The organism is Bacillus sp. mrc49, from assembly GCF_002803435.1.
In genome coordinates, this window is sequence record NZ_PHNG01000800.1 from 1 (window position 1) to 115343 (window position 115343).

Genomic DNA, 115343 nt, shown 5'->3' on the forward strand with positions numbered 1-115343 from the left:
ATCGAGAGTGAATCTTGGTATAATCGAATCCGTGAAGATGGCGATCACAAAGAGAAATTCCCTTATATCCTGAATGGGACAACCGCTGCAAAGGGGAGCGGACTTAAAGCAATCATTTTCATTGAAGAAGATGGCAGGGGAATCCTGATTACACCTAATAAAGGGCGTCAAGTCTACTTCAGGCTCAAGGAATCGATTTTGACAGGAGGTGATGGGGAAAATGGCTAAAAAAACAAAAAAGATTATTTTACTAGCTGCGATATTATTGATGATCGGTGTTCTTTCATTTACTCAATTACCTAAAGACCCTGACCCTTTCCTATCGGATAAGCAAGTCATCAAACGCATCAACTCATTTTTTTCTGAAGCCCAGCCAAAGATCATTCAAGACCGTATCTTTTTGGATGATACACATGTATTTGTTCCTTTTATTAGCGAGGATGATGGGTATGGGATGAGCTTTTGGATTTGGAAGAATAATAAATGGAGAGCAGCTTCCGTGAATGAAGGAGGTGAGCCTCAGGTTTGGAATGGAGAAAAGAAATCAAAAATCATCTGGAATATCAATCCTAAAGATGAAGTTGGCGAAATCAGGTTTTTTCTAAAGAAAGAAAGGGAATTCATGGTGGCGGATGGGGTGGATACCTATCAACCAGGAATGGAAATGATGCACCGGATTACGCTTCAAGAAAAAATGTACGGAGTCGAGGAGTATCCTGATCATTGGCAGGAGCTTATGACACAATATGCGAAAATACAGGCCAAAGATGGACAGAATGAATTTCTGGCGCTGGGCGACGGATTGCAAGTGTTCACTGGTTTTTATGATGCCAAAGGAAAGGAGACATTTCCTCAAACCTCCTTTACCGGGAATGGCTATTCGACAGGAGATGATTTCGTCGATGTCCCATTCCTTGTCCAGGTGCATGAGAATGAGCTGGAAGGGGAGTATTGAATTGTCAGGACTTTGTTGAAGCGTCCGGATTGTGTCTTAACTATTATTCTTATATAGTTAAGAGATAGTTTCGTAGAAGGAGTTGCGAGTGGTGCAGATATCATGAGTTCGATAGTATTGGCGATAATTATTTTTGTTGTCACGTTGGTTTTGGTTATTTGGCAGCCCAAGGGTCTTGGGATAGGCTGGAGTGCGTGCGGCGGGGCAATCATTGCGTTGATGTTCAATGTCGTTTCTTTTCAGGATGTAAGTGATGTAACGCAAATCGTCTGGAATGCGACATTGACGTTTGTAGCGTTGATCATCATTTCGTTAATATTGGATGAAGTGGGTTTCTTTGAGTGGGCAGCGCTCCATATGGCTCGTGTTGCTGACGGCCGCGGTGTCCGTTTATTTGTATTGGTATTGATTTTGGGAGCCATAACCGCTGCGTTTTTTGCCAATGACGGAGCAGCCTTGATTTTGACTCCAATCGTACTTGCAATGGTACGGGCACTGAATTTTGAAGATAAAATGGTGCTGCCATTCATCATGGCAAGTGGATTTATCGCAGATACGACGTCCTTGCCCTTTGTCATCAGCAATCTAGTGAATATTGTTTCCGCAGATTTTTTTGGGATCGGTTTTGGCGAGTATGCCAGCAGGATGATCGTTCCTACTTTGATCAGTCTGGGAGCAAGCATTTTGGTCCTGTACTTATTCTTTAAGCAACAGATACCCGTTACATATGCAGCAAAGCATTTAAAGAAACCGGCAGAAGCGGTCAGGGATGCAAACATGTTCAAGATTTCCTGGCTGATCCTTGCGATTTTGCTTGTTGGTTACTTCGTTAGCGAATTCATCGGCATTCCTGTATCTTTCATTGCAGCTGCGATTGCGCTTTTCCTCTTATTGCTGGCAAGGAGAAGTCCTGCAGTGAACGTAAAAGGTGTAATGAAAGGGGCACCGTGGAATATCGTTTTCTTTTCGATCGGGATGTATGTAGTCGTGTACGGCTTGAAGAATGTTGGATTGACCAGCTTGTTAGCTGATGTCATTCAGGCGACGGCGAATCAGGGGTTATTTTCGGCTGCGATCATCATGGGGTTCATCGCAGCGGTTCTTTCTTCCTTCATGAACAATCTGCCAACAGTGATGATTGACGCATTGGCCATCGCCGAGGTACAAACAACGGCGCCAATTAAAGAAGCGCTGATCTATGCAAATGTGATCGGTTCTGATTTAGGACCGAAAATCACCCCGATAGGATCTTTGGCCACGTTGCTGTGGCTGCATGTTTTAAAGGGAAAAGGTGTCAAGATCACTTGGGGGTATTATTTCAAGGTCGGTTTCATCCTAACCGTACCCACCTTATTGATTACATTGATCGGGCTTTACTTTTGGCTCCGGATCATTCATTAAAGATAAGGCCGAGATATCGGCGGGACAGTTTGCAGACAAAAGGGGTTCGGAATTCTTAAAAATCCGAGCCCCTTTTGAATTTTCTCCTTTAGTTAAGAAATGAGCTCAATGAGTCCACTATGCAATCAATTTTTAAACTTTAAATTAGTATCCTTTTGTCCATAGTCTGCAATCCCGCTTTAATGGCGGGATTTAAGTGAGCGGAATGACAAAGCCGCCGTAAGCAAAGGCAAGGACGATTACGAATGCTGGATGGATCTTGAATTTACCTAAAGCCAAGAAGGCCAATCCTGCGATGATGATTGAATGGATGTAACCAATGGAACCGACGGCATCTGCGGCCATGCTCCAGGTAAGCAATAACATCATGATCGTGATTACGGGCTGTACCAGTAATGACATCCCTTTTACGACCGGTGATTCCTTGTATTTACGCAGGATTTTCAATAAATAGATCAATGCCACTGCGGAAGGGATGATGGTGCCGGCCAATGCAGCTAAGAAACCTGGCCAGCCATACACATCATATCCGACATATGCGGCAATCTTGGTGGCAATCGGACCTGGAAGGGAATTTCCCAGCGCGAGCATTTGTGAGAATTGGGTATTATCGAGCCAGCCGTAACGGGTTACGATTTGATCATACATAAGCGGGATGGAAGCTGGACCTCCGCCATATCCTAGAAGGTTGGCAATGAAGAACGCAAGAAAAACAGCGACCCCGATCGGGATGAAAAAGCCCATTAGGCAGATCCCTCCTTCCGATCCATCTTTTTACTTTTCAATTTTTCTTTTAATGTAAAGTGGAACGCTCCATACAAAAGGAAAATCATGATGACGATACCTGGGTGAAGGGAGACCGTCTGGAGCAGTATGAAAGAAATCGCAAAAAAGGTGATGCCAAGCACCATCCCTAAACCTTTTATCGCCTTTTCGCCAAACTCATAAGCCATTTGACCAAGCATGACGGCAACAACTGGCATGACAGCAGCGATCATTGTGCCGACCATTGCTGAATTGCTTAGCACATTAATGAATCCAATCAGGAAAACCATTGCAAGACATGAAGGCAATACGTGTGCAGCCACACTCAAAAGTGCTCCCGGCCAGCCCTTCAATTGATAACCAAGGTATGCCGCCATCTTGGTGGCAATCGGCCCTGGAAGCGTATTGGCGATCGCCAGCGTGTCACCGAATTCATCATCATCGAGCCAATGATATCGGGAAACGGCTTCATGACGGATGAGCGGGATGACAGATGGTCCGCCGCCAAAACCTAAAATGCCCGTCCTCAGCATCCCGATCGTTAATTCCGAATATGGATTTTTCAAAGCGGTTCCTCCTTAAAAACTTAGCATTCATTCCCAAGAATATGAACTAATGATAACAAAAATCCCTTTCGCATAGTACATGAAATGATGATAATCGTTGTGTAATCGGTGTATGAAAGCTTTTTAATGGGATCGGAAAAACAAAATGAACTTCTTTTGGTCTTCATGTATGAAATTTGGATCAAAGGAGCTGCAAGAACCATAATCAAGAAAGACCTAATGTTGCCAAAAATGCAATAATGAAATAACACTAATTCAAGTAGCGGTGAGCGAGAAGAATTTTTTGTTAGCTTGTAATCTAGGTTACACTGTCCATTTCCAACATTGGGGTTCGAAAAAAATTTTGAAAAATGAGAATATATCATTGGCTTGTGTCTGGCATGTTAGTAATATGTATACATGACACATGCGAGGATTTGACAAAATAGTAGATTCGATTGTTCATATGGCAAAAATACAATTATATCCAATCGGGAAGGAAAGTCCAACGCAATATAAAGTGTATAAACAGGTTAAAAAAGGTGGCAGTACCGGTGATGGATTATTTACTGAAATTCAATTAGCTGAATGGTTAAATATTTCAAGAACATCTCTAGCGAAAGCCATTCGAGTTACTGAAGGAAGGATTGCTCGTTTGCATGCCATAGAAGGGTTTAACGGTAGTAAAGATTGCTTTATCCGATAGTATGAGCGGGTCCAAATGGTGGATGAATTTTTACCATCCTACCTCAGGTGTGAGTGAGGGAACTAATATAAAAAATCTAAATAAAAAGGATGTTGCAGAAATGAAAATTGCATCAATACAATTGGAGATTAAAGATATTGAATCAAAAAATGATCGCATAGATCGCGTCGAGTCAATGATTGACGGATTAAAAGGACAAGATTTAATTGTTTTGCCAGAAACGTGGGCAACGGGGTACTTTTCTTTTGATCGTTATATTGATGAATCGGAAGAGTTGAATGGAAATTTTGTACGGCGATTCTCCTCAAAGGCAAAAGAGGTCAATTCATATATATTTGCAGGGAGTTTTATAGAAAAAAACAATGGAAAATATTACAACACGAGTGTCCTGTTTTCTCCGGACGGGACACTTATAGGTACCTACCGAAAAATGCATTTGTTTCAATATGGTTCAAAAGAGGGGCAAATATTGACGAGGGGAAATGAAACGACTGTAGTGGATACGGAATTCGGGAAAGTTGGCTTATCAACTTGTTATGATTTGCGATTTCCTGAATTGTACCGCGCAGAAGTGGATCTTGGAGCAGAAATGCTTCTTGTTACATCTGCTTGGCCGCATAGAAGATTGGAGCATTGGAAATTATTCAATTCAGTTCGGGCATTGGAAAACCAGTGCTTCTTGATTTCAAGCAATTGTGTTGGCAATACTAATGATGTTCTGTTAGCTGGCCATAGTCAAGTGGTTGACCCATGGGGGATTGTTGTGGCTGCAGGAGGAGATGAAGAAGCCATTATTAAAACGGAGATTGATCCATCTCAGATTGCTAAAATTCGGGATGTGTTTCCTAATTTGAAGCACCGAGTCTTGGAATGAGAGGTCCGTTTCTGCTTCAAAGAACAATAAAAAGGACCAAAAAATCATAGGTATAACATCATCCATCATTAAAAAGGCTTCTCGTGAATTTACATAACGAGAAGCCTTTTATCTCTGATATTCTTATGCTGCGTTGGACTAAGTATTTATGGATAATTATGGTATTTATGTCTTTTGCGCACTGGGAGTATGTTTTACATGATAAATGAAATCAAACGTTTGCTTTTATCTTGAGCGGTGATGTGAGCATCATTCGGGATCAAACAATAGTCGTGGAAACATTATTTTCGCCCACGACTCAGTATGCAATTTTGAATAATTGATGTAGGGGTGCATAAAGCTAAACACCTAATGAATAATCTGTTTATTGTAATTATTGCGAAAATACATAGTCCCAATCGTCAAGAAATCTTTGCTCGGCTTGGTATGATATTTGCATATTAGTTGGTTAAGTATGATTAAGGGTGGAGTGATACATGGAGAATGCAAAATTAAGACGTTCGTTAACAGTATTTCCTCTCGTGATATTTGGGTTGGCTTATATGGCACCGACCACCGTCTTTTCCACATATGGGGTAGTAGCCGAAATAACGAAAGGGATGGTACCTGCTGCTTACATCATAGCTTTGGTGGGCATGTTGTTTACAGCCTATAGCTATGGCCAGATGGTTAAGGCCTACCCGGTTTCTGGTTCTGCGTATACATTCACTCAAAAGGCCTTTAATCCTCATCTTGGTTTCTTGGTAGGTTGGGTCATCCTATTGGACTATTTATTTTTGCCGATGATTAATGGATTATTGATTGCCATTTACTTAAACGCATATTTTCCATCCATTCCTTTCTCTGCCTGGTTAATTGGCTTTGTCCTTTTAATCACCTTCGTCAATATCATTGGTGTGAAGATTGCAACCAAAATAAATATTTTATTGGTCGGCTGTCAATTCTCAATCATAGCGATATTCACATTCCTATCCATTAAAGGATTACTTACCGGAATGGGTTCAGGGACATTATTCATGCATTCACCATTTGTGAATGGAGATATACCGCTATCCTTGGTATTGGCAGGATCTTCTATTCTATGTTTATCTTTTTTAGGATTTGATGCGGTCACCACATTTTCAGAGGAAACGATTAATCCGAAAAAAACCATACCAAGAGCCATTTTCCTGGTAGCATTAATAGGCGGAGGTCTGTTTATCGCCATCTCATACATCTGTAACCTCGTTTATCCAAATTTCCAAGCTTTTAATAATCCAGATTCCGCTGCCTTGGAAATTGCCATGTATATCGGAGGGAATTTATTTCAATCCATTTTTCTAGCAGGATATATCACGGGGGGCCTGGCATCCGGTCTATCAGCCCATGCGAGCGTTTCACGGCTTTTGTATGCGATGGGGAGAGATGGCGTTCTTCCTAAAAAAATATTTGGTCATATTCATCCCAAATTCCGGACGCCAACACACAACATCATCTTAGTGGGTATTTTTGCTTTATCTGCTTTATTCGTCGATTTAGTGACAGCATCCTCCTTTATTAACTTTGGCGCGCTCGTGGCATTCACATTCGTGAATCTTTCGGTTATTTCTCATTATTTTATTAGGGAGAAGCAAAGGGACGGGATCAACACACTAAAATATCTTATATTGCCGCTGATGGGGGCAAGTTTCACCATTTGGTTATGGACTAGTCTTGATTTAAAGGCACTTTTCCTTGGACTGGGATGGTTTGGAATAGGTTTCATCATGCTCCTTTTCAATACGAAAATGTTTAGTAAGCGGCCACCAGAGCTTTCTATTGACAGTGTGGCGGAAACTGAAATTCAGGCATAAAGCAATATTCATCGAGGAGGATATAAATGGGAAAAGCAGACATCGTACTTTCTGGTCAACATGTTTTTACTGGGTTACAAGATGAGCCAATTCAAGCAGCTATCGCCATCAAAGAGAATAAAATTATGGAAATCGGTTCGATAGAAGAAATCACGTCATTGATTGGCGATCAAACAAAAGTCTATGACATGGAAGATGGACTGATCATTCCAGGATTTCATGATTTTCATATGCACATCATGATGGGAAGCATTTTACAGGAGGATAGCGCCACATTATTTACCGCAGCTTCAGAGGAAGAGGCAGCAAAAATGGTAGGTGAATTTGCAGAAACGAGACCAAATGATGAGTGGATATTTGGTATTGGCTGGGATCATACCAATTGGAAAAACAAAGTGCTCCCACATAGATCAACATTAGATAAATATATTTGTGATCGTCCTGTTTTATTATTCAATGCAGAAGTGCATTATGCCTGGATCAATAGTAAAGCAATCGAAAAGATTCAATTGACGAGGAATACCCCCAATCCCGAATATGGAGAAATTGGAAAAGATGAAAATGGGGAGCTGACTGGCCTTCTGTTTGAACAGGCAATTGGTTTTGCATCAGAACATGCATACAAGTTACCGAAAGAAAAACGGGAAAAACTTTTTCAAGGTTTCCTCAATGAAACCAAAAGGTTGGGAATCACATCCGTTAATGATTTATACGGAGCTAAAATTGCGCCAAATCCATTAGATGATCTTGAGATTTTCAAGGAATTCGATCAAAAAGGGTTACTCACAACTAGAATCCACTTTTCGCCGGAGTTAAAAATGGATTTAGCTGACGCAATGGAGTTACAAACAAATTATCAGTCCGATAAGCTTACCTTTTCGGGATTAAAGCAATTTATAGATGGTGTGGTGACAAGTCATACCGCTTTTTTATTGGATCATTACAAAGATCGTCCCGATACGAAAGGGGGAACCACCTATCCTCCTGAAACCATTAAACAATTGGTGCTAAGGGCAGATAAGGAAAGATACCAAATTCGTTTCCATGCCATCGGGAATGGGGCTGTCCGCTTGGCGTTGGATGCGTTTGAAGACGCAAGAAACGCAAATGGAGAAAGAGACGCCAGACATGTCATTGAACATGTGGAGGTATTGCATCCTGACGACGTCCATCGCTTTAAGGAGTTGGATGTCATCGCTTCCTTTCAGCCCAAACATATTGAATTGATGGAAAGTGAGGCATATACCGCCAGGATTAGTGAGAAGCAGCAACCTCTTTATTATCCTGTCAAAACGATAGTTGATACAGGTGCAAAAATTGCCTTTGGTACAGATTTTCCTGTCGTGCCCCTAAATCCTATGATGGGCATTTATCAGGCGATCACCAGAAAAGATTTGGCAGGGAAGGCGTGGCAGGAATCGGAAGGCATAACAGTGGCACAAGCGTTAAAATCCTACACGGCCATTCCGGCATTCGGGTCTTTCAGGGAAAAAGAATTAGGCACATTGGAAGCAGGGAAGATAGCGGATATCGCAGTGCTGGATAAAAATTTATTTAGCATATCGACAGAGGAAATCCTGGAAACAAAAGTGAAAATGACGGTGATGGACGGAAAGATCGTGCATGAAAGCCAGGCGGTTCAAACGGTATAAGTTGAAAAAATAAATAAAGTCAGGTAGTGAGAAAATGTCAAAAGTAACAGTTGGTCTTATTCAAATCCATTGTGGAGAAAATATCGAACAAAATATTCAAAAAACGATGGGAAAAATAAAAGAAACGGTAAATAAAGGGGCACAAATCGTTTGCTTACAGGAATTATTTTCTTCGCAATATTTTCCGCAAACGGTTAATGTGAAAAATTATGATTTAGCGGAAGAGACAGATAGCAGTACTTTGGTGGAAATGGGTGAATTAGCAAAGGAACTGGCAGTCGTCTTGATTGTGCCATTTTACGAAAGGGCTGGTTCTGGAGTTTATTTCAATAGTGCAGCTGTATTTGATGCTGACGGCGAATGTTTAGGGATTACAAGAAAAAATCATATTCCGGATGGTCCCCAGTATCATGAAAAATATTATTTCGTTCCAGGTAATACTGGGTATCCTGTCTATGAAACAGCTTATGGGAAAATCGGAGTTGGTATTTGCTGGGATGAATGGTTTCCGGAAGCTGCCCGAATCATGAGCTTACAAGGTGCAGAAATCTTATTCTATCCTTCTGCTATTGGTTCGGAGCCGGATCATCCCGAGATATCAACAAGATCATCGTGGGAAAAAGCGATTTCCGCTCACGGCATTTCTAACGGTGTATTTGTCGCAGCGACAAATCGAGTCGGGCAGGAAAAGGACATGAATTTTTACGGTGGGTCATTCATAAGCGATACACTAGGGAATATCCTGGCTTCACTTGATGAAGAGGAAGGGATCATTGTACAAGAAATAGATTTGAAAGAAATAGAAAGAACGAGAAATATGCTGCAATTCTTTAGAGACCGTCGTGTCGATACATATGCCCCTATATTACAAAAAGAATTGCTTCCAACCCCACCCCCATCCAAACTGGGAACAACCAAAGTGCTTTTTAGATAGTCCAAGTGAAAAAAAAATAATAGGTACGCTGCTTTCAAGGATTACGTTCGGTACCAGCCGGACGTAATCCTTTTAATTTTGCCTTGAGGGGAATTAAACATTTGTTGTTCTGTTTATTGTGATGGGGGAGGGTTAGCGAAGACCGATTTTGGAGATAATAAAGGAAGAAAATAGTCCGTGAATTTCAAAAAAATGTATGGACGGGGAAAAACTTTTGTTATATATTATTAACAAGATAAAAATGTTGTTATATAACAGAGAGGAGGGTCAAGGTGATGAATATTCATGATAAAGCCTATGAAAGTTATTTAAAGATTTGTAAAAGGTATGAAATCGAGTCGATAAACTTCGACCATTTCATTAAAAATTTAACCAAAGACCAGTTGGATGAGTACAGCAAGTTAGCCGTATAAGTGAAAGGGCGTGTTTGCACGAGATGGATCTCCCGGTTGATATAGATGCAGAAGCAAGTTAGAAACCCCACCAGTTGCGATTGGGATCAGGTGGGGTTTTATTATGTACGTTCTTTTTGACATTTCACCATTATAAATGGAAATGGAGGCTTATTTTCCATATTTTTATGGGGCTCAACAATTTCCGAAATTTCCATCAGGCCATATGTTCCAAATTCTTGTTTTATCGAATCGGAATCATAAAAAAACATTTTTAGCCCATCGAAAATCTCGAAATAGTCTTTCCCTATTTGCTCACCCTTTCCAAACATGGGGGCTTCTTTTGAAATAGTGATGAAAATCATGTATCCATTAGGCTTTAATTGATTGTAGCAATCTAAAATAAACTTCTCTCTCTCACGCTCATTCAATAAGTGAATAAGGGCATAACAGAATATACCATCATAAAGTTTGTTATCAAAAGGCATATCAGTGACTGAACCATGTATATAACGAATAGTAAGCCCGCTTTGCTTTGCCAATTCAATCGCTGTTTTTGAAATCTCAATACCTGTTACATCCATTCCATTATCAATGAACACCTTTGCATTCCTGCCATATCCAATACCAGGAATCAAAATATTCTTCACTTTTTTTTCAAGGAAAAAGTCCTTTGTGAAGATTGCCGAGTCTGAAGGTTGATATCCCCACATCTCTTGATTTTCTATAAAGCTGGACTCCCAGAATTCTGTCATGGCTCAAGCTCCTTTACAATATTAGCTCTCGCATTCCCATTCTTTATCTTCTGAGAAATTATATCAAATTAACCCGATGATTTAAAACATGGCCGAAGTTCAGTCTAACAATACGATGTAAGCAACAAAGAAACTGCCGGAGAAGAAGTCCGGCAGTTTTTTTAGCTTCCCCGATAAACCTGATAGGCCCATGGGGAAATGATGAGCGGTACATGATAGTGAGAGGATGGCGAAGATAGGCCAAAACGGACGGGAACCAGGTCCAAAAAGGGTGGCTCGGGAAGTCCGAGGTTTTTTCTCCGGAAGTAATCTCCGATATGAAAGACGATTTCGTAGTTTCCCATTTTCGTATCTTCTGCTTTCAGCAGCGGGGCAGCGAGCCTTCCGTCCGGATTAGTGACGCTTGTCTGGAGCAGCTGCCAGCTAGCCGAGGGTGATTCACAATAGTATAATTCGATCGTTACATTCGCCGCAGGCTGGCCCTGCATTACATCCAAAACATGTGTAGTTATCCCGGTCATATCCACTCCTTGCCCGCTGCTTTTGCAGCAGCAAAAATATTGTCGTTTTCGAGATGTTCCCTTTTGACGGTGAAGACTTGAAAGCCGAATGGTGGACGAGGCTCGGTATACACTTTTCCCATGGAGTCCGAGATGATCGGAACAACGGTATCCCATGTGTGATTTTGGGATTCGAATGTAACCTCAAGAAGCTGTGGGAATCTAGTTAAAATCCTGCAGCCGATTTCAAAAATCAGATTTTGGATGGATGGTGTTTCCAATTCATGAAAAACGGATGTAGCGATATCGGTTACCTGCTCGGCAGCTACGTATTTTGAAGGGTCCGTACCAAATGCATCTTTTTGATCCTCATAAATCCAATGGAGATTCAGGTAAATGAAAAGCGGACGGTTCCCGTCTTCAGGAAGCGTCGTATACTCATCGCGGACAAAACCGACAAAAGAATTTCCGCTTACCTTGATTAATTGGAGATCGAGGATGGAACTGCACTGCTGGGTGATTTCGTTTCCATTTTCGCCGCGGATGGTTTCAAGGGAGGATTGCGCCCGTTCATTGCGGGATTTTTTGAATACGAGGTCACTCTGTTTCAATGGAGTGCCTGTCGCTTCAGTTACTGCTTCAAAAGGAATGTCTTCGGCCATCAATTTGACAGTATCGATTTGCGGATATTTATTCAGGAAGGCCTCTGACACGTATGAAGCGAATCCTTCCAATGTAGTCCCCGTGAATGTCGCTAAATGCCTTTGGATGAAGTTCTTCATTGAATCGGTCGCAATGACCATGGAATTGTCTCCTTCCGTGAAGGAAGGAAGAAATGCCGAGCCGCCTACGGATACTTTAACATTGGTGCCAAAAATGATATGATCCCTGCCCGAAAAAGTTGATTCTGGAATTTGTTTAATTCCGGTCAAAGGAATTGAATAGGTGCGATAAGCGAAAACATTGCCTTTTCCGTAACTAAGTGATTGGGCAGCAGATTTATTTTTCATGGAATTCTTCCCTTCAATTTTAAGTTTATCCTGTAAACGGAATAGGGCTATCCGGTAAATCTCAGCCAAAGCCTTATCGTACTCAGCCGTCGTTGTATGGTTCATCCTTGTTAGCATGGATTGATAGATGTCATTTTTATCTTTGCCTCGTACAGCCAGGATAAATGGAAAGCCGAACTTCTTCATATATTGCCTGTTCAATGATATGAAATTTTCATATTCAGCGGCAGTAAGGTCGCCTAAACCGGCACCATGCTGTTCCAAAAGCGAATCATTGCTCATTTTTACTTTGTCTCCAAGGTTGGGGTGCTTCCTGATTAGTGCCAGCTTTTCCTCCTTTGATGAATTCCTTACTATAGCCTCGAGGCATTGATGAAGGTTCATGATGGAAGAAAAGGGCCTGCTTGCTGCCGCTTTCTTGGCAATCCATGGTGAATGTTCGAAAGTATCACCAAGGAACTTCGTGAATTCCTTTTCGCTTTGTGCATTTAGCTCCGCAAGTGTGATCATTTTTTTCCTCCTTTTTTATATACTTTTGGCTATTAACCGATCGGAATCGGGGATCGTGCCATCACCTTTGGCCGTCTCCTTCCTTGGCGGGGAGAAGATCAAGTTCAGGATGATCGCAGTCAGGCTTCCAGTAATGATTCCGTCACCGACGACAATCCGGATGGCTTCAGGAAAACTGGAAAATAACTCGGGAACGACAGTGGCACCCAGTCCAAGTGAAACGGAACAAGCAATGACCAATAAATTGGCGTTGTTGGAAAAATCGACGTCGTTCAACATTTTAATTCCTGAAGAAATGACCATTCCGAACATGATCACGGTTGCACCCCCGAGAACGGCCGTAGGAATCAGTGTAGCGAGCGCTGCGACTTTGGGTGTCAGCCCGAGTCCGATCAAGATGAAGCCTGCAACGATGGTGATCGTTCTTTTTTTGACTCCTGATAACTGAACGAGGCCAACATTTTGTGCGAATGTACTATATGGAAAGGCATTGAAAATCCCTCCTAAAGTGAATGCGATGCCTTCTGCCCGGTAGCCTTTGACTATATCCCTTTCGGTTAATACTCTACCGGTTATTTTTCCGAGGGCAAGGAATGCGCCGGTGGATTCAATTAAAATGACCGTGCCAACCAGCAGCATCGTAAGAATCGGGGCAATTTCAAACGTGGGCGATCCAAAGTAGAAAGGGGCAGGAATATGGAACCAAGATGCCTGGGCAACGGTGGAAAAGTCCATTTCACTAAATGCCGTTGAAGCGATCGTTCCGGTGATGATGCCGATGAGAACGGAAATGGAGCGGATGAATCCTGTGAAGAAGCGATTGATTAATAGAATGACAGCAAGGACGCCGAAGGAAAGCATTAAGTTTTCTGCTGAACCGAAATCTTTGTTGGCTGAACCGCCGGCCATATTCTTGATTCCAGTGGGCACTAAGGATAATCCAATAATGATGACGACGGTACCGGTCACGACAGGGGGGAATAATTTAAGCAGTTTACTGAAAATATTGGAAAATAAAATGATGAATAAACCAGCTGCGATGATCGCTCCATATATGGCGGAAATGCCATAATGGCTGCCGATGGAGATCATGGGAGTGACGGCTACGAAAGATGTCCCCAAAACGATGGGGAGGCCTATGCCAAAAAATTCATTTTTCCAAGATTGCAATAGTGTAGCAATTCCACAGGTTAATAGGTCAATGGCAATCAGGTAGGCGAGCTGTTGAGAGGTGAGCCCCAATGCAGCGCCGACGATGATTGGTACGAGGATGGCTCCTGCGTACATGGCAAGAACGTGTTGAAGACCTAACGAGAAGGTTTTGGACTTATTCATATAAAAACTCCCTTCCTTCACTTAATGTTATATTATATAACGCATGTTTGTTATGAAGTATATCATAATAAAAAATCAGAAAATTGTCATTAGTTATTTTAGACAATTTTTGGATAATCATATGAGCAAACTGCATAAAGTGCGGAAGGGAGTAGGGCGGATCATCCATTTAGCAATGATTTAATGCGAAGGGCAAGTCGTATTTGGAGTGTTGTCTCCGGGTCTTTCAAGCTTTTGCCTAGTAGTTCTTCACACTTCTCCAGTCTGTACACGACGGTGTTCCTATGAACGAACAACCGTTTAGCCGTTTCGGATATTTGGCAATGTGTTTCAAGATATACAGATAATGTTTGCAATAAGGACTGCTCCTCCTCGGTAATGATCTTGGAAAATCCCTGCAAGGCAAAAAAGTAGAAATTCTTCAAGTCTTCCTCGGGAATGATCCTCAATAATTCCATGATGTCCTTCGTCCTGAATGATTGGATGTATTCGGTCTTTTTTGCGAGACCTCCTTCAATGAGGGAGTCGTTCGCTTCTTTATACGAATTCTTGGTCTGTAAAAAACTCGGGCTCCTCGTACTTATGCCGAATGAAATCGTGCAACCGAACTGGCTGGCTGTGATTTTTTGCAATGATTTTAGCGAGGCTTCGACATATTGCAGGACATCCGCGGAAACTTCATTGACTTCGTATAAGAGAATGCATTTCTTTCCTTTTGTGAAGAGATGAATGGGATTGGGTGATAGTTGAAGTTCATCTTCCAGGAATTGAAAAATCAGATCGGCCTGCCTTTGCAGCTGTGTATAGCTTTTCGTAGATTCGGGTCCGTCGATCTTGCCGACTGCGCAAATATACGCTTGTTCATTGCGCAAGGAAAACTCTTTAGCCCGGTTTGTGATTTCCTCTTGTGAAGAGAAATTGCCATCAAGAAAATGAAGGAAGAAATCATTCCGGATATTCCGGTCGTGCTGTTTAAGTGCGTGTTCCTTCATTAGAGCGAAGGAGATGACGTTTGTGGCTTGCTCTATCGTCAGTGTTACAAGGTTATCGCTCGACTTGACTTCTCCTGCTATCGTCAAATAACCAAACTTTTTTTCGTCCATGTATATGGGGAAAATGGTATAGGTTTGTTGGTTGGAAAGGGATGTAAAGGAAAAGGACGAAGCTTTTGTTTTATTAAATCGAAATCCTGCACCGCGCATCTTTTTGATTATTGGAATAATTCCGGATGTGGATATTGGACGGGATAGCGGTTTAAGGTATTGGTCAACTAAAAGAATGCGGTATCCAATCATTTCGGATAAATGATCAAGTAATTTCTCGATGCCTTTGCCGCGCATGATTAAATCGGTGAATTTCTTATGTGTTTCCATGGCAAATGCTAACTCTGCTGCCCGTTGATCCAATATCCCCCGCAAGGTATGGTTGATGATTTCCCCAAGAGACAACTCGTGAGGTAGGTCGATGATCGGGAGGGATAATTCGTTTGCGAGAACCAATACAGCTTCAGGGATTTCAGCCAGGAACCTCCCTGTCTTTATTCCGAGTGCTGCGCAGCCTTGATTGGACATTGCCTCGACAAGGGATGACAAAAGGTGAGGCTTGTCCTTTACGTGATAAGCGGTGGTTACTAGAAGTTCGTTAGGCTTTAAAAAGTGGATGATATCTGGAGCGTCCATCATGTTGACTGTGTAGACCTCCCGATCGGTCCCTGTTTCCCCTGCGATTACATTCATGCCGGCTAATGCGGGCAATGTCAAAAGTTCTGTTACCTTCATATGGAACACCTCATTCTGATAAATGTATTTTTATGTACTTGCTTAGCGGATTTTCATTATCATATCATACAAAGCCTTTGACATATCTTACAAATTTCGTTGTTGGGCATTCTGGGGGTTCACTCAATGTGAGGTTTTGTAACATTGTTAGTGACAAAATATATTAATTTTGTTATTATTTACAAAAAAGTCGGAAGGGGAAGTGGATAACATGGGTGATGGGATAGGCTCATACAAGAAAAAAAGAGTAACGTCATTTCCGAAAGAGTGCACATTCAGTAAAAAGGACTGGGATGTATTAACCGGATATTGGTTTCCTGTAGCGGCAGTCGAGGAAGTGGCAGAAAAGCCGATAGGCATTAAACTTCTTGATGTACACCTTGTCCTATACCGGGTCAATGGGAAGGTCATCGTTGCAAGGGACCTATGCCTCCATCGAGGGGTGCCGTTAAGCATGGGATGGGTTGATGGAGATGATATCGTATGCCCGTATCATGGGTTCAGGTATGGTCCGGAAGGTGATTGTACCGGGATACCTGCACATCCCGGTGCCAAGATTTCCCCGCGCCTTTGCATTAATATTTATCCAACTGTCGAGCGTTACGGCTTGGTATGGACATCGATTGCGAGTGATGAAGAAGACATTCCGGAATTGCCTGCGTGGGAGGATGAGGGATATTTGAATATCCTTCCGCCTTCCATTGACATTGCCGGCTCTGCCGGCCGGCAGATGGAAGGTTTCTTGGATGTGTCCCACTTCGCTTGGGTTCATTCGGAAAGCTTCGCTGACCGTAACAACCAGATCGTCCCCAGCTATAAGGTGGATAAAACGGAATATGGCCTGCATGTTGAATATTTAAGTTCCGTCAGCAATTATGGAAAAGGCATGAAGCACCTAGAGCCTGCCAACTTCGAATGGCTTCGGGTTTTCGATATATTTCCGCCGCTTGCGGCAAGGCTGACCGTTCATTTCCCGAATGATGGAAAACTCCATATCTTGAATTGTGCCAGTCCGGTTTCGGCACGTAAGACAAGAATGTTTTCGCCGATGGCCCGTAATTTCGATGTGGATGCCCCGATTGAGGATACGTATGAATTTAATCTGCAGATCTTCAATGAAGATAGAGCGATGGTGGAAAATCAAAAGCCGGAGGAGCTGCCTCTTGACCTTCAAGCGGAAGCGCATATCGCGGCAGATAAGACGTCGATCGCCTACCGTAAGCTTTTGAGGGAATTGGGCTTAGGTTCGAATTATACAAGTTGAAAAGAGGAGGGGGGGCTGGTTTCGTGGGCGCTCTCTTCTTTATATAAACTTAGAGATTGGTACATTAGTTATTTTGCACAAAAAAACATCAAAATCCTGACAGATTCGTCAATGAAGTTAGAGGCGAAAGGAAGTAAAATAATAGATAACACATGTTTGTGAATATTCATGACATGACTGAATCTGGGAAGGGAAGAGATGTGATGGAAATCCAAATTGAAAAATTCATGGATGAAACGGGTAATGTTGCTTCATTGATTGAGTGGTTGGCCTCTTTTGGAGCGACGGAAAATAAAGGGGTGACCCGTTTATTGTATTCCGAGGAATGGCTGAGTGCTCAGCTTGCAATGAAGGGTGAGATGGATAAGGAAGGCCTTGTTACCTATTTTGATAGTGTAGGTAACCTGTTTGGCAGGCTTGAGGGGGCGGATTCGGCAAGTGGGACGATCCTGACCGGCTCCCATATCGATACAGTCAAGGATGGGGGAAAATACGATGGCGCTTACGGGGTCATCGCCAGCTTCCTTGCGGTTAAAAAGTTATATAGAATATATGGGCAGCCTCGGAAAACGATAGAGGTCGTCTCCTTTTGTGAAGAAGAGGGAAGCAGATTCCCCATTACGTTTTGGGGATCGAGGAATATCCAAGGAATCTATGATTTAGATGATGTAAAGGATATGGAAGATACAGAGGGAATCCCTTTTGTGGAAGCGATGAAGAAAGCGGGATTTGGGCCTGAAGTCTATAAAACGCCTGCTCGCAACGATATTGACAGATTCGTCGAAATCCATATCGAACAAGGGATGGTCCTCGAAAAGAACCGAAATGCGATAGGCGTCGTCAGCCATATTGTCGGACAGCGCCGCTATACGGTAAAAGTCGTTGGAGAAAGCGATCACGCGGGTACCACCCCCATGTCCTACCGCAAGGATGCAGTCAGCACCGCGTCGGAATTCATCTCCTTCTTAACGAACAAAGCGAAGGGGATGGACCCTCATTTAGTGGCGACGGTCGGCAGATTAAATGTTATTCCCAATGTTCCCAATGTCATTGCTTGTGAAGTGGAGTTCACCCTTGATATCAGGCATCATGAAGAAGTGATTCTTGATTTGTTTTGCAAGGAAATTTTCGCTTCTTTCGATGGATTGGCGAAAAAAGGGGGAATGAAGCTGGAGGTTTCGCAATGGATGGATGTCAAACCCGTTGCGATGGATATGGAAATGAATCAGCTTGCAAGGCGGATTGCTGAGGATAAACATATACCTTATCAGGATATTGTCAGTGGAGCCGGTCATGATGCCCAGGTATTTGGTTCTTTCTGTCCGACCTGCTTGTTGTTCGTTCCCAGTCAGGGTGGAATCAGCCACTCACCTAAGGAGTTTACAAGTGTTCCGGATTTAGAAAAGGGAATCGATGTTTTAAGCGAAGTCCTCTATAAATTAGCCTATTAAAAGGAGCTGGAAAAAATGGCATATTCAGAATTAAATACACCGATGAGAACGATCATGACGCCGGGGCCGGTCGAGGTGGACCCGCGTGTCTTAAGAGCGATGAGCACGCCGATTTTAGGGCAATTCGATCCTGCATTCACTTCGATCATGAATGAAGTGATGGAGATGCTGCGTTTGGTTTTTCAGACGAAAAATAAGTGGGCGTTCCCGATAGACGGCACTTCGAGGTCCGGGAATGAAGCGCTCCTGTGCAGCATCATTGAACCAGGTGATAAAGTCCTCGTCCCCATTTTTGGAAGATTCGGTCACCTGCTGGTGGAAATTTGTGAACGGTACGGTGCCGAAGTCCATACGATTGAGTGCCCTTGGGGAGAAGTATTCGATCCGCAAGTCATCATTGCGGAAATCAAGAAGGTTTCTCCTAAGATAACGGCAATCGTACATGGAGAGACTTCGACGGGTTGCATGCAGCCATTGAAGGAAATTGGGCTTGCCTGCCGCGAACTGGATGTCCTGCTTGTTGTCGACGCGGTCGCATCTATCGGGGGCACGGATGTGAAGGTGGATGAATGGTGCATTGATGGGTTGATCGGCGGGACACAAAAATGCTTGTCCGTTCCTTCAGGAATGGCTCCGATCACGTATAATGAGCGCATAGAAAAAATCATTCAATCCCGCAAAAAAGTGGAGCGCGGCATTGCGACCGCCGAAGACAATCGAAGGGTGTCTAACCGCCGTCCCATCACCAGTAATTATTTTGATTTAAGCATGCTCCAGGATTATTGGGGACCGCGGCGCTTGAATCACCATACGGAAGCGACATCCATGGTTTATGCGTTGCGTGAAGGCTTGCGCCTTGTGCTTGAAGAAGGCCTGGAAGCCCGATTTGCCCGTCATGAACTTCATGAAGCGGCATTGGTGGAAGGGATCAAAGCGATGGGGCTGACGCTGTTCGGGAATGCCCAAAACAAACTCCCTTGTGTAACTTGTGTTGAAATTCCAGCTGGAATCGATGGGGAAGCCGTCCGGTCCATGCTGCTGAATGAATTCGGCATCGAGATCGCCTCCTCGTTCGGTCCTCTCCACGGGAAAATATGGAGAATTGGCACCATGGGATTCAGCTGCAGAAAAGAAAACATCCTCTTTGTGCTCGCGTCCTTGGAAGCTGTCCTGCTGCGTCAAGGATTCCAAGTGAATCGAGGGGAGGCTTTGCAGGCTGCGCTTGATGTATATGTAGGAAAGGCGGAGCAAGCTGCGGTATCCAGGGGGGCATTTTAAGTTTATGAAATTATTTAAGGGGAGTGGTCTGGATGTCAGTTTATGATCTTATTATCCGCAATGGGAATGTAGTTTTTCCTGGTGAAGTGAGGAAAGCCGACCTTGCAATCCGAGATGGAGTGATTGTCAAGATTGACGATCGCCTTGAGGGGAACGCCGTTCAAGAGTATGAGGCGGATGGTCAGCATATTTTTCCTGGAATGATCGATGTTCATGTGCATTTCAGTGAACCTGGACGCGTTCATTGGGAGGGCTTTGAAACGGGCTCGCAAATGATGGCTGCGGGTGGATGCACGACATATTTCGATATGCCATTGAATGGTATTCCTTCAACCATTGACCGTGAGGCCCTCCTTGAAAAAGGGAAAATCGGCGAAGGGAAGTCGATCATTGATTTTGGATTATGGGGAGGCTTGGTGCCTGGCAATGTCGATGAACTAGAAGCCCTCGCAAAATCAGGTGTCATCGGGTTTAAAGCTTTTCTCTCGGCAACGGGAAATGAAGAATTTGAACGTGCAGATGATTTCACCCTTTTACATGGAATGAAGAAGATCGCAGAGTTGGGTAAGGTCTTGGCACTTCATGCGGAAAGTGACCCGATCACTCAATGGTTGAAGCAGGAAAAAGAGAAGGAAGGTCTATTCAGTGCTGATGATTATGCGGCTACAAGACCTGTGCAGGCAGAAGCGGAAGCTGTCGAGCGGGCGATTGCATATGCGGAGTTAACGGGCTGCCCGCTGCACTTTGTCCATATTAGCAGTGGCTTGGCCATTGAAAAAATAGAAGCTGCCAAACAGCGCGGACTGGATGTAACGGTGGAAACGTGTCCGCATTATTTATTATTCAATCAAGATGATTTAGTCAAAAAAGGTGCGGTGGCAAAATGCGCCCCCCCATTAAGGGCCAGTGAAGAACAACAAAAATTGATCGGGTGTTTGATGGAAGGGAAATTCGATATGATCTCCTCGGACCACTCGCCATGTCCCTATGAGATGAAGGATCCGGAGGTACATAATCTTTTTGAAGCATGGGGCGGAATAAGCGGCGGACAATTTTCACTGATGTCGATGATAGAACTGGCTGGATCATATGGAATCCCGCTTTACAAAGTGGCTGAATGGACAGCATCAGGGCCGGCTGAAAGATTTGGCCTCTCCTCGAGAAAAGGAAGAATCATGGAGGGAATGGATGCAGATCTTGCGATTGTTTCCCTTGATGGCATCCACGAAGCTTCGGAAACGAATTTTTTCGCGAAACATAAGCAAAGCATTTACCTGGACCATACTTTTCCTTGTCAAATCACTGCTACCTTAAGCAGAGGGAAAATGGTTTATCGGAATGGGGAACCAATCGTAAGTGTTCAGGGGGAATGGGTGAAGGTGACCGATTCCATTGAGGTCAAAAACTAGCAACAATGATTGGCACTTGGATGAGTTACAATCAAGCAAAGGGGAGTTCCGGAATCGGGACTCCCCTTTGCTTGGCTGATTTTTTTATTCGCTTGGCTTTTTCAGTACAAGTGAAACACCGGGCAGGTCAAGGACCTGTCCGGTTCAGAGGCTGCTTAATCATCTTGGTCAATGAAATATTGATTCTTCCGGTAAACCATCGCCTCCATCGTTGCAATCAGTTCGGCTTCGGCTGCCACTTCGATATGGTACCATGCGAGTTTATGGTTTTTCTTAATCTCCTTTGCCCGAGCGACTAGGGTTTCTCCGCGTTTACCAGCTGAGATGAATTGAATGCCATTGGAAACGCCAACCGCTACTTTGCCATATGAATTGCTGGCAGCAGCGAACGCATAATCAGCAAGAGAAAAGATAATGGCACCGTGCACCGCTCCATGGCTATTTAGCATATGTTCACTCGGGGTCAATTCAGCTTCAGCTTTGCCAGGACCGAGCTTCGTCAACTTCATCCCTAGAAAAGAGGCATATGGTTCTCCTGCCAGCACTTGCTTGATTTGGTCGTAATGGTACTCATGCATATCTTGATCAATGTCGATGGTCATGGAAATCACCCTTCCTCTAATATCTTTTGCTGAGCTATTCGACAGCCACTGTAAAATTAACATGGTCAGAAAATAATGTAAATTATAATTTAAATTTTCTTTAAATTCAAAAAATAATATTGACAGGTCGAAAGCGGCGTATTAATCTTAAAAATAAGTATAACGATAATATATATATTCGTTGAAATTACGTTATGGGTAAGGGCCGACTGGAAAACGAGCAAAAAAGAGGGGGACTTGAAACCATGTACAATCCGGAAGTTGAAACGGCTACCCGTGCCGAGATGGAAAGCATGCAATTGGCACGCCTGAAAAAAACGATACGCTATGTAGTTGAACAGGTACCTTATTACAGGGAGAAATTTTCAGAGATGGGCCTTGATCCGGCAGATATTCAGACACTGAATGATGTGACGAAACTGCCTTTTACAAAAAAACAGACTCTCCGTGATCAGTATCCATTCGGATTGTTCGCCGTTCCGATGGAAGAGGTGGCGAGGATACATGCTTCATCCGGCACAAGCGGGAAACCTACCGTAGTGGGGTATACGAAAAACGATTTGGAAAATTGGGCAACGATCGTCGCCCGTGGGATTGTAGCTGCAGGAGGCCGGAAGTCAGATGTTTTCCATAATGCATATGGATATGGGCTGTTTACAGGCGGACTGGGTCTCCATTGCGGTGCAGAGAAATTAGGGGTTGCCACTGTGCCCATTTCAGGGGGAAATACCGATCGCCAGATTACGATCATCAATGACTTCAAGCCGCGTGGCATTTGCGGAACCCCTTCTTATATCTTGAACATTGCAGAAAAAATGGAAGAAATGGGGATCGACCCAGCTGATAATGGGCTTGATTATGGAATATTCGGAGCTGAGCCGTGGTCAGAGGGAATGAGGGCAACACTTGAGAAAAAATTGAAGCTGAAGGCGGTTGATATTTACGGCCTTAGTGAAATCATGGGGCCGGGTGTGGCGATTGAATGTCATGAAGCACAGAATGGGCTGCATATTGCAGAAGATCATTTTCTCGTTGAAGTCATAAATCCTGAAACCCTCGAACCTGTAGATGAGGGCGAAGACGGGGAACTTGTTTTTACAAGCCTCACGAAGGAAGCGCTTCCGATCATCCGCTACCGTACGGGTGATATCGCCTCCATTACCCGTGAGCCGTGTACATGCGGGCGGACGACAACAAGAATGTCCCGGGTCAAAGGCAGGACGGATGATATGATCATAGTAAGAGGAGTAAATGTATTTCCGTCTGAAATCGAACGTGTGTTATTCCAAATGGAAGGAATTGTTCCACATTATCAAATCCACCTTGTGAAGAATGGGCAAATGGACAGCGTTGAACTGCACATCGAAATTGAAAGCGATTTCTACAAGGGGATAGGAGAAGACCTTGATCACGAAAACGTAGTGAAATTAAGGAAAAGACTTCTACAGCAAATGAAATCGACATGTCTGGTAACGATGGATATCATTATTAACACCCCAAAAACCATTCCCCGTTCGGAAGGAAAGGCGATTCGTATTGTTGATAAACGGAAAGATGAAATTCTCAGTATTTGAGCGGGAAATGTAGTTACCTTACGGTGATTGGCGCTGTCCCTCAGGGTAAACTATGGAGGGATGAGACGATTGTCAGTCAAAAATAAGCGCTGTAACATAACTTCCTAAAAAAAGGGGATAATGAAGTCTCCGCAGAATGATTAGATGATCTGGATGATGCACTGGAAGGCTGTCCAACGGAATCTAACAAAGTGGAAACGTCTGCGTTTAAAATCCACGTTCCTTCCGGTAAATTCCTTTTTGTCAGAATAAAAGACGGAATTGTCTTGCATTTAATATAACATTAAAATATAATAACGTTATATTAACGTTATATATATTACCGGATAAGAGGTGTTTAAGATGAACATTCTTTTAAATGAGATGGCAGAACAAGAAAAGCTGAAGCATTTCATTGCCAGGATCGAAGCAGGGGAAAAGATAGAAGCGGATGATTGGATGCCTGAAGATTACCGAGGGACTCTCATCAAGTTAATTTCCATGCATGGCATCAGTGAAATCATGGGGGCGCTTCCAGAGAAGGAATGGGTGCCTAAAGCTCCAACTCTAAATAGGAAACTTGGAATCATGGCAAAGGTACAGGATGAAATGGGACATGGACAATTATTGCTTCGTGTCGTCGAGGATTTGCTAATACCGTTCGGCAAAAAACGGGATGATCTTATGCAGGATTTATTTAATGGAGATTTAAAGTTTCATAATGTCTTCCATATGGAGGCCAAAACTTGGGGAGATGCGGGATTGATTGGCTGGCTTGTAGACGGGGCGGCAATCATCTCCCAAACGAACATGCTAGGCGCTTCATATGGACCATATTCCCGTGCGTTACACCGGATTTGTGCCGAAGAAGTTTTTCACGCCCAGCATGGCGAGGCGATCATCATGGCTTTGGCAGAAGGCACGGAAGAACAAAGGAGATTGGTTCAGGACTCGATCGATTATTGGTGGGAATCATTGCTGCTTTTCTTTGGGCCTCCGAGCAAGAATGAGGTGGGGTCATCCAAACAGGATGTAACGATTAGGTACAGAATCAGAACGAGTACGAATGAAGAGCTTCGCCAGGCCTTCTTTTCCAAATATGTGAAGCGGATCCTATCACTCGGCTATACCATCCCGGATGAAACCCTTCGATTTGATAAAGAATCAAAAACCTGGATATACAAGCAACCTGATTGGAGCAAATTGAAGGTGATGGCGAGGAATGAAGGACCACGTTCACAGGATCGCCTGAATCTTCGAAGAATTTCCTATGAAAATAATAAATGGGTACGGGAAGCCTTGGCTCCAAAGGTCATCTAAGGGAGGGGGAAGGAAGGTATGGAACCAAGACAAGCAACTTACTTTGAAGAATTTGAAGTATTTAGCCGTAAAACGAAATCCTCGCCCGTTCAATATCAGTTTAGCCTGCTGGCCCCGAATGAGGATATAGCCATCATGATGGCACAGGAGAATTTCATGAGAAGAGAAGCGGTTGATGATATCTGGGTCGCCAAAAGACAGAATATACGGAAAATGACGGCCGGTGAAAAGAAAACGCTTCAGCGCATGGACAACAAAGATTACAGGACCACAAAAGGGTATGGGTACCTGAAGAAAAAATGGCGGAAGTATGAGCAGGAAATGCTCGACGAAAAAGAAATAATGTCTTGGGCGGGAGGCGTGAAAGATGGAGAGTGAATCATTGAAGAACATGGCAATCAAGGAATTGCTGCTTCACTTGGCCGATGATGATTTTATCCATGCATATCGTGGTTCTGAATGGTTGGGGCTCGCTCCCCATATAGAAGAAGATGTGGCATCCTCCTCGATAGCCCAAGATACGATGGGGCATGCCGCGATATTTTATCAATTATTGGAAGAAATCGGTGAGGGAACGGCAGATCGGCTTGCCCACGAACGTCCCGCCAATGAACGGCGCAATGCCATCATTCTAGAAGCTGCCAATGGTCCCGGACATTATATGAAAGACCCTGATTACGATTGGGCCTTTGCAGTGGTACGGAATTTTTTTTACACTCAGGCTAAAGCGATCAAAATTCAATCACTGCAATCAAGCTCCTATGAACCGCTTGCTGAAGTGGCGCAAAAGGTACAGATGGAACTTTACTATCATTTGATGCACTGGAAATTGTGGTTCGTCCAATTGCTTGGTTCGAATCACGCGGAAGCGGTTTCGAAAATGAAAGCAGCGATCGAGAAAACCTTACCGAATTTCGCCGGTGTGTTTTCACTTGGACAATATGGCGAAGAAATGGTGGAGCAAGGCTTGATAGAGGGCGAAGCGACCTTACGGAAGAAATGGATCGAGGCCATCACCCCTGTTTTTGAAAGTGTAGGCTTAGTTACCACATTTGAAATCGGGATGGCCAAAGGTGATGGGCGAAACGGCGTGCATACGGAGGATTTGGAAACGGCGCTTGACACGTTAAGCGAAGTGTATGCGTCCGATAAAGCTGCTTCATGGTGAACCATTAGAGAATAGGGGAGGGATATCATGTCGACCGTACTGATAAACGCAGATGAAATATATAAGCTTCTGGAAGACGTTAAAGATCCCGAAATCGATACAGTAAGTATTCTGGATTTGGGGATGGTTGAAGAAGTGACGGTTTCGGGTCCGGACGTATCGGTGAAAATGCTGCCGACTTTCCTGGGATGCCCGGCATTGCCAATCATTCAGAAAAATGTGGAGACGGCTGTAAAACAGCTTCCAACGGTAAGGGATGTAAGCGTTACATTTTTGCGCTGCCCTTCCTGGACGTCCGATCGAATTACGGAAAAAGGGAAAGCTGGATTGAAGGTTTTCGGAATCTCCCCCCCTCCCAGACAAATGAAAAAAGATGGATCATGGCATATAGATTGTCCGTATTGTGAATCAACGTATGTCACGATGGAGAACATATTCGGCCCGACAGCCTGCCGCAGCATCTTATATTGCAAAGCATGTAAAAATCCGTTCGAAGCAATGAAACCGATGATAAAAATGATCTAATAAATGGAGGTTTTCTAACATGGTAAAGCTAATTGCCCTATATAAACAACCTGAAAACAAGGAAGAATTCGATGAGCATTATTTCAATGTCCACGGTCCGTTAACGGAAAAAATCCCTGGTCTTCAAAAAATGGAGGTCACTAAAATAATCGGTACTCCAATGGGCAAAGACTCTGAATATCACATTCTATGTGAAATGTATTATGAAAACCATGATGCCCTCCAAAAAGGAATGAGTTCCCCGGAAGGAAAAGCATCGGGGAAAGACTTAATGGGCTTTGCAGGGAAGTTAGTAACGATGATGATTGGCGAAGAAATGAAATGAATGCGCTCCAGTTCATTGAAACGTCGATCGAGGACGGCATTGGATTCATCTTTTTAAACAGGCCGAAGCAATTGAATGCCCTTAATAGGAAGATGATCAGTGAAATCGTTTCGACGATGCAAGCATTCGACAGCGATTCCCAAGTGAAGGTGATTTTGCTGACTGGAAATGGAAAAGCATTTTCTGCCGGGGCAGATATTGACGAGATGGTGAATGACAGCCCAATCACTTTGGAGTTAACGAATCAATTTGCCGATTGGGATCGAATCAATTTAGTCAGGAAGCCAATAATCGGTGCGGTGAAAAGCTTTGTATTCGGTGGTGGCTTCGAGCTTGCTTTAGCCTGTGATTTCCTGATTGCTGCCAGCGACACTCAATTTTCCTTTCCGGAAGTCACGTTGGGAGTCATGCCTGGTGCAGGAGGAACGCAGAGGCTGACGAAATTGGTGGGCAAAACGAAGGCACTTGAATGGATATTGACAGCCGAGAGGATCCATGCAAAGTCTGCTCTGCATTATGGTTTCATCAATAAGATCGTCGCTCCTGAATTGTTAATGGAAGAAGCGGTTGATTTTGCTCGAAAGATTGCGAAGCAACCTCCGTTGGCGGTAAGGCTGATTAAAGAATCCGTCAATAAAGCCGTTGACCATTCCTTATATGAGGGGATGCAGTTTGAACGGAAGAACTTCTATCTTCTTTTTGCATCAGGGGACCAAAAAGAAGGAATGAGTGCGTTTGTTGAAAAAAGAAAGCCTAAATTCACAGGCGGATAAGGAGTGCTCTATGTACGAAACGATCACATATAGGGTTGAAAATGGAGTCGCTTGGCTTACTTTGAACCGTCCTGATAAACTTAATGCCTTTACTTCCCAAATGAACGGGGAAATAAAAAAAGCGATCAAAGCATCTGCGGAATCTGACGTTGTACGTGCCATTATCATCACCGGGGAAGGCAGGGCCTTTTGCTCGGGACAAGATTTATCGGAAGTGGATGAAAGCAAGCATTTAGGTCAAGTGCTGCGGGAGGACTACGGCCCGATGATGCAGCAAATTTCTCGTTGCGAAAAACCCATCATTGCTGCAGTGAACGGTGTGGCGGCAGGGGCCGGCTTCAGCCTGGCACTTGCATGCGATTTTCGGCTAGTTTCCGAAAATGCCAGTTTTATAAATGCTTTTGTCAATATCGGTTTGATACCTGATTCAGGCAACCTGTACTACCTCACGCGAATCGTTGGCCATGCGAAAGCCCTGGAATTATCTTTAATGGGGGAAAAGGTCACGGCCTCCGAGGCAAAAGCTATCGGACTCGCAACGAAAGTGATCGGTGTGGATGAATGGAACGAGCAATTGAAGGCCTTTGCAGGGAATATCGCAGCCAAGCCGACGAAAGCAATCGGCTTGATCAAAAGATACTTAGAGGCAACCTATCACCTTTCATTGGATGAATACTTAACCGAAGAAGCGGAAGGCCAGCGAATCGCCGGTTTGACGCAGGACTTTGCTGAAGGCGTGGCAGCGTTCACCGAAAAAAGGAAAGCTCAATTCATAGGAAAGTAATATAAAAAAGGGAGTGGGATTACATGGTTAAAGTTCAAGAGGCGGCATTTGAAAAAGCGGAAACGAAACGTGATTATTACCACCTGATCATTAATGGGGAAAGAGTGGAAAGCTCTAACGGATCGACTTTGGATGCGTGCAATCCTGCAACTGGCGAAATCATCGCCAAGGTGGCAAAAGCCACTAAGGAAGATGCGGAAAAGGCGATTCAAGCTGCACGTGAAGCTTTTGATAAAGGTAAATGGAAGAAAACCCCGATTAATAAACGTTCCCGTGTATTGAATAAAATTGCGGCAATCATGCGTTCCCGCTTCAATGAATTGGTTGAGTTGGAAGTGTTGAACAGCGGAAAATCCATATCGGCAGCGCAGGGCCAAGTCATGCAGGCAATAGAGGATTTCGAATTTTATGCAGGTGCTTTAGTTTCGCACCGCGGATCTGTCAATAACGTACCTGGCCAATTCCATAACTATACCGAGAAAGAGCCAGTGGGTGTTTGTGCCCAAATCATTCCTTGGAATTATCCAATGATGATGGCAGCTTGGAAAATTGCCCCTGCAATTGCAGTTGGCTGCTCGGTCATCGTCAAGCCGGCCTCCTTAACGCCGCTGACTGCCATCGTCTTAGGGGAAATCTGTTTGGAAGCGGGTGTGCCGTCCGGTGTGGTCAATATCATCCCAGGTCCTGGAGCGGACGTAGGGAATTACCTAGTCGAGCATCCTAACGTGAATAAAGTCGCCTTCACTGGTTCTACGCCAATCGGCAGGGACCTCATGGGTAAAGCTTCCCAAACATTAAAGAGGGTAACATTGGAGCTTGGCGGAAAATCTCCTAATATCGTTTTTGAAGATGCCGACCTTGAAGCAGCTATCGATGGCTCCCTATATGGCATTTTCTACAATACCGGACAATCTTGCGAAGCGAGATCGCGTCTATATGTGCATGAAGACATTTATGATGAATTCGTTGCCAAGTTCGTAGAAAAAACGAAGAAATTGAAATTGGGCAATCCGCTCGATAAAGAAACGCATGTCGGGGCCATCATAGATCAGGGGCAATTGGATGTCATCAATAATTATGTTCAATCGGCCATTTCGGATGGTGCGGATATCCTAACCGGCGGAAAGCCGGCGGTCATTGAAGGCTTTGAAGGAGGCTACTGGTTTGAGCCGACGGTCATTGCCAATGTCAATCATGATATGAATGTAGTGAAAGAGGAAATATTCGGTCCCGTGGTCGTCATTATGAAATTCAAAGATGAAAAAGAAGCCATCAGGCTCGCGAATGATACAGAGTTTGGCCTAGGTTCAGCGCTTTGGACAAAGGATGGCGGACGTGCGACCCGAGTGGCCAATCAAATCGAAGCGGGAATCGTCATGGTGAACTGCCCATTCTCCGCTTTTCCTGGAACCCCTTTCGGAGGATATAAACAATCAGGATTCGGACGCGAGCTGTGCATTGAAACACTGGATCTTTATACAGAAACGAAAAGCATCATTTCCTATCATGGAAGCCGTCCCTTGAATCCTTTCGGCATTTAATCGAACATAAATAGATGGCTGGCAAAACGATTGTCGGATAAGTAATTCATGTTTGGATGAATGCTGATCTGATTCGTTGTAGCCGGCCTTGTTTAAGTAAAAGGAGGAATGATTGATGATTAAAAATCTAGTGATCGTCGGGTCCGGGGTCATGGGCAGGGGAATAGCCTACGTAGGGGCAACTGGAGGATTCGATGTAATATTGGTGGACGTGAATCAAGCGGCATTGGAAAGTGCAAGAAATGAGATCGATTCCATTTTTGAGAAGGGTGTCCGCTATCAAAAAATCAGCAAGGAGGAAGCGGCTTCCGCAAAAAGCAGATTTTCATATTCTTCCAATTTGAAAGAAGCGGCAGCAGCTGCCGATCTAATCATAGAGGCCGTTCCGGAAAAGCCGGAAATTAAGAAAGCCGTTTTTGAAACGCTTGAAGAGTATGCAAGCGAAGGCTGTTACTTTGCAACGAATACGTCCACCATGAGCCCGACTGAAATTGGATCTTATGGTAAACGCCCCGAAAAAACGATTGCCATGCATTTTTTTAATCCTGTTCAAAAGATGCCGCTCGTGGAAATTGTGCGCGGACTTGAAACAAGTGATGAAACGGCAGCCGTAATTAAGGAAGTTGTCGGAAAAATGGGGAAAGAGACCGTGGTCATCAATGAATTCCCAGGGTTCGTTACCAGCAGGATCAGCTGCCTCGTAGGAAATGAAGCGTTTTATATGCTTCAAGAGGGTTTAGGGACACCTGAAGAAATTGACAAGGCCATTAAGTTAGGGCTGAATTACCCGATGGGGCCATTCGAGCTGGGGGATTTGGTTGGATTGGATGCCCGTTTAAATAACCTTAAGTATTTACATAGCAAGCTTGGAGAGAAGTACCGCCCGGCGCCGCTGCTTGAACAGTATGTTAAAGCGGGCAGGCTTGGCCGCAAGTCAGGCAGGGGCGTGTATGATTATACAAAAGATGGAGAGCTGGTGAGGAAATGAAGGATGTCGTGATTGTCGATGCTGTAAGAACACCAATCGGTAGATATAAAGGCGCTTTGAAGAGCGTTCGCCCGGATGACCTAGGTGCCGTTGTGATCAGGGCGCTGATGGAACGCAATCCGGCGCTTCCGCCAGAACAAATCGATGATGTCATCTTCGGCAATGCAAATCAAGCAGGGGAGGACAATCGCAATGTGGCGAGAATGTCCGCGTTATTGGCCGGTCTTCCCGTAACTGTGGCCGGAACGACCATTAATCGACTGTGCGGATCTGGATTGGATGCCGTCATGTATGCTGCACGGTCAATAGCTGCAGGAGAAGGAGAGATTTATATCGCAGGCGGCACCGAAAGCATGACAAGGGCACCATTCGTCATGGCCAAACCTGAAAGTGAATTTCCACGGGGAGCAATGGAGCTCCAGGATACGACGATCGGCTGGCGCTTCACGAATGAAAAGCTTGAAGAGATGTATGGTGTGGATTCCATGCCCCAAACAGCGGAAAATGTCGCACAGCGTTTTTCCGTTTCGCGGGAAGAACAAGATCGATTCGCACTTCAGAGCCAGCAACGAGCGAAAATTGCAGTGGAAAATGACCGGTTTTTCAATGAAATCGTACCGGTCAGATATACGGATCGTAAGGGGAATGAGGTCATTTTCATTAAAGATGAACATCCCCGTCCTGAAACGACCATCGAAAAGCTGGAAAAACTTAAACCGATTTTTAAGGGCGGAACTGTTACGGCCGGTAATGCCTCTGGTGTGAACGATGGAGCTTCAGCCTTGCTGTTAATGAGTGGTGAAAAAGCGCGCGAACTTGGATTGCAGCCTTTGGCCAAATATGTGGCAGGTGCGGTAGCTGGATTGGAACCGTCAGTCATGGGACTTGGCCCCATCCTTGCGACTGAAAAGGCACTGAAGAGGGCGAAAATCGGGATTGAAGACATTGGCTTAATTGAATTGAACGAGGCATTCGCCTCCCAATCGGTCGAGTGTATCCGCCAATTGAAGTTGGATCAGGAAAATGTGAATGTCAATGGCGGGGCGATTGCGTTTGGTCACCCACTCGGTGCAAGCGGTGCGCGTATTTTAACAACGCTTGTTCACGAAATGAAAAAGCGAAATGTACGTTACGGCCTTGCCACGATGTGTGTCGGTGTTGGTCAAGGGGTTTCGGCGATCATTGAAAAAATGGAAGAGGATTGATTTATAAAAGGGGAGTTAATAGATGTCTAATGTCATTTATGAAGTGAACAATCAAATCGGGTATATAACGGTGGATCGACCTGAGGTCTTGAATTGCTTCGACCACGAGACACTTTCTGAACTGAAGGAAGTCATTGATGCGGTTCATCTGGACGGTGATATTCGTGTGGTCATTTTCACGGGGGCAGGGGAAAAGGCTTTCAGTGCAGGCGCTGATTTAAAAGAAAGAAAGAGTTTGAGTGATTCGGAGGTAAGAAGGAATGTTAAAATGATCCGCGATGTATTTGCCAGCATTGCCGGGTTGCCGCAGCCAACCATTGCGGCCGTCAATGGATATGCGCTGGGGGGCGGCTTCGAATGGTTGCTATCCTGCGATTTTGCCATTGCTGCAGAAGGCGTTTCCTTAGGTCTTACGGAGACTAGCTGGGCAATCATTCCGGGGGCAGGCGGTACACAGCGATTGCCTAGATTGATTGGTGAAATGAAGGCGAAGGAATTAATCTTCACTGCTAAAAAACTGACCGCAGAAGAAGCTTTACAATTAGGAATCCTTTTGAAGGTCGTGCCAAGGGAACAGCTTCGCTCAGCCTGTGAAGGGTTGGCGGCAGCAATCATGAAAAATGGGCCGATTGCAGTCACTCAAGCCAAATATGCAATTACCCAGGGAATGAATACGGATTTGCAAACGGGAATGGCGATAGAAGGAAAAGCCTATGAGCTGACCATTCCGACTCAAGACAGATTGGAAGCACTCCAAGCATTCAGCGAAAGGAGAAAAACGCAATTTACCGGGAAATGATGTTGCGGTTTCTGTTTAAGGGGATATAATAATAATTATGTGGACCGTGTGAAAATGGTAACAATAGAATGAGGTGAGGGATATAGGAACGAATACGCAATCCATGATTTTTACGATATATGGCGATTATATCCGGAACTATGGAAGTAAAATTTGGATAGGCAGTTTAATTCGTCTATTAAAGGAATTCGGCCATAATGAGCAGGGCGTGCGTGTAGCCGTTTCACGTATGGTCAAGCAAGGGTGGATCCAATCCGAAAAGCAAGGGAATAAAAGTTATTACTTTCTGACTGAGCGCGGTGTACAGCGAATGGATGAAGCTGCCAATCGCATTTATAAGATGAAACCAAATGAATGGGATGGTAAATGGCGCATTTTGATGTACACGATTCCTGAAGATAAACGGCAATTGCGGGATGATCTGCGTAAAGAATTATTATGGAGTGGATTTGGCAGTTTTTCCAATGGGTGCTGGATTTCCCCTAATGATCTCGAGAAAGAAATCGATCTTTTGATTGCGAAATATGAAATTGATGAATATGTTGATTTTTTCATTTCCGAATACAAGGGACCTAAGGAGAATCATTCACTTGTCGAGAAGAGCTGGCAGCTGGAAGAGATCGAGAATAAATACGAACAATTCATCGAGAAATACAGTAAACAATTCATTGTTCACCAAAGCATCATAAGCAGGGGCGAAATGTCTGATGCGGATTGCTTTGTGGAAAGGACGAATCTGGTGCATGAATACCGTAAGTTTTTATTCATCGATCCAGGCCTGCCAAATGAACTGCTGCCCTCAAAATGGAACGGGAACCATGCTGCTCTTTTATTCAGCCAGTATTATCAAGTGTTGGCTGAACCGGCAAGCCGATTCTTCGAGAGCGTTTTCCAGGAAAATAATGATTTATGGCGGAAAGATGAGGCCTATGATGCTAAGGATCATCCACTGATCATTAAGTGAATAAGAGCTTCAGCCAGTCGCTATCGATTACTGGCCGAGGCTTTTTTTCATGAAAATGATCACCAGAAAGGGAGGACCCAATTTTACAATCAATCGAGTAAAGCTTTAAATTCCTTTCCTTTTTGAACATATGTATCTATTGAAAGCTGGATCAATTCAAGGTCCTTCTCATTCAATCTGCGAACCACTTTCCCAGGTGAACCGATTACGAGTGAACGCGGAGGGATGATTTTGCCTGCTGCAATCAATGTATTCGCGCCGACAATGCATTCTTCGCCTATTTCTACATTATCCAATATCGTTGACCCCATTCCTATAATGGAGCGTTTACCTATTTTACATCCATGCAGGATTACGTTATGGCCAACCGTTACTTCGTCTTCGATGACAACCGGACAGCCTTCGAATAAATGAATGGTGGAGTTGTCTTGAATGCTGCATTTTTCCCCAATGGTGATGGAATCCTCGTCACCGCGCAGGACGGAGTTGAACCAGATGGTCGATTCTTTCCCAATGGCAATATCACCGATTAAATAGGCGCCAGGGGCAATGAAAACGGTTTCATCAATGAGGGGCTTCTTCTTCTTATATGGAATGATCATAGTAGCGCTCCTTTTGAAAAGTCAGAATTGTTTTTCTAATGATTATAGTATAACATTAAATGGACAGGGAGGGGTAATGGTGAAATATATTTGTGAGCTTTTTTCAATTAAATATCCCATCATTCAAGGCGGCATGGGGAATATAAGCAATGCAACTCTTGCGGCTGCAGTATCCAACGCAGGGGGACTTGGGACGATCGGCTGCGGTACGATGACCCCGGGCCAGGTGGAGGCCATCATACTTGAAACGAAGGATAAAACGAATAACAATTTTGCGTTGAACATTCCGATAAACGTTAGTCCATATACAGATGAGCTAATCAATCTTGTATTCAAGCATGATATACCTGTCGTTTCGTTGTCAGCAGGAAATCCGGCCCCTTACATTCCGTCCTTGCAACAAAAGAAGAGTAAAGTGATCGCTATCGTGGCATCGGTCAAGCACGCCCAAAAAGCAGAGGCTGCCGGGGCTGATGTGTTGGTTGCCGAGGGGTTCGAGGCTGCCGGGATCAATTCCAACCTGGAATTGACGACCTTTACCCTCATTCCGCAAATTAGCAAGCAGGTGAAGCTGCCGGTATTGGCAGCTGGAGGAATAGGCAATGGTCAGGGATTGGCAGCGGCTTTGATGCTGGGAGCCTCGGGAGTTCAGTTGGGAACCAGGCTAATCGCCACGAGGGAAGCCCCTTTCCATCCGTCCTACAAACAGAAATTGATTGAATCGATGGGAAATGATACATGCATTTTGGGCAGGTCGGTTGGCCAGGTGAGAAGAGTATTGAAGGACCCATATGTGGAGAAAATCCTGGACTTGGAAAAACGAGGTCTGTCTGCCATGACCTATCGTGATATGACATCTGAAGTCCATCATATAAATGGTGCAATGCGTGGGGATGTTAACGAAGGGTTCATGAATAGTGGCCAGGTGGCCGGATTGATTGAGGATATTCCCACGGTCCAGGAATTGCTTGATGGGATGATGACGGATGCGAAAAAGCATATCGAGCAGGGATTGGCGGCGTTTTCCACCCCCTTCATGATTTAACACTTGAAGCAAAACCCCGGCTTAACAGAAAAAAGCTTGGGGTGGATCCATGTGGATTTTTTATAAAAAGCCAGGAACTTGTAGGAGATGCTGTCTGTATTTTGCAGGCGGCATTTCTTTGTTAAAATGGTCGGTCATCTATCTTTCCCCTTTGCGTTTCACATCTTTTAATAAAATATTAAATCAATGAAGGAAAGCTTCACACGTCAATGCAATAGTCCTTCTTAAGAAACATGGTAACCCATCAGTAGATTATGAAAAATTGTGATAGAACTTGTGATACAATGGAAATTGTCCTTTTTGAAATCAAGGGCTTCGCCGATTCGATCCAGGCGGAGCTTTATTATATGTAATAAGGCGGAAATGGGGAAATCTCAATGGAAACTATAATAATGGATATGATTGAAGCGTTTAAATCTTTATCTTATTTCGGTGTGATGCTGGCTTTGACCTTTGAATTCATTCCTGCTGAAATAGTATTGCCGCTGGCAGGTTACTGGGTTTATCAAGGTGATATGAATTTATACTTGACCATTCTTGCCGGTTCGATTGGTGGGGTAACGGGACCGCTGACGCTTTATGCTTTAGGAAAATATGGCGGGAGACCGCTCGTGTTGAAGTTTGGGAAATATTTTTTGATTAAAGAAGAGCAGTTGAATAAGGCGGATCGATTCTTTGAAAGGTATGGCGGGGGAATTGCCTTTTTTGGAAGATTTGTACCGGGAATCCGTACAGCCGTATCGCTTCCATGCGGAATGCTGAAAATGAATGTTTGGAAGTTCATTTTATTCACCTATTTGGCGATGCTCCCTGTTACAAGCGTTTATGTTTATTTAGGATATAAGTTAGGTCCTAGATGGGAACAGGCAGGAGCCATCTTTTCCCAATATGCGAATTTCCTGCTTATCCCGATTGCACTTATCGTCATTTGGTTCATTATGAAGGCTCAAAAACAAAAGCAAAGACAAAAACTGAAAGTCCATCAATAATAAAGAAGGCGCCATGAACTGGCGCCTTTTTCATTTATGTTTTTATTAGCAGAATCCGCCGTAACCGCCGCCACCATAGCCGCCGCCGCCAAATCCCCAACTGCATCCAATGATGACTAATAAGATGAATAATACGATCAGTAAAGCGAAGCCGTTATCGAAACCGCCGTAGCCGCCACCGCCGCCACAACAATCGTTACCATTTCCACCCATTTAATTTCCTCCTCATACTTTTTATGAATTTCATACCTAGCAAAACATCTTTACCGGGAATACTTCATACTATGTATTCTAGGCCGAAGTGTTTGCTGATTCATTAAAAATGGGCGTTGGTAGATCAGGGGAAATAAGCCCTAATATTTCTATGATTTCGGTATGAATGTTATAATATACCATGCGAATGATGGAGGAAGGGAGATGAAGTTTGTTATGAAGGTTGCCCTTATAACGGATGTTCATGGAAACGCTTCAGCATTAAAAGCCGTACTCAATGAAATCGATCAAATGGATGAAATAGCCCATATCTATTGTTTAGGGGATATGGTCGGGATTGGTCCGGCGACAAATGAAGTTCTGGAACTTTTATTTTCCAGGAAGGATCTATCGATGCTGACCGGAAATCATGATGAAGCCGTATTGGCCATCATAAATGGGGAGCCGCATCCTGAAGGACACATTCATGTCAGGGAGCATCATGAATGGATAGCGAATAGAATGCATCCGGAATTCATCACCAAACTTGAAGAGTTGCCCCGCACCATTAAGCATACCATTTACGAACACTCCGTTTACTTCACTCATTACCACATTGAATCGAAAAAATTGAATGAGCATATAAGCAAAAACCCATTTAGTAAAATCGTTGAACCGTCATTAGCGAATTTAGAAAGCCTATTTAATGACCATCATCACGAACTAATTGGCTTTGGACATCATCACCCAACCCATCATTTTAAAAACGATCGAACGATATTCCTCAATCCGGGATCTCTTGGCTGTACGGTTGAACCAATAGCCCCTTATGCGATTGTTACGATAGAAAAAACAGGAATTCAGGTAGATCTTGAGCAGGTTTCCTATGATAATTCATCGTTCCTATTGTCGTATAAAAGCCTGCAAGTACCCGAGCATGATTTCATCATTCGTGCTTTCCATGGCGGGCAGAAGGTTTGATGCGTTTAACCACCATGGAATATGGGAAATTATCCAGCATAAAGGTACAGGCCTGGGGATACGATAATAGGCAAAACAATCAATGTTGGAGGTAGGTCATGAAAGAAAAAGAACGGGTGAAAAATCCAGAGCAAGAAGAGATTCAGCAGCATAGTCTTGTCTGTAATAATGAATTATTCAATAAAAATCTGTATGCCATTGTCGATGATGCGATGCAAGAAGAAAGGTAGAGGGGAAAAGCGCTGCAGGAAATGTCTGTAGCGCTTATTTTTAGTTTTTTGAATGATTGAAGGAAAAGGAATCATTTGAAACCATTCTGAATTTATCCCATACTATATAATAATTCAAATCCGGGAGGAGGGATGGGATGGGACATCATCATGGGCACGCTCATGATCATGGGCATGGTCACCACCACCATCATTCAAATAATAAAAAAGTGTTGTTGGCATCTTTCATATTGATCTCCACATTTATGGTTGTCGAGGTTATAGGAGGATTCTTGACAAATAGTCTGGCGTTATTGTCGGATGCAGGGCACATGCTTAGCGATGCGGCAGCTTTAGGGCTTAGTTATACAGCGATAAGGCTGGGGGAAAGGAAGGCGACATCCTCCAAATCATATGGATATAAACGATTTGAAATCATCGCGGCATGCTTGAATGGATTGACCCTGATCGTAATATCCATCTTCATTTTCGTCGAGGCAATCAAGAGGTTCGTGAATCCTCCCGAGGTGCAAAGCCTGGGAATGCTGATGATTTCAATCATTGGTCTACTCGTTAACGTCATTGCCGCATGGATTTTGATGAGCGGGGATAAGGAAGAGAATTTGAATGTACGGAGTGCCTTTTTACATGTGATTGGTGATATGCTTGGTTCTGTCGGCGCCATTGCTGCTGCACTCTTGATCTATTTCTTCGATTGGGGAATAGCAGATCCGATTGCAAGCGTCATAGTTGCGTTCCTAATTATCATAAGCGGTTATAGGGTAGTAAGGGATTCCTTCCATATCTTGATGGAGGGTACACCTGATCAAGTTGATGTGGACGATGTAAAAACATCTTTGCTTGAATTGGGCAGTGTATCAAATGTCCATGATCTTCATATTTGGACCATTACCTCGGGTTTTTTGACCATGAGCTGCCATGTTGTCATAGATGGGAGCGGCAATCACGATGCAGTTTTAGCTGAAGCGCAAAAACTGCTTCACGATCAGTTTGGAATTGAACATAGCACGATTCAAGTGGAAAGGCAGGATGCGGGCTGTCCGAATCCACACGAGACATGCAATTAAAAAGATGACTGGCTCCAACCTGAGCCAGTCTCTTAAAGGTGTCCATTACATAATGGGACAAGGAGTTATATTGGAAAATATAAAGTGAAACGCCTGATGATTTTGCCGCGAACATACTCCTGACACATTTAAAGGGTAGGATGGAGGGAAAAAGCCCTGATGGTTGCAATCGTTACCATAGATAAATCGAATTAACTATAATTACAGGAAGGAGGAATCCATAAATGAAGAAGATCTTAATAATAGAAGATGAAATTTCCATTTCAATGGTGTTGAAAGCATATTTAGAGCGTGAAGGTTTTGAAGTCATCCAAGTGTACGACGGGCTGAAGGCGATTCCGGTTTTTGAGGAGACGGACCCAGATCTCGTTTTGTTGGATGTCATGCTGCCGGGAAAGGAGGGCTGGGATATATTGAAGGATATCCGTGAGGACGATGCATGCCCGGTTATCATGCTGACGGCACTGAACGATGTCGATTACCGATTATCCGGCTTTAAATCAGGTGCGGATGATTACATCTCCAAACCCTTTGTAGCAGAGGAAGTCGTTGCCCGGGTACATGCCGTTTTAAGAAGGTCAAGCATCCCGGCCGGGGATGCAGGTCATGTACATGAGTTCGGGAGCTTAATCATCGATGATCAGTCTTATTCGGTACAATTGAATCGGGAGGAGATAAGCTTGACGCCGCGTGATTTGTCGTTGCTCATTTTTTTCGCGAAGCATCCCAATCAAATCTTCACGAGAGAGCAGCTTCTCGATCAAGTGTGGGGCATGGATTATGATGGCAGTGATCGTGCCGTGGATCTCGCAATCAAACGAATTAGAAAGGCCATCGATGCATGGCCTGCAACTGAAGGGGAAATCAAAACATTGCGTGGATTGGGGTATCAATTGAGTGTCTATGAAAATTAAAAAAAGAACTACTTTACAACGCTATTGGACGAAAAGGTACGTAATGACCTTGATTTCAGGCTTAATATTATTGTCTGTCTTTTCATTATGGTGGATGGAAAAAACAGCATTGGAATATAGGCTAAGCCTTCTTAAGTATTTAGCTGATGAAACTTCCGACAGGGCGATAAAGGAAAATGGCCAGATTGTCGTCGGTCCGGTCCTTTCGGAGATTGTCGAGGAAAGGGAGAAAATCCTTCACTTGAACCAGCAGCCCATCATATATATCGTCGATCCTGATGGCAGCATCATTTATACGATGCCTCAATTGTATATTGATCCAGATGAAAATAAACTACCGGACGTCATCATGAAAAATACGGAACTCATTCAAAAGGTCAAGATTTCCGATAATAAAGTATATGTCGTCAAATCCCCGATTACTTTTGAGGACAAGACGCGAGGCTGGGTGGTCATTGCCCAGGAAGAAGGAGCTTTAAAGGAAATCAACCAAGATCATGGCTTATTGGCGATCATGATTGGAGGCTTGTTGATTTTGGGGACAGGGGTCATTTATTTTCTTTCGCGGCAGATTTCCCGGCCCATCCAAGATGTAGCGAACGCAGCAGTTGAAGTTCGTGAAGGCAACTATGATATTCATTTCAAAGAGGAAGAGGAAATCAAGGAAGAAGAAATTTATGAACTGATAAAATCATTTAAGGAAATGACGAATCGACTGAAGGTCATGGAGAAGTTAAGGGCGGAATTGCTTGCAGGAGTGACCCATGATTTGAAAACCCCGGTCACTTCCATTAGCGGACTGATACAAGCGGTTAAAGATGATGTCGTAACGGGTGATCAGAGTAAGGAGTTCCTGGATATTTCCTTAAAAGAAACCCAAAGGCTTCAAGGCATGATAGAGGATTTGCTTAATTATAATGCCATCTCGGCAGGTGCATTCAAGATTCGTTTGCAAAAAGAAAATATCAATATATTCATTCAGGAGATCGCCTATCGCTGGCAGGTGACGCAGGATGATGAGCAATCGTTCGCGCTCGATGTAAAAGTTCCTGATGACCCCCTCTACGGTCAAATAGATTCCTTGCGAATGCAGCAAATCGTCATTAACCTTTTGAACAATGCCAGGCATGCACTTGATGGCAACGGGAAAATCACGATTGATCTTTATGAAAAAGATGATGGCCAAATCTGCATTGATGTACAGGACAGCGGCCGAGGAATCCCTGAACATGAACAGCAGTATGTTTTCGAACCATTTTACAGAGGTGAAAACAAAAAACTGAAGGTGCGTGGTTTAGGCTTGGGATTGCCATTCAGTAAGATGCTCGCCAAAGCACAAAAAGGTGATCTTATACTGAAGGATAGCAATCAGCAAGGTACTACCTTTATGATCATCCTAGAGAAAACGGATCAAGTTTAAAAAAAGGGTTGTCCAAATTACTGGACAACCCTCTTATTTAACAATGGATATGGGATGGTGCTTAAGCCAATTGGCTGATTGCCCGCCATAATTGTACATGACGGACCTTCCTTGGAAGGAAGCGGCCCATTTCTTCTTCGTTATACCCAGCATGCAGGTTCTTATGATCGAATATGATCGGGCGGCGAAGTAAATCTGGATTATCTTGAATAAGCTTGCAAAGATCATTAAGTGGTGTATTATTTATATCGATATTCAGGCTTTTGAATTTTTTGGAGCGAGTCGATATGATTTCATCTGTACCGCCCTCCGTCTTACGTAATATCTCTTTTATTTCTTCTATAGATAGAGGTTGAGAATATAGGTTGCGTTCATTGTAGGAAATTTCGTTTTTCTTAAGCCAAGCTTTTGCTTTACGACAGGCTAGACTGCTTGGAGTAGTATAAATTGTTACCATTTAAAATCGACTCCTTCAAGTTTTCAAAGTTTTAAAGTTTATTGGAATGAAAAATATTTTTCTATTTGTGATACCCTTACTTTAACCGTCCTATGTGTCAGCAAGATGTCAAGAAAAATAAACTTAAAAGTTATTTCAAAAAGAAAGGAAGAAATTGAAATGAAAGCTGCCTTTGCAGATAAAGATCCTTCGGTGTCGACCATGACGTACAAGGACTTACATAAGCTGATGATCATTGATACCAAAGAGGGGATAGCGGCATGACAGAGGGCTTTTGGTCTCCTGTTCAGCTATCGATACAGGTGGCTGGGCTAGCAGGCATCATTGTTTTCATTTTTGGAATCATCCTAGCGCGAATCATGGCCAGAAAAAAATTCAGGGGAAAGGTCCTGTTGGAAACCATATTTTTATTGCCGCTTGTCCTGCCGCCCTCTGTCGTCGGCTTTTTATTGATTGTGGTTTTTGGCAAAAATGGACTCCCGGGTAAAATCATTGAAACCATCTTTAATCAGCCCTTAATGTTCACGTGGTGGGCGGCAGTCATTGCATCTGCGGTGGTGGCTTTTCCACTGATGTACCAATCCGCAAAAACGGGCTTTGAAGATATAGATGAAGAAATTGAACATGCAGCAATGGTTGACGGGGCAGGGCAGTTGAGGTTGTTCCTGTTCGTATCGCTCCCCTTGGCGGCCAAATCCATCGTTACTGGAACGATATTGAGTTTTGCACGTGCATTGGGGGAATTCGGTGCGACATTAATGTTTGCCGGAAATATTCCCGGACAGACACAAACGATACCTACTGCTATATATATTGCCATGGATTCCGGGAATATGACGTTAGCCTGGCTATGGGTTGCCATCATCATTGCCATTTCTTTCATTATGCTTTTTGCCGTTACGTATATTAAATGAGACGCATTTTTTGCCTGCTTAAACTGAAGGCTTGAAAGAGGCGTACCCGGAATCAAAGTTCCCGCTTAGGCCTGCCTGGAGGGAGATTATTGTTTCTTATCAGTCTGTGTTATAATCGACAAACAAGATGAACTAATGAAATGAGGAAGAAATTTGTTAACATTTGAAGAAAAATTAAGCATTATCGAGACTTTCACGGAGTTACAGCGAAAAGACGTTTCATTGGGGCGTGTGAACTTCCATTATCCAGAAAGCGTTCAGGAGAAAAAGATAGTCGTTCAGCACTTGCATCCCAATGGCAATGGTTTCGTTTATGCAGGACATATGAGAAAAAAAGACACAGACCGTAAAGGGTTCATCAATATACGTGACTATGAGGAAGCGGAATTAAAGGAATTGATCCGGAAAAGCATGGACTATCTATCTGAACCTGCGATTGAAATCGAAGAGGAGGATAACGAGTTCGCTAGGTTGGAAGGCACTTGGATTGGCAGGGAAAAACAAGAGCTTTCGCTAATCAGGGAAGATCAACTCTGGAACGTGTACTCCGGTTCGAATTTGGAGGAGTGTTTCGAGAGCCCGATCGAGGCAGAGCGCTATTTGCTTGACGAAGGCTTTCGTCAAAGCAGGAAGCGGGAAATGTAGAAATTTAGGATAATTTGTCGCTTGAATTACTGTGATAATCTTGTTTTTTTAGGATTTTCCATGATATAATATGGGTAATTATTTTTGTTCGGAATAAGTTTGATAGATGGATTTACCGTTATAGGATTCCTCTTGAAACATTATCCAGAACCAAAAATAGTAATAAAATGGATTTTTCCAAACACAGGAGGAACTATCATGGTACAAGGTAAAGTAAAATGGTTTAACGCAGAAAAAGGTTTCGGTTTCATCGAAGTTGAAGGCCAAGACGATGTATTCGTACATTTCTCAGCTATCCAAGGCGAAGGCTTCAAAACTCTTGAAGAAGGCCAAGAAGTTTCTTTCGAAATCGAGCAAGGCGCTCGTGGACCACAAGCAGCTAACGTTCAAAAATAATTGAACGCCTATAAAAAAAAGACTCCGTTTTTATGGAGTCTTTTTATTTTTTTCCTTCATGTTCAACCTTCTTTTTTCCTCGACATTTCCTTTAGAACTTTATCCAGTTTTTCCTCAATCCGTTTTGAACGATTAAAATGCCCGGATAGGTAAAACGCGATGAAAATAACGAATGCGACAAGTACCAGCATAAAAACGATGGGCAATAACTGAGCAATAGTAGCGGCCATGATGGTCTCCTTTTTTCCTTCATTATACATCATCCTTTTCCATACCGTGGCAGAATTGTGCCAGGTTTAAACAAACGAAAGGGGATATACGGATCGCATATCCCCCTTCGTTCAATTTTGAAATAATGAGGTAAACTTTTGTAATCTGGACAAGTCTGAATCCTGATACATTTGTTCTATCTTCAAGGTGACCAATAACTGACTCTTGGCAAATAACATGTCCCGAAAATGATCGACCGCTCCACAAAAATGATTGTAGTTCGTTTCGCCAGTCCCAAAGACCCCTGTTTTTAGGGAAGCTATCGGAAGTTGCTCCAGTTCTTCATAAAAGGCAGCCGATTTAGCCGGCAGCTCTCCATTGCCCCAAGTATAGGTACCCACGATCAACGCATCGTAATTCGGCAAAGTGCGTAAATCGAATTCACTCATGCGATATAGTTCAGCGTCAGGCAATAGAGAACCGATGGCCTCGGCGAGCGCTTTCGTATTGCCGCCTGCAGAATGATAAACGATGGCAATCCTATAATTCATCGAACCCATTGCTGGCATTTACTTGACTGTATGTTCTTGATTTTTGTTCGAAGAAATCGGTTTTGGTCAGTCCGATCGATTCATCATCGAAGGTTTTGATCCATGGCATCGGGTTTTCGTCATACTCTTTATACAGATTGTCGAGGCCTAACATGCGCAGCCGTTTGTTGGCGATATATTCGATGTACTCATTGAATTCTTCCAAATCGAGGTCGGCTTTCGTTTGAATGTCCTCAAGCATGTATTCGGACCATTCCTTTTCAAGTTCGACGGCTTTTTCAATCGTTGTGTAGATGAATTTCGTGTTTTCTTCATTATTCAATTCAGGATATTCATACATCAGGATTTGAATGAGCATTCCGATGAAATCGAAATGAACCATCTCGTCACGATGGATGTACGAAATCATCGTAGCCGAACCGGTCATGACATTTTGCCGTCCTAAATTGTAATAAAATGCGAAGGCCAAGTAGAAATAAATCCCCTCGAGGTTTGTTGAATGGATCAAAGCCTCGAATAAGTGCTGAGGGCTTGGATCGTCCACGAAGGTTTGATAGGCATCCACAATCGGCTGATTTCGCTTTATCACTTCCGGATGTTCTTTAATGCGGTCGAAAAGCTGTTTTTGCTTGCCTACCGGGATCAAGGAAGCAAGGATATACGAATAAGATTCATTATGGATCGATTCCTGCTGAGCCATATTGGCAAGGATTGCCTTTGCTGCAGGGTCCTTGATGTATCGAAGGATTTCCACCAAGGTAGGCGTTTGCAGGCTATCCATCCCAGCAATCATCGTCAGGATATCAAGAAAGGCGTCCTGGATATCTTCATCCATTTCTCCCCACTGCTTTTTATCCTGAATCATGTTCACGCTAGATGGCTTCCAAAAATTATTGATGAGCTGTGTATAGGTATCATAGAATTTTTCATACTGAATATCGTTCCAAAGGAGAAAGCCTGAAGCTTCTCCTTTGAAAACACCGGTCGCTTTAGTAGGATGCGTAGGTTCGAGCATCCTGATTTTTTTTATATGATTGGTCATTCGTGAAAACTCCTTTAAAAATAAATTACTGGGTATGAGCGAACGTTAACTTGAACAGCTTTCACACGCATTGTCATATTCGGAAGAAGTCGAACGAACGTAATACGTTGATTTCAAGCCGCTTTCCCAAGCCGTTAAGTGAATATCCAATAAGACTTTCGCTTTGATCGTGTTGTGAACATATAGATTAAAGCTGATCGCCTGGTCAATATGCCTTTGGCGGGCTGCGTTTTGCCTGATGCTTTCCAGCTGATCCAAATTAAAGCGTGTTTTTTTATAATATTCATACGTATTTGGCGTCAAACCAGGTGCCGTTACCTTGAATTTGAAGTTTTTCTTTTCTTCATAAAATTCTATTTCATACAATGGATCGATTCCATCAGTGGAATTGCCGATTTTAGCAGTAGATGAATTAGGGGCAATGGCCATTAAGTAGCCATTACGAGTCCCATGCTCCTGTACGTTCGTTTTTAAATCGAGCCATTTCCGATCCGTATAGTCACGCAGCTCGAAGTATTCCCCTGTGTGCCAATCCGAACCTTCGAAATATGGGTAAGATCCTTTTTCCTTTGCCAACTCGTTGGATGCCTTGATTGTTAAATAAGCGATCTTTTCGTACAATGCATCGGCATAGTGAACGGCCTCGTCGGATTCCCAATAAATATTTTCTGTGGCAAGTAAATGATGCCAGCCAAACGTTCCTAAACCAATTGCCCGGTACCGTTTATTCGAAATCGATGCCTGCTTGACCGGAAGATTATTCACATCAATGACATTATCGAGCATCCTGACTTGAATGGGGATCAATCTTTCCAAAACATCGCTGCCCACTGCACGAGGCAAGTTAATGGATGATAGGTTGCAGACAACGAAATCGCCGCTTTTGCGAACTACAACGACATCGCCATCTTCTGTTTCATATTCATCCGTGATCGTCGTTGGGCTTAGGTTTTGAGCAATTTCGGTGCAGAGGTTGGAGCAATAAATCATCCCTTTATGCTTATTCGGGTTCTTCCGGTTCACTTCATCGCGGTAGAACATATATGGAACGCCTTCTTCTAATTGAGAAATCATGATGCTTTTCATGATGTCCAACGCGTTGATCTTTTCAAAGCTGTAGCTTGGCAGCGTACCATTCTCTACGGCTTCGACAGCAAGAGCATAATGGTTCCTGAAGCTACCTTCGCCTTTTTTCTCGTCATATAGATCTTCAAGTGAGAATCCAAGGGTTTGCTTGACTGTATGCGGGTCAAAAAGGTACCATTCTTTCCTGTCGCGTACAGCCTCCATGAACAAGTCGGGAATGCATACACCCGTGAAAATATCATGTGCCTTTAATCTGTCATCCCCGTTCTGCGTCTTCAAATCGAGGAAGCTCATGATATCTTTATGCCAAGCATCCAAGTATATCGCTATCGCGCCTTTGCGCTGACCTAATTGATCAACACTGACGGCTGTCTGGTTAAATAGCCGGATCCAAGGAGTCGTACCCGAACTATTGCCGGAGAAACCACGGATATCGGAACCAAGTGAGCGAATCTTCCCGACATACAGGCCGACACCGCCGCCGAATTTAGACACCTTGGCAGCATCGTAGTTAGCTAGATAGATGCCGTCGATGGAATCTTCAATGGCGTCGATAAAGCAGGAGCTTAATTGTCCATGCGCTTTACCTGCGTTCGAAAGTGTAGGGGTGGCAACGGTCATATAAAGATTGGACATGGCCCAGTATGCTTCTTTTATAAGTTGCAGGCGGTGCTCCGTTTCTTCCAAACGCATGATTTCCATCGCGATGATCATGAAGCGTTCTTGGGGGAGTTCGTACACTTTGTCTTTTTTGGGACGGGCAAGGTAGCGATCGTTTAGTAGGTAGATGCCTATGTAGGAAAATAGTTTATCCTTTTCAGGGTCGATCACTGAACCAAGTTCTTCAATTTCGGCTTTAGTATAAGATGATAGCAGCTCGGCTTTATAAACTGGATAGCGTTGGCCGTCTTGCAGCTGCGACAGGTCCTGGATAAGGTCATAGAATGGACCATAACTCATGCCTTGATAACCTCGATTGGCCTGTGCATCCCTGTACATCGTATTCAATAGCTCTTTAGCTGCAACGAATGTCCAATCCGGGGCATCGATATCCACGCTCTCAAGAGCAAGCTGAATCAGTTTCTTTGAAGCCTGTTCATCGGTTGAATCACTTTTGCGTTCAAGCCATTTTGTAAAACGCTTTTTGAATTTCTCCATATCGAGACGGCCTTCAAATTCCTTCGACAGCATCTCAAGCTGAAGGGAATTCGTTTCAGTATCATTCTCGCTTATGGTAGAGTTATATGTTTGAGTCATTAAGAATCCTCCTTGTAAACTTCCGGTAATAAAAAAACCGCCCAACGAGTTGAGCGGATCAAACGACAGCATAAAAGAGCCATGAATAAAATAGCCGTTATACGATCGTTTCATCATCTCAATCCCCGAAGAATAAGAACGTGAAAAATTCAAGGCAGGTCTCCTGACTCATGATCATCCTACTTTGAGTCCTTCCCGTATAGTGAGCCATACAGTGGTTCCTCATTTCGTCACATTCACAGTTGCGGGGACAGTTCCGGGTTTGCACCGGATTCCCTTTTCAGCCATCACTGGCACCTTGGATTGTAAAAAATTCTATATATAGTTATCAGTATTGTTTTAATAATCAATATCTAGTATTTCTGCTTATATTATCGTAAGCCATATGCGATGATAATTCAACTAATATATTTGAGAAAAACCAACCCTTATCTATTGACAAAGTGAAGGCAGGGGGAAGGCGAATGAAAGATTTTCTTGGCGAAGTGGCAATTCAAGCACTGAATTTAACGGATTTTGTGTTAAAATGAAGTGTAGCGTAAAGGTGGCATTCCCTTGGTGCGATTTGGGGATTCACGGAAAAATTTTTATGAAAAAGGGGATTTAAATCTTGGATAAAGTATTAGTTTTTGGACATAAAAACCCGGATACAGACACGATTTGTTCCGCAATCGCTTATGCGGATCTGAAAAAGCAATTAGGTATCAATGCTGAACCAGTTCGTCTGGGTGAAGTGAATGGCGAAACTCAATATGCGCTGGACCAATTCAAATTCGATGCTCCTCGTCTTGTCGAAAAAGTGGCAGGGGAGGCGGAGACCGTAATCCTTGTCGATCATAATGAACGCCAGCAAAGTGCTGAGGATATTGACCAAGTCCGTGTGCTGGAGGTTATCGACCATCACCGCATCGCTAACTTTGAAACAAGCGATCCTTTATATTACCGTGCAGAACCGGTAGGCTGTACGGCAACTATTTTAAATAAAATCTATAAAGAAAATGGAATCGAAGTCCCGAAAGCGGTAGCAGGGCTGATGCTATCTGCCATCATTTCCGATTCTTTATTGTTCAAGTCCCCGACCTGCACTGAGCAAGACGTTGCAGCGGCCATGGAGCTGGCTGCCATTGCCGGAGTGAACGCTGAAACTTATGGATTGGAAATGCTGAAGGCAGGAGCTGATTTAAGCGACAAGACGATTGCGCAGCTGATCACTCTTGATGCAAAAGAATTCAGCATGGGAATGGCAAAAGTGGAAATAGCCCAAGTCAATGCTGTAGATCCGAATGAAGTCCTTGCTAAGCAAGCTGAATTGGAAGCGGCGATTGAAGCGGTTATCGGAGTGAAGGAATTGGATTTATTCCTATTCGTCGTTACGGATATCCTGACAAATGATTCTGTAGCCCTAGCTCTTGGAAGAGCAGCGAATGCAGTCGAAAAAGCCTATAACGTTACATTGAACAATAACATCGCCGTTTTGGAAGGCGTGGTCTCGCGCAAAAAACAAATCGTGCCTGTATTAACGGATGTATTCAGTAAATAAGTAAGTGAAAAGGGTGCTGCTGCACCCTTTTTCCATACCCCAAAAAAGACGGAAACATTACGAATGATCATGTTTCCGTCTTTTTGCTTAATTCAAGGAATCCTTTTCCTTTTCATAGGCGATGACAATCAATTCTTTATTCGCTTCCTCGCCAAGCTTGCTTTCAAAGCTTTTCAACTCATCCAATAAATCTGGTGAAAGATTGGCAGCCGTATAATCCTGCTCGGGTGTCATGCTTTTCGCTCCCTTCCATATCGACATATTTCCTGTTATTTATTCTGTCGGTTTTGAAAAGTTCTATTCGCCAGCAAGATCCTTCTTCAGGATATTTTACTAATTGAGCTGGCAAGTTTATCAAGCAATAAGGAGCTTTCCAGATCGAGGCCCTGTACATGTACGGAAATGCCTTGTTGCTTATATTTATGGACAACCGTATCGACAGCAGCGACCGCAGAAGCATCCCATATTTTTGAATGGGAAAAATCAATGATGATCGCATTTACATCATCATTAACTTCGAATTTTGAAACAAAGTCCTGCACCGAAGCAAAAAAGATTTGTCCTCAAATCATTTTTTCTGCCGTTTTTTCAACCGTCACCTTGGATATTTTGGCCGAGAAGAAGATCATGCTCAAGAGCACCCCGGCAAAAACCCCTTTCGACAAATCATGCGTATATAGGACGATGAGGACCGTTACAATCATCACGGCTGCATCCGTCTTTGGCGCTTTCTAGTTCCTCTTTAATGAAGACCAGTCAAATGTACCGATGGAAACCATGAACATGACAGCAACGAGTGCAGACATGGGGATTTTTATTAGGACGCCATTCAATGCGGAACGCGCCTGCCCCAAATGTGGAAAGCCTGCCTCTTTTTGATTCCGGATTGCCCGATCATCGCACATCCGCCAGGAATAACGATGGCCAAAGTCTCGAATGTCAAAGGGACGTCCGGTAGCATGAATATGGGGAGCGCTTCGGTAAATTGCCCTATATCCCCAACCGTACGTCCCGTCACCCCGGTGGATATGGCGGCGATCGTCATCAATACGATGGCAACGAGGGGGGAAGGGAGCCTTCGTAAGCAGCGGAAAAAGATGAATGATCGCTAATGATACGGCGGTCATGACATACATGATCCAAGATTCACCTACGAAATGGGTAAGCTGTGCAGTGAAAATCAATAAGGCTAAAGAATTTACAAAACCAGTCAATATCGTTGCAGCAAGTAAATGGTTTAGGCCATGATCTTTCACAAGGTCGACCATGACGAGTGCCATTGCTCCAGTGGCAGCAGAAATCATTCCCGGCCTTCCGCCGACAAAAGAGATGACGATGGCAATGCAGAGTGAGGCGTATAGACCGACCATTGGGTCAACTCCAGCAATGATCGAAAACGCAATGCACTACGGGATCAATGCCAAGGCAACGACAATACCCGAAAGAACGTTGCCGCGGACGTTGCCGAACCATTCTTGTTTGTATGCGGATATATTCATGAAATAATGTTTGCTTTTTTTACGCTCTAAATTATAGCAGGAGACCATCTTTCAATCTAATGGTAATTGATTTGAACGTTCTGAGCTATCCAGGGGGGATGACATCATTAGTGAGGCGGGGCAAATCACATTGGATTTAAAGGATAGGAGTTTCCGGAGGATTGAATCACTTACGCATACAATCCCTCGTTCGTTATTGAAGCGGGTGTATGGATGAAAACAAGGGGTGCTTCATGCAGATAAGTGAAAAGCTATCACCTTATAAAGGTATTAAATTGATAGAAATCGCTTGTTGAATGGCAAGTAGGTTAGGTTTTACCTAAAAACATTCCCCTCCTGACACCTGACATGAATCTGGTGCAGCATCAACGTATGAAAGGAAGGGAACAGTCATGGTATAAGGGATCATTCCTCATGCTTGATGCTGGACTTGCATATTGGGCATGACACTTCCTTATAATGTTTGAACGTGATTTTTCGAAGGTCGCTTCTGGTCAGTATGGCAAAAACATGATATCTTTTGCCGCATGCACACGTATTTTTGTCTTTAACGATGTGCCGCTCATCCGTATTAGCTGAATAAATGGTTGGAAAAAACATATAAAACCCTCTTTTTTTTAATGTTAGGCAAATTAAAAAGGGGCAAGAAATAAATAATTAAACAATCTAATCAAGATAAATCTTGGCGGCCCGGCTGCCATGACAACTAAGTCGTTGGTTTAGGCCCGTGGCTTTGCGTCTTTTATTTTCATAAAATTTGCCTATTAATTATCTTAACATAAAATGACAAGCGATTATGAAAGGTTGAATAAATACTTTGATGAATGTCACGTCTGCCTGCTACTTGAACCTCTCTTTACAAGGAGTGCAGGTAATCTCCTCCATGGGCTTGAAAACAACTCGCTTCAAATCTTTTTTCTCGACTATCCGTCGATAATTATGGATAATGCCACATTCGCAATAACGCTGATTTTTGATGATGTGTACTTTTGAATAAAATGTGAAAGTCGGGTACATGAGTAGCTCCTTATAAATGGGTATAATATACTAGGTATATTATACTATTAATGAGTGGTTCTTGAGAACTGATTTTATTGGAATATGGGATTGAACGAAGTAGCATGGTGGATTTTTTGAAGGATTTTCAGCGGATTTTATCACTGCAATGGCTGGACTTCACATTCATTTTACATGTATAAGTTCCTTTTACTTGAAAAATCTTGACAGTCTCATTGCCCTGCACTTCTGCATTGAAAACTCGCGAGTAAAGCTATCTATGTCGCGAATAAAGTTCTCCATTTAAGCAGAAAGCTGCTGAAAATGCGAGACGCACACCCAATTCGAGAGTAAAACAGCAAAACCCCAGAGTAAGGAGCCCAGACTCAAAGAAAACGGCTGTATTTTTGCAAAAGAAGGATCCGATTTAAAGATGTGATAAGCGGAGAAAGGTTATATGAACTGTTTTATCGAGGGGAGTGGAACCTAAAGAAGATGCTGCCTGAAAAATACAGGCAGCATCTTCTTAAAGTTGAGTAGTTTTCATTATAAAGTCCACTTTTGTTGGGACGCAGGCGCTTATAGTAAGTATTAGTGGGAACGGGCCAACTCTGGGTTACGGTGCATCGCGAAATAAAGGACCAGTCCGGCGATAAGGAGCAATGTGCTGGTCGTGATGAAAACAGCGGAGAATCCATAGAAGCCAGCTACCATTCCGCCCATTGCAGGTCCGATGATATTGCCTAAAAATCGAAGACTTGTATTGTAGCCAAGTACTTCCCCTTGCATGGATACGGGCGCTTCCTGGCGGATATACGCGATCCTTACCGGGATGATGCCGCCTATGGCTATGCCTAATAGGAATCGGACAAAAACGAGCTGCCAAAACTGATCGATGAAAGCGCCAGGCAAGTAAACGAGTGCTGTCAGGAAAAGTAGCAGCACAAGGACCTTCACATGACCGTGCCTGTCGCCTATTTTGCCCCAATGACGCGCCATCAGTAGATTTCCCAGTCCTGCCGCGGAAAAGGCGATCCCAGAATAAAATCCTAGATTCGAAGTCCCGTGCAGCTCGCCGACGTACAAAGAAAGAATCGGCTGGATGCTGAAGTGGGCAACTTGAACAAGTGTTGAAATGAGCATGATATTGACGAGAATTGGGTTTCGCAGGATATGAGAGAGAACCTCCCTGCTTGTGTAGCTCGATTTTGTTCCCTGCTGCCTTTCCATTTGGTATTCCTTCGTTGCAATGACAAGAAGGCCAGAAATGAAAATGGTGATCGAGGTGAACTTAAAGGCAGTGGAGTAGCCGACGGTGTCGGCAAGGATGCCTCCAAGCAATGGACCGAAAAGCGAGCCAGTTATATTCCCCGTTTGCAGCGTCCCGAGTACGCGGCCAGCAATTTCTTTCGGAGTCTGGGTCGAAATGAAAGCCTGTGACATTGAAATGAAGCCAGTGAATATCCCCGTGAACATCCTTAAAATGAATAGCTGCCAAACATTTTCAACGAATCCCATCAAGAAAATGGACAGTCCCATCCCGAAGGCACAAGCGATCAAGATTTTCTTTCTGCCATACCGATCGCCAATTCGTCCCCAAACCGGAGAAAATAAGAAAGCAGTCACAAAGGTGATTCCGAATGTCCACCCTGACCAATGCTGGATATATTGTGTCGAATAATTGCCGAATGTACCAATGTATAAAGAGATGAATGGAAGAACCATCGTCATGCTGCCGCCGATGAAGAAGTTGGCGAACCACATGATGGACAAGTTTCGTTTAGCTATTTGATGTTGTTTCATTTTACACTCAACACTTCTTTCCTCAGAAAATACTTCGGGTTCCTAAATAATAGTATACAGAATTTAACTAATTTATTAAATGATTTTGCTTTTTGTATAGAAAAACAGGTTTTGTAATGAATGAACGGATGTTATAATTTTAAAATGTTTAATTTTTCAGAAAATTAAAATTCGGTTGGAAGGGGTTTTAAATTGTTAACTATATTGGGGTTTTGCATGATTTTTACGTTCCTTGTCTTGGTCATCACAAAGCGATTATCTGTCGTCGTGGCTTTTATCTTCACGGCAATCGCCTTTGGTTTGATAGGCGGTTTTGCCTCCGAGATGGGAGATATGATGGTGGCGGGGATACTAAAGGTGGCACCAACAGCGGTGATGATCGTTTTTGCCATATTATATTTTGGTTTGATGATTGACGTTGGATTGTTTCAGCCCATGATTGGGAAGATCTTGAGCTTTGTAAAAGGAGATCCGCTAAAAGTTGTCATGGCAACGGCCATCATTACGATATTGGTAGGCTTGGATGGAGACGGTTCTTCTACATTCATGATCAGCGTTTCGGCCATGCTGCCGCTTTATCTGAAACTAGGGATGAATAGACTCGTCTTGGCCTGTGTCGTCGGCTTAGGAGCGGGTGTCATGAATATGATACCTTGGGGAGGGCCCTTGGTCAGAGCGGCAGCCAGCCTTCAGGTTGAAGTATCGGATTTATTCATTCCGCTCATTCCCGTCATGATTTGCGGATTATTATGGACGCTTTTTTCAGCATATATCCTCGGTAAAAAGGAAAGGGAGAGGTTGGGGGTCTATCCGTTGGAGACGAACCTGCCGCCTGAAATGAGTGAACAGGCAGCTGCCGTTGAAAATGGATCCGGAAAACAAGCCAAGTTATTTTGGTTTAACTGGCTGTTGACGATATTACTGATGGTGATGTTGGTGATGGAAGTGCTTCCAATCCAAGTTTTATTTGCTTCGGCTTTTGCCGTTGCTTTATTCGTTAACTTCCCGAATCCGAAAGAACAGCAGGAAAGACTACTAAGTCATGCCAATAGTTTCGTGCTGATTTGCACACTCATTTTTGCTGCAGGGATTTTTACGGGGGTATTCACGGAAACAAAGATGATGGACTCGATGGCTGCTACCATCGTAACAGTCATTCCGGATTGGCTAGGGGCACATCTGCCGCTCGTTGTGGCGCTTACAAGCCTGCCGATGGGGTTCATTTTTTCACCTGATGCCTATTATTTCGGCATTTTGCCGATCATCAGTGAAACGGCATCGAACTTTGGCATTGCTCCCGCAGAAATAGGAAGGGCCGCTTTGCTGGGGCATTCGACCACAGGGTTCCCTTTATCTCCACTGGTGCCTGCAACCTTCATATTGATTGGCCTTGTTGGTGTGGATTTTTCCGATCACCAAAAATTCCTGTTTAAGTGGGCGTTTGGGACAACCATCGTCATGACCATCGCAGCCATTGCCTTTGGCGTCATTCCTTTGTGATGGATGAGCCAATCAGCCTAAGATGACCAAGGCTTGACTGAGAAGATAGTAAGGCATTCACTTTCACCATTTTAATCTATTTTACCATTTGACCCTCTTTCTGTTTATTCTTCCATATTAGTGGAAAACATTAGGGTAGATGGAAAACGGAAAGAGAGGGAATGATCATGAACTATAAACGAAAGCTTGTGCTGCCCTTGTGTGCTGCCTTTTTACTTTATGGCTGCAATGCAGCGAATGATTCCAATCAGGGTGACAAAAATGTCGAGGACATGAATACGATAGGACAAGGAACCCAAACGGACGCGGATCCACAGGTGAAGGCGGAAGTTAAGGATGTGGAAGGGAAAACACTTGGCACCGTGAATTTTACCGAAGAAGGGAATGCAGTTTTGATCCAGACAGCTTTGGAAGGGCTTGAACCAGGCTACCACGGCTTTCATATTCATGAAAATGCGATTTGTGAAGCAGAGGCTAAGGATGGTCCATTCACTACAGCTGGAGGGCACTTCAATCCAACTGATGAAACGCACTCCCATCATGCGGGCGATATGCCGCCTTTATTTGTAAAAGAGGACGGCACGGCAAAATTTACGGCAACGCTGGATAACATGTCGATCGACCAATTGAAGAAGGAAGAGCTGGCAGTCATCGTTCATGCAAACCCAGACAACTTTGCCAATATTCCAGACCGCTATGAAGCCAATGGACAAGAAGGCCCTGATGAAGATACGTTGAAAACGGGAGATGCTGGCGATAGACAAGCTTGCGGGATAATTGTAAGCGCGGAAGAAAAATAACCATTATTGAAGCAAGGTGCAGGCAATAGGGCTTCGGAATGTTCCCATTCCGAAGCTTTTTGATTTTTATTCAGTTTTTTCTTTTATGTTTAAAGAAGGTTTTTCCTATATTGATATAGAAGTAAAAGAGGAAGTGCAGGGACATCCTAAGGAGAAAAAATTTTAGAGAATCCAATAAGTTGAGATGATCGAAAACATAGATTTGTTTTTGGGGAATAATTTTCGAAGCAAAATGGCATGGACTAGCAAGAAGAACATTTCACGAGTTAATGCGCGAAACCAACTAGTGAAACGCCCCATTCCAAAGAGCAAACTCACTGGAAAATGGTCGGTTTCAGTATAAAAAGAACCCGAATCGGGACCAATGTCCACTGATTCGGGTTCGATGAATCATTTTGCAGCAAGGTCGTCTTCGATCCGCTGCAATCTCTCAGCAACTTCTTCTTCAGAAAGACCATGCTCGACTATATAGCGGTTACGCGGGTGCACACGGCATTCGTGGGAACAGCTGCGCATATGTTTGTGCTCGTTTTCTTCACTGCAAAGGATTTTCTTGTTGCATTCAGGATTGGCACAATTGACATATCGCTCACACGGTTCGCCTGAATAAATATCACGTCCGACGATGATATGTTCTTTTTGATTGATGGGCACGGCGATTCTTTCATCGAATACGTACATTTGACCATCCCAAAGATCACCTTGGACTTCAGGGTCCTTTCCGTAAGTCGCGATTCCGCCATGCAGCTGACCGACATCCTCAAAGCCTTCTTCGACAAGCCAGCCGGAGAATTTTTCACAACGGATGCCGCCTGTACAATACGTCAGGATTTTTTTGCCTTCAAACATTTGTTTATTTTCCCGGACCCAATCCGGAAGTTCACGGAAATTCGTGATATCGGGCTTGATAGCCCCCCTGAAATGGCCTAAATCAAACTCATAGTCATTTCTGGCATCAAGGACAATCGTATCTTCAGCTTGCATTTGTTCGAAAAATTCCTTTGGGCTCAAGTAGCGGCCAGTCGTCCGGTTCGGGTTAATGTCATCTTCCAAGCGGAGCGTGACAAGCTCATTACGCGGACGAACATGCATTTTCTTGAATGCGTGGCCATCGGCTTCATCTATTTTAAACACGATATCGGCAAAGCGGGAATCGCTTTTCATCATGTCCATGTATTGATTGGTTTGTTCAACCGTACCTGAAACAGTCCCGTTGATTCCTTCCGTCGCCACGAGGATCCTGCCTTTTAATTCAAGAGCTTTACAGGCCGCAAGATGCTCGACTGCGAATTCTTCGTGATTCTCGATAGGTACATACAAATAATAAAGTAATACTCTATATGGTTTTGTTTCCATTTTTTTTTACCACCTATGTTTTATATTTGCAAGATATAAAGGGTGATCATTTAGACACTTATCTCTTACAGACAATCATTATACCAAGAAAACGTAAAAATGATAAGAGCATGAATGAAAATCAAAAGGAGTTGTGTGGAATGTTCAAAGATTTATTGAGAAATCCCATCATTCAAGCGCCTATGGCAGGAGGGGCATCGACTCCAAAGCTTGCAGCTGCTGTATCCAATGCGGGAGGGCTGGGATTTTTAGCAGGTGGTTATAAGACTGCAAAAGAGATGAAAGACGAGATTGAGCAGACCCGTCGTTTGACGGAGTTTCCTTTTGGCGTGAATGTTTTTGTACCGGGAAACGAGGCAATTGATGAAACAGCAGTGGCCGCCTATCGTTCAAGAATCGAAAGTGCCGCCAACAGTGTGGGCGCCTCCATCGGTACTGGAGCTGATGATGACGATGATGATTGGGAAAACAAATTGACGGTATTGAAAGAGACCCAGGTCGATTTCATCAGTTTTACCTTTGGGTGTCCTGAATCCCGTGTATTAAGGGACCTTCAAGGCGCTAGTTCGCTCATTGCCGTGACTGTAACCAACCTTCAGGAAGCAAAAAAGGCGGCAGATGCCGGTGCCGACGTTTTATGTGTGCAAGGGATGGAGGCAGGGGGGCATCGAGCCAGCTTTGAAAACAGGACAGAAGACGATTATGGCCTGTTGGTATTAATAAGGATGATTGAAAATGAACTGAACTTGCCGCTCATCGCTGCGGGGGGATTGATGCATGGGAAGGATATCGCTGCGGTGCTCGCTGCGGGAGCAATGGCGGCACAATTGGGGACGGCATTCCTTCGCTGCCCAGAAAGCGGGGCAAGTCCAGTCCATAAGGCAGCACTCAATGATCCGCGGTTTAACCGAACTGCAGTTACCCGGGCTTTTAGCGGCAGGAGGGCACGCGGGTTGGTGAACCACTTTATGGAGGTGAATGATCACGCTGCACCAGCCGCCTATCCATTTGTCCATCACATGACCAAGCAAATGAGGAAAGCGGCAGGGCAGAAAGGCAATCCTGAATTGATGGCTTTATGGGCAGGACAAGGGTATAAGCTTAGCAGGGAAATTCCGGCCGCTGAATTGGTCGAGCTTCTTATGGAAGAGCTAAAATGGGGAGGAGTGGATGGAGATGGAGATAAGGCAGTTATCCATCGGTGAATCCCCGCCGCTGCACCTGTTGCTTTTGGCAGATCCATCAAAGGAAATGGTAGAGGATTACTTGGGTAAAGGGATATGCTTTGTTGCAGAGCGTGACAAGGAAATCCTTGGGGTGTATGTTTTACTGCAAAAAGGAACGGCTATGATGGAGATAAAAAATATCGCAGTGGATGAAAAGCATCATGGAAAAGGAATTGGGAGACAATTGATTGGGCATGCCATTGCCCACGCAAGGGAACAAGGGTATAAATTGATGGAAATCGGCACAGGGAATTCGAGTATTGGACAGCTTGCTTTATACCAAAAATGCGGATTCAGAATAGTTGGAGTCGATCGAGACTTTTTTACTAAACATTATTCCGAGGCATTGTATGAAAATGGAATTCAGTGCCGTGATATGGTTCGCTTGTCACGAAACATTTTGTGAACGGCCATTTTGGATACGACGAAGAAGGAGGGACCAGACAAAATGAGTCTATCTAGATACCGATAGGTCCGACTCGTTCAAAAAGGAAGGATAACATTGTTTAGAAAATCGACGCGAGGAATTCCGTCTTGCTGCTAAGATCCATTCCACCCTTGCAAGGGTGATGCAACTGGACGGCAAAGCTAGCCTCAACTTTTGAATAACTTTCAGTTACTATGGAGTATCCAAAAAACCCAGGTGCTTTGATCAGAAGAGTGTAAACGGATAGAAACAGACGGTTTCCGGAATAATTCTGGGAACTGTCTGTCTTTTTATGGAAAATGGACATGGAAACGCCATCTGAATAAAAAATAAGTACGATATTTCGTTAAATGCTGCAGCATGCAAGTTGAAGTGAGCTTGCATCATCGCTGACACGTGTTGGTAAACGTAAACAACAGCAGCCAGCAGTTAATCAGGACTAATTGAATGGCTGCATGCCGGGGGATGGAGCATAGCTTCGATTTATCCTTCAAAGAAGCAATCCGAGTTTGGAAAAAGGCTTGGCAATGGTTTCATGCATCTAAGAAAGAGAACTTACGAATGATTTCAATTTCTTATATTATTGAGAATTTTAAGGACGGTCTGAAAAAATAACTCCTGTTCTTCTTCCGTGATCCCCACCAAGGCCTTTCCTTCAATCTTTTCTGCAATTTTAAGGCATTTAGTATGTACTTCCTTGCCCCGGGGAGTCAGTTCAATTCTTTTTTCCTGTTCATCTTTTCCTGGAACTTGCTTAATCATATTATTTTGTTCCATGCTGTTGACCGAACGGGTGATGATGACACTATCTACATCCAAGTAATTGCAAATATCGGGTATGGTGGAATATCCACAATTCTTTAAATAATTCAAGATTGTCCACTGATTATGATAAATTTCAAGGGCTGTGATTTGCTCATTCATTTTGCTGACTAATGATCGGGAAACTTGTAAATATTGATGAAATAATTGAGTAGGGTTCATATGATTCTCCTTTATAATGGTCGACCAATCCATTATATTCTTTAATTCTTAAAAGTCTATTGTAAAGAATCATTCATTTCAGTCAATGTTTATTTTTGGAATAAAAGCACGAACGGGGGACGAGAATGGCGGTGTAATTGAATTTGATGGAAGTACGATCTCCTGAATCATGACAAAATGGAGCTTAACGAAGTGAAAACTGGAAAAAACGCGGGCGAATATTTATTTTTTTGATGCTTGGTCGGCGAAATGGACTGGGGGGTCATTACAAGTCCTTCGCAGGGGGCCAGGATTTCTTTTCTTCAAGAAATGTAAGGCTCCAGAAGAGACAGGCTGCCTCAGGAAGATGATGATTGTGCTCTGGGGCCACATAAACCAAAACCAGCCTGTGATCGGCTGGTTTTGGTTTAAAACTTCTCGCTCGTGGAGCGATGCTTCGTTTCCTTTTTATTTCGTTCTTCCTGTCGTTCATATTTAATTTCATCGATGGGTAAATCTTCGATGGGCATGACGACTTGGTCACGTTCCAGCTGCTTTTCTTGATTTTCTTTGAATGCCTTGGATTTATCGTTACGCTCTGCAAGATACTTTTCCTTATCTTTGTTATCCACAGTCAATCCCTCCATCTCTTATCTCTTTGTAACTCTTTTTCCCTAAATTAAGAAAATAAAACGTGTATGCGAAATATATGTGACCCCGTTTCATAAATATAGAGAGAACAAGAAAGAGCAAGGAGGGTTTGCTCAGTGAATGTTGCTGATTTTTTTCGCTGGTTTTGGAGAGGTATTATCCTCTTGGGCATATTATTCATTATTCCTTATTCATGGGCTTTGATCTTGGCGTTACTCACTGCGATTCTTTTGGATGGATTGGTCCGGATGATTAGTGAAACGGCAAAGCTGCATCGATTATGGGCCGTCTTGATTTCATTCGTTTTATATGTAGGCGGTCTGCTTGGCATCACCTATTTTGCCTTCTCGGTTTTAATCAAAAAGATCATGGTCTATTCAGAGGAATTTCCTGAATTGATACGTCAAATGTATTTGACAGCGATATTGCCTGTCATAAGGCAATGGGAACAATATTCCCAAACGCTTCCGCCAAATCTCATCCAATCTGTGGAACAAACGATGGAAAAGGGCGTCAAGGCACTTGAGGGTTTCACGGAGGGCTTTGTTCAGGATATGGTCCAGTTCGTTACGCTAATTCCGGGTTTATTCATTGATTTTCTCATTTATTTAATCGCTTTATTCTTAATCAGTTTGGAATTGCCTAAGTTAAGGAAAAAGGGAGTCCAATACTTAAAGACTTCCACTTTTCAAAAAATATCGCTAGTTTATCAAGATTTAAGCATGGCAGCAATTGGCTTCATCAAAGCACAGGTCCTTTTGAGTCTAATTACGTTCATCATGGCATATGGGGGGCTATGGTTGTTAAATGTGAAATATGCGATCCCTTTGGCTCTGTTAATTGTTGTCGTGGACATTCTCCCCATATTGGGTACGGGATCTGTTCTCGTTCCTTGGGCAGCAATCGTTTGGGCACAAGGAAATCATCATTTAGGGATTGGCCTGGTTATCCTGTTCCTGGTCATAACAATCATCAGAAGGACGATCGAACCAAAAATCTATTCCGCAAATATGGGGTTGTCCCCATTGGCTTCATTGATAAGCCTTTATTTAGGTTTTAAAATGCTTGGCTTCATTGGGCTTTTTCTTGGTCCTTCGCTGCTCATCGTTTATGATACGTTAAAGAAAGCAGGTGTCATCAAATCCAACTTTAAATTATGAAAGAATGGTTAAAGATTTTTGGCGTGGTTTCTAAAATCGGACATATCTTTTATTGCCCTGCCTTGGCCATGGCAATGAGAGCAATCCCGGGAAAAGAATTGAAGATAGCGGGTTTTACCTTTCCCTTTGCAGTGCTGGCAAATGGTTATTAGTTTCATAATTCTTCACTCCTTCATAAATATTGCTTTTCTAACAGTATGAAACAATAAAGGTTGAACTATACTCGTTGTACTCATTCAATCTTGATGGGGGCTTATTTTGTTTATAATATGCTGTTTATCATTTCATGTACCAATGAAACGAAAATACCCCCCGTGCCTCAACAAGATGAGGCACGGGGGGTATTTTCATGAAACGATTTCGGTTTGCGAAATCATCGGAAATTCTTTTACTTCGCTTACTATTTTTGCTGGTTTATATATTTCAATATAGCGAATATGGTGATCTTCCATTTCTTTTATCCTAAAATTATAAGGTCCAAAAGTTAGGACATCACCTTGCTTTGCCTCGTAATCCTCGGTAAGGATCCAGCCGCCCATCGTATCGATGTCTTCATCATTTATATCCAAACCAAGTAAATCATTCACTTCGCTGACCAATACCTTTGCATCGATAATATAATGATCTTCTTTTAATTTACGCACGTCGGGCACTTCATCCAGGTCAAATTCATCACGGATATCGCCAACGATTTCTTCGAGGATATCTTCAACGGTTACCAAACCTGATGTACCGCCGTATTCATCCATGAGAATAGCCATGTGGATACGTTCCTTTTGCATTTTTAAAAGTAAATCGTGAATCGGGATGCTATCGATGACGCGGATGATCGGACGAACATATCTGTTGATCGATGCAGCCGCATGATTGCTCTTGTCTATCATTTCAGTGAATAGTTCCTTGATATTGACCATTCCGATGACGTGATCTTTATCGCCATCGATGACAGGATAACGGGTGAAGTTGTCTTCCGCCATGACCGTGAAAAACTGTTCGATCGTATCATCCTTGGATATCGTTGCAATTTCAGTACGCGGAACCATGATTTCTTTTGCAATCCGATCATCGAATTCAAAGATCTTATTCACGTATTTAAACTCAGATTGGTTAATTTCGCCACTTTTATAGCTTTCGGAAACAATGATACGCAGCTCTTCTTCTGTATGAGCCAAATCATGTTCAGAAACTGCTTTTAACCCTAGCATTTTTGTCAGCGCCCTTGCAGAACCATTCAGTACCCAGATGAAAGGGTACATGATTTTGTTAAAGCCTATTAAAGGTTTGGAAACCAATAACGTGACCTGCTCCGCTTTTTGAATCGCCAATGTTTTCGGTGCCAGTTCCCCAACGACTACATGTATGAACGTTATGGAAGAAAAGGCAATCGCAACTGATAGTACATGTGAAGCAGAATGAAGATTTAATTGATTCAAAAGTGGTCGCAAAATGTTTTCAACCGTCGGTTCTCCAAGGAACCCGAGCCCTAAGGCAGTGACGGTAATGCCGAGCTGGCAAGTCGAAAGGTATTCATCCAGGTTGGATATGACCTTCCTTGCTGAAAGAGCATTCGGATTTCCTTCTTCAATTAATTGATCGACCCTCGTGCTTCTCACTTTAACGATCGCAAACTCCGTAGCAACAAAAAATGCTGTTAAAGCAATTAAAATGGCAATAATTACCAAGTTTAATATGTCCAAATAGTCTCCCTTACATCGTCTCCGAGACGAATAAGGAGTCCACCTCCTACATTTTTAAAATATACAAGTATATTTTTTTTGTCTTGCCAAATATCTTGGGACCGGTCGTACATAGCATGAAAATGAATTGTACAGCCTCGATTCCCTTATAACTTTTAAGTGATGAAGAGAATTATAGTGTATGCCGATAAGCGATGCGCAGACGGGAAATAGAAGAATTCCTGCATAATGGCTTGCATCCATATATTAAAAGTATGCACATGTCCGTTACGCAAAGCAGCGTCCGTCCGTCAAAACGAACATTCTTTAATGCCCCATCAAATCACCTCAATTAATTAATTTAAATACTTTCATTATAGAAAGAGAACATCATTCAGTCAAACAGCTTACTGCTCCTTAAATCAGGTAAATTGCTTGTAAAGAGTCAATTTGAGCTAATAATTAGCCGTTTTTGGCTGTTTTCTCTACTTTATTGTATTATATGATGGAATATTCTGAAAATTATTAGGCTGATACATAAATAATTGCAGTTTTCATTATTATTTGGACTGTATAATCATATTCTTTAGAAGAAGGACAGGTTCATGGCGTATAAAAGGGGGACATTGATGAAAATGATGGAAAGGATTGCAGCGGTTCTTGCCGGCAGCATGCTTGTAGGGGTGGGTATCAACTTCTTTCTGATACCATACCATTTATTGGATGGAGGCATGATCGGGATTGGCCTGATTTTTCACTACTATATCGGACTTCCAACAGGGTTGGGGGTAATCCTGAGCAGTATTCCATTATATATATATGCTTGGTACTTTGAGAAAAAGCTATTTCTGAACAGCCTGCATGGGTTGTTATTTTCTTCTTTATGCATCGATATTTTTTCGGATGCCATCACCGGTTGGCATTTACCGATTTATGTTAGTGCTGTAATCGGTGGAGCGTTGATCGGGCTCGGAATTGGCTTGATGCTTCGGTATGGAACCTCTACAGGCGGAACGGATATGCTGGCACAAATCCTATCGAGGAAGAGCGGACTGAATGTAGGTTTGCTGATTTTCTTCATTGATGGATGTGTTCTGCTTTTCGGGTTGAGTGTTGTAGGGACTTCCGTCTTTTTATATTCATTTTTAACGATCATTGCAGTAGCCATGCTGACTTCAGTCACCGTGATGCGAACGGCATGATTTTAATTTACGTATAAAAATCTGAAAAAAGGAAAGGATGGGCAATATGAATAGGACGGAGTTTTAGTCCAATAACCGGTAAGGGGAAATACAAATGAAAAAAATCTATATGTGCTCCGCGTTGTTAATTATGCTGGCTGGCTGTCAACAGGCAGAAATGCAAGAGGATAAAGAAGTGAACAGTGCCGTTCCGGAATCCATGGAAGCATCGATTGCGATTAAAGGGAGTTTGGATAAAGGAAAGGAAGTCATTCTTGAAACGACAGTGAAACAAGGAAGCCGCTTAGTGAATGAAGCTGATGAGGTGTTGTTTGAAGTGAGAAAGTCCGGACATGACAAAAGGGAAATGCTGGATTCTAAAAATACGGGGAGCGGCAAGTATCAAGTGATGCATACGTTTACGGAGCAAGGGAAATATATTGTTATTGCCCATGTTACGGCCAAGGGCCTTCATGTGATGCCTGAAAAAGAAGTTGTCATCCCAGAACATGAGGATGAAAGTGCAACGGCTCATCCCAGTACGGATGTATCGATTGAGTTCCAAAGCAACCCTGTAAAGGCTGGGAGCAGCTCGACCTTTGCCGCGAGCGTAGAATTGGATGGGAAACCGCTGACAAATGCAGACGTGAATTTCGAGGTATGGAAGGATGGCAGCGAAGAAAGTCATTTCACCAAGGCTGAGGACGAAGGAAATGGGAGATATCAAAATAAGGTTTCATTCGTTGAACCGGGTACCTATAAAGTGCAGGTGCATGTCGAGAAAGATGAGGTCCACGAACACCAGTTGCAAACCATTCAAGTGAATTGAAAAATGAATAAGGATAACATGCTTTTTAGCTTAAATCGATTTAATAGGTTTTACCCATTATTAAAATGGGAAGGTAAAGAATAACGATACGATACAGTACAGCAGAAAGGGTGAGGTGAGCATGAAGAACCGAATCATCAATAAGTATAAGGATCTCGGGATTCATATTGAAAAAACGAAATCACGGCAGGAGATTTTCAACAATGTTTCGCAAACGGATTCATCCTTACTCACCACAGCTGCTTTTTCGCAATTTGTCCGAAAAACGGAGGCTAAAGGAATATTGATGCAATGAGAGACCGGAGCACATATTTGCTGGTCTTTTTTTTGTGCAATAATCTAGGCGGTACCGAGTATAGGGCAGAATATGAAAAACCGAATAGAACGCTGTGTCCTGAATAGGATATAAGGACAAACATTTTGAAATTGGTGTTAAGGGGAGTCCGATTGAATGGTATCACAGCTTATAATGACGATATTGAATTGGTTTGCCGGAATGGGGTATATGGGCATATTATTGGGGCTGATGGTTGAAGTCATCCCGAGTGAGCTTGTTCTCGGATACGGCGGATATTTGGTAGGCCTAGGAAAAATGAATTTTTGGGGAGCCGTCCTTGCAGGGGTAGCAGGAGGGACGATGGCCCAGTTATTTCTTTATTGGGCTGGTTACTATGGCGGACGGCCTTTTTTGTTGAAGTATGGCAAATATATTTTAATAAAGGAAAAGCATATTTTTATGTCCGAACGTTGGTTTCAACGTTATGGGGTAGGGGTCATTTTCACGGCTCGATTCATCCCGGTTGTCCGCCATGCCATCTCCATCCCGGCAGGAATAGCCAGGATGTCCGTATGGAAATTCATCTTCTATACGATTGCGGCAGTCATACCCTGGACCATTTTGTTTTTATCCTTAGGAAAAATCCTCGGTGATAATTGGCAGCAAGTCAGGGAAATCACTGCGCCATATCTAATTCCGGCAGCAGGTTTTTCCTTTGTTTTCATCATGCTTTATATCATATGGAAAAGGAAGAGTCCTCCCCCGGTCGTATTGGTTAAAAAAATAGGTCGGTTTTCTGATAAATGAATACAAAAAAACAGCCTCGTTGTTTACGGGGCTGTTTTTTCATCTATCTTTGGGGAAGGTCTTCCTCGAGAGGAAGCTTAACGACCTTTTTTGTCACTTCTATGGAACGAATGGCGTGATCTTCCATTTCAATCACCTTAAAGCAAAATCCGTCCTTTTCCATGATGTCCCCTACATTCACATCATAATTTTCCGTAAGCACCCATCCGCCGATGGTATCGACATCGTCTTCTTCCAAGTGAATGCCAAGTAGATCATTCACTTCCTTAACAAGAAGCTTCGAGTCTAAAATATAGTGCCCATCCTTAATTTTCCGGATGGATGCGACTTCATCGATATCGAATTCATCCCTGATTTCCCCAACGATTTCCTCGAGGATATCCTCGACTGTGACAAGGCCGGAGGTACCGCCGTATTCATCCATCAAAATAGCCATATGGATGCGTTCTTTTTGCATTTTCAACAGCAGATCATGTATAGGTATATTTTCCATGACACGAATGATCGGACGTGAGTAATTTTCAATCGCCTTGACTTGGATTTCCGGATTACGAATAAGGTCCGAGAACACCTCTTTCAAATTCACCAAGCCGATGACATGGTCTTTATCACCTTCGACAACAGGATATCGTGTGTACTTCTCCAACTTTGCCACATCGACGAATTCCTGTACCGTTTCATCTTTCGAAATGGTCATGATTTCTGTCCTTGGGACCATGATTTCTTTGGCAACACGGTCATCGAATTCAAAGATATTGCTTACATATTTGAATTCCGATTGGTTAATCTCTCCGCTTTTATAACTATCGGAAAGGATGAAGCGCAATTCTTCTTCGGTGTGGGCTATTTCACTTTCGGACGCAGGCTTGAAGCCAAATAATCCTACAACGAAGCGAGAAGAGTGATTCAATACCCAAATGAAGGGGAAGGCAATCTTATGGAAAAAAATCAGCGGGCCGGCAATAGCCAGGGCCACTTGTTCCGCCTTTTGAATGGCGACTGTCTTCGGTGCCAATTCACCAACAACGACATTCAGGAATGTTATCAGGGAAAATGAAATGACAAATGTCAGAATGCTTGTGACTTCCTGTGGGAAATGTAAGGCATTGAATAAAGGTCCTACCAATGTGAGGACAGTCGGTTGTCCCAGCCACCCCAATCCAAGGGCAGTCACTGTAATGCCGAGCTGTGTCGCGGAAAGGTATTCATCAAGATCGGATGTAACTTTCTTGGCCGCCATGGCTTTTTTGTTTCCCTCTTCAATCAATTGGTCGAGCCTTGAGCTGCGAACCCTGATGATCGAAAATTCGGAAGCTACAAAAAAGGCAGTTAAAGCGATTAAAATAATGACTAATAACAAACTTAATATGTCCAAATAGTGAGGGATTCCATTGAATCGCCGTTGATGCCGGACGACCTAATTATCCCAGTCACCTCCCAAAACCAATAATGAATGAAATGATTAACTTTTATAAATGGCAGATGAAAAATAAATATCGGTTTATTCCATATGAGAATTTTCGATCTATAGCGTCATTCACCTCGATCAGTAGCGGAACCTTCCTAATAGTATAAGTAAACGGAGGCCATTCAGTCAAAAATTTCACACTGAAAATCCAAGGAAATCAGGATATTTATTCATTATTTAGTTTGCAGCTGTATTGAAAAGGTCGTCAGGAAATCGGTTGAATGACATGATAAGGTTCCTTTATGTTTCAAAACGATTTCTTTACAGACGAATAGCCCCAGCCCCGTCCCCCTTTTTTTTGTGGTGATAAAAGGTTCAAAAATATTCGGCAGGACTTCTTCCGGTATCTTCGGACCATTGTTGGAAATATTCAAGGTAAGGATGCCAGGGGGTGATTCAGAGCCGGAAATATAAATGGATGGGGAAGGCATCCCAGTCACTACATCTAAGGCATTTAAAATGATATTCAATAACACTTGGCGAAATTCCTCTTCAGAACCTGAAATGACGGCATCATCGGCAACGTTACATGTAATCGAAGCGTTGACTTCCAAAATGCTGGGATATAAAAATTCAATTACCTCGTTAACCAGTCGGGAGATCGAAAATAGTTCTGTCGGCGATCCCGATGTTTCCTTTTTGGACATATTGAGGAATTGGGTAATCCGGTAATTGAGCTGATCCAACTCCTTGGAAATGATATCAAGATATTTGATTTCAGGTTGTTCTGCTTGTAGCAATTGTATGAATCCCATGATGGAAGTCAGCGGATTGCGGAATTCATGGACAAAACTTGAGGTCATTTGGCCTAAAAGTGTCAAACGGTCTTTATGGTTAGGGCTTATGAATTGATAGCGTTCGTCCAGTTCCTTCGTTTTCAAATCGGTATAATGGGATGATGCAAACTGAATGAGTTGATCGAAGTAAACGTTGATTTGCTTAATGAGAGCGGATCCTTCTTCCATAGGCATCCTGGAAACCAAAACGTGTTCAATGAAGATGGACCTTCCGATGGTGACGGAGGAAAAGAAAACTTCCATATTCAACTGCTTATTAACTCGGTCAGTTGCAATTTTTTCACCGATTACCCTCAATATATCTCCCATGTCCGTATTCGATTTTTCAAGTTGATCCATCAATAAACTGAAAACGTTTTCCACTTCCCCCTTGAAGTAACCTACATATCCATCCGGTAAATGCAGCAGTTCATCTTTCCATTTAGAAAGGATAGTGCTCTTTTGAGAAGATAAAAAGTGAATGGTCATTTCTCGATTAGATACCATTTTGCCCTCCATACTGTAGGAAAATGAATTTACTTTTGACCCAGAAATTTATTTTCTTCAATAAAAATTACAAAATATCAAAATAATTACATGGTGTGTTTATGATAACAGATTAATGGTGTTTAGACATGTGTCAATGGGTTAGTTATTCGTCAATCAATAAAAGAATACCTCTTTTTGTGCGGGTTTTATTACAGTTATTACAAGGATGAAATTAAAAAAAGGGAGTCCGTAAAGTTACTGACGGTCCCCTTTCCTGTTAATGGCAAATGGTTCGATGTGAACGATTGCATGCTGGATATTAAATTCTTTTAAAAGGTTTTCTTCGATATTAACGGTAATATCGTGACCTTCGATGACGGTCAAAAGAGGATCAACGAGAACGGTGGTTTCAAGCAGGATTTCACTTCCATGCATGCGTGCCTTAATTTCACTCATGCCTTTAACGCCTTCTGTCAATATAATGGTTTGACCAATCTTTTGCAGCAGCTGTTCGTCGAAGCCATCGGTTAATGAAATGGAGGCATCCCGGAAAATGCCCCATGCCGTTTTGCAGATGATGATACCCACGACTGCAGCTGCTATGGCATCCAACCAAGGAATTCCAAGCTTGGAACCGAGTATTCCTATAAACGCACCGACACTGACAAGGGCATCGGAACGGTTATCCTGTGCAACGGCATAAATGGAGGAGCTGTTGATTTTCTTACTTAAAACTAAATTGTAACGATAAATTCCATACATGAAGATGGCAGAGAAAAGTGCGACATAAGCGGTCAGCATATTAGGGACGGTCGTCGAATCTGGCTGGAAGAAGGATTCGACAGCACCGTATACAACCTGCAGACCCACGGTTATCATGATGAAGGCAGCGACTAACGATGCTATGGTTTCCGCCCTTAAATGGCCGTATGAATGATTATCATCTGGCGGTCTCTTTGAAATTTTCAAACCAATCAATACGGCAATCGAGGCGATAATGTCGGTCGTATTATTTAAACCATCTGCCCATAGTCCTTTGGATTCACCGAAATGGCCAAACGACAATTTAAGAGCGGACAAGAATATGTAAGCGGCAATGCTAATGTAGGCGCCTTTTTCAGCCGAAATCGAATGTTTATCCATGTCTATCCCCCTTCCCGATGATAATTAGGTTTATTCATGAAAAAAAACTTATTGAGCTGTACAATAATGGACAAAAGAAGTTGGTTGAAAGGGTGTATGCATTCTAATGCAATCATGAGTCGGTTAATTTTTTTGGAAACCAATAGTATATTCTAACCGTCGAACGATAAATAAATACTTCCGCAAGAGGAGCCAAAAAGGCTGAAAGGGTAAATGCGATCATAACCTAAGCCACGATGGTCAACGGGAGCATGAGGCTGCTTTTTTGTTTGCCTAGACCATTTATTCATTCTTGGATGAAGATGATTTTGGTTCGGTATGCCGAAAAAAGCAGGATTCTCTATGGAATCCTGCTTTTTTCGAAGATCTTGGCAATTTGAATCATTTTGAAGCCGCCATCTTCATTTGGCTATGAATACCGAACAAGGGGCGTTTTTCGCAATGGAACTGCTTGTGCTGCCCAGAAAGAATTTTTCGAGCCCGCTTTTATCGCTATTGCCCACAACGATGAGGTCAGCGCCGGTCCTTTCCGCATATTCACATATGCTATCAGGCGCATGCCCTTCCAATATTTCAAAATTCCCTTTCACTTGAAACTCACTGAGCAGTCTCAATGTATTGCTTTCTGCGTTTTGGACACTATTCTCGACGACCGAATGGGAGGCGTTTCCTATCGTTTTTTCATGATGTTCAACTTCCGTGACAGGATGATTTTGGACGGGATCCACATAAAAACCAGCAGCAGGTACGAACCCTGGAGCCGATGCATTTCCCATGATGCGCTGTTCCACCTTATCAATTAAGACATGAACCACGGTGAGTTCCGTTTCCGGAAAGGCCTTTTTCAGAGTTGCCCCATACTCGACGGCACGCTTACTCTCCTCATTTCCATCAAAAGCGACGACAATATGCTTGAAGTCTTTCATGAATATCATCTCTCCCCATTTTAAATGTCTTTAGAGGTTTTATACCCACTTTCACAAGCATTAAGCCTTTTAACCAGTATATTGATTGTCATTTGTGGGTAAAGGATAGATACGAGCATTCGTTATTTTTCATGCCCGAGCCCGGCCAGATTGCAAAACGAAAGGCTAATGAGCTTCTGCTATTTATTTAATCAGCGAGTTTTCTTTCATAAAAAGGGTAAAATATTTTTAATGAATATGACGCAGACGGGAAAATGGGGGTCCAAATGAGAGGGTTAGTGAAATTAGGTCTAATATTAATATTGGCAGCGATGGTTGTGGGTGCCGGTTTTCTAATTTATTTCAGACAGGGTGCAGACATAAGTCACCTGGAAAATCATCTTCAGCAGCCAACGGGCATTTATGATCTTGATGGGAATCTGGCCAGCACGATCACTGCCAATAAATCTCAAGGCGTTGCAATAGCCGAAATACCGGAACACATGAAACAGGCGGTGGTTTCCATTGAGGATCACCGCTTTTATGAACATCATGGCATAGATTATCAAGGCATTTTGCGGGCCTTGGTCAAAAATGCGAAGGCTGGCAGTATTGTTGAAGGAGGAAGTACGCTTACGCAGCAGCTTGTGAAGATCACGATGCTTGAGTCGGATCGAACCTTGAAGAGGAAGATAGAAGAATTCTTTCTCGCCCAGGAAGTCGAGGACGAATATACAAAAGATGAGATTTTGGAAATGTATTTAAATCAAGTCTATTTTGGCCATGGGGCATGGGGCATCAAAAAGGCCGCCAATGTTTATTTTTCCAAAGAGGTTTCCGAATTGAGCGTTTCGGAGAGTGCTTTACTGGCTGGCGTCATTAACCTGCCCTCCAAACTTGATCCATACAAGAATTTGGAAGGGGCATTGAAGCGGCGAGATCTGGTTCTTTCAAGAATGGCTGAGCACGGTTATTTGACGAAGGATGAGGAGTCTGCCGCAAAAAAAGATACCGTGACACTCATTAGGGGGGAGAAGCAAACGGATCCGTTAAAGGGAAAATACCCCTATTTCGTCGATCATGTTTTGTCGGAGGCATCCAGTAAATATGGGATAAAGCTTGAGGATTTACTTACCAAAGGCTATAAAATATATACGACGCTGGACCAATCCATGCAGCAGGCGACAGAATCCGTTTATGGGAATGATGCCAATTTCCCCGTCGGAACGAGTACGGAGGAGCTGGTCCAGAGCGGTTCAGTCCTTTTGGATCCGAAAACAGGAGGAATAAGCGCACTTGTCGGCGGGAGAGGAAAGCATCAATTCATGGGCTATAACCGGGCCACCCAGCTGACGAGGTCCCCCGGTTCGGCCATAAAGCCCCTAGTTGTGTACATGCCCGCGGTGGAAGAGGGATATGAAATCACCTCTCCTTTAAAGGATGAAAAAATGAGCTTCGGTGAATATGAGCCAACTAACTTGAGCGGTGTGTATAAAGGGGAGGTACCGATGTATGAAGCCATGATGAACTCCCTGAATGTACCAACCGTTTGGTTATTGAATGAGATTGGCATCGATAAGGGACTTGATTCGCTTAAGCGGTTTGGAATACCGTATGAAAAGGAAGATCGGAATTTAACGCTCGCATTAGGCGGAATGAGAAAGGGTGTGTCCCCGTTGCAGATGGCTGATGCTTTTTCGGCATTTGCAAACAACGGTGAAAGGATCGAGCCGCATGCCATACTAAAAATAGAAAATTTCGAGGGAAAGGAAGTAGCCTCCTTGAAGGAAAAGGGCACAAAAGTAACGAAAGTGACCTCTAAAGACGTCGTCGATAAAATGAATACAATGCTGCTCGGAACTGTGGAATATGGTACAGCGAAAAACGCGGCGGTTTCCGGTCATGAAATTGCAGGTAAAACAGGGTCAACGCAAGTTCCGATAGAAGGAATATCAGGGGTTAAAGATCAGTGGTTCATAGGATATACACCTTCGTTGGTCGGGGCCGTATGGGCTGGATACGATAAGACGGATGAAAAGCATTACTTAACGACACATAGCAGCGAGGGAAGTGCGCTCATTTTTCAAAAGATCATGGCAAAAGCGCTCCAGGACCAAGCGTCCCAATCTTTTAAAACCGAAGACATCGGACCGTTCATAGCTGAACAACAGGCAATCTTGGCTGAGCAAAAGGAAAAGGAAAAAGAAGAGAAACGTAAGCGATATTGGATTGATAAAGGGAATGAAATAAAGGAGGGCTGGAACAAATGGAGGAACTGGGAATTGCCATGGTAATTTCAGGACTTGGAGGCATCGTTCACAGGGATGTTTTTCCTCCATGCCATACAGCTCAAAAAAAGCCTGAAGGCAAGCTCAATCATAATCGAGTTTGCCTTCAGGCTCTTCATCATTAAAATATGAAATTTACTATTATGCCGATCACGACGATCGCGCCAATCACCATTAAGATTGTTCTCATTGTAAAAACACCTTCTTCTTTATATAGCATAGTTGGATTCATTTAAATATTGACGGTTTGGTTCATATGAAAACTTAGTGCGTTTTCATCATTTTCATTACAAATATCCTGTACTTTTTGGAGCATCGCATGTACATTCTCTCCTTCGAGGATGACTTTCATGTTTGCACATTCCTGAAGGATGAGCACAAAAGATACGAAGGTGGAAAGCTTTTTGGCATCCACCAATTTATGGTTGCAGATAAAATATATATTTCCTTTAAATTCTTTTGTAACTTGATATAGGTTCATGATTTGACGCATGGATAATCTTTTATTCGTTTTAATGTCAGAAGAAATTACTTTATTCATTGTCGTTTACTCCTTTGGTTTTTATACTTTTTCAATAAAAAGCATAATCAAGATGTCGATTGAGCTACAATTTTTAAAAAGATGAACAAGCAGGTTCGGTCTTATTTATGTAGTTGTTAGCGAGTTATGTTGTATATTTACCCGTGTAAAAGTATTTGAAACCTTTTTGGCATATACAATTTTGAAGGGAGAAGGAATGATGCTAACACTTATTAAAAATGGGGAGATTTATGGCCCGGAATATATGGGTCAAAAAGATATCCTTCTGGTTGGAAGGCAAATAGGTTTCCTTGAGGATACGATTGATGCACCTGCCAATTTCGTTGAAATGGAAGTGATAGATGCGAGCGGTCAAATCGTAGTTCCGGGGTTTATCGATGCTCATGTACATATTATCGGCGGAGGAGGGGAAGGAGGCTTCAAGACGAGGACACCTGAAATCCAATTGACGGATGCGACGCTGGCAGGAATAACGACATTGGTCGGTGTTATCGGAACGGATGGAACGACAAGGACGATGCCGGCACTGATAGCTAAAGCGAGAGCTCTTGAAGAGGAAGGGATAAGCTGCTTCGTCCATACCGGCTCCTATCATGTTCCAGTCAAGACATTGACAGGGAAGGTCGAGGACGATTTGATCCTTATCGATAAAATCATCGGTGTCGGTGAAATTGCCATCGCAGATCACCGATCTTCGCAACCGACTGCGGCAGAACTTGCCAAACTTGCCTCGCAGGCCCGTAATGGAGGCCTGCTGTCCGGGAAAGGCGGAATCGTGAACATGCATGTGGGCGACAGCCTAAATCAATTGAAGGTGATCGAAGAAGTCGTCGAGACAACGGATATTCCGATCACTCAGTTTTACCCGACGCATATTAATCGAAATCCGCATGTTTTCAAAGCGGGGTTGTTATATGCAAAAAAAGGCGGCTATATCGATTTTACGACGAGTACGGTCAAGAAGTTCCTGGAGGAAGGGGAAGTGAAAGCAAGTACAGCAATAAAAATGGCCATCGAGGGAGGAGTCGATATCAATCAGATCACCTTAACTTCAGATGGGCAAGCAAGTCTTCCTGACTTTGATGATGACGGGAAACTGAGAGGATTGGGCATAGGTACATGCATGTCCCTCTATGACTCCGTGGTCGATGCGATTTTGGTGGATGGAGTAACAACGGCCGATGCCATGCGAGTCGTGACGGAAAATCCGGCGAATATCCTAAAACTCGCAAAAAAGGGCCGGCTTAAAGCAGGGAATGATGCCGATATAATCATAATGGATAAGGAAACGTTCGAAATCGATACCGTCATTGCAATGGGACAAATCATGGTCAAAGATGGGGCGGCGGTCGTGAAAGGAATATTTGAAAGATAGGGTTTCCCCCGCTTATAAAATACAAGTGATATATAAGCAAGATCACCAATCTATATGTGGTGTTGCCTACAGACTGCAGACAAACTCGGTAAAAATCGAGTTTGTCTATTTTTTATGGCTTGTACCATTTTGACGCTGATTATATAGAAGATCTTCCCCCTTTCTCATAAAAAAACGGTTCTTATATCCTAATCGATTTTTGACTGATTCGTTAAACGATTGACCCTAGATATCATAACTGAAATGATGAACTATCAAGGATAGTTTACGAAGTTTTCCCATTAATTTAGCATATTTTCAAAATGAAGGCGAACCATCGGAAAACACATGCTAAAAAAAGGCAAAATACGGAAAATTCATCCTATTTAACATGTTATTAAAATCACCGATGTATTATCCTTTTATATAAGCAAATGAAGTTTATGAAAAAGCAATTATTCACAGCATAAAAGCCCAGAAAAACGTTTTGGGCTATCATTTCATGACCGTTCGAATCCTTGGTAAGTTTGTGAAATAAATCTAACTTAAGGGGAGAAATATAATGGAAAAGACGGGAAACCCAATTATGAAAGCGCATTCAAATGAAAGTGAGCCAGAAATGTATCGTGTATTGAGTGCTGATGGAGAAATCATTGAATCCATTGATGGAAAAATCGATAAATCACTGATGCTGAAGATGTATGAAAGCATGCTTTTACTCAGAACTTTTGATCGTAAATCAGTGAATCTCCAACGTCAAGGAAGAATGGGGACGTATGCGCCATTCGAAGGGCAGGAGGCAGCCCAGGTAGGGAGTGCATTAGCGTTGTCGGCAGGGGATTGGATGTTTCCCACATACCGTGATCATGGAGCGGCAATCATCCACGGGCAGGAATTGTACCGCGTTTTCCTGTACTGGATGGCGCATTTGGAGGGCTCTGTCTGCCCGGAAGGAAAGAGGATACTGCCTCCTAGTGTCCCCATTGCCACTCAAATGGTTCATGCGGTAGGAACGGCTTGGGCAAGTAAGCTGAAAGGGGAAGAGAATGTGAGCATTGCTTATTTTGGTGATGGCGCCACTTCTGAAGGCGACTTTCATGAAGCGCTAAATTTTGCGGGTGTCTATAAAACTCCGACAATATTTTTCTGCCAAAACAATGGCTACGCGATCAGTGTGCCGTTTGAAAAGCAATCCTCCTCTAAAACGATTTCCCAGCGAGCCTCCGCATATGACATTCATGGTGTTCGAGTGGATGGAAACGATATTTTTGCAGTTTGGCTGACCGTGAGGGAGGCTGTCGAAAGAGCGCTTAGCGGCCTGGGACCCACTCTGATCGAAGCGATTACTTTTCGCTATGGTGCCCATACTACGGCAGATAACCCGAACATATATCGGAATCAAGACGAAGTTTCAACATTTTGGAGGGAAAATCGCGATCCGATCGCCCGTCTTAAAAAGCTTTTGCAAAAAGAAGGTCACTGGAATGAGGAACAGGAAGAAAAGATCATCAAGCAGTTCAATGAATTGATAGAATCCCACCTTCAAAAAGCGGAAGCTTATCCGAAATCGTCCCCTCTTGAAATGTTCAATCATGTATATGCAGGGGAGTCATGGCATCTAAAGGAACAGCAGCAAGAATTGAGGCAAATCCTGAAGAAAGGTGTGAAGAAATGATGGGTAAAAGCGTAACGATGCTCCAGGCCATTACGGAGGCGATGGATCAAAAGCTTGATCAAGATGATCGTGTCATGATTTTGGGTGAGGACATTGGGGTGAATGGAGGGGTTTTTAGATCGACGGAAGGGCTTCATGAGAAGTATGGAGGGAATCGTGTTGTCGATACTCCGTTGGCTGAGTCAGGAATCATCGGTTCTGCCATCGGTTTATCCCTTAATGGGATGCTGCCGATAGTGGAGATTCAATTCCTTGCCTTTATTTATCCTGGATTCGAACAGCTCGTTTCACATGCAGCTCGTATGAGATATCGGACCCGCGGGCAATTCGGGGTGCCCCTGGTGATACGTACGCCATATGGAGCTGGAATAAGAGGTCCTGAACTTCATTCCGAGAGTGTCGAAACCTTCTTTGCCCATACCCCTGGATTAAAGGTGGTGGCACCAAGCAATCCATACGACGCGAAAGGGCTGCTCATATCTGCGATTGAAGATCCGGATCCGGTCATCTTCCTGGAGCCGACTAAATTGTATCGGGCTTTTAAGGAAGAAGTACCGGAAGAAATGTACCGAATACCAATCGGTCAGGCAAAAGTGGTCCAGGAGGGAAGTGATCTGACCATTTTTGCCTGGGGGGCCATGTTGAGGGAAGCATTGAGTGCCGCAAGGAAAATTGAAAAAGAAAAGGGCTGGAAATGTGAAGTGGTCGACCTTCGTACACTGTACCCCTTGGATCGCGATACGATCGTACAATCCATTAAAAAGACGGGTCGCGCACTGATCGTCCATGAAGCCCATAAGACAGCTGGATTAGGTGCGGAAATCATCTCGATCATTAATGATGAAGCGCTTATTTATCTGAAAGCGCCGATTAAACGTGTGACTGGATTTGATGTGCCGGTGCCGCCGTTTTCAATAGAAGATCATTATCTGCCAACTGTTGAACGTGTTAAACAGGGGATAGTCGAAACGATTTCATTCTAATTGTCATTAGGAAGGGGAGGAAGATGCATGATTGAATTCAAACTTCCTGATGTAGGGGAAGGGATGCATGAAGGAGAAATCATCCAATGGCTCATTAAAGAAGGGGATGCGGTGAAGCAGGACCAACCCATCGTTGAAGTGCAGACGGATAAAGTCAATGCCGAATTGACTGCCCCCATAACAGGTGTGGTCAAGAACATATTTTTTTCGGCAGGCGATACCGTGGAAGTGGGGACCACCATATTCACCATTCAAGAAGAGAACGAAGTGTCATTAAAGGACGAAGACCGTAATGAAAGTGGTGGCCGCCAGGAGCAATCTGGTTATGAAGAAACAGATCGAGTGACAAGTCAAGGGAAACTTGATGCAGGACGCGTATTGGCAACACCGTTCGTGCGTCAAATGGCGAGGGAAATGAAGATTGATCTCCATCAGGTTAAAGGTACTGGACCAGCTGGACGAATAATCGAGAGTGACCTGCTGCAGTTCGTAGAAATCAGTTCGGTCTTGCAGGAACACCCCGATCACAGCAATGACACGATCCTTCCGGAGCGGGAGCCGAAAAAGAAAGCCAAACAGTCAAAGAGTGCGGAAGCTGAGCCGGAGGAGCGCATCCTGCTCAAGGGGATCCGTAAGAAAATCGCTGAACATATGGTAAAGTCGGTTTCCACCATTCCTCATGTTACCCATGTGGATGAATTGGAAATGAATGCATTGAAGGAATTGAAGGATCAATTAAAGGTATATTCCGAAGACAAAGAAATCAAATTGACTTTTTTACCGTTTTTCGTCAAGGCCATCGTCATTGCTTTAAAGGAGTTCCAAACTTTAAACGCTTCAATAGATGATAAGAGCAATGAAATCATCTTGAAACACTATTATCATATTGGAATTGCAACGAATACGAACGAGGGCCTGATTGTTCCCGTCATAAAACATGCAGATCAAAAAACGATTTTTCAATTGGCTGATGAAATCAGGCAGTTGGCAACCCGAGCAAGAGAGGGGAAGCTGAGCCTGGAGCAAATTACAGGAAGTACATTTACCATCAGCAATGTAGGTCAGATTGGAGGGATGCACGCGACCCCGATCATCAACTATCCGGAAGCGGCGATATTGTCGCTGCATAAAATGGAACCGCGTATGGTCGTTCGGGATTTGGAGGGTGTTATCCGCTTGATGATGAATATGTCCTTATCCTTCGATCACCGCTTGATTGATGGTGTTACAGCTGTGCAGTTCACCAATCGGATCAAGGAATTGCTGGAGAATCCAATTCGTTTAGTTGTGGAGATGAGATAATGGTAGTAGGGGAAGTTGCTGTAGAAACCGATGTTTTGATCATGGGAGGCGGTCCGGGAGGGTATGCTGCGGCAATCCGTCTCGGACAGCTAGGGAAAACGGTCGTCCTTGTTGAAAAAGATAGGCTTGGCGGAGTTTGTCTCAATAGGGGGTGCATCCCTTCGAAGGCTCTGATACACACGGCTGACCAATTCCGGAAGCTTGGCGATTTGGGGAAAATGGGAATCAAGCTTCCCCAGGAAAGTATCACGATGGATCTTAATGTTTGGCAGGATTGGAAGGGAGGAGTCATTTCCCAGTTGACTCAGGGGATAGCTCATTTATGTAAAGTAAATGGAGTAACCGTTGTTCAAGGTCAAGCGACCTTTTTATCTGATGGCCGGATCGGTGTGGAAACCGCTGGAGATTTTGAAACCTACAAGTTTGAACATGCAATTATTGCGACGGGATCGAGGCCCTTCATTCCTTCATTCATTGAAGTCGATGGAGAGTTTATACTGGATTCGACAGCCTCATTACAGCTGCAGGAAGTTCCAGCCAGCTTGTCGATCATCGGCGGGGGCTATATCGGAATCGAATTGGGCATGGCCTTTGCAAAGCTAGGGACTAAAGTGACCATCATCGAGATGGCCGACCGCATCCTCCCGCAGATTGCCGAAAACCTGGTAAAGGAGGTTATCCATAATGCGAAGAAGCTTGGAATGAATCTAATAACCTCGGCAAGGGTGGAAAAGGCGATGGTGGTGGATGGTCAAGTGCATCTTCATATTCACTCGGAAAAACTGGGTACGGAAGTGATCGTCAGCGAAAAGTCTCTTGTTACAATCGGCAGAATTCCCAATACGGAAGAGATAGGTCTGAATCGGGCTGGGGTTATGATAGGCGAAAAAGGCCATATCACAGTGGATATGGAATGCCGAACGAATGTGCCGCACATCTTTGCCATCGGGGACATTACGCCGGGGCCGGCTCTCGCTCATCGGGCGTCGAAGCAGGGGGTGGTGGCGGCGGAAGTGATCTGTGGGCTGCCAAGTGCCAATGATTCAGCCTATGTGCCATATGTCATCTTCTCCGAGCCGCAAATAGCAGGAGTCGGGATCACTCGTGAAGAAGCGGAGCGACAGGGCTACAGCGTCAAGACGGGCAAATTCCCTTTCAGCGCGAACGGCAGGGCGCTTGCGACGAATGAAATGAGGGGGTTTGCTGAAGTGATCGTGGATGAGAAAAGCCACATATTGCTTGGGATGCATATGGTCGGTCCTGATGCCTCCAACTTGATAGGCGAAGGCGTCCTAGCCCTTGAGTTGGCAGCACGGGTCGAAGATATAGCCCTTAGCATCCATCCGCATCCAACTTTATCGGAAGGGTGGATGGAAGCGGCGGAGGCTGCGTTGGGGCATGCGATTCACATCGTGAATAATTAAAATATTCTTAATTCATGGGGATTACCAATGTAGTCCCCTAATTATAGTGCAATACTAATGACACCGGGGTTTTGAACCTGTTTTATAGGGGAAATCACCACCAAAAAACGATGCTAGGGCATACAGGAACTGTAAGAGTTTACAATGTTTCCTCTTGTAAAACTACCCGCATATTGATATATTTTTATCTTGGTGAAGAAGTGGTTTTTCAAGCAAGCAATGCATGCTTCCACGCTTTTTCCATAACGGTTGATGAGAATTTAACCTATCAATTCGCCATTTGCATGTTGAATGGAGAATTTGACTTTTTATACTGGACATTATGGAATGAAGGAGGCAGATGCAAATGGATTCAAATGGCGGGTCACTTCAAAGAAGATTGCTGCCGCGACATATTAGCATGATGGCAATGGGAGGGGCAATCGGTACCGGGATTTTTCAAGGAAGTGCCGAAACCATATCATTAGCAGGACCAGGCGTTATTTTTACTTATATTTTTGCAGGATTATTACTTCTTGTCGTCATGGGAGCCATAGCAGAAATGGCAATCGCCTACCCAAATACGAATATGAAAGGCTTCATCCAGAAAGCCTTCGGCAAGCGCAGTTCCTTCATTATTGGCTGGATGTATTGTTTCATGTGGCTGTCCGTCTGTGTCATCGAGGTAGTGGTGGCAGGCAGCTTCTTGCAATACTGGCTCCCGGCAATCCCGCTATGGGTATTAAGCTTGGCGTGTACAGCCTTGATCATCGGGGTCAACATGATGAATGTAAAAAATTATGGTGAATTCGAATTTTGGTTTGCCGGCATAAAAATTACCATGATCATCTTATTCATTATCTTGGGGGCCTGTATTTTATTTGGCATCATCCCGAGCGGCGGATCCAATTATCTGCAAAACTTTACAGGACATGGCGGTTTCTTCCCTAATGGCTGGATGTCCATCTTTTCGGCATTATTGATCGTGATGTTCTCATATGGCGGTTCCGAGCTAATCGGATTGACGGTAACGGAGGCAAAGGATGCAGAGCGCATCTTGCCGAAGGTCATCAAAAGCTATATTTGGAGAATCATTTTATTCTTCACTTTGCCGATACTTGTTATCTGCGGCTTGATTCCATGGAACGAGATTACCGACCAATCGAGTCCTTTTGTCCAAGTTCTATCGATGTCCGGCTTTCAAGGGTCTGCCCACATCATGAACTTCATCCTAATAACGGCTGTCTTATCTGCCGCTAATTCCGGAATATATGGGTGTACCAGGATGTTACATTCATTGGCTACAGAAGGGGAAGCGCCAAAAGCGTTCTCATATGTTTCTAAAAATGGAGTTCCGATGTACAGTTTGGTGCTTAGTGCCGTTGTTTTGGTGGCCGGTTCGATGATCACCTACGTTGCACAGGACGAAGCATTTCTTTTGTTAATGGCGATACCGGGCTTTGTCGTTTCACTAGTATGGATCAGCATTTGTTTTGCACAGCTAAAACTTCGCCGTTCATATACTAAGATTCCGAGCTTTAAAGTGTGGGGTTTTCCATATGTAACGACATTTGCAGCCATCATTTTAAGCATCATTAGCCTCAGTTTCGTGTTCAGTGAACAAAATCGAATCAGTATCATAACCTGTCTTCTCGTGTTGGCTGCATTAACCGTCATTTCAATTTTCAAATTCAAAAGGGTGGATGGTCAGGAACCAACCATCATAAAAAAGGATATCATTAAATGAATCCACTAAAAGATACGGCATGGGCGACAACGTCCATGCCGTATCTTTTTATCCTTCCTTTTAGGTCAAATGCCAGCCGTTTCATTGGTTGCATTTTGCAAGCATGTTATGAACTTTTCATTTTCAAATGGGGTGCCGATGGTCACACGGATCGTATCCGCATACCCAAGCAAATGACCGGAACGGGTGATGACCCCGGAAGTCAATAGCTTCTCGAAAACAACCTTGCCAGGCTGATTCAGCTTGATCATTAAGAAATTGGCATGTGAAGGGAAGAATGCCAAACCCAACCTGCTCAGTTCGGCTTCCAAATATCTTCTGCCTTCCTCGTTCCTGCGGGCACATTGCTCCACGAAAGTATCGTCATCCAATGAGGCGAAGGCTGCAGCCTGTGCAAGCCGGTTCGTATTGAATGGTTCTTTCACTTTAATGAGCTCTTGGATGATGGAGGCGTTCATTATACCGTATCCGATCCTTAATGCAGCCAAGCCATGAATTTTTGAAAACGTACGTAAGATGACTAGATTTGCATGATCATTTAAAAGGGGCAAGGTTTCCAAATAGTCTTCATCATTGACATACTCATAGTAAGCTTCGTCAAGGATCAGTAAAATATGTTTCGGTACTTTTTCGATAAAGGCTCTTAACCTTTCCTTTTGAACGATCGTCCCTGTCGGATTATTGGGATTACAAATAAAAATCATTTTCGTATTTTCCGTTATGGCGTCATACATCCGCTGAAGGTCATGCACGCCATTCATGAGAGGGATCTTGACAGGCGTACCGCCGTCGATCAAAACATTCGTTTCATAGCGCGGAAAGGTAACATCAGCCATGATGACCTCATCCTTTGCTTGGATATACGTTCTTGTCAATAGGCGAATCACTTCATCCGATCCATTCCCCAAGATGATTTGATCTTGTTTAATGGATAATTTCCTGGCTAGCTTTGCCGCTAATGACGGAGCCATCCCTTCAGGGTAAAAGGATGCTTGCTCCATTTCGACAATCATGGCTTCCTTTGCTAGAGATGAGCAGCCGTATGGATTCTCATTGGAGGCCAATTTGACGATTGTTTCCAGGCCTAATTCGCGTTGCACTTCTTCAATCGGTTTACCGGATACATAAGGAATTAATTCCTCAATCTTTTTTCGCACCGGGATTTTACTATAGGTCAATGCAGGTTCCTCCTTTTATATGATTCTGAATTTTCTTTTTCTATGGTAATTTTAATGATAGAATATTAACTGTCAAAATTACATACAAAAAAGAACGTATTTACAGCTTTCCATCCACCATATTAAAGAAATATAGCCTTATAATCCTTCATTATGAAAGGCGGTCGTTTCATGGATGAAATAGATGTCAGTTTACTGGAGCTTTTACAAATGAATGGACGGATGACGATTAGTGAACTATCAAAGAAATTGGCCTTAAGTCGACCAAGCATTTCTGAACGCATGTATCGCCTCCAGGAAAAGGGAATCATCGAGGGTTTCAGTGCAAGGGTTTCACCGACCGCAATCGGAAGAGCGGTGCTCGTTTTCATTCAAGTGAGTGAACTTAAGGTTTCCGTTTCCGATTTCGAGCAATTAGTGATAAATGATTTGGATATTATCGAATGCCATCGGGTAACGGGGACAGTGGGGTATTTTCTTAAGGCGGCTTTAGCTGATATGGACAGCATGAGATTACTTATCGATCGATTGATACCCTATGGGCACCTGAATACTTCCATAGTCTTGACATCCCCTGTACCTTCGCGTTCCATCCTTCCAAAAGTCAGTGAATGATAAGGTCGCCAGCCGTGATGCAGCACTTGGCGTAAGAAAGACGTCAAAAAGGAACAGTGCAGGTCCACTGTTCCTTTTTGGTGTCACTTCAAATCCATCAGTGCCCCGAAATATTGCTGGGACGTAGTAAAACAAATGAAGGCCAATAGTTCCGAAATTTCTTCATCCGTAAGCGCTTCTTTCAATACGTGGAAAAATGGTTCCCCCGTTTTTTCACGCTGGTTTAGGAATACTTCTGCAAACCCAATCGCATAGCTTTCTTTTACTTCGCTTGGCTTTAGTGGAGTACCTTTTGCCTGACAATAAGAACAGCCGTTGCCCAAGGCCAGGACCCTCCTGACATTTTCCTTTAATTCCTTCGATAGTTTCCCATCTGCAGACACACTCTCTGAAAGGTCTGACCATTTTTGCAAAATCTCTTCGGAATGAAATAACCGCTGAAAGGGACTGGACCCAAGCTCCGAATTTTTTATTCTTGTCATGTTCATCTCCCCTTTGAGATAATCTTAATATGAAAAACAAGCATTTTTAATTGCGTTCGCAAAGTATTTATATTAAATGTTTATTGAACGTAAGGAAAAGAAGGGGAATGTTATTCGAATGAAAATTGATGAAAAAGATAGGGATATTCTTGCTGAATTAACGTTGAATAACCGGGTCTCAATGAGGGAATTGGCAAAGAAGGTAGGTCTCTCCGCTCCCACCGTTACCGAGCGAGTCCGACAAATGGAGTCGTTCGGCATCATCAAGGGATACGTTGCCGAAATTGACCACAAAAAAATCGGTTTTCCGATTGAGTGTATCGTGGAAGCAACGATAAAAAATGGGGAATATGAAAAATTCAAAATGTATATTTCCAAGCTGCCAAATGTTGATTTTTGCTATCGAATTGCCGGGCAAGCTTGCTTTATGCTCAAAATTCGCAGTGAGAGTCTGGAAAAAGTGGAGGAATTCATCAATCAAACCATTCCTTTTGCGGCAACGGTGACACATGTCATCCTTTCAGAAGTTGAGCGGAAGCATGAATGATAGATTTTTTTCATCGCTTGTGAACGAATCCTTCCTTTCAAACGTCAAATAATATAAAGGATGGGAAATGAGAGTGGGTGATCAAGGGATGGATGAAAAAAATCTGGTTAAAGCGGCAAAAAAAGGGGATGACGGGGCTTTGTCGGAATTGTTTCAAGGTTCCTATCCTTTCCTGCTTAAATATTTATTGAAATTGACCTTTAACCTGCAAAATGCAGAGGATTTGGCTCAGGAGACCTATTCAAAGGCCATCGAGAATCTTTCAAGGTTCAAGGGGACTTCCAAATTTTCCACTTGGTTGATTTCCATAGCAACACGTCTGTATTTGGATCAACAGCGCAAGAGGAAACGCGAATTCAACTGGATGAAACAAGAGCAGTCAGTACGCAAGCTGAAATGGGAGGCGCAAAGCAATAACCAAGTATGGGATGATGTGATGGAGGCGTTAGGACAGTTGAACGATGGTTTACGGGTGCCGGTCATATTGAAACATTACTATGGTTTTTCTTACGAAGAAATAGCGGCGATAATCAGCATTCCGGAAGGGACGGTAAAATCCCGTGTCCATAAAGGCATCAAAGCCATAAGAAAGGAGCTGGCGAAGATTGATGAAGGATCAGTCAGGATATCCAAAACGCTTAGCCAAGAATGATCATGATGTAGTCGACCAATTGAATAAGAGCCTGGAGAATTTTGATGAGGCGATTTCTTTTGAGGTTCCTCATCCGTCGCATTTTGAAGAGAAAATTAAAATCTTGCGTGCAGAGACCAAAAAAAGGCGGCTGCGAGAACTGCTTGTCTTTACAATAACCGCTGCAGTCATCCTATCTTTCCTGTTTTTGGCGCTGTACCTTCAGCCGGTAATGTTCCTAATGCTCCAGGTGCTGACCGTGGTGTTCATTTGTTTCTATACGGTACATGTGAAAAGGAAGGTGAAGGTGAGTCATGAGTAATCTTGAGATATTTGCCTTGATGGTCTGTGGGCTGATCTTACTGACCCAAAGCATTTTTCTATTCATCGATGCCAGGAAAAATGGCTTCAACCAATGGATGTGGGGGATTCTTGGGCTGATTCAAGCACCGTTCCCGATCATTTTTTATATGATCGTTAAGAAAATCAGAAAAAAGGAAGAGGATGAACTATATGATTATCGTGACTACTAATACTGTTCCTGGTAAAGAAATCAAAGATCTAAAGGGGCTTGTTAAGGGAAATTGTGTTCAATCCAAACATATCGGAAAAGATATCCTTGCTGGATTAAGAACCATTGTCGGTGGCGAAATCAATGAGTATACCGAAATGATGAAAGAGGCGAGGCAAAAAGCAATTGGCAGGATGGTGGAAGAAGCGAAGGAAAAAGGGGCGAATGCCATAGTTGCCATGCGTTTGGAAACTTCAGCTATCATGCAGAACACTTGTGAAATCATCGCCTATGGCACTGCCGTTCATGTGGAATGACATGAAATGATCAAAACAGGGTCATAAGTCTTGGTTCATTGAGCATATTCCTTTTTTTCGCTAATTATTTACCGTATAATTCCTGAGCAAGACATAAGGAGGAATGAAGCGTGGGCATATATGATTTTTCAGCAGAGCGGATCAATGGCAAGGAAGTTTCTTTGGAACAATATAAAGGACAGGTTCTCATTGTAGTCAATACGGCAAGTGAATGTGGTTTCACTCCGCAATATGAAGATCTTCAAAAGCTTTATGATCGATATAAAGATAAAGGCCTCAATATTTTAGGCTTTCCATGCAATCAGTTCGGTGGTCAAGAGCCTGGGCAAAATGAAGAAGTAGAGACGTTTTGCCAATTGAATTATGGCGTTAGCTTTCCACTATTCAATAAAGTCGATGTAAGAGGAAGCCAGGCACACCCTTTATTTCAATATTTAACCGATCAAGCCCCATTTAATGGGCTTGATAATAAACCTGGCGGGAAAATGCTGCAGGCAATGCTGCAAACGGAACATCCGGAATTCTTGATAGATGATTCAATTAAGTGGAACTTCACTAAATTTTTGATCGATCGTGATGGTAATGTCGTGAAGCGCTTTGAATCAATCGAAGCACCTTTTGAAATGGAACGGGATATTGAAACGCTTTTATAGACCTTGGTATGTAACTGAATCTGGATTTTATACGACGACAAGCTAAAGATAAACTAGAAATACCCGGTACATGTCAGGCACAAAACCAACATGTACGGGGTATTTTTTTAGGCTGGAAATTGTCCGTTCCATTGCACTTTGCATGAAGACTAAACTTGAATCCCGAGTGCCCACTGACTTGGTGTATTGGACATCGACGTTGCATTTCACTGCAGTTGCTCGCTTTCCGCGGGCGGATGCGGTCCCCTTGGGGCCTTGCGCCTGTTGAGATTGTTCCTTACTCATGAGTTTAGCTGCTTTACTCGCGAATCGAGTGCTCGACTCGTTTTTTAGCTGTTTTCTATCCAACCCAAAGGATAATTCGACCTGTGCGTGAATAAATCAACCAACCCAAAGGATAATTCGACCTGTGCGTGAATAAATCGACCAACCCAAAGGATAATTCGACCTGTGCGTGAATAAATCGACCAATCCAAAGGATAATATCCCGTGACGCGCAATTCCAGCAGAAGTCTCGCGCCTTGCGTTGCATTACACTTTGCGTGAAAACATATTCCGGAAGTTGATTTTTGGAAATACTCCGTGAAAATCATTTTGAATGCAAGTTTTCCTTGAATATGCTTATGAATTAATGGGTACAGGTAATAATGAATTTAAAAAGATGGGGTGACATGTAATGGAGGGAAACGAAAGCTTAAAATCTGAACTAGCCAGTGAAGCGGTGGATGCGATTGAAAAAGTGGTGGGTACATATCCAGGCTACCGTCGGGCACATGCGAGGGGATATGTGTATAAGGGGGTTTTTACCCCGAACGGAAAAGCATCGCCGTTAACGGTGGCTGCCCATCTTCAGGATGAAGCCGTGCCTGCGGTCATTCGGTTTTCGAATAGCTCACCGGTCCCGACCCATCCTGATGCCGATTCACCTGTAAAGGGCATGGCCGTCAAGTTTCAATTGCCAGGTGGAGAGGAAACTGACCTCATTGCGGTGACCATTCCGCTCTTTTTAGCGAAAACACCTGAAGCTTTCGTCGAGATTGCTCACTTCATCAAATCTGCAAAAGACGGTTTTCCCAATCTGAAAGAATTGGGGGGGATTTTGTTGAAATACCCGGAGAGCAAGGCAGGCCTGCAAATGCTTAAGGAAATGCGTTCTCCGGCAAGTTTCGCAACGTGTCAATATTACTCGATACATGCTTTCTACTTCATGAACGCGGAAGGAAGGCGTCAGGCCATCAAGTATGAATGGGTGCCGGATTCCGGACTCAGCATGCTGGAGAAAAAGGAGGCAGCCGAGCACCCTGCAGATTATTTGAAAGAAGAAATGGAAGAAAGGCTTAAGCAGGGACCAGTAGGATTTAAATTGAACATTCAAATTGGAGGGGAAAATGACCCAGCTGACGATCCGACCATCGCTTGGTCGGAAGGCACACAGGTAATCACGGTCGGGCATTTAATGATTACTGATAAGGTGGACACGACTGCAGATCATTTGCTGTTCGATCCAACCAATATCCCTGCAGGAATTGAGTGTTCGAATGATCCGATCCTGCATTTTCGCCATCGCGCTTATGCCGTTTCGTATGAGCGGCGAACACATGGTCAATGAATGGAAAAAGCAAAACCCAAAATCAAGGGTTTTGCTCTTTTTTTGTACGATTACATTTTCCCCGATCTGAAAATGGTGTAAAGCATGAGCAAAAACATCAAGGTGGCAACGACAAATCCAATTTCGATCACCGGGATTTTCCAGAGTAGCAGCGTTTCCCCGCCTATCGCCGAGCCGATGATAAGACCGACCATGATGATGCTGAAGGCAAGCAGGATAATACTGAAGGAAAGGCGGTTCGAGATTTGATCAAGCTTATGTAAAAAAACCTGAAGCTCGGGAATGTTGATATCCAAGCGTAATTTCCCTTTTTTGATGATGCCCGTTACTTCCTTGATATCCTTCGGAAGTTCAGCCATCGCCTCAGCCGACTCGATGAATTGGTTCCACGTATTCCTTGCGATGTTCTTTGGATTGTAGCGTTCCTTGAAAAGCCTTTGTCCAAAAGGTTCGGCTGCTTTCATGATGCTGAAGTGCGGATCCAGCTCCTCGACTATGGCCTCCATCGTAAGCAAAGCCTTGCCGAGCATGGTGAAATCAGGGGGGATTTGGATATGATGCCGATTGGCGACGGTGAATAGATCATGGACCGCTCCGCCTAAGCTGATTTGACTTAATGGGATATCGTAATATTTATTTCGCAGTTCATCGATATCCGCCCTCAATGAAGCCATATCGGTTTCGTCCGTCAGAAGTCCCATGTCGGCAAGCGTTTTGATCAATCCATTGGTGCTTCCTCGTTTCAGATTGATGACAAGCGAGGCAAACTGATACTTCATATCGTCCTCCAATCGTCCCACCATTCCAAAATCCATTAGTGTGACGACATTCCCTGGCAAAATGATGATATTGCCAGGGTGGGGATCGCCGTGGTAAAAGCCATCGATCAAAATTTGCTGAAGCAGTGAATTCGCTAATCTTTCAGCGATTATCCGTCGATCATACCCTTCCTCATCAAGCTGTTTATAGTGATTGATCTTAATTCCCTGGATGAAATCCATCGTCAGGATTCTTTTCGTCGAATACTCCCAATGAATTTTTGGTATCTTCAGACCCTGATCATGATTGAATTGCTTGGCTATTCTCTCTCCATTGCGGCCCTCTGCATTATAATCGAGTTCTGCGCGAAGTGATTTAGCGAATTCATCAATCATTTTCCTGATTTGGTAGCGTCTTGCCCAGGAAAAGCGCGCTTCCATCAGTCTTGCCAGATCATCGAGAATTTCCAAATCCGTTTCCACAGTCGGCATGATATCGGGACGCTGGACCTTAATCGCTACGACTTCCTGTGAAGGAAGCCGTGCAGCGTGGACCTGTCCGATTGATGCGGTCGCGAGCGGTTTTTCTTGGAATTCGAGAAAAAGGTTTTCCAAAGAGTCGCCCAACTCTGCTTCAACTATTTTGCGGACCTTATCAAACGGAAAGGGGGCGACCTGGTCCTGCAGCCTTTCCAGTTCGCGGACGATTTCTTCCGGAACGAAATCACGCCTTGTGCTTGCTATCTGTCCCAGTTTAATGAAAGTGGGACCAAGGCTTTGCAATATCGTTTGCAGCCGCTCGCCGATCGAGCGGAGGTTCAGGTTTTCATCGGGCTGGAGGTTGGCTGCCGCCTTGCTTTCCGATAACCCGAGGCGATAGACGAAATATCCAAAGCCATTCTTCAAAAAGGCATTAATGATTTCTTGGTAACGATGTGCGTGTTTCAGTCGTTTGCCAAACATTCAAGTACCTCCAGGTCATGATTATGTGTTTTGGTTTTGTTGCTCTAAAATGGCAATGCGTCGCTCCAATTCCCGAACTTCTTCCTTCGTTGCCAAGTTCAGCCCGTTGAGTGCTTGATTGACTTTAAGCTTGACGGATTCATCCAGTTGCTTTTGCGCTTGTTCCCCTTTTTCCACCCATTGCTTAATCAGAACCTTGGAGTCCTCTTTACTGATATCTCCTTTTTTCACAAGCGAGTCCACCGCTTTTTCAATTTGTTCCTTCGTAGCGGCGGCAGCTCCCAAACCTAAAGAGAACACATTTTTTAATAAGTCCATTTTTCATCCCTCCATCAATTGTTTACATTGCGGGTCACCTTCACCCTGATTTCTTCTTGTTGTTCCTTTTATCATACATCATTGAAGGCCGCTACAAAAATATAATGGGTCCTCCTGATTGTGATGACCACGGATGCTCGTGTTTGAAGTGAAGGGGATTGGATATTATGATAGGGAAAAGTAAGCTTGGGAAAGGAAGGATGATATGATGGGCTTTTCAAATAAAACAGTGATCGTCACAGGAGCTTCAAATGGAATAGGGAGGGGCGTGGCAATGGGATATGCACAAAGCGGTGCATCGGTCGTTTTGGCGGATATGGACGAGCAGGAGGGCCTTCGGTATGCAAAGGAGCTCAAGGCTAGCGGGCATGAAGCTATGTTCGTTAAAACGGATGTTCGGACTGAGGCAGATATCCTTCATTTGATGGATGTGACGCTAAAAACCTATAAGACCATAGATATATTAATCAATAATGCCGGAAAGGCTTTATTCAAGCCTGTTTATGAACTGTCGCTTGAGGAATGGGACGATATGATGAATACGAATTTACGCAGTGTTTTCCTTTGCTCCAGGGAAGCGGCTAAAGCGATGCGGGAAAATGAAACGGGCGGGGCGATCATCAATTTAGCTTCAACGAGAGCCATCATGTCAGAGCCTGATTCTGAATCTTATGCTGCCACGAAAGGAGGGATCGTTTCTCTGACCCATGCACTTGCCGCCTCTTTAAGCAACGAGAAAATTACCGTTAATTCGATTTCTCCCGGATGGATTGAAACGGGCGATTATGGTGCACTTAGGCAGAAGGATCATCAACAGCATTTTTCCAATCGGGTCGGCAAACCCGAAGATATAGCAAGGGCCTGTCTTTATTTGACGGCAGCTGAAAATGATTTCGTTACTGGGGTTAATCTTATCGTCGATGGAGGGATGACCAGAAAGATGATGTACGAAGAGTGAGTTCATTTTCTCCGATAGAGATATTGCAGTTCAGTTCCAAGCTCCCTGTTGAGCAGACGTTCCATTTCTTCGAGCTCTTCAATGCCGATTGGGGCATCGGCCGCGGTCCAGTGAATCGTGTAAACAAAATAGTAATCTCTTATCTTTCGAAAAATGACGGGAGAGTTCGGGAATCGATCAAAAGTTGCCTTGATATTATATCGTCGCATGTAGGACCATTTAACAAGCTGCATAGAGAACCATCCTTTATGGAATCGATCGATGGCTGCCTTGATGGCAGCCATCGATCGGACCTTATTTATCGTTGAATAAATTGAATAAACCCTTAGCTACACTGCCTTCTTCAGAAGATCCCCCGTTTTGCGGTGCTGCTGCAAAGACGCGGCTTGCAAGGCGGCTGAAAGGCAATGATTGCACCCAGACGGTTCCAGGTCCTTTCAATGTGGCGAAGAATAACCCTTCGCCCCCGAATAAAGCGGTCTTCACGCCTTTTACGAATTCGATATTATAATCTACCCCGCCAGTCATGGCGACTAAACACCCCGTATCGACCCGGAGGATCTCACCTGGAGCCAATTCTTTTTTATGGATCGTGCCGCCAGCATGGACGAAGGTCATTCCGTCACCTTCGAGCTTTTGCATGATGAAGCCTTCGCCGCCAAAAAAGCCCGTTCCTATTTTTCTCTGAAACTCGATTCCAATCGATACTCCCTTGGCTGCCGCCAGAAAGGCATCCTTTTGGCAAATGACTTTACCGCCGAGCTCGCTTAAGTCCAATGGAATGATTTTTCCCGGGTAAGGTGAGGCGAAGGAGGCATGCCGTTTATCTCGCCCTTCATTCGTGAACGCTGTCATGAACAGGCTCTCCCCGGTAAGAAGCCTTTTGCCCGCACCAAATAATTTGCCCATCATTCCGCCGTCACTATTTCGTGACCCATCACCAAAAATGGTTTCCATCTTGATTTGATCTTCCATCATCATCAAGCTTCCAGCCTCGGCCACCACCGTTTCCTGTGGATCCAATTCCACCTCGACAAATTGCATGTCATCACCATATATTTTAAAATCGATTTCATGATTATTCATTTGCCATTCCTCCCATCATTCTTGTTTCATTGTAAAAGATAATCTTGCAACCTGCCAATATTTTTCAAGCAGCCTGACTCTTTTCTGTTATCGGGGAGATATTAAGGCTGCAAAAAGGCAGTTCAGTTCGCCAGGGTTTTTAAATAGAATAAGTTAGGGTATTAATAGAAAGAAGAGATGGATATAGGAACAAACTTTAAAAAAGGGGTGTTTTTCATGTTAGTGAAGGATTTCATGATCCGGGAAGTCTACGTTGCCCGTCCTGATTATACTTTAAAGGAAATCTTGCGAACCTTGATCGAAAATAAAGTGGGCGGGGTACCGGTCGTCGATGAACACGATAAGCTATTGGGAATGGTGACGGATGGGGATATCCTTCGTTATCTGACACCTGCAGAAGAAGCCATCAAGGGATATTTCACATATATCACAGTCATTCCAGGTGAGGAACTGGATGAAAAGGTGCGATCCAAAATGAACGATAAAGCCTCACAAATCATAAGAAATAAAAGGATCACAAAGCTGTCTCCGGAAGATCCTTTAGATGAAATGATAAAGGTGCTTTCCAAGCATCATTTCAAGAAAATCCCGGTCGTCGACAAAGATGATAAAGTCGTCGGCATCATCAGCAGGGGAGATGCACTGCGGGCCCTATATAAGGAATTCGTTCACAAGCTGGAATAGGGCAATTTGCATGAAAAGGCCTGCTCGAAATCGAGCAGGCCCAGGTGAATTATTGAGTGTCTTCCGCTTTCTTGTCTGAATCGGACTTACCTTTTGCTCGATCTTCCTTTAATTTAAAGTAGGCGTCCATTACTTGCTCTCCGATCCGTTTGTTGATATCGTCAGCTGGCTTGCCTTGATATACCCATGGCACGACGACAGAGAATGCCACTTCCGGATTATTGTTAGGTGCGTACCCTGCAAGCGTCAGATTGATGGTCGGGACGGGAGCACTATATTGACTCCTCCGCGGTCCGTCGTAAAAGGCTTCGGCTGTTCCCGTTTTCGCTGCAGCCCGGTAGGATTTTCCGCCAAAATACTTATACGCCGTCCCGCCTGGCTCCTGGGCAACCTGCCGGAAACCTTCCTGGACACGCTGAATCCAAACATCCTTACCGCCTAATTCGTTCAGCACTTTCGGGCTCATCGATTTAAAAACGCTGCCCAACTGATTGTGTTCGTCGGAAGGATTCCGGATTTCCCTGACCATCCGCGGCTCCAGCCTTTTCCCGCCATTTGCAATCGTCGATGCGTACTGTGCCAACTGCATCGGCGTATACGTATCATACTGCCCAATCGATAAATCCAGCAGCAATCCGTCCGTTGACATATCGACTCCTTTAAACCCGACCGATTCATTCGGCAGGTCGATGCCGGTACGGACACCCAATCCGAATTGGGCATAATGGTTGCGCATGATCGCATAAGCTTCCCTGTTGATCCCGAGCGGCCGATTGGGAATATAATGGCCCCCGGCAATTTTGATCGCCGTCATGAACATATAGACATTCGACGATTTCTTTAACGCGGAGACATCCGTTACATACCCTAAATCACTATAAGAGCCTTTCGGTTTAGCCCCTGCTAAATGGAGTTTTCTGTCAAAAAAAGCAGACCCAGGTGAAATGGCTCCCGTCTGGTAGCCCGTGTATACCGTGGCCCCTTTAACGGATGATCCTATCGTATAGGAGGTCGTAATGTTCCCAAGGGCGAAATCGTTCATTTCAGTCAAGCCTGTTTTACTGTTAGGTCCATATTGCCGGCCGGCCATCGTGAGCACCTCGCCTGTGTTCGGGTCCATCAAGACGACGAAGGCGCGATCCAAAAGGTAGGTATTCCCCCTGGCCTTCGCCCGCCTTAATTGGCTTTCGATGATTTTTTCGACCTTTTGCTGCAGTTCCATATCAATGGACAAGATCAAGTCTTTTCCGCTTTGCCCTTCCGTGAGGGTATTCGTTTTGACGACTTCCCCTTTGCTCATCACATTTTCAACCCGCGTCTTATGACCACGCAGAACATCTTCATATTGCTTTTCAATATAACTTTTACCGACCCTATCATTTCTGGTGTAATCGCGTGCCAGGTAATAGTCGATATTCTCACTCGGAATTCCTTCTTCGGAAGAAGAGACTTTGCCAAGGACCGAGCGAAGGGTTTCGTCATACTTATAGGTCCTTTCCCAGTCCGTCGTGACGTCCACGCCCGGCATTTCATCCAAATGCTCACTAACCCTCGCGAATTCTTTTGTGGAGACATCTTTGTTCTTCACGATCGACGGTGTGAGGGCATAGCCGCTATTGAATTCCCGGAATATGGCTATCACTTCCAATTCATCCTTGGTGAATTCCTTGATATTCTCCTCGGTGACACGCTCCATCTGGAGCTTGTATAAATTCTTTTGCTCTAATTTCTTTTCGGTTACCTTCCGTCTTTCGGACTTGGTGATCAACGCCTCGGCTTCTTTCGGATGCTTTAAGATCCAAAAATCCTTTTTATCCGGAATCGTTACCTTTTTCGTATCTTTTTCGATCAAGGTAGCAAGAATCTCCGCCGTCTTCACCATATCGGCGGTTTTTGTATTTGGGTATTTCGTATAGGTAATGGCATTGCGCGGCTCATTATCGACGACCGGATTGAAGTTGCGGTCATACATCTTCCCACGTGGAACAGGGGTATTGGCCACATCGTTTTCCGTCCGGTCGACTTCGCGAAGGTAATCATCTCCATATACGATTTGGACGATGCCAAGCCGGATTATTAAGCTTGAAAATAAAATGAATATTAAAAAGAACATGAAGTTCAATCGGAAAGGAATTGGGGTTTTTTTCTTCTTTTCTTTAGCCATCAGTAACATTCCTTTCTAGTAAAAGTAAAAAATAAGAAAATTCCTATCTCCAATGATATATAAAATTAACTTATTTTTCTATGCTTTATCCGTAATTTTATCTATATTTCCAAAAGATTGTTATATAGTTATAAAATTACTCGTAATCTTATGATTGGGAAAATTACTATAATTGTAATGTTTGGAGATGTGGAAAGATTCTGATGGATTCGATAAGCACGGCAGACACTTGAAGGGGGAATGTCCATGGCTTGCTCATGCGTAAAAAGGGGGCTTTTGTAGGTGAAATGAATGATCCGCGCCAACGGATCCCAAAACTAATTGGCTTCATATTTCTTGCCGGGCGTCTGAGTGGTAACGGGGATGATCTCTTTGAAATATCCGGATAACGCGAGCCATTTTTCAGGGTAGATATAGATGAACCGCTCCAACGTTTCCATGGAGTGCATTATCAGGCAATCGATTTGATCGATTTTTTTATTCTGTAAATTGTATAGCAGTTCATGTGGGATCGTGTAATGGAGATTGAGCTGATAAGGATTTAGTATGACCGGGGAAATATTGTTTTCTTCCATATACTTGTTCGTCACGATCTGTTGGATTGTAAAGCTATCCTTCATATGTAATTCACCGATCGAATAGTTCGGATTCAATAGTACGATGCCTCTCATTTGCTTCACCCATTCTTTTTGCTATCCATTCTTGCCAAATGGAGGATGGGATATTCAGAATAAGAGGCTTCGTCCTGCTAGAATAGACTTTTCAGTTCGTTGATGGCTTTGAGATGTTTAACATTTTCAAGCACTTTTTTGGTCAAATCCACCTTTTTAATTAGCGGGGAGTCTTGTAAATGCCCGATGAAGCTTTCATTTGTATACCAATCGATCGGTGGGGGAGGAAAGAAAGGATGATCTGCCCATGCATCTAGAAGGGAAGGGCTATAGACTTTGTCATTATTTGCAAATGGATCGGAGGTATAAATGCTTTCCCAGTAATCCATCCTTGAGCCAGTGTGTGGAACCGCGTTCGTGAACTCTCCAACGCCATGAAAAACATCAGGGTGCTCAAAAAGGAGCTCATACAGGAATTTTCCCGTTTCAATTCGCCGTTTTGGATCGGCAAAGCGTTCAACGGTAAGGCCGGTTAAGGAACGGATTCCGTCTTGCTTATTTACGAAAGGGAAGATTACGTTCGTGAAGCCTAAAAATTCCTGCAGCTGAAAATCAAGCCTTAGGAGGATTTCACCATGACGGGTACGTTTCAACACCCGTTCTTGAATCATGCTTTGCTCATTGATGATAAGGGCTGTCGTCAAAAGGGGCGAATGGGGTTCTTGGATGAAAGATTCCCAAATCGGGGCCATGAATCTTGATATATGGAAAATGGGGAAATACTTTCTTAAGCGAAGTTCCTTATGTTTAGAATGTTCATATAAAAGGAGCTGAGGAAAGGCATCGGTAAAAATGGCTGAATTGGCGCGCTCCAGGAAAAGGAAGAATTTCCGCCGTTCTTCTTGGCTGAGCAGTTGGGTCATGGACGAGCTTTTCAGGTCGGTCATATGGTATCCGCCATTCCTCGAAACCATATGTGCCAAAAGGGCCCAATGAACCTCGGGGTTACGGCGGTAATAGGCAAGATAAGCATGCGTTCTCGTCATATTATTACGGTTCAAGGCTGCCGTTTCGGTTCGGATCCTTTTTACAAGAGCGGTTTCCTCGGGGAAAAATGCCTTAGACTCCTCGTCAGGCTGAAATAGCTCTTTTCGTAATTGAGTTTTTAGCAGGACGAATCTTTCAGAATCGATGAGAGGCTTGGTCTTGACAGGGGATGTGCCTAACAGCTTTTGTGCAAGTTGGGAAAACATGCGATCACCACTCGTGTTTTTCAGCCATTATATGCAGAGAGGTCAAGAAAGGGGCTTTGCATTTGCAACGCCCTTCAGATTGATTGATGAAAATTTTCCTTCATCTTTTATTTTTCTTCTTCTTTTCCCTGCTCAATAAAATATAATAAACTATCCAGAAAAGTAACACGGGGATAAAAGATAACGGCCTATATTGGACCGGTACGGCAAACAAGATGAAAATGGATAGAAATAAAAACGGTACCGCCAAGAGTATATATTTTCTCCAATCCATATGCTTAAACCTCCTTACGTTATGTCATTCTTATAAGAATAAAGGATAATACCGCAATAATCTAGAAAAGTCACAATTGACAAAAATATACTCCCGTAGTAATCTTTAAACACAAGTTGAAAATTACCATTATTTATGGAAAAGGAGGCGAACGTCATGACTAAATCAGTTAAGCAAATAAAAACTTCAATTGAATATTTTCATACGTCCGCCTGCCTTGATCAAATGCCTTTCTAGGCAAAGCTCAAAATGAAGCCCATTGATCATTCCAAAGCGCAGGTTGTGGATTTTTCGCGGCCTGCGCCTTTATATGTGTTCTTACGCATCTAAAAAAGCTTCCGCTAAAAAGCGGAGGCTTTTTGGCATTGGGGAATTAAGGAGCATAAGCATCCTTTCCATTTAATAGATAGGGGGAAGCACGATGAGACAAAATACTTTGGGAGTCATGCAGCAGCCAGGAGATCCGGAAAGCGGTTAGCGACGAAAAAGGTTTTGAACACAAGGGAGGGGAATCCATGTTTGCAATTTTTAAGAAGCTGTCCTGGTTCTTTAAAGAACAATGGCAGCGCTATACCTGGGCCATTTTATTTTTGTGCCTGGTGAATATTTTGGAGGTTATCCCGCCAAAGCTCGTCGGGAACGCCATCGATGATATGAACAACGGCGACATGACGCAAGGGGTAATCATGAAATACGTGATTTATTTGCTGTTGGTGCTGTGCGGCAGCTACCTGTTTGGGTACTTATGGAGTTATCTGTTATTCGGCGGCGGGAACTTGGTAGAACGAAAACTAAGGTCTGGGTTCATGGGCCATTTACTGAAAATGACGCCGACTTTTTATGAGAAAAACCGGACAGGGGATTTAATGGCCAGGGCTACGAATGATTTAAAGGCAATATCGCTTACAGCTGGTTTTGGAATTTTGACCCTTGTTGACTCGGTGCTTTTCACCATAACGGTCGTCGTCATGATGGGCGCCACCATCAGTTGGGAATTGACGATTGCGGCGGTGCTCCCGCTGCCGATCATGGCAGTGATGATGCAAATTTACGTGAAGAAAATATATAAGCGCTTTACCGATGCACAGGCAGCCTTTGGTACGTTGAATGACAAGGTTTTGGAATCGATTTCTGGTGTCCGCGTCATCCGGGCTTATGTCCAGGAGCGGCAGGATGAAAAGAGATTCGATGAAATGACCGAGGATGTCTATCGTAAAAACCTTGCCGTGGCAAGGATCGACGCCCTATTCGATCCGACGATTTCAATCATCATCGGCATCAGCTATTTAATCGGTTTGGGATATGGAGCCTATCTTGTTTTCCAGCAGTCCATAACCCTTGGCGGGCTTGTATCGTTCAATGTGTACCTTGGCATGTTGATCTGGCCGATGATCGCAGTGGGTGAACTGATCAATGTCATGCAACGGGGAAATGCCTCGCTTGACCGTGTTCAAGATACGCTTTCATATGAAAGGGATGTGGCAAATCCATTGGGGCGGGAGAGTATTCCGAACCCGGAAGATATTCATTTTCAAAAAGTGTCTTTTACATATCCATCTTCGTCGGTCATGAATCTAGCCAATATTTCCGTGCAACTTGAACGTGGGCAAACGTTAGGGATCGTTGGAAAAACAGGAAGTGGAAAAACGACTTTCGTGAAGCAATTGCTCAGGGAATATCCTCTAGGTAAAGGTGAAATCGCTTTTGCCGGCATACCGTTGGAGAAATTGGATCTTGAAGAAATCCGCAAGTGGATCGGCTATGTCCCACAGGACCATTTTTTATTCTCAAGGTCTGTGCGGGAAAATATCTTATTCGGAAAGATGGATGCAACTGAAGACGAACTGGCTGAAGCAATCAGGCTTGCCGACTTTGAGAAGGACTTGATGATGCTTCCCGATCGGCTTGAGACACTTGTTGGTGAAAAGGGGGTTGCTCTTTCTGGAGGCCAAAAGCAGAGGATATCTATTGCCAGGGCTTTGATTAAGAATCCGGAGATCCTTATCTTGGATGATTCGTTATCTGCCGTGGATGCAAAAACGGAAACGACGATCATCGAAAACATTCAAAAAGAACGGGCAGGGAAAACGACCATCATCACGACGCATCGTTTATCAGCCGTCCAGCACGCCGACGTGATCATCGTTTTGGATAGCGGGGAAATCATCGAAGAAGGTACCCACGAAAATTTACTGCAACAAAATGGATGGTATAGGGAGCAATACGAGCGGCAGCAGGTTGACGAAGGAACGGAGGTGAGGGCATGAAGGTCGTGAAAAAACTATTTCATTATGCAGCCCTTTATAAAAAATTGATCATTTGTGCATTGATCATGCTGGCACTTTCTGTAGCGGCAGATTTAACGGGTCCGTTTGTCGCAAAGAAAATCATCGATTCACATATACTCGGCATCGAAACGTCGTGGTATGAAACGGAAAAAGGAAAAGATGCTGTTAAGTATGATGATAAATGGTATAAACGTGCAGATTACTTTACTGAAGGTGAGAAAAAAGGCAGGGAGGTTCACGTTTTCCAGGTGGGTAATCAATTTGTCTTCGTAAATGAAGCAGTACCTATGGATGGGCGCAGGACCTTGGAAGGCCAAACATTAATCATTAACAAAGACGGGAAGGAGCACCAAGCTCAGATAGAGAGATTGAAGAGCCAGGAAGTGATGGGATTTTACCAGCCTGAAATCCCACGCATCATTAAGCTAGTCGCTTTTTATTTTGGGCTTGTCATCCTTTCATCGATTTTTCAATATGGGCAAAGCTTTTATTTACAGAAAGCCGCAAACCGGATCATTCAACGAATGCGAAACGATATTTTTACGCATATTTCCCGTTTGCCAATCAGGTATTTCGATAATATGCCAGCGGGGAAAGTGGTGGCCAGGGTAACGAATGATACCGAGGCGATCAGGGAATTGTATGTCACGGTGCTCGCCAGTTTCTTTTCGAGTACGATCAACATCATTGGCGTTCTCATCGCTTTGTTCATCCTGGATGCACGTGCAGGGGCGATGGGCCTTTTACTTATACCGATCATCGTTATCTGGACGAAGGTATACCGTAAATTCGCTTCGAAATATAATCATATCATCCGGGAGCGGATTAGTGATATCAATGGGATGATCAACGAATCCATTTCCGGAATGAGCATCATCCAGGCATTTGGACGTGAAAAGGAAACGAAGCAATCGTTTGAGGATTTGAACCGGGAGCATTATTCCTATCAAAATAAAATGTTGCATTTAAATTCATTGACGGGCGGGAATTTGATCGGAGTCATTAAGGTTTCGGCATTAATCGCATTCGTCTGGTATTTCGGTGGGATATCCATGACAGCGAGCTCGGCGATTTCCTTAGGGGTGATGTATGCGATTGTCGATTTGATCAGCCGGCTGCTCCATCCACTTCACGGAATCGTCAATCAATTCGCCAGCCTCGAACAGGCGCTCGTTGCAGGAGAACGGGCATTCAGCTTATTGGATGAGCAGGGTGTGGCTGTCCGTGATGAAAGCAGAGCCAGATACAAAGGAAATGTAGATTTCGAACACGTTTCTTTCGGTTATAAGGAAAATGAATATGTTTTAAAAGACATTACTTTTTCGGCTAAACAAGGGGAAACTGTTGCCTTGGTAGGCCACACAGGTTCAGGAAAAAGCTCGATCATGAATTTATTGTTCCGTTTTTATGACAGCAGTGAAGGGAAAATCAAAATAGATGGAAAGGATATTTTGGATATTCCTCATCAAACCCTTAGGGAGCATATGGGAATCGTCCTGCAAGATCCATATTTGTTCACGGGCACCATCGCTTCCAATATCAGCCTCGATCATGATGGCATCACGAGGGAAATGGTCGAAAAGGCATTAAAGGATGTGGGCGGGGACAAAGTGCTGAAGCATCTCCCTTTAGGACTGGATGAACCGGTTATCGAAAAAGGCGGAACACTGTCTTCCGGACAGCGTCAGCTAATCTCCTTCGCCAGAGCCCTTGCATTCAATCCAGCGATTTTAATTTTGGATGAGGCAACGGCAAGCATCGATACCGAAACAGAGGCCATTATCCAGCAGGGGATGGAAGTGCTGAAAAAAGGCAGAACGACCTTCATCATTGCCCATAGACTTTCCACGATCAAAAATGCCGATCAAATCCTCGTCCTCGATAAAGGGCGGATTGCCGAGAAGGGGACACACGAGGAGCTAATGGGATTGCAAGGGAAGTATTATCAAATGTATGAACTGCAGGTTGGTCCGCATAAAGGGATGGCAGGATGAAGTAATCATTAACGAATTTGGAAATAATAATGAGTGTGCCAATTTGGTACACTCAAGCATATCACTTGATAATAGTAATCATTACGTTTAAGATATAGTTATCCTAACAATGAGGTGATAATAGTGAAACAAAATATTCATCCTGATTATCAACAAGTAGTATTTATGGATACGAACAGCGGATATAAATTTTTGACGGGTTCAACGAAAAAGTCGAACGAAACAATCGAGTGGGAAGACGGTCAAACGTATCCATTATTAAAAGTGGAGATAAGCTCAGATACGCATCCTTTTTATACAGGAAAGCAAAAGTTCGCTGAAAAAGGCGGAAGAGTGGATCGCTTTCTTGAAAAATATAATATGAAGAAATGATAGCAGGACCATCGAGCGATCGATGGTCCTTATCTATTGTTATGGAATGAAATAAAGGGTGCCCCATAGAAATATGAAATATGGGGCAGCGACCTTTTCTCATTTCATCATTTTGCAGCTAGAACTTCCCCTTTGGCGATATTTATTAGTGCAGCATCGAAGTCCTTGATTAGATCATCCGGATTTTCAAGTCCCACGGAGAGACGTAGCAGGCTGTTGGTGATGCCCCGTTTATCCCTTTCATCTGCAGGCATCGCAGCATGTGACATTTTAGCGGGATAGGATAATATCGATTCCACCGCGCCTAGGCTTACGGCAAAGACAGGGAGTTCAACGGTGTTCACGAACGAACGGAAAATTTCCTCGCTTGCCAATTCAAAGGAAAGGACCGCTCCCGCCCCAAGCGATTGACTCTTCTGGATGGCATGCTGGGGATGATCCGCAAGTCCAGGATAATAAACCTTTTTCACCAAGTGATGTTTCTTCAAGTAGGCGGCAATTTTTTCAGCCCCTTTTTGGGAGTGATCCATTCTTACGGACAAGGTTTTCAGCCCCCTCATCACAAGCCAGGCGTCCTGAACACCAAGAACGGCCCCGAAGGAGTTTTGGAGGGCACCGAGCCTTTGCGCCAATATAGGGTCTTTTACCACTGCAAGCCCAGCTACTACATCACTATGCCCGGACAAGAACTTCGTAGCACTATGAAGGACAACATCAGCGCCAAGTGTTAAAGGCTTTTGCAGTGCTGGCGTCAAGAATGTATTATCGACAAAGCTTAAGGCACCAATTTTTTTGGCGATATCACATACGGCGGAAATATCGGTCACTTTCAGCAATGGATTTGAAGGCGTTTCGATGTAAATGGCCCTCGTATTTGGCTTAACGGCCGCTTCGATGCTTTCGAGGTCCGTCATATCAACGAAAGTATGTTCAATTTTGAAACGGGTCAGGACTGTGGTGACCATCCTGAACGTTCCCCCGTACACATCTTCGGAAATGATGATATGGTCCCCGGCAGATAACAGCAGAAAAGCTGTTGAAATGGCCGCCATACCTGAGGAAAAGGCGAAGCCATGTGTGCCTTCTTCAAGTTCGGCAATGATTTCTTCCAACGCTTCGCGAGTCGGATTCCCGCTTCGGCTGTAATCATATTTGCCGAATTGATCGATATCGGATTGATGGAAAGTGGAGGCGTGCTGAATCGGAACGCTCACACCGCCAGTCGTTGCATCGAATTTATGTTGATTATGAAGCAATTTGGTTTCAAAGCTAAAATCATGATCTGTCATCGAAGTGCCTCCCTTTTTACATGCGCGAATGCTTGCTGCAAGTCGGAAATCAAATCTCCGCTGTCTTCGATGCCTACGGAAAAGCGGAGAAGGCGATTACAAACCCCGTTCGCCGTCCTGACCTCAAGAGGTATATCGGCATGTGTTTGTGTGGCCGGGTACGTGATGAAGCTTTCAACACCGCCAAGGCTTTCTGCAAACGAAATCAGTGAGAGCGATTGTAAAAATGGGTTGACAGCGTCTTCATCGATGATCCGGAAAGAAATCATGCCGCCTCTTCCGGGATACAATACGTCCGTTACACAATCATGCTCCGACAAGTAATCAACAAGTATCTTCGCATTCTTTTCATGGCGTTCCATCCGAAGTGCAAGAGTTTTCATTCCGCGCATCAACAACCATGAATCAAAGGGGCTCAACACAGCTCCTGTGCCATTATGATGGAAGGCTAGTGATTCGCATAATTCCGCGCCGCTAGCCACGATCAGTCCGGCGAGTACATCGTTATGGCCGCCGAGATACTTGGTTGCGCTGTGAATCACGATATCGGCGCCAAGTAGGATGGGCTTTTGAATGAGAGGCGTGTAAAAAGTATTATCAACGATCAGCAATACATTGAATCGTTTGGCCAATGCGGCAATGGCGCCAATATCCGTTTGCTGCATAAGGGGATTAGTGGGAGTTTCGATGAAGATGGCTTTCGTGTGAGGAGTGATGGCATTCTCGATATCCTCCAAACAACATGTGTTTACATAGTCACACTTCAATCCCCATTTCTTAAAGCCTTGTTCCAAGAGACGATATGTACCGCCATAAAGGTCTTCGCTGACAATCCAAGCATCACCCGATTTGAAAAGCGCCAGTATCGTAGAAATGGCGGCCATCCCCGAGCTGCAGGCATAACCTTGATCGCCTTTTTCGAGATCGGCGATCGAACGTTCCAATAGTTGGCGTGTGGGATTACCTGTCCTTGTATAATCGAAGCCAGTCGATTGGCCAATCCCTTCGTGACGAAAGGCTGTCGAGAAATAGACGGGAGGATTGACCGTTCCTGTCGCCGTTTCACTGCGATTTCCTAATTGAGCAAGATATGTTTCAGTTTTGTACATAATTTTCACTGCTCCTTTGCGTAATAAAAATAAAAAAAAGTCTTCTTTAAGAAGAAGACTTTGATTAAATGGTGACGAGTCATTCTTCTTATCTTCCAAGTTCAAAAACTTGTGGAATTAGCACCTTTTCATTCGTTGGAACAAATGAAGGTTGCTGAGGTGTCATCGGGCCATTCCCTCTACCTCTCTCGATAAGAGTTTAGATTATTCAATTTCTTTTGAATTTACTATATATACAAAATACTGTCAAGGAGAATTTGGTAAGGGATTGCATGGATGTACCTATTGAAACCCAGCGTGGCAACGTTTTACGTTAATAAAAAAAACTGGAAATGTAGGCGAAGTAGCCTTCAAGTGAAACCTGAATGATCCCTTTAGAAAAAAGAACAGGCTTGACCGGTTTTTTTTGCTTTAAAATAATAATGTTTGTACAATGGATGGAGAGAAAGAATATTACGACATTATTCATTTATTAATACATAAGATCTTCGATGAATAGTGCAACCATAGGAGGAGAACACATGGAATACAGAATCGAACGAGATACGATGGGTGAAGTGAAAGTGCCTGCTGATAAATATTGGGGAGCACAGACCGAGAGAAGCCGGAACAATTTCAAAATCGGTAACGAAAGAATGCCGATTGAATTGGTGCGTGCGTTTGCATACGTTAAGCAGGCTGCAGCGAAGGTGAACTATGATCTTGGTGATTTATCGGAAGTGAAAAAGAATGCCATCGTCAAGATATGCGGTGAAATCCTCGAAGGTACGCTTGATGAACATTTTCCGCTTGTTGTCTGGCAAACGGGGAGCGGCACGCAAAGTAATATGAACGTGAATGAAGTGGTCGCTAACAAAGGAAATGAATGGTTAAAAGAAATAGGGGAATCTGTTGCCCTTCATCCGAATGATGACGTTAACAAAGCCCAAAGCTCCAATGATACATTCCCTACTGCCATGCATATTGCAGCCTTCATGGAAGTTGCTGAAAAGCTGGTCCCTGCGATCAAAGTACTAAGAGATACATTTGATGCAAAAGAAAAAGAATTTTGGGATGTCGTGAAAATTGGCCGTACACATCTTCAAGATGCAACACCGTTAACTTTAGGACAAGAAATATCCGGTTGGAAAGCGATGCTTGATAAAGACCTGGAGATGATTGAGGAAAGCAGCCAAAAATTATTGAACCTAGCGCTGGGCGGAACGGCTGTTGGAACCGGAATCAATACAAAAAAAGAATTCCCTGGACTTTCCGCAAAACAAATCGCTGCGGATACAGGACATCCATTTGTCACATCGGATAATAAGTTCCATGCCCTGACAAGCCATAATGAAATCGTGTATGCCCATGGCGCACTGAAAGCATTGGCAGCGGATTTAATGAAAATTGCCAACGATGTCAGATGGCTGGCAAGCGGCCCTAGAAGCGGAATTGGTGAAATTGCCATCCCGGAAAATGAACCAGGAAGCTCCATCATGCCAGGGAAGGTCAATCCAACCCAAAGTGAAGCGCTTACCATGATTGCAACACAAATAGTTGGTAACGATGCCACGATTGGTTTTGCAGCCAGCCAAGGAAACTTCGAATTGAACGTATTCAAACCGGTCATCATCTACAACTTCCTGCAAACGGTTAAATTATTGACGGACGGCATTCATTCCTTCAACGATAACTGTGCAGTCGGCATCACTGCCAATGAAGATAAAATCAAAGAAAATGTAGACCGTTCGCTGATGCTTGTAACGGCGTTGAACCCGCACATAGGTTATGAAAAAGCGGCCAAAATTGCCAAAACTGCATTCAAGGACAACTCAACTCTTAAAGAAGCGGCGTTAAAATTGGAATTCCTGACGGAAGATGAATTCAATGCATGGGTCGACCCAGCTAACATGGTCAATAAATAATAGCAGAAGAATGCCCTCCCACTGTTTCTTTTGGGAGGGTGTTTCAATGTGTTAAAATCATCCTATCAACAAATACTAAGGATCAAAGGCTGGAAATGGAGGAAAAACAATGTCTTTATGCCCGCTTTGCAACGGTCTGAGAAAAATCCATGTGAATTGCCCCGAATGCGGCAATGATCTTGACGATAAAGGGAAATTCATGGATTACGCTGATGAATACAGTGCTTATATGGATATCGATACACTTAAGCTAAATGACGGCTGCCCCCAATCCTTACAAAAAGGCCAATGCCCACACCTTATGAAATGCCCTGAATGCGGACATGATGAAGTGGTATTGGTTCAGGAATAGGAGAGTCCTTGAATCCCGGCTAAACATAAAAAAATACCCGTTCATGAACGGGTATTTTTTTATGTTTAGTTAGCAGACAATTTCAAACCTTCCTGCATCTGTTCGTCCTCTTCGACAAAAATGCGGTGTTCGCTGCCTTTATCGAAAAAGTGGGCTTTATTCATATCGAGGGCAAGCTCGATTTTTTCGCCTGCATGAATGATATTTTTGGCATCTACCCGTGCAACGAAGTCCTGTCCTTCAAGCGTGGAGTAAAGCATGATTTCCGCCCCCATGAGTTCTGCCACATCGATGTGGGTTTTGAATAGGGCATTCGGGGAATCCGTGAAGTATTCACCTTCATTATGGAAATCCTCCGGCCTGATGCCAAGGATGATATCTTTTCCGACATAGCCTTGATCACGCAGCATTCTCATTTTCGCTGCAGGTATCTCAAACGTTTGCTCACCCATTTTGATGAAGCCTTCTTTTAATGTCCCGTTGAAGAAGTTCATGGCAGGTGATCCAATAAAGCCTCCGACGAAAACGTTGATCGGTTTCTCATATACGTCTTTTGGGGCACCGACCTGTTGGATGATCCCGTCCTTCATGACGACAAGCCTTGTCGCCATCGTCATCGCTTCCGTTTGGTCATGTGTGACATATATCGTCGTTGTGTCAAGGCGTTTATGTAGCTTGGCTATTTCCGCGCGCATTTGGACCCGGAGTTTTGCGTCAAGATTGGATAATGGCTCATCCATCAAGAAAACTTTTGCGTCCCTTACTATTGCACGGCCAAGTGCCACACGTTGGCGCTGCCCGCCTGAAAGCGCTTTAGGTTTTCTGTTTAGATATTCTTCAAGACCAAGGATCCTTGCCGCTTCAGTGACCCTTTGCTTAATTTCCGCTTTTGGCGTTTTCCTGAGTTTTAATCCGAATGCCATATTGTCATAGACGGACATATGGGGATATAAAGCGTAGTTTTGGAAAACCATAGCGATATCACGATCTTTTGGCGGTACATCATTGACTCGTTTGCCGTCGATATATAAATCACCCTGTGAGATGTCCTCAAGGCCGGCAATCATCCGTAGAGTCGTCGATTTCCCGCAGCCGGAAGGTCCTACAAACACAATGAATTCCTTATCGGCCACATGAAGGTTAAAATCCTTAACAGCCGTCACCTTTTTATCATAAATCTTGAAAATATGATCCAATACTAGCTCTGCCATGAAAAAATCCCCCTTTTAAACTACTGATTACTTGTACCAATTAACTATAGTCTAAGCTATCAGTATAGAAAAAAGTATGTGCACATTGCACAAAAAAAGGATAATGATCCTTTTCTTGCATACTGAAAGTCAATCATTCAATAACATAAGCAAGTAAGCAGTCAATGCGTGCCGAAAGTTTCTTATATCGAGTCCTGTCCTCTCGGTGAATTTGTCTATCCGGTACTGCAGGCTGTTCCGGTGTATATAAAGCTGTTTGGCGGCATGTGTGGCATTGGAATTGCACTCGATATACGTTTTGATCGTATTGATAAGCTCTGTATCCTTCCTGGTCTTGCCAAGAATCTGATTGATATACCATTGCGTATTCGCATCAGATTGCCGATTCAATAGTATGTAGGGGATGATATCGGCCAAATCGGTGACCTTCAAGTCCGGCAACTCAGCTTGTGCCAAAGCAAAACATTTTTTCTCCCGCAGCCGGTGGTTATGGAGGTCTTGGCTGACAAGGTGAAAGCGCCCGGTGAACATCCGCGTCTTTACATAAAAATCACTTTCCAGTGTAGAGGAGATGGCAAGCAGGTCGTTATTCGATAATGCCTCACCTTTGTCCGTTTCAATCAGGATGCCCTCCGTCTCATTGTCCCAGATCAAGGCAGCGTCGGATGGCACGAAAGCAAGGCAGGCATCTTCAAAATCAGGCTGGGAAAAATCGGCATGACTCAGCTTGAAGTGAATGAAGCGCACGTTTTCCCAGCTTGTTAAAGGCAAGGGTGCATTCGGTTCGGTTAAAAAAGTATTCCAAGATGGTTCTGAAAACGTGGTGAAAGGGGTATGGTCCAAGGAAGACGGGAAAAGCAGCTCCAATAAACGGGTTTCCTCAGCTGTGATTTCAAAGCGGGGGATGCCGAGAATGCTTCCCCTTGAGTCCTCGAACCAAACAAATTCAGAGATGTCATCTGTATCGGCTTTATTGTAAATCGCATTGGGGAACTTTTGTTTAAGATTTTCAAGCACTATTCTTCACCTTCTTTCTCCCTATCATTATAGCGAAAAAGAATAAAGTTCAAAAGAATAGGATGTACCAGGTTTTTTTCAAAAAAGGAAACTCATGGTTCTAAAAGGGAGTTCAAAGAAAAATTACAATTATTCGTATCGTTTATTCCTATCTTTCCCACTATGCGGTGTTCAGTGATTTTGCTATGCTCATCATCATTTTGGCTGGGACCGTTTTTAATAGATGAATGTACAGGAAGTAAAAGGGTGAGGCATATTTTGCAATCATAATATGCCTCACCCTTTATTTTTATGGCTTTTACGATGTGGGTCGTGGATCTCCTATTAATTCATGGAGTTGCTCGCAGGGTTTGTAAGGACTTCAAGGTTTTGCATGGCTGCTGCCACTTTTTCCATGGGTATATTTGGGAAAAGGAGGTGGATGGCTTCACCCTCCATTACAGATAGGGCGGCCATTTGCTGTAGTTCCGCTTTATGCTCCAAGGTAAGGCCGATTTCGGATAAAGTCCTCGGCAGCTTAAGAGACTCGTAGATGGGGAGTAGCTGTTTGATATCCGAGAATTTTCCTTCTAACAATAACTGCACCAAAATGCCATATGCCACTTTTTCCCCATGCAGTAAATGATGAGTTTGTTCAAGGGAGGTCATGCCGTTATGAATGGAGTGGGCACCTGCAATTCGCAGGAACTGGTCACCAAAGCCACCCACTAGGCCACTCGTGACGATATTCGTTTCGATTACACGCTGAAGGGCATCCGTCCATTTTCCTTTTTTCAAATCCTCCAGGGCTTCTTCTCCATGTGTCAATAAAACTTCCTGGCATTGCTTCGCGGCCATGTGTGCCAATTCAATGCAGGTGGACTTGGTCGCAATTTTCTCTACGAGTGCATTGCCCTCATACCATTTCGCCAATGTATCACCGATTCCTGCCCGGAGATAGGCAATAGGCGAGTCCAGCAGTATTCCTGGCTCGATCAGTAACATCCAGGCGCTTTTTTCATGAATATCGAACCGCACATAAGAACCGTTACTATCATATATGACGCTTATGGGTGTCCAAGCGGCACAAGTGGAAGCGAGGGTCGGAATGAGGATGATTTCCTTGCCAATGGAGTTTCCCGCTGATTTGGCAAGGTCGAGCAGCTTGCCTCCGCCAATTCCGATTAAGGCATCCACGTTTTCTTCCTGTGCGAACTTAACCACACGCTCAATCTCAAGATCACTGCACTCCCCATTATATTTTAAAAAATTCGTTTCGACATTTTCTAATGCAGGAAAGAAGGGTTCAGCCACTTCCCACGATTTGTCTCCGTGAATAACAAGCACTTTACGTATGTTTGTTTTATTTAGTTTTGTTTCCAGCGTATCGAGAATATTAGCCATGCAGGCATAGTAGGAGGGACCGCTGCGGACTTCCAGTAGGGTATTCATCGTTTTTTTCTCCTTCATGTAAAGGCCTGTTCCACAAAAAGGGACGCAGGCCTCGAATTATGTTTTTTGGGTCGGTCACTTCATCCAATCAGGTTTTCCGAAACCGACGAAATTGCTATCGATCACTTTTTCAAACTCGGAGGACTCTACCACTTTTTTAATATCCTTGGCATATTGAGCGTCTACATCCTTTGTATTCACGGCGACGACGTTTCGATACATATCTGGCATATTTTCCAATACAAGGGCGTCCTCAAGCTTCATTTTTGCTGCAAGCGCGAAGTTGCCTGGCACCGCGGATAGGTCGACACTTTCCGTTGCCCGAGGCAATTGGGCGGATTCCAATGGCTTGAATTGGATATTTTTAGGGTTTTTCGTTACGTCTTTTTCAGATATTTTTAAAGGATCGACATCTGGATCGACTTCAATCAACTTTTCATCGACCAATACTTTAAGTGCACGTGCAAGGTTGACCGGATCATTTGGCAAGGCCAAGGATGCGCCGTCTTTAATGTCTTTTAACGATTTAAATTTGCTCGAGTATATCCCCATCGGTGCTGTAGGAACGATGATAAGGTCAGAGAGCTTTAGATTATTTTCTTTCGCGAAGTTTTCCATATACACTTTATGCTGGAATAGGTTTGCGTCGATCGAGTCGTTGCCAAGCGACTTATTCGGCTGGATATAATCAGTGAATTCAACGATTTCCACCTTGTAGCCGAGATCCTCCAGACCTGGTTTGATGGCTTCATTGACCATATCGGCGTATGGGCCGGTGGTCGCCCCGATCTTCAATTCTTTTTTGTCTTCGGTTTTTGGGGATGCATTGTCGCTTCCGCAAGCCGTCAAGCCAAGGGCAAGGGCACAGACCGATAATAACGAAGCTATTTTCTTCATATAAACTTCCTCCTAAAAATGTTATGTATGGTTTGAATCATGGGTAAATGAAAGATTCTATCGTTTGTTCACTAAATATGACGCTTTGTCGCCAAGCATTTGGATGATTTGTACAAGGCAGATCAAGACGACGATCGTCGTGATCATGACCGTATTATCATAGCGGTAATATCCGAACCTGATGGCCAGGTCACCAATTCCGCCTCCCCCAATCGTTCCTGCCATGGCGGAATAACCGATAAGTGAAATGGTCGTTAATGTAAGCCCTTGGATGATACCCGGTTTTGCCTCAGGCAGAAGTACATCTTTTATGATCATCCACGGCGTGGCACCGACGGCGATTGCCGCCTCAATCACCCCTTTGTCTATTTCGCGCAATGCCGATTCAACGATCCTTGCAAAAAAAGGTATCGCGGAAACGGAGAGGGATACGGAAGCAGCCTTTGGTCCTATCGTCGATCCCGTAAGCAAATTCGTTAAAGGAAGGAGGGCGACCAAGAGAATGATGAATGGAATGGAACGGACAATATTGACTACGAAGCCGAGAGAACGATTCAAGACACTATTTTCGAAGAACAAGTTCCTCGTTGTCGTAAACAGTAATACGCCAAGCGGCAAGCCGATAAGAAGGGCAACCGCCAGTGAGACACCCACCATATAAATCGTTTCAATGAATGCTTTATTAAGGTCAGGCAGGATATTGATGATGGATTCAAGCAGTGACATGTTTTAGCACCTCCACAGAGCTGGTACGATTCTTTATATAGGCTAATGCCGAATGGATTTCAGCAGCATCGCCATTCAATTCGATGATCAAAATCCCTAAAGGTATATCCTGAATATACTCGATTTTCCCGTGCAGGATATTACCCTTTACCGAATAAGATTGTAGGGTATCGGAGAGAATCGATTCACCTGCCGTTTGCCCTTCGAATTGAATTTTTATGATCGTGCCTTCACTTTCTTCAATCAAATGTGAGGGAAGCTCAAAATCCAGTACACTGCTTATGAATTTTTTCGTTAACTCCTCTTTAGGCTGTGAAAATATTTCATAAACGGAACCTTCTTCTATCACCCGCCCATCCTGCATGACCGCGACCCGATGACACAGTTCCTTGACCACTTCCATTTCATGTGTAATCAATACGATGGTGATGCCAAGTTCGCGACTGATTTTCTTCAGTAGCTGTAATATGGCTTTAGTCGTAGTGGGATCAAGGGCTGAAGTGGCCTCATCACATAACAATACAGTGGGATCATTGGCTAATGCACGAGCGATTCCGACCCGCTGCTTCTGGCCGCCGCTAAGTTGGGCGGGATAAACATCCTTTTTGTCACTGAGTCCTACGATATCCAACAGTTGTAAAACACGTAACGTAATGGCTCCCTTCGATTGATGCGCTGCCTTCAAGGCAAAAGCCACATTTTCAAAAACGGTTTTGGAACTGACAAGGGAAAAGTGTTGAAAGATCATACCGATTTTTTGACGTTGCTTACGCAGTTCCTTGCTAGATAAAGATGTTAAATCAGTTCCGTCAATGATGATATTTCCTTCTGTCGGTCGTTCAAGCAAATTCAAGCAACGAAGTAATGAGCTTTTTCCTGCTCCGCTATAGCCGACAATTCCATATACTTCCCCTTTTTGAATGGTTAAAGATACGTTATCCACTCCGATAACTCGGTTTTTCTTCGATATGTATTCCTTCCTGACTGAACGGATTTCAATCATGAGCCAACCCCCTTAAGCATAAAAAAAACTGTCTCTATCATTCAGAAAGAGGCAGCGAAATTATATCTCGTCTTATCTTTCAGAATGCAATCATTCTGCAGGAAGTGGCACCGTTCCCGATTGGGGCGGTTGCCGGACATCACAGGGCCTGATCCCTCCGTCACTCTTGATAAGTAAATTATTATTTTGGAATATTTCATTTTTTTTAATATATTCTATAGTATTTGTTAATCACCTCATTGTCAATGAATTCTGTGATTTTAGAATAATTTTTTTTCTTGTTTCATTAATTCCTTGTCAAATGGGGGGGATGGTAATACATTTATTGTAATAAAAAGAAAAAACGTGGAGTGCAGCTATCTTATAAAATGAAGGATGTGCAGGTTCATGATAGAGGTTAAGAAGGTAAATGATGTGGTTTGTGTGCACGGAATTCCGGGGGGAGTCAGGTCGGGGATGAGCGTTTATGTGTTTCTAACGGACGGTCTTCTAATTGATACGGGCGCTCAGATTTTAATGGATGGACTCATTCCTTTCTTTGAGTCAGCCGACTTCGATTCAGTGGCCCTTACGCATTATCATGAAGACCATACGGGAGGAGCCGCCTGGATTCAGGAACATAAAAAGGTTCCTATATTCATTCATACGATGTCGGTTGAAGCTTGTGCGAAAGATGCTGAATATCCCGCTTATCGTAAAATGTTTTGGGGAAGGCGGGATGCTTTCAAAGCTGAGCCGCTTGGGGAGTCCGTTCATTCCCGAAGCCAAGCATGGGAGCCGATTTACACCCCTGGTCATGCGCATGACCATATGGTGTATTTGAATCGCAGTACCGGCATGCTTTTTTCAGGCGATCTTTTCGTCACTCCAAAAACAAAACTTGTTCTGCGGGAAGAGTCCGTTCCGGTAATCATTAATTCGATAAAAAGATTGCTTCACTATGACTTTGGGGAGATGTTTTGTTGCCATGCCGGGCATGTTCCGAATGGAAAAGAAATGTTCAGAAAAAAACTCGATTATTTGGAAAACCTCCGTGGTGAAATTTTGCTTTTGCATGAACAAGGACGAACGGTGCGTGAAATTCAGAATCTCGTTTTACCCCATCGGTACCCCCTTATAGAGATATCGGAGCATGAATGGGATTCGGAGCATATCATTACATCGATATTGAATGAAAATGTTCTGGATGCAAGTGAGAAAACTAGGAAGTAGGTTATATTCCCAAGAGGATGCGTATTCAGTTCCTGACAATTGACTGATGGAAGGAAGAGTGAGAGGTTTTCATGCTTGTAAAAAGTGTAATAAGCCATTTAGACTGTAGGTAAACTCGCAAATAATGGAGGCTGCTTACAGTTATTTTTGTTGAATGAGACCGTGATTATCATTAAGAGGTTGGACTGCGATCGTTCTTTCCACTTCATGCCCTCGCTTATCCGCGAGCGGTCCGTTCCTATCTGTTTTCAAATCGATAAAAATATTTTT

The 115343-nt window shown here is 43.7% G+C and carries 112 protein-coding genes, 2 pseudogenes and 4 riboswitches; of the genes and pseudogenes, 69 read left to right on the top strand and 45 right to left on the bottom strand.

All coding sequences use genetic code 11. The features are described 5' to 3' along the window. From CVN76_RS26325 to CVN76_RS26335, 3 genes and pseudogenes are all read left to right on the top strand, one after another. Positions 1-228, top strand: a pseudogene (locus CVN76_RS26325) (hypothetical protein); the annotation flags it as partial. Then, positions 221-955: a hypothetical protein gene (locus tag CVN76_RS26330; RefSeq protein WP_100533668.1), complete on the top strand. Its 735-nt coding sequence runs from the start codon at positions 221-223 to the stop codon at positions 953-955. The pseudogene CVN76_RS26325 and the gene CVN76_RS26330, both read left to right, overlap by 8 nt. Positions 956-1057: 102 nt before the next feature. After that, positions 1058-2356 (top strand): arsenic transporter, encoded by a 1299-nt coding sequence (locus tag CVN76_RS26335; RefSeq protein ID WP_100533669.1) that lies wholly within the window; start codon positions 1058-1060, stop codon positions 2354-2356. Between the two features lie 192 nt (positions 2357-2548). On the opposite strand, the gene CVN76_RS26340 is transcribed toward CVN76_RS26335, so the two are convergent. Both CVN76_RS26340 and CVN76_RS26345 read right to left on the bottom strand, forming a co-directional pair. Further along, positions 2549-3100, bottom strand: coding sequence for a chromate transporter (locus CVN76_RS26340; RefSeq protein WP_100533670.1), 552 nt, complete (start codon positions 3098-3100; stop codon positions 2549-2551). Then, the gene (locus CVN76_RS26345; RefSeq protein ID WP_100533671.1) at positions 3100-3687 is read right to left on the bottom strand and encodes a chromate transporter; all 588 of its coding nucleotides are present in this window, start codon (positions 3685-3687) and stop codon (positions 3100-3102) included. Before CVN76_RS26345 ends, CVN76_RS26340 begins: the two co-directional genes overlap by 1 nt. Before the next feature lie 445 nt (positions 3688-4132). Here CVN76_RS26345 and CVN76_RS26350 point away from each other — a divergent pair, with 445 nt between their 5' ends. From CVN76_RS26350 to CVN76_RS31520, 6 genes are all read left to right on the top strand, one after another. Beyond that, a complete protein-coding gene (locus CVN76_RS26350) occupies positions 4133-4372 on the top strand; it encodes a hypothetical protein (protein ID WP_100533672.1) in 240 nt (79 codons plus the stop codon). 100 nt (positions 4373-4472) lie between these two features. Continuing rightward, the gene (locus CVN76_RS26355) at positions 4473-5246 is read left to right on the top strand and encodes a carbon-nitrogen family hydrolase (RefSeq protein ID WP_100533673.1); all 774 of its coding nucleotides are present in this window, start codon (positions 4473-4475) and stop codon (positions 5244-5246) included. Positions 5247-5722: 476 nt separating this feature from the next. Next, complete coding sequence (locus CVN76_RS26360) at positions 5723-7078, top strand: APC family permease (RefSeq protein WP_100533674.1); 1356 nt, start codon at positions 5723-5725, stop codon at positions 7076-7078. A gap of 26 nt (positions 7079-7104) precedes the next feature. After that, positions 7105-8730: an amidohydrolase gene (locus tag CVN76_RS26365; protein WP_100533675.1), complete on the top strand. Its 1626-nt coding sequence runs from the start codon at positions 7105-7107 to the stop codon at positions 8728-8730. 34 nt (positions 8731-8764) lie between these two features. Further along, the gene (locus CVN76_RS26370; protein ID WP_100533676.1) at positions 8765-9664 is read left to right on the top strand and encodes a carbon-nitrogen hydrolase; all 900 of its coding nucleotides are present in this window, start codon (positions 8765-8767) and stop codon (positions 9662-9664) included. A 275-nt stretch (positions 9665-9939) separates the two neighbouring features. Beyond that, positions 9940-10077 (top strand): hypothetical protein, encoded by a 138-nt coding sequence (locus CVN76_RS31520; protein ID WP_185113114.1) that lies wholly within the window; start codon positions 9940-9942, stop codon positions 10075-10077. Between the two features lie 101 nt (positions 10078-10178). Here the strand turns inward: CVN76_RS31520 and CVN76_RS26375 are convergent, their stop codons facing one another. From CVN76_RS26375 to CVN76_RS26395, 5 genes are all read right to left on the bottom strand, one after another. After that, on the bottom strand, positions 10179-10811 hold the full coding sequence (locus CVN76_RS26375) for a class I SAM-dependent methyltransferase (protein WP_100533677.1): 633 nt from the start codon (positions 10809-10811) through the stop codon (positions 10179-10181). A gap of 161 nt (positions 10812-10972) precedes the next feature. After that, positions 10973-11332, bottom strand: coding sequence for a hydroxyisourate hydrolase (gene uraH, locus CVN76_RS26380; RefSeq protein ID WP_061143229.1), 360 nt, complete (start codon positions 11330-11332; stop codon positions 10973-10975). After that, positions 11329-12831: a factor-independent urate hydroxylase gene (gene pucL, locus CVN76_RS26385; RefSeq protein WP_100533678.1), complete on the bottom strand. Its 1503-nt coding sequence runs from the start codon at positions 12829-12831 to the stop codon at positions 11329-11331. Before pucL ends, uraH begins: the two co-directional genes overlap by 4 nt. A gap of 15 nt (positions 12832-12846) precedes the next feature. Further along, positions 12847-14166, bottom strand: a complete 1320-nt coding sequence (locus tag CVN76_RS26390) for a nucleobase:cation symporter-2 family protein (RefSeq protein ID WP_100533679.1) — start codon at positions 14164-14166, stop codon at positions 12847-12849. Positions 14167-14327: 161 nt separating this feature from the next. Further along, complete coding sequence (locus CVN76_RS26395; protein WP_100533680.1) at positions 14328-15944, bottom strand: PucR family transcriptional regulator; 1617 nt, start codon at positions 15942-15944, stop codon at positions 14328-14330. 211 nt (positions 15945-16155) lie between these two features. On the opposite strand from CVN76_RS26395, the gene CVN76_RS26400 reads away from it, so the two are divergent. From CVN76_RS26400 to CVN76_RS26415, 4 genes are all read left to right on the top strand, one after another. Next, positions 16156-17208 carry an aromatic ring-hydroxylating oxygenase subunit alpha gene (locus CVN76_RS26400; protein ID WP_100533681.1) on the top strand — a complete coding sequence of 351 codons (1053 nt, stop codon included), beginning with the start codon at positions 16156-16158 and terminating at the stop codon, positions 17206-17208. A 203-nt stretch (positions 17209-17411) separates the two neighbouring features. Then, positions 17412-18659 carry an allantoate deiminase gene (allC, locus tag CVN76_RS26405; protein ID WP_100534194.1) on the top strand — a complete coding sequence of 416 codons (1248 nt, stop codon included), beginning with the start codon at positions 17412-17414 and terminating at the stop codon, positions 18657-18659. Positions 18660-18674: 15 nt separating this feature from the next. Continuing rightward, positions 18675-19937, top strand: coding sequence for a pyridoxal-phosphate-dependent aminotransferase family protein (locus CVN76_RS26410; RefSeq protein WP_100533682.1), 1263 nt, complete (start codon positions 18675-18677; stop codon positions 19935-19937). 32 nt (positions 19938-19969) lie between these two features. After that, positions 19970-21346 carry an allantoinase gene (locus CVN76_RS26415; RefSeq protein ID WP_100533683.1) on the top strand — a complete coding sequence of 459 codons (1377 nt, stop codon included), beginning with the start codon at positions 19970-19972 and terminating at the stop codon, positions 21344-21346. Between the two features lie 155 nt (positions 21347-21501). Here the strand turns inward: CVN76_RS26415 and CVN76_RS26420 are convergent, their stop codons facing one another. Beyond that, positions 21502-21948 carry a PaaI family thioesterase gene (locus CVN76_RS26420; protein ID WP_100533684.1) on the bottom strand — a complete coding sequence of 149 codons (447 nt, stop codon included), beginning with the start codon at positions 21946-21948 and terminating at the stop codon, positions 21502-21504. A gap of 245 nt (positions 21949-22193) precedes the next feature. Between CVN76_RS26420 and CVN76_RS26425 the strand changes: the two genes are divergently transcribed. The 13 genes from CVN76_RS26425 (at position 22194) to paaX (ending at position 33893) form a co-directional block, all read left to right on the top strand. Then, positions 22194-23522, top strand: coding sequence for a phenylacetate--CoA ligase family protein (locus CVN76_RS26425; protein ID WP_100533685.1), 1329 nt, complete (start codon positions 22194-22196; stop codon positions 23520-23522). A 342-nt stretch (positions 23523-23864) separates the two neighbouring features. Then, entirely contained in the window at positions 23865-24821 is a 957-nt protein-coding gene (paaA, locus tag CVN76_RS26430; protein ID WP_100533686.1) for a 1,2-phenylacetyl-CoA epoxidase subunit PaaA, read from the top strand. 18 nt (positions 24822-24839) lie between these two features. Continuing rightward, positions 24840-25199, top strand: coding sequence for a 1,2-phenylacetyl-CoA epoxidase subunit PaaB (gene paaB, locus CVN76_RS26435; RefSeq protein WP_100533687.1), 360 nt, complete (start codon positions 24840-24842; stop codon positions 25197-25199). Continuing rightward, the gene (gene paaC / locus CVN76_RS26440) at positions 25189-25989 is read left to right on the top strand and encodes a 1,2-phenylacetyl-CoA epoxidase subunit PaaC (RefSeq protein ID WP_100533688.1); all 801 of its coding nucleotides are present in this window, start codon (positions 25189-25191) and stop codon (positions 25987-25989) included. The genes paaB and paaC overlap by 11 nt, the downstream gene beginning before the upstream one ends. Positions 25990-26016: 27 nt before the next feature. Beyond that, positions 26017-26514: a 1,2-phenylacetyl-CoA epoxidase subunit PaaD gene (gene paaD, locus CVN76_RS26445; protein WP_198512657.1), complete on the top strand. Its 498-nt coding sequence runs from the start codon at positions 26017-26019 to the stop codon at positions 26512-26514. 19 nt (positions 26515-26533) lie between these two features. Next, positions 26534-26839 (top strand): EthD family reductase, encoded by a 306-nt coding sequence (locus CVN76_RS26450; RefSeq protein WP_100533690.1) that lies wholly within the window; start codon positions 26534-26536, stop codon positions 26837-26839. Next, on the top strand, positions 26836-27612 hold the full coding sequence (locus CVN76_RS26455) for an enoyl-CoA hydratase/isomerase family protein (protein ID WP_100533691.1): 777 nt from the start codon (positions 26836-26838) through the stop codon (positions 27610-27612). Before CVN76_RS26450 ends, CVN76_RS26455 begins: the two co-directional genes overlap by 4 nt. A 10-nt stretch (positions 27613-27622) precedes the next feature. Beyond that, positions 27623-28396, top strand: coding sequence for an enoyl-CoA hydratase-related protein (locus CVN76_RS26460; RefSeq protein WP_100533692.1), 774 nt, complete (start codon positions 27623-27625; stop codon positions 28394-28396). Between the two features lie 23 nt (positions 28397-28419). Beyond that, a complete protein-coding gene (locus CVN76_RS26465; protein WP_100533693.1) occupies positions 28420-29937 on the top strand; it encodes an aldehyde dehydrogenase family protein in 1518 nt (505 codons plus the stop codon). Between the two features lie 115 nt (positions 29938-30052). Continuing rightward, positions 30053-30925 (top strand): 3-hydroxyacyl-CoA dehydrogenase, encoded by an 873-nt coding sequence (locus CVN76_RS26470; RefSeq protein WP_100533694.1) that lies wholly within the window; start codon positions 30053-30055, stop codon positions 30923-30925. Continuing rightward, a complete protein-coding gene (locus CVN76_RS26475; RefSeq protein WP_100533695.1) occupies positions 30922-32130 on the top strand; it encodes an acetyl-CoA C-acyltransferase in 1209 nt (402 codons plus the stop codon). Before CVN76_RS26470 ends, CVN76_RS26475 begins: the two co-directional genes overlap by 4 nt. A gap of 22 nt (positions 32131-32152) precedes the next feature. Continuing rightward, on the top strand, positions 32153-32929 hold the full coding sequence (locus tag CVN76_RS26480) for an enoyl-CoA hydratase-related protein (protein ID WP_100533696.1): 777 nt from the start codon (positions 32153-32155) through the stop codon (positions 32927-32929). Between the two features lie 82 nt (positions 32930-33011). Then, positions 33012-33893, top strand: a complete 882-nt coding sequence (paaX, locus tag CVN76_RS26485) for a phenylacetic acid degradation operon negative regulatory protein PaaX (protein ID WP_100534195.1) — start codon at positions 33012-33014, stop codon at positions 33891-33893. 89 nt (positions 33894-33982) lie between these two features. On the opposite strand, the gene CVN76_RS26490 is transcribed toward paaX, so the two are convergent. Beyond that, a complete protein-coding gene (locus tag CVN76_RS26490; protein WP_100533697.1) occupies positions 33983-34495 on the bottom strand; it encodes a gamma carbonic anhydrase family protein in 513 nt (170 codons plus the stop codon). Between the two features lie 79 nt (positions 34496-34574). On the opposite strand from CVN76_RS26490, the gene CVN76_RS26495 reads away from it, so the two are divergent. Next, positions 34575-35540 carry an NAD(P)H-dependent flavin oxidoreductase gene (locus tag CVN76_RS26495; RefSeq protein ID WP_100534196.1) on the top strand — a complete coding sequence of 322 codons (966 nt, stop codon included), beginning with the start codon at positions 34575-34577 and terminating at the stop codon, positions 35538-35540. 377 nt (positions 35541-35917) lie between these two features. Next, complete coding sequence (locus CVN76_RS26500; protein WP_100533698.1) at positions 35918-36529, top strand: DedA family protein; 612 nt, start codon at positions 35918-35920, stop codon at positions 36527-36529. Between the two features lie 45 nt (positions 36530-36574). On the opposite strand, the gene CVN76_RS26505 is transcribed toward CVN76_RS26500, so the two are convergent. Further along, positions 36575-36742, bottom strand: coding sequence for a YjcZ family sporulation protein (locus CVN76_RS26505; RefSeq protein ID WP_081092470.1), 168 nt, complete (start codon positions 36740-36742; stop codon positions 36575-36577). Between the two features lie 204 nt (positions 36743-36946). Here CVN76_RS26505 and CVN76_RS26510 point away from each other — a divergent pair, with 204 nt between their 5' ends. From CVN76_RS26510 to CVN76_RS26525, 5 genes are all read left to right on the top strand, one after another. Further along, positions 36947-37702 (top strand): metallophosphoesterase family protein, encoded by a 756-nt coding sequence (locus CVN76_RS26510; protein WP_232732482.1) that lies wholly within the window; start codon positions 36947-36949, stop codon positions 37700-37702. A gap of 98 nt (positions 37703-37800) precedes the next feature. Next, positions 37801-37932 carry a hypothetical protein gene (locus CVN76_RS32200; protein ID WP_269800080.1) on the top strand — a complete coding sequence of 44 codons (132 nt, stop codon included), beginning with the start codon at positions 37801-37803 and terminating at the stop codon, positions 37930-37932. A gap of 137 nt (positions 37933-38069) precedes the next feature. After that, positions 38070-38999: a cation diffusion facilitator family transporter gene (locus CVN76_RS26515; protein ID WP_100533699.1), complete on the top strand. Its 930-nt coding sequence runs from the start codon at positions 38070-38072 to the stop codon at positions 38997-38999. A gap of 224 nt (positions 39000-39223) precedes the next feature. Continuing rightward, entirely contained in the window at positions 39224-39913 is a 690-nt protein-coding gene (locus CVN76_RS26520) for a response regulator transcription factor (RefSeq protein WP_061142994.1), read from the top strand. Continuing rightward, entirely contained in the window at positions 39903-41333 is a 1431-nt protein-coding gene (locus tag CVN76_RS26525; RefSeq protein WP_232732508.1) for a HAMP domain-containing sensor histidine kinase, read from the top strand. The genes CVN76_RS26520 and CVN76_RS26525 overlap by 11 nt, the downstream gene beginning before the upstream one ends. A 61-nt stretch (positions 41334-41394) precedes the next feature. Here CVN76_RS26525 and spx read toward each other — a convergent pair whose 3' ends face one another. After that, the gene (spx, locus tag CVN76_RS26530) at positions 41395-41790 is read right to left on the bottom strand and encodes a transcriptional regulator Spx (RefSeq protein ID WP_057912582.1); all 396 of its coding nucleotides are present in this window, start codon (positions 41788-41790) and stop codon (positions 41395-41397) included. Positions 41791-42050: 260 nt separating this feature from the next. Between spx and modB the strand changes: the two genes are divergently transcribed. The 3 genes from modB (at position 42051) to CVN76_RS26545 (ending at position 43745) form a co-directional block, all read left to right on the top strand. Further along, positions 42051-42704 carry a molybdate ABC transporter permease subunit gene (gene modB / locus CVN76_RS26535; protein ID WP_100533701.1) on the top strand — a complete coding sequence of 218 codons (654 nt, stop codon included), beginning with the start codon at positions 42051-42053 and terminating at the stop codon, positions 42702-42704. Positions 42705-42857: 153 nt separating this feature from the next. Next, a complete protein-coding gene (locus tag CVN76_RS26540) occupies positions 42858-43349 on the top strand; it encodes a hypothetical protein (RefSeq protein ID WP_100533702.1) in 492 nt (163 codons plus the stop codon). Positions 43350-43547: 198 nt separating this feature from the next. After that, on the top strand, positions 43548-43745 hold the full coding sequence (locus CVN76_RS26545) for a cold-shock protein (RefSeq protein ID WP_028393295.1): 198 nt from the start codon (positions 43548-43550) through the stop codon (positions 43743-43745). 62 nt (positions 43746-43807) lie between these two features. On the opposite strand, the gene CVN76_RS26550 is transcribed toward CVN76_RS26545, so the two are convergent. From CVN76_RS26550 to CVN76_RS26565, 4 genes are all read right to left on the bottom strand, one after another. Then, positions 43808-43975: a hypothetical protein gene (locus CVN76_RS26550; RefSeq protein ID WP_157805811.1), complete on the bottom strand. Its 168-nt coding sequence runs from the start codon at positions 43973-43975 to the stop codon at positions 43808-43810. 111 nt (positions 43976-44086) lie between these two features. Continuing rightward, positions 44087-44506 (bottom strand): flavodoxin domain-containing protein, encoded by a 420-nt coding sequence (locus tag CVN76_RS26555; RefSeq protein WP_100533704.1) that lies wholly within the window; start codon positions 44504-44506, stop codon positions 44087-44089. After that, positions 44496-45548, bottom strand: coding sequence for a ribonucleotide-diphosphate reductase subunit beta (locus CVN76_RS26560; RefSeq protein ID WP_100533705.1), 1053 nt, complete (start codon positions 45546-45548; stop codon positions 44496-44498). Before CVN76_RS26560 ends, CVN76_RS26555 begins: the two co-directional genes overlap by 11 nt. Positions 45549-45593: 45 nt before the next feature. Further along, on the bottom strand, positions 45594-47891 hold the full coding sequence (locus tag CVN76_RS26565; RefSeq protein ID WP_100533706.1) for a ribonucleoside-diphosphate reductase subunit alpha: 2298 nt from the start codon (positions 47889-47891) through the stop codon (positions 45594-45596). A gap of 136 nt (positions 47892-48027) precedes the next feature. Then, positions 48028-48207, bottom strand: a riboswitch (cobalamin riboswitch). 294 nt (positions 48208-48501) lie between these two features. Between CVN76_RS26565 and CVN76_RS26570 the strand changes: the two genes are divergently transcribed. Beyond that, on the top strand, positions 48502-49431 hold the full coding sequence (locus CVN76_RS26570; RefSeq protein WP_100533707.1) for a manganese-dependent inorganic pyrophosphatase: 930 nt from the start codon (positions 48502-48504) through the stop codon (positions 49429-49431). Positions 49432-49518: 87 nt separating this feature from the next. Here the strand turns inward: CVN76_RS26570 and CVN76_RS31280 are convergent, their stop codons facing one another. The 3 genes and pseudogenes from CVN76_RS31280 to CVN76_RS26585 all read right to left on the bottom strand — a co-directional run bounded on the left by CVN76_RS31280 (position 49519) and on the right by CVN76_RS26585 (position 53729). Beyond that, the gene (locus tag CVN76_RS31280) at positions 49519-49665 is read right to left on the bottom strand and encodes a hypothetical protein (RefSeq protein WP_155645510.1); all 147 of its coding nucleotides are present in this window, start codon (positions 49663-49665) and stop codon (positions 49519-49521) included. A gap of 86 nt (positions 49666-49751) precedes the next feature. Next, positions 49752-50834, bottom strand: a pseudogene (locus tag CVN76_RS26575) (SulP family inorganic anion transporter). A 777-nt stretch (positions 50835-51611) separates the two neighbouring features. Next, a riboswitch (cyclic di-GMP riboswitch) is annotated at positions 51612-51702 on the bottom strand. An 815-nt stretch (positions 51703-52517) separates the two neighbouring features. Continuing rightward, the gene (locus tag CVN76_RS26585; protein WP_100533708.1) at positions 52518-53729 is read right to left on the bottom strand and encodes an MFS transporter; all 1212 of its coding nucleotides are present in this window, start codon (positions 53727-53729) and stop codon (positions 52518-52520) included. A gap of 192 nt (positions 53730-53921) precedes the next feature. Between CVN76_RS26585 and CVN76_RS26590 the strand changes: the two genes are divergently transcribed. Continuing rightward, positions 53922-55229: a CitMHS family transporter gene (locus tag CVN76_RS26590; RefSeq protein ID WP_100533709.1), complete on the top strand. Its 1308-nt coding sequence runs from the start codon at positions 53922-53924 to the stop codon at positions 55227-55229. 167 nt (positions 55230-55396) lie between these two features. Next, complete coding sequence (locus CVN76_RS26595; RefSeq protein ID WP_157805812.1) at positions 55397-56029, top strand: superoxide dismutase family protein; 633 nt, start codon at positions 55397-55399, stop codon at positions 56027-56029. A 390-nt stretch (positions 56030-56419) separates the two neighbouring features. Here CVN76_RS26595 and trhO read toward each other — a convergent pair whose 3' ends face one another. Next, complete coding sequence (gene trhO, locus CVN76_RS26600; RefSeq protein WP_100533711.1) at positions 56420-57385, bottom strand: oxygen-dependent tRNA uridine(34) hydroxylase TrhO; 966 nt, start codon at positions 57383-57385, stop codon at positions 56420-56422. 140 nt (positions 57386-57525) lie between these two features. Here trhO and CVN76_RS26605 point away from each other — a divergent pair, with 140 nt between their 5' ends. Further along, entirely contained in the window at positions 57526-58590 is a 1065-nt protein-coding gene (locus CVN76_RS26605) for a nitronate monooxygenase (RefSeq protein ID WP_100533712.1), read from the top strand. Then, entirely contained in the window at positions 58562-59017 is a 456-nt protein-coding gene (locus tag CVN76_RS26610; protein ID WP_100533713.1) for a GNAT family N-acetyltransferase, read from the top strand. The genes CVN76_RS26605 and CVN76_RS26610 overlap by 29 nt, the downstream gene beginning before the upstream one ends. 588 nt (positions 59018-59605) lie before the next feature. On the opposite strand, the gene CVN76_RS26615 is transcribed toward CVN76_RS26610, so the two are convergent. Both CVN76_RS26615 and CVN76_RS26620 read right to left on the bottom strand, forming a co-directional pair. Next, the gene (locus tag CVN76_RS26615) at positions 59606-60022 is read right to left on the bottom strand and encodes a MarR family winged helix-turn-helix transcriptional regulator (protein WP_100533714.1); all 417 of its coding nucleotides are present in this window, start codon (positions 60020-60022) and stop codon (positions 59606-59608) included. 407 nt (positions 60023-60429) lie between these two features. Beyond that, complete coding sequence (locus CVN76_RS26620; RefSeq protein ID WP_100534198.1) at positions 60430-60633, bottom strand: hypothetical protein; 204 nt, start codon at positions 60631-60633, stop codon at positions 60430-60432. Positions 60634-60768: 135 nt separating this feature from the next. On the opposite strand from CVN76_RS26620, the gene ytvI reads away from it, so the two are divergent. After that, complete coding sequence (gene ytvI, locus CVN76_RS26625) at positions 60769-61812, top strand: sporulation integral membrane protein YtvI (RefSeq protein ID WP_198512658.1); 1044 nt, start codon at positions 60769-60771, stop codon at positions 61810-61812. Positions 61813-62159: 347 nt separating this feature from the next. Here the strand turns inward: ytvI and CVN76_RS26630 are convergent, their stop codons facing one another. Continuing rightward, entirely contained in the window at positions 62160-63509 is a 1350-nt protein-coding gene (locus CVN76_RS26630; protein ID WP_100533715.1) for a hemolysin family protein, read from the bottom strand. 608 nt (positions 63510-64117) lie between these two features. Between CVN76_RS26630 and CVN76_RS26635 the strand changes: the two genes are divergently transcribed. From CVN76_RS26635 to CVN76_RS26645, 4 genes are all read left to right on the top strand, one after another. After that, on the top strand, positions 64118-64690 hold the full coding sequence (locus CVN76_RS26635; RefSeq protein ID WP_311316491.1) for a YitT family protein: 573 nt from the start codon (positions 64118-64120) through the stop codon (positions 64688-64690). Positions 64691-64784: 94 nt separating this feature from the next. Continuing rightward, complete coding sequence (locus CVN76_RS26640) at positions 64785-65498, top strand: FixH family protein (RefSeq protein ID WP_100533716.1); 714 nt, start codon at positions 64785-64787, stop codon at positions 65496-65498. Between the two features lie 121 nt (positions 65499-65619). Continuing rightward, positions 65620-65793, top strand: coding sequence for an Lmo0850 family protein (locus tag CVN76_RS31285; RefSeq protein WP_155645559.1), 174 nt, complete (start codon positions 65620-65622; stop codon positions 65791-65793). A gap of 156 nt (positions 65794-65949) precedes the next feature. After that, on the top strand, positions 65950-66582 hold the full coding sequence (locus CVN76_RS26645) for a DedA family protein (RefSeq protein ID WP_061143746.1): 633 nt from the start codon (positions 65950-65952) through the stop codon (positions 66580-66582). Between the two features lie 43 nt (positions 66583-66625). Here CVN76_RS26645 and CVN76_RS26650 read toward each other — a convergent pair whose 3' ends face one another. The 4 genes from CVN76_RS26650 to CVN76_RS26665 form a co-directional block, all read right to left on the bottom strand. After that, a complete protein-coding gene (locus CVN76_RS26650; RefSeq protein WP_100533717.1) occupies positions 66626-67957 on the bottom strand; it encodes a hemolysin family protein in 1332 nt (443 codons plus the stop codon). Positions 67958-68223: 266 nt separating this feature from the next. Continuing rightward, complete coding sequence (locus CVN76_RS26655; protein WP_198512659.1) at positions 68224-69333, bottom strand: sensor histidine kinase; 1110 nt, start codon at positions 69331-69333, stop codon at positions 68224-68226. Between the two features lie 237 nt (positions 69334-69570). Then, positions 69571-70458 (bottom strand): cation diffusion facilitator family transporter, encoded by an 888-nt coding sequence (locus CVN76_RS26660; protein ID WP_100533719.1) that lies wholly within the window; start codon positions 70456-70458, stop codon positions 69571-69573. Between the two features lie 401 nt (positions 70459-70859). Next, positions 70860-71384, bottom strand: coding sequence for a universal stress protein (locus CVN76_RS26665; protein ID WP_198512660.1), 525 nt, complete (start codon positions 71382-71384; stop codon positions 70860-70862). A 266-nt stretch (positions 71385-71650) separates the two neighbouring features. Here CVN76_RS26665 and CVN76_RS26670 point away from each other — a divergent pair, with 266 nt between their 5' ends. After that, positions 71651-73657 carry a transglycosylase domain-containing protein gene (locus tag CVN76_RS26670; protein ID WP_232732483.1) on the top strand — a complete coding sequence of 669 codons (2007 nt, stop codon included), beginning with the start codon at positions 71651-71653 and terminating at the stop codon, positions 73655-73657. A 226-nt stretch (positions 73658-73883) separates the two neighbouring features. Here CVN76_RS26670 and CVN76_RS26675 read toward each other — a convergent pair whose 3' ends face one another. Beyond that, the gene (locus tag CVN76_RS26675; protein ID WP_100533722.1) at positions 73884-74192 is read right to left on the bottom strand and encodes a hypothetical protein; all 309 of its coding nucleotides are present in this window, start codon (positions 74190-74192) and stop codon (positions 73884-73886) included. Between the two features lie 199 nt (positions 74193-74391). Between CVN76_RS26675 and iadA the strand changes: the two genes are divergently transcribed. The 6 genes from iadA (at position 74392) to CVN76_RS26705 (ending at position 82656) form a co-directional block, all read left to right on the top strand. Then, positions 74392-75567 carry a beta-aspartyl-peptidase gene (iadA, locus tag CVN76_RS26680; RefSeq protein ID WP_100533723.1) on the top strand — a complete coding sequence of 392 codons (1176 nt, stop codon included), beginning with the start codon at positions 74392-74394 and terminating at the stop codon, positions 75565-75567. 541 nt (positions 75568-76108) lie between these two features. Continuing rightward, positions 76109-77221 carry a pyruvate dehydrogenase (acetyl-transferring) E1 component subunit alpha gene (gene pdhA, locus CVN76_RS26685; protein ID WP_232732484.1) on the top strand — a complete coding sequence of 371 codons (1113 nt, stop codon included), beginning with the start codon at positions 76109-76111 and terminating at the stop codon, positions 77219-77221. Further along, entirely contained in the window at positions 77221-78204 is a 984-nt protein-coding gene (locus CVN76_RS26690) for an alpha-ketoacid dehydrogenase subunit beta (RefSeq protein ID WP_100534201.1), read from the top strand. The genes pdhA and CVN76_RS26690 overlap by 1 nt, the downstream gene beginning before the upstream one ends. 27 nt (positions 78205-78231) lie before the next feature. Then, on the top strand, positions 78232-79506 hold the full coding sequence (locus CVN76_RS26695; protein ID WP_100533724.1) for a dihydrolipoamide acetyltransferase family protein: 1275 nt from the start codon (positions 78232-78234) through the stop codon (positions 79504-79506). Continuing rightward, the gene (gene lpdA / locus CVN76_RS26700; RefSeq protein WP_100533725.1) at positions 79506-80930 is read left to right on the top strand and encodes a dihydrolipoyl dehydrogenase; all 1425 of its coding nucleotides are present in this window, start codon (positions 79506-79508) and stop codon (positions 80928-80930) included. The genes CVN76_RS26695 and lpdA overlap by 1 nt, the downstream gene beginning before the upstream one ends. 346 nt (positions 80931-81276) lie before the next feature. Continuing rightward, complete coding sequence (locus CVN76_RS26705; RefSeq protein WP_100533726.1) at positions 81277-82656, top strand: amino acid permease; 1380 nt, start codon at positions 81277-81279, stop codon at positions 82654-82656. A gap of 65 nt (positions 82657-82721) precedes the next feature. Here the strand turns inward: CVN76_RS26705 and hisC are convergent, their stop codons facing one another. Further along, positions 82722-83834: a histidinol-phosphate transaminase gene (hisC, locus tag CVN76_RS26710; protein WP_232732485.1), complete on the bottom strand. Its 1113-nt coding sequence runs from the start codon at positions 83832-83834 to the stop codon at positions 82722-82724. A gap of 171 nt (positions 83835-84005) precedes the next feature. On the opposite strand from hisC, the gene CVN76_RS26715 reads away from it, so the two are divergent. Next, complete coding sequence (locus CVN76_RS26715) at positions 84006-84449, top strand: Lrp/AsnC family transcriptional regulator (protein WP_061143153.1); 444 nt, start codon at positions 84006-84008, stop codon at positions 84447-84449. A gap of 83 nt (positions 84450-84532) precedes the next feature. On the opposite strand, the gene CVN76_RS26720 is transcribed toward CVN76_RS26715, so the two are convergent. Then, on the bottom strand, positions 84533-84931 hold the full coding sequence (locus CVN76_RS26720) for an alkylhydroperoxidase (RefSeq protein WP_100533727.1): 399 nt from the start codon (positions 84929-84931) through the stop codon (positions 84533-84535). Between the two features lie 118 nt (positions 84932-85049). Between CVN76_RS26720 and CVN76_RS26725 the strand changes: the two genes are divergently transcribed. From CVN76_RS26725 to CVN76_RS26755, 7 genes are all read left to right on the top strand, one after another. Beyond that, entirely contained in the window at positions 85050-85478 is a 429-nt protein-coding gene (locus CVN76_RS26725; RefSeq protein WP_100533728.1) for an Lrp/AsnC family transcriptional regulator, read from the top strand. Positions 85479-85566: 88 nt separating this feature from the next. Then, the gene (gene sigY / locus CVN76_RS26730; protein WP_100534203.1) at positions 85567-86130 is read left to right on the top strand and encodes an RNA polymerase sigma factor SigY; all 564 of its coding nucleotides are present in this window, start codon (positions 85567-85569) and stop codon (positions 86128-86130) included. Continuing rightward, positions 86087-86431, top strand: coding sequence for a YxlC family protein (locus tag CVN76_RS26735; RefSeq protein WP_100533729.1), 345 nt, complete (start codon positions 86087-86089; stop codon positions 86429-86431). Before sigY ends, CVN76_RS26735 begins: the two co-directional genes overlap by 44 nt. Further along, positions 86424-86642: a hypothetical protein gene (locus tag CVN76_RS26740; RefSeq protein ID WP_061143149.1), complete on the top strand. Its 219-nt coding sequence runs from the start codon at positions 86424-86426 to the stop codon at positions 86640-86642. Before CVN76_RS26735 ends, CVN76_RS26740 begins: the two co-directional genes overlap by 8 nt. Continuing rightward, positions 86623-86937 (top strand): YbjQ family protein, encoded by a 315-nt coding sequence (locus CVN76_RS26745; protein WP_100533730.1) that lies wholly within the window; start codon positions 86623-86625, stop codon positions 86935-86937. The genes CVN76_RS26740 and CVN76_RS26745 overlap by 20 nt, the downstream gene beginning before the upstream one ends. 110 nt (positions 86938-87047) lie before the next feature. Continuing rightward, complete coding sequence (locus tag CVN76_RS26750; protein ID WP_100533731.1) at positions 87048-87590, top strand: glutathione peroxidase; 543 nt, start codon at positions 87048-87050, stop codon at positions 87588-87590. A 676-nt stretch (positions 87591-88266) separates the two neighbouring features. After that, complete coding sequence (locus tag CVN76_RS26755; RefSeq protein WP_100533732.1) at positions 88267-89199, top strand: catalase family peroxidase; 933 nt, start codon at positions 88267-88269, stop codon at positions 89197-89199. Between the two features lie 50 nt (positions 89200-89249). On the opposite strand, the gene CVN76_RS26760 is transcribed toward CVN76_RS26755, so the two are convergent. Both CVN76_RS26760 and CVN76_RS26765 read right to left on the bottom strand, forming a co-directional pair. Continuing rightward, on the bottom strand, positions 89250-90920 hold the full coding sequence (locus CVN76_RS26760) for an ABC1 kinase family protein (protein WP_100533733.1): 1671 nt from the start codon (positions 90918-90920) through the stop codon (positions 89250-89252). Positions 90921-90941: 21 nt separating this feature from the next. Further along, positions 90942-91238, bottom strand: a complete 297-nt coding sequence (locus CVN76_RS26765) for a phasin family protein (protein ID WP_100533734.1) — start codon at positions 91236-91238, stop codon at positions 90942-90944. Between the two features lie 208 nt (positions 91239-91446). Between CVN76_RS26765 and CVN76_RS26770 the strand changes: the two genes are divergently transcribed. Next, positions 91447-92196, top strand: a complete 750-nt coding sequence (locus CVN76_RS26770) for an SDR family NAD(P)-dependent oxidoreductase (protein ID WP_100533735.1) — start codon at positions 91447-91449, stop codon at positions 92194-92196. Between the two features lie 2 nt (positions 92197-92198). Here CVN76_RS26770 and CVN76_RS26775 read toward each other — a convergent pair whose 3' ends face one another. Together CVN76_RS26775 and CVN76_RS26780 are read right to left on the bottom strand one after the other, a co-directional pair. Next, a complete protein-coding gene (locus CVN76_RS26775; protein WP_232732486.1) occupies positions 92199-92480 on the bottom strand; it encodes a hypothetical protein in 282 nt (93 codons plus the stop codon). A 10-nt stretch (positions 92481-92490) separates the two neighbouring features. Continuing rightward, positions 92491-93282, bottom strand: coding sequence for a TIGR00266 family protein (locus CVN76_RS26780; RefSeq protein ID WP_061143141.1), 792 nt, complete (start codon positions 93280-93282; stop codon positions 92491-92493). Positions 93283-93498: 216 nt separating this feature from the next. Between CVN76_RS26780 and CVN76_RS26785 the strand changes: the two genes are divergently transcribed. Further along, complete coding sequence (locus tag CVN76_RS26785) at positions 93499-93966, top strand: CBS domain-containing protein (RefSeq protein WP_198512661.1); 468 nt, start codon at positions 93499-93501, stop codon at positions 93964-93966. 49 nt (positions 93967-94015) lie between these two features. On the opposite strand, the gene CVN76_RS26790 is transcribed toward CVN76_RS26785, so the two are convergent. The 4 genes from CVN76_RS26790 to CVN76_RS31290 all read right to left on the bottom strand — a co-directional run bounded on the left by CVN76_RS26790 (position 94016) and on the right by CVN76_RS31290 (position 98268). Continuing rightward, the gene (locus CVN76_RS26790) at positions 94016-96130 is read right to left on the bottom strand and encodes a peptidoglycan D,D-transpeptidase FtsI family protein (RefSeq protein WP_100533738.1); all 2115 of its coding nucleotides are present in this window, start codon (positions 96128-96130) and stop codon (positions 94016-94018) included. 317 nt (positions 96131-96447) lie between these two features. After that, entirely contained in the window at positions 96448-96801 is a 354-nt protein-coding gene (locus CVN76_RS26795) for a hypothetical protein (RefSeq protein WP_100533739.1), read from the bottom strand. Positions 96802-96878: 77 nt separating this feature from the next. Further along, positions 96879-97994, bottom strand: a complete 1116-nt coding sequence (locus CVN76_RS26800; RefSeq protein ID WP_100533740.1) for a DUF2515 family protein — start codon at positions 97992-97994, stop codon at positions 96879-96881. Between the two features lie 100 nt (positions 97995-98094). Further along, positions 98095-98268: a hypothetical protein gene (locus CVN76_RS31290; protein WP_157805814.1), complete on the bottom strand. Its 174-nt coding sequence runs from the start codon at positions 98266-98268 to the stop codon at positions 98095-98097. A gap of 515 nt (positions 98269-98783) precedes the next feature. On the opposite strand from CVN76_RS31290, the gene CVN76_RS26805 reads away from it, so the two are divergent. The 3 genes from CVN76_RS26805 (at position 98784) to CVN76_RS26815 (ending at position 102922) form a co-directional block, all read left to right on the top strand. After that, on the top strand, positions 98784-100535 hold the full coding sequence (locus CVN76_RS26805; protein ID WP_100533741.1) for an ABC transporter ATP-binding protein: 1752 nt from the start codon (positions 98784-98786) through the stop codon (positions 100533-100535). Beyond that, positions 100532-102550 carry an ABC transporter ATP-binding protein gene (locus tag CVN76_RS26810; protein ID WP_100533742.1) on the top strand — a complete coding sequence of 673 codons (2019 nt, stop codon included), beginning with the start codon at positions 100532-100534 and terminating at the stop codon, positions 102548-102550. Before CVN76_RS26805 ends, CVN76_RS26810 begins: the two co-directional genes overlap by 4 nt. A gap of 123 nt (positions 102551-102673) precedes the next feature. Next, the gene (locus CVN76_RS26815) at positions 102674-102922 is read left to right on the top strand and encodes a type B 50S ribosomal protein L31 (protein WP_061143134.1); all 249 of its coding nucleotides are present in this window, start codon (positions 102674-102676) and stop codon (positions 102920-102922) included. A gap of 107 nt (positions 102923-103029) precedes the next feature. Here the strand turns inward: CVN76_RS26815 and metC are convergent, their stop codons facing one another. Further along, positions 103030-104211 (bottom strand): cystathionine beta-lyase, encoded by a 1182-nt coding sequence (gene metC, locus CVN76_RS26820; RefSeq protein WP_100533743.1) that lies wholly within the window; start codon positions 104209-104211, stop codon positions 103030-103032. After that, entirely contained in the window at positions 104208-105320 is a 1113-nt protein-coding gene (locus CVN76_RS26825) for a methionine biosynthesis PLP-dependent protein (protein WP_100534204.1), read from the bottom strand. Before CVN76_RS26825 ends, metC begins: the two co-directional genes overlap by 4 nt. 85 nt (positions 105321-105405) lie before the next feature. Further along, a riboswitch (SAM riboswitch) is annotated at positions 105406-105518 on the bottom strand. 323 nt (positions 105519-105841) lie between these two features. On the opposite strand from CVN76_RS26825, the gene fumC reads away from it, so the two are divergent. Further along, the gene (fumC, locus tag CVN76_RS26830) at positions 105842-107224 is read left to right on the top strand and encodes a class II fumarate hydratase (RefSeq protein ID WP_061143132.1); all 1383 of its coding nucleotides are present in this window, start codon (positions 105842-105844) and stop codon (positions 107222-107224) included. Between the two features lie 109 nt (positions 107225-107333). Then, complete coding sequence (locus CVN76_RS26835; protein ID WP_100533744.1) at positions 107334-107576, top strand: hypothetical protein; 243 nt, start codon at positions 107334-107336, stop codon at positions 107574-107576. A gap of 65 nt (positions 107577-107641) precedes the next feature. On the opposite strand, the gene CVN76_RS26840 is transcribed toward CVN76_RS26835, so the two are convergent. The 6 genes from CVN76_RS26840 to CVN76_RS26865 form a co-directional block, all read right to left on the bottom strand. Continuing rightward, positions 107642-108787: an ABC transporter ATP-binding protein gene (locus CVN76_RS26840; RefSeq protein WP_061143130.1), complete on the bottom strand. Its 1146-nt coding sequence runs from the start codon at positions 108785-108787 to the stop codon at positions 107642-107644. A 129-nt stretch (positions 108788-108916) separates the two neighbouring features. Next, the gene (locus CVN76_RS26845) at positions 108917-109804 is read right to left on the bottom strand and encodes a PucR family transcriptional regulator (RefSeq protein ID WP_100533745.1); all 888 of its coding nucleotides are present in this window, start codon (positions 109802-109804) and stop codon (positions 108917-108919) included. A 324-nt stretch (positions 109805-110128) separates the two neighbouring features. Next, positions 110129-111235 carry an iron-containing alcohol dehydrogenase family protein gene (locus CVN76_RS26850; RefSeq protein ID WP_100533746.1) on the bottom strand — a complete coding sequence of 369 codons (1107 nt, stop codon included), beginning with the start codon at positions 111233-111235 and terminating at the stop codon, positions 110129-110131. 75 nt (positions 111236-111310) lie between these two features. Continuing rightward, positions 111311-112132: a MetQ/NlpA family ABC transporter substrate-binding protein gene (locus CVN76_RS26855; RefSeq protein WP_100533747.1), complete on the bottom strand. Its 822-nt coding sequence runs from the start codon at positions 112130-112132 to the stop codon at positions 111311-111313. 57 nt (positions 112133-112189) lie between these two features. Then, a complete protein-coding gene (locus CVN76_RS26860) occupies positions 112190-112858 on the bottom strand; it encodes a methionine ABC transporter permease (RefSeq protein ID WP_100533748.1) in 669 nt (222 codons plus the stop codon). Next, complete coding sequence (locus CVN76_RS26865; RefSeq protein WP_100533749.1) at positions 112845-113861, bottom strand: methionine ABC transporter ATP-binding protein; 1017 nt, start codon at positions 113859-113861, stop codon at positions 112845-112847. The genes CVN76_RS26860 and CVN76_RS26865 overlap by 14 nt, the downstream gene beginning before the upstream one ends. Positions 113862-113930: 69 nt before the next feature. Further along, a riboswitch (SAM riboswitch) is annotated at positions 113931-114037 on the bottom strand. A gap of 211 nt (positions 114038-114248) precedes the next feature. On the opposite strand from CVN76_RS26865, the gene CVN76_RS26870 reads away from it, so the two are divergent. Further along, the gene (locus CVN76_RS26870; RefSeq protein WP_100533750.1) at positions 114249-115073 is read left to right on the top strand and encodes an MBL fold metallo-hydrolase; all 825 of its coding nucleotides are present in this window, start codon (positions 114249-114251) and stop codon (positions 115071-115073) included. Positions 115074-115343 lie beyond the last annotated feature (270 nt).

Bases quoted from the DNA above. Each gene is read 5' to 3' on its own strand.
- CVN76_RS26615 (WP_100533714.1), bottom strand. From the start codon at position 60,022: ATGAACCCTACTCAATTATTTCATCAATATTTACAAGTTTCCCGATCA.
- sigY (WP_100534203.1), top strand. From the start codon at position 85,567: ATGGATGAAAAAAATCTGGTTAAAGCGGCAAAAAAAGGGGATGACGGG.
- CVN76_RS26840 (WP_061143130.1), bottom strand. From the start codon at position 108,787: ATGGCAGAGCTAGTATTGGATCATATTTTCAAGATTTATGATAAAAAG.
- CVN76_RS26665 (WP_198512660.1), bottom strand. From the start codon at position 71,384: ATGAAAGACTTCAAGCATATTGTCGTCGCTTTTGATGGAAATGAGGAG.
- CVN76_RS26510 (WP_232732482.1), top strand. From the start codon at position 36,947: ATGAAGTTTGTTATGAAGGTTGCCCTTATAACGGATGTTCATGGAAAC.
- CVN76_RS26775 (WP_232732486.1), bottom strand. From the start codon at position 92,480: ATGGCTGCCATCAAGGCAGCCATCGATCGATTCCATAAAGGATGGTTC.
- CVN76_RS26670 (WP_232732483.1), top strand. From the start codon at position 71,651: ATGAGAGGGTTAGTGAAATTAGGTCTAATATTAATATTGGCAGCGATG.
- CVN76_RS26365 (WP_100533675.1), top strand. From the start codon at position 7,105: ATGGGAAAAGCAGACATCGTACTTTCTGGTCAACATGTTTTTACTGGG.
- CVN76_RS26560 (WP_100533705.1), bottom strand. From the start codon at position 45,548: ATGACCAATCATATAAAAAAAATCAGGATGCTCGAACCTACGCATCCT.
- CVN76_RS26330 (WP_100533668.1), top strand. From the start codon at position 221: ATGGCTAAAAAAACAAAAAAGATTATTTTACTAGCTGCGATATTATTG.
- CVN76_RS31290 (WP_157805814.1), bottom strand. From the start codon at position 98,268: ATGGATTGGAGAAAATATATACTCTTGGCGGTACCGTTTTTATTTCTA.
- CVN76_RS26595 (WP_157805812.1), top strand. From the start codon at position 55,397: ATGAACTATAAACGAAAGCTTGTGCTGCCCTTGTGTGCTGCCTTTTTA.
- CVN76_RS26550 (WP_157805811.1), bottom strand. From the start codon at position 43,975: ATGGCCGCTACTATTGCTCAGTTATTGCCCATCGTTTTTATGCTGGTA.
- CVN76_RS26780 (WP_061143141.1), bottom strand. From the start codon at position 93,282: ATGAATAATCATGAAATCGATTTTAAAATATATGGTGATGACATGCAA.
- CVN76_RS26675 (WP_100533722.1), bottom strand. From the start codon at position 74,192: ATGAATAAAGTAATTTCTTCTGACATTAAAACGAATAAAAGATTATCC.
- CVN76_RS26690 (WP_100534201.1), top strand. From the start codon at position 77,221: ATGGGTAAAAGCGTAACGATGCTCCAGGCCATTACGGAGGCGATGGAT.
- CVN76_RS26635 (WP_311316491.1), top strand. From the start codon at position 64,118: ATGAAAATGATGGAAAGGATTGCAGCGGTTCTTGCCGGCAGCATGCTT.
- CVN76_RS26375 (WP_100533677.1), bottom strand. From the start codon at position 10,811: ATGACAGAATTCTGGGAGTCCAGCTTTATAGAAAATCAAGAGATGTGG.
- CVN76_RS26605 (WP_100533712.1), top strand. From the start codon at position 57,526: ATGTTCAAAGATTTATTGAGAAATCCCATCATTCAAGCGCCTATGGCA.
- paaC (WP_100533688.1), top strand. From the start codon at position 25,189: ATGGAGAGTGAATCATTGAAGAACATGGCAATCAAGGAATTGCTGCTT.
- CVN76_RS26655 (WP_198512659.1), bottom strand. From the start codon at position 69,333: ATGGTATCTAATCGAGAAATGACCATTCACTTTTTATCTTCTCAAAAG.
- CVN76_RS26455 (WP_100533691.1), top strand. From the start codon at position 26,836: ATGAATGCGCTCCAGTTCATTGAAACGTCGATCGAGGACGGCATTGGA.
- CVN76_RS26870 (WP_100533750.1), top strand. From the start codon at position 114,249: ATGATAGAGGTTAAGAAGGTAAATGATGTGGTTTGTGTGCACGGAATT.
- CVN76_RS26525 (WP_232732508.1), top strand. From the start codon at position 39,903: ATGAAAATTAAAAAAAGAACTACTTTACAACGCTATTGGACGAAAAGG.
- CVN76_RS26520 (WP_061142994.1), top strand. From the start codon at position 39,224: ATGAAGAAGATCTTAATAATAGAAGATGAAATTTCCATTTCAATGGTG.
- CVN76_RS26490 (WP_100533697.1), bottom strand. From the start codon at position 34,495: ATGATCATTCCATATAAGAAGAAGAAGCCCCTCATTGATGAAACCGTT.
- CVN76_RS26735 (WP_100533729.1), top strand. From the start codon at position 86,087: ATGAAGGATCAGTCAGGATATCCAAAACGCTTAGCCAAGAATGATCAT.
- CVN76_RS26800 (WP_100533740.1), bottom strand. From the start codon at position 97,994: ATGTTTTCCCAACTTGCACAAAAGCTGTTAGGCACATCCCCTGTCAAG.
- CVN76_RS26370 (WP_100533676.1), top strand. From the start codon at position 8,765: ATGTCAAAAGTAACAGTTGGTCTTATTCAAATCCATTGTGGAGAAAAT.
- iadA (WP_100533723.1), top strand. From the start codon at position 74,392: ATGCTAACACTTATTAAAAATGGGGAGATTTATGGCCCGGAATATATG.
- CVN76_RS26770 (WP_100533735.1), top strand. From the start codon at position 91,447: ATGGGCTTTTCAAATAAAACAGTGATCGTCACAGGAGCTTCAAATGGA.
- CVN76_RS26425 (WP_100533685.1), top strand. From the start codon at position 22,194: ATGTACAATCCGGAAGTTGAAACGGCTACCCGTGCCGAGATGGAAAGC.
- CVN76_RS26790 (WP_100533738.1), bottom strand. From the start codon at position 96,130: ATGGCTAAAGAAAAGAAGAAAAAAACCCCAATTCCTTTCCGATTGAAC.
- CVN76_RS26410 (WP_100533682.1), top strand. From the start codon at position 18,675: ATGGCATATTCAGAATTAAATACACCGATGAGAACGATCATGACGCCG.
- CVN76_RS31285 (WP_155645559.1), top strand. From the start codon at position 65,620: ATGAAGAACCGAATCATCAATAAGTATAAGGATCTCGGGATTCATATT.
- CVN76_RS26855 (WP_100533747.1), bottom strand. From the start codon at position 112,132: ATGAAGAAAATAGCTTCGTTATTATCGGTCTGTGCCCTTGCCCTTGGC.
- CVN76_RS26850 (WP_100533746.1), bottom strand. From the start codon at position 111,235: ATGAATACCCTACTGGAAGTCCGCAGCGGTCCCTCCTACTATGCCTGC.
- CVN76_RS26360 (WP_100533674.1), top strand. From the start codon at position 5,723: ATGGAGAATGCAAAATTAAGACGTTCGTTAACAGTATTTCCTCTCGTG.
- CVN76_RS26475 (WP_100533695.1), top strand. From the start codon at position 30,922: ATGAAGGATGTCGTGATTGTCGATGCTGTAAGAACACCAATCGGTAGA.
- CVN76_RS26645 (WP_061143746.1), top strand. From the start codon at position 65,950: ATGGTATCACAGCTTATAATGACGATATTGAATTGGTTTGCCGGAATG.
- CVN76_RS26555 (WP_100533704.1), bottom strand. From the start codon at position 44,506: ATGAATTATAGGATTGCCATCGTTTATCATTCTGCAGGCGGCAATACG.
- CVN76_RS26720 (WP_100533727.1), bottom strand. From the start codon at position 84,931: ATGACAAGAATAAAAAATTCGGAGCTTGGGTCCAGTCCCTTTCAGCGG.
- CVN76_RS26865 (WP_100533749.1), bottom strand. From the start codon at position 113,861: ATGATTGAAATCCGTTCAGTCAGGAAGGAATACATATCGAAGAAAAAC.
- CVN76_RS26355 (WP_100533673.1), top strand. From the start codon at position 4,473: ATGAAAATTGCATCAATACAATTGGAGATTAAAGATATTGAATCAAAA.
- CVN76_RS26825 (WP_100534204.1), bottom strand. From the start codon at position 105,320: ATGTACAAAACTGAAACATATCTTGCTCAATTAGGAAATCGCAGTGAA.
- CVN76_RS26835 (WP_100533744.1), top strand. From the start codon at position 107,334: ATGTCTTTATGCCCGCTTTGCAACGGTCTGAGAAAAATCCATGTGAAT.
- CVN76_RS26415 (WP_100533683.1), top strand. From the start codon at position 19,970: ATGTCAGTTTATGATCTTATTATCCGCAATGGGAATGTAGTTTTTCCT.
- CVN76_RS26795 (WP_100533739.1), bottom strand. From the start codon at position 96,801: ATGAGAGGCATCGTACTATTGAATCCGAACTATTCGATCGGTGAATTA.
- spx (WP_057912582.1), bottom strand. From the start codon at position 41,790: ATGGTAACAATTTATACTACTCCAAGCAGTCTAGCCTGTCGTAAAGCA.
- CVN76_RS26400 (WP_100533681.1), top strand. From the start codon at position 16,156: ATGGGTGATGGGATAGGCTCATACAAGAAAAAAAGAGTAACGTCATTT.
- CVN76_RS26745 (WP_100533730.1), top strand. From the start codon at position 86,623: ATGATTATCGTGACTACTAATACTGTTCCTGGTAAAGAAATCAAAGAT.
- CVN76_RS26340 (WP_100533670.1), bottom strand. From the start codon at position 3,100: ATGGGCTTTTTCATCCCGATCGGGGTCGCTGTTTTTCTTGCGTTCTTC.
- CVN76_RS26755 (WP_100533732.1), top strand. From the start codon at position 88,267: ATGGAGGGAAACGAAAGCTTAAAATCTGAACTAGCCAGTGAAGCGGTG.
- CVN76_RS26505 (WP_081092470.1), bottom strand. From the start codon at position 36,742: ATGGGTGGAAATGGTAACGATTGTTGTGGCGGCGGTGGCGGCTACGGC.
- allC (WP_100534194.1), top strand. From the start codon at position 17,412: ATGGAAATCCAAATTGAAAAATTCATGGATGAAACGGGTAATGTTGCT.
- CVN76_RS26805 (WP_100533741.1), top strand. From the start codon at position 98,784: ATGTTTGCAATTTTTAAGAAGCTGTCCTGGTTCTTTAAAGAACAATGG.
- pdhA (WP_232732484.1), top strand. From the start codon at position 76,109: ATGGAAAAGACGGGAAACCCAATTATGAAAGCGCATTCAAATGAAAGT.
- CVN76_RS26390 (WP_100533679.1), bottom strand. From the start codon at position 14,166: ATGAATAAGTCCAAAACCTTCTCGTTAGGTCTTCAACACGTTCTTGCC.
- CVN76_RS26545 (WP_028393295.1), top strand. From the start codon at position 43,548: ATGGTACAAGGTAAAGTAAAATGGTTTAACGCAGAAAAAGGTTTCGGT.
- trhO (WP_100533711.1), bottom strand. From the start codon at position 57,385: ATGGAAACAAAACCATATAGAGTATTACTTTATTATTTGTATGTACCT.
- CVN76_RS26705 (WP_100533726.1), top strand. From the start codon at position 81,277: ATGGATTCAAATGGCGGGTCACTTCAAAGAAGATTGCTGCCGCGACAT.
- CVN76_RS26470 (WP_100533694.1), top strand. From the start codon at position 30,053: ATGATTAAAAATCTAGTGATCGTCGGGTCCGGGGTCATGGGCAGGGGA.
- uraH (WP_061143229.1), bottom strand. From the start codon at position 11,332: ATGACCGGGATAACTACACATGTTTTGGATGTAATGCAGGGCCAGCCT.
- CVN76_RS26640 (WP_100533716.1), top strand. From the start codon at position 64,785: ATGAAAAAAATCTATATGTGCTCCGCGTTGTTAATTATGCTGGCTGGC.
- CVN76_RS26500 (WP_100533698.1), top strand. From the start codon at position 35,918: ATGGAAACTATAATAATGGATATGATTGAAGCGTTTAAATCTTTATCT.
- CVN76_RS26760 (WP_100533733.1), bottom strand. From the start codon at position 90,920: ATGTTTGGCAAACGACTGAAACACGCACATCGTTACCAAGAAATCATT.
- paaB (WP_100533687.1), top strand. From the start codon at position 24,840: ATGGAACCAAGACAAGCAACTTACTTTGAAGAATTTGAAGTATTTAGC.
- CVN76_RS26350 (WP_100533672.1), top strand. From the start codon at position 4,133: ATGGCAAAAATACAATTATATCCAATCGGGAAGGAAAGTCCAACGCAA.
- CVN76_RS31280 (WP_155645510.1), bottom strand. From the start codon at position 49,665: ATGACACCCGAGCAGGATTATACGGCTGCCAATCTTTCACCAGATTTA.
- CVN76_RS32200 (WP_269800080.1), top strand. From the start codon at position 37,801: ATGAAAGAAAAAGAACGGGTGAAAAATCCAGAGCAAGAAGAGATTCAG.
- CVN76_RS26515 (WP_100533699.1), top strand. From the start codon at position 38,070: ATGGGACATCATCATGGGCACGCTCATGATCATGGGCATGGTCACCAC.
- paaA (WP_100533686.1), top strand. From the start codon at position 23,865: ATGAACATTCTTTTAAATGAGATGGCAGAACAAGAAAAGCTGAAGCAT.
- CVN76_RS26810 (WP_100533742.1), top strand. From the start codon at position 100,532: ATGAAGGTCGTGAAAAAACTATTTCATTATGCAGCCCTTTATAAAAAA.
- CVN76_RS26460 (WP_100533692.1), top strand. From the start codon at position 27,623: ATGTACGAAACGATCACATATAGGGTTGAAAATGGAGTCGCTTGGCTT.
- CVN76_RS26480 (WP_100533696.1), top strand. From the start codon at position 32,153: ATGTCTAATGTCATTTATGAAGTGAACAATCAAATCGGGTATATAACG.
- CVN76_RS26725 (WP_100533728.1), top strand. From the start codon at position 85,050: ATGAAAATTGATGAAAAAGATAGGGATATTCTTGCTGAATTAACGTTG.
- modB (WP_100533701.1), top strand. From the start codon at position 42,051: ATGACAGAGGGCTTTTGGTCTCCTGTTCAGCTATCGATACAGGTGGCT.
- paaD (WP_198512657.1), top strand. From the start codon at position 26,017: ATGTCGACCGTACTGATAAACGCAGATGAAATATATAAGCTTCTGGAA.
- fumC (WP_061143132.1), top strand. From the start codon at position 105,842: ATGGAATACAGAATCGAACGAGATACGATGGGTGAAGTGAAAGTGCCT.
- pucL (WP_100533678.1), bottom strand. From the start codon at position 12,831: ATGATCACACTTGCGGAGCTAAATGCACAAAGCGAAAAGGAATTCACG.
- CVN76_RS26335 (WP_100533669.1), top strand. From the start codon at position 1,058: ATGAGTTCGATAGTATTGGCGATAATTATTTTTGTTGTCACGTTGGTT.
- CVN76_RS26765 (WP_100533734.1), bottom strand. From the start codon at position 91,238: ATGGACTTATTAAAAAATGTGTTCTCTTTAGGTTTGGGAGCTGCCGCC.
- CVN76_RS26860 (WP_100533748.1), bottom strand. From the start codon at position 112,858: ATGTCACTGCTTGAATCCATCATCAATATCCTGCCTGACCTTAATAAA.
- metC (WP_100533743.1), bottom strand. From the start codon at position 104,211: ATGACAGATCATGATTTTAGCTTTGAAACCAAATTGCTTCATAATCAA.
- CVN76_RS31520 (WP_185113114.1), top strand. From the start codon at position 9,940: ATGAATATTCATGATAAAGCCTATGAAAGTTATTTAAAGATTTGTAAA.
- CVN76_RS26585 (WP_100533708.1), bottom strand. From the start codon at position 53,729: ATGAAACAACATCAAATAGCTAAACGAAACTTGTCCATCATGTGGTTC.
- CVN76_RS26420 (WP_100533684.1), bottom strand. From the start codon at position 21,948: ATGACCATCGACATTGATCAAGATATGCATGAGTACCATTACGACCAA.
- CVN76_RS26740 (WP_061143149.1), top strand. From the start codon at position 86,424: ATGAGTAATCTTGAGATATTTGCCTTGATGGTCTGTGGGCTGATCTTA.
- CVN76_RS26695 (WP_100533724.1), top strand. From the start codon at position 78,232: ATGATTGAATTCAAACTTCCTGATGTAGGGGAAGGGATGCATGAAGGA.
- CVN76_RS26465 (WP_100533693.1), top strand. From the start codon at position 28,420: ATGGTTAAAGTTCAAGAGGCGGCATTTGAAAAAGCGGAAACGAAACGT.
- CVN76_RS26660 (WP_100533719.1), bottom strand. From the start codon at position 70,458: ATGGATAAACATTCGATTTCGGCTGAAAAAGGCGCCTACATTAGCATT.
- CVN76_RS26450 (WP_100533690.1), top strand. From the start codon at position 26,534: ATGGTAAAGCTAATTGCCCTATATAAACAACCTGAAAACAAGGAAGAA.
- CVN76_RS26785 (WP_198512661.1), top strand. From the start codon at position 93,499: ATGTTAGTGAAGGATTTCATGATCCGGGAAGTCTACGTTGCCCGTCCT.
- CVN76_RS26715 (WP_061143153.1), top strand. From the start codon at position 84,006: ATGGATGAAATAGATGTCAGTTTACTGGAGCTTTTACAAATGAATGGA.
- CVN76_RS26610 (WP_100533713.1), top strand. From the start codon at position 58,562: ATGGAGATAAGGCAGTTATCCATCGGTGAATCCCCGCCGCTGCACCTG.
- CVN76_RS26565 (WP_100533706.1), bottom strand. From the start codon at position 47,891: ATGACTCAAACATATAACTCTACCATAAGCGAGAATGATACTGAAACG.
- CVN76_RS26395 (WP_100533680.1), bottom strand. From the start codon at position 15,944: ATGAAGGTAACAGAACTTTTGACATTGCCCGCATTAGCCGGCATGAAT.
- lpdA (WP_100533725.1), top strand. From the start codon at position 79,506: ATGGTAGTAGGGGAAGTTGCTGTAGAAACCGATGTTTTGATCATGGGA.